Below are 115,343 nucleotides of genomic sequence, written 5' to 3' on the forward strand. Positions count from 1 at the left end.
ATTCTGCAAAACGACGCCAGAACCTGGCTGATAGTAGGTGAGCGTTCCTTTCACTCGAACGCGCTGCGACACGTCGCGGACGTAGGAACTTGATAGCACCTTGTCCATCGGTGTGATGGGGAGAGAATCCGGGGTTCTTTCGGCAGCCTTCAAAATTCTCACGTCTGCAATCGAAGGAACCTCGAGGAGAATTCCGATCAGTTGCATCTTGCTGTCGAATTTCCCTGATACCACTCCAGTGACTTCAACCTCGGAGTCCAGTACTCCGTTAACCCTGGTCACATCGGTTCCCACAACGGTCGCATCAATCGGGCCGCCATCCATCAGCAGCTTCATGTAGATTCCGTGCGTGGTTCCGAAATTAACGATGTCAGCACTGCGAATGGTGGCCCGGATGGAGACGAGCATGCAATCGCGCTGCGCACGGATCAGCTGTTGAAAGTCGGCTGGCACTGGCTTGGGAAGAGCACCGTGTCGAAGAACAGAGATGCTGTCACTGACAACATCCGGGGTAAAACTATCCCGCGTCTTTCCTTGAATCAGCACCCGATCGCCGGGATTTAAGTCTTGATACGCCTTAGTCTCGACATAGATTGCCTCTTCGCCATCCTGCACAAAGAGGTCGACGTCGCTTTTGTTGTAGTAGGTAACCGTGGCCTCGAAGGCAACGGGCAAGGCGCCTCGGGCCTGAGCTTTGGTCAGTGTGTTGATGGCATGGAGAGAGGTGATGACGCCAGGGCCGGACTCCGCGGCGCAAGCTGCGGAGGTAAATGTAGCGGCCATCGCAAACGCAAAGAGAAGGGTCCGCAGGAGAGTGGTTCCTACCGAACCTGTTGCGCGTACTCTGGTTGGCCCCGCTTCGCCCATGATGCTTACACTTCCCTGCTCCTTGATGGAATTCCGGCGGAGCCGCACGGCCGTCCCAGGTTTTTGAGTTGGCCGCTGAATGAGCCTGATAATACTCTCATTCCGCGCCCGGGAACCAAATGGAACCATAGCTTTAGACGCGCTCGTAACGAGGGCCGGGCAAGACGACGTTTTGTGACCCTGATGGCGATCAAAGCAATCACTGGCCCGTGACTGCCAGGTCTGCCCGTCCAACTTGGCTCGGTCACCCTCTGGTAGCCAAGAATTCTCCGGGTGAATACGACCAAGGCCGCAAAAACTCACAAGACAACTCCGTTTGAAGTGAGGGAATTGCACAGGTACTAGCAATGAGTTTGTGTTGCATTGTGAGCTCAAATTCAATAGCTTTGTCACGTCTCGAAATTGAGAGATTCTGACGAACTGCCTTCCCACGGATGAGAGGACCGATCCTTTCCTCTTTCCGGGCGTTCGCCAACCAACATCATTTTTCTAAAAGGAGAAACATCGTGAACCTGCTTCATTTGAGGGCGGCCGCTGCCGCCGCGTGCACTATGACCTTGCTTTTCACTTCGGTTGCAACGGGGCAGGAACAGGATGGCGACAGGGTCGATCTGAGCGCTTTGACGCTGATCAAGAATGAGGCCTTTCAGCATTCCCAGGTGATGGAGAACCTCTTCTACATCTCCGAGGTTTACGGACCCCGCGTCAACAATAGCCGTAATCATCGAGCGGCGGCAGAGTGGGCCATGCAGCGGCTGAAGGATTGGGGATTGCAGAATGTGCACCTGGAGAAATGGGGACCATTCGGCGACGGCTGGCAGATCAAGAAATACTATGGCGCGCTGGAATCGCCGGCGTACGCGTCGCTGATCGGGTTTCCTCTGGCGTGGACTCCTGGAACCAACGGACCGGTGACGGCGGAGGCTGTGCTGGCGCCGCTACACTCGGAAGCAGACTTTGCCAAATACAAAGGCAAGCTGAAGGGCAAGATCGTGCTGATCTTCGACCCGCGCGAACTCACGTTGCACACCGAGGCGGACGCGAAGCGGCTGACCGATGCGGAAGTGGAAGAGCGCACGAAGACACCGGACCCATCACACATGGGTTTCTTTTTCCCGATGCGGGCTGGAGCAGCACCGCGGCCGGGCGAGTATACGCCTTCGACGCTTTCGACGGCTGCGCCGAGCGGACGGATTCTGCGCAACCAGGTGAATGCCTTTTTGAAGGAAGAGGGTGTGGCCGTGGCGCTGACGCCGGGCTACAACGGGGACGGTGGCACGATCTTCGCGTCGTACGGGGGATCGCAGGATCCCAAGGATCCGGTGGGGCCTCCAATGGCAGCCATCACGCCGGAGCAGTACAACCGCATCTGCCGGCTGCTCGAGCACGGCATCACGCCGAAGCTTACTTTCGACATTGAGACCGAATACCAGAAGGATGACCTGATGGGCTTCAACGTGGTGGGGGAGATTCCGGGCACGACGAACGCTGATGAGGTCGTGATGGTGGGCGGCCATTTCGACAGCTGGCAGGGCGGCACGGGCGCGACCGACAACGGCACGGGCTCCGCCGTGGCGATGGAGGCGGTGCGGATTCTGGCCACGATGCACAAGCCGATGGCGCGGACGGTTCGTGTGGCGCTGTGGGGTGGCGAAGAAGAAGGGCTCTACGGTTCGCTTGCCTATGTGCAACAACACTTCGCGCCGCGCGACACGATGAAGAAGACCCCGGAGTACGACAAGCTGGATGTGTATTTCAATGACGACTCAGGGTCGGGGAAGTTCCGCGCGGTGTCGGCGCTGGGGAACTCACAGATGGCTGCGATCTTCCAGTCGTGGATTGCGCCTATCAGGGATCTGGGTATCGAGACGGTGGTGGGGTTGACTTCAGGACCAACGAGAGAGCCGGGCGGTACCGACTCGACCAGCTTCTCGTGGATTGGTTTGGATGGAATCGGTTTCATGCAGGATCCGCTGGAGTACGGCTCCCGCACGCATCATTCAAATATGGATTTGTATGACCGCGTGCAGAAGGGCGATGTGATGCAGGGGGCGATGATCGAGGCTTGGTTTGCTTACAACGCGGCGACGCGGGGCGAGATGCTGCCTCGGATTGAGACGCCAGGGGCGGAGACGAAGAAGGGAGAGTGAGGTGCTGTCGGTGGGGTTCTTGGGCACCTGGGCCCGTAGCCAGAAGCAACTGCAGGTTCCTCCGCTCGCTGCGCTCGGTCGGAATGACAGTGCTTGATCCTGTTCAGGAGTGTGATGGGATGGGAAGTGGCTGGATACACTACCGCCCCCCGTTTGTGGCGGGAGGCGGCTGGTCAGAAGGGCTAATGCTGTCAGTCAGCGACAGCGGTTGCGGCGACGGGCTCGTGAACTTCCTGAGACGCATCGGCCGCTACGGTGACCCTGAGGTGCGCGGTGACCTCGCGGTGCAGCTTGATGGAAATGGTGAAATCGCCCAGGCTCTTGATCGGTTCATTGAGCTGAATCTTGCGGCGATCCACTTCAAAGCCCTTGGCAGCAAGTTCACTGGCAATATCGGCCGAGGTGACGGAACCGAACAGCTGGCCATTCTCGCCAGACTTGCGGGTAAAGCTGAGACTGACGGTTTCGAGCTTGGCAACCAGTTCCTGCGCCTGTACCTTTTCGGTGGCAGAGCGGCGCGCGGCAGCTTCTTTCATCTGTTCAATGACGGCCTTGTTGGCCAGTGTGGCCTGCAGCGCCAGCTTGCGCGGAAGCAGGAAATTGCGGCCGTAGCCGTCCGCCACCTTCACGACATCGCCGCGGTGGCCGAGGTTGGCTACGTCTTCTTTCAGTATGACTTCCATTTGAAAATCTCCAGATTTTACGGTCGGCCAGACATCGTGCCGTCCGTCCGTTGTGTTAGACACAGGCGGCTGACTTTCAGTTGCGCCGCGCCAGATTCTATCGCGATTCTTGCGCGAACGTCGCCTGCGAAATTATTCAGTCACTACAACTAAAGCGCCATAGGTAAGAGAGGCGCCTCAGAGTGTGCAAGTTAGTGCCGTGTTGCAAAGGGCAGCAGGGCGATATTGCGTGCCTGCTTGATGGCCCGTGTCAGGCGACGCTGGTGCTTGGTGCAGACACCGGTGAGGCGACGGGGCACAATCTTGCCACGCTCGGCCACAAATCCCTGCAACAGGCGGACATCCCGATAGGGAATGGCGTCGATTTTCTCCGTGCAGAACTTGCAGACCTTCTTGCGGCGGAAGAACTTGCCGCGACCGCCGGGTCCGCCGGAACCGCCCGGACGGCCTCCGGGACGACCGCCACCAGGGCCGGAACCGGGTCCACCGGACGGACGTTCGCTTTGGGGTGCTGGTGCGCTCACTTCGGGCGCTTTTACTGTTTCGTCAGACATTTTGTTTCCTCTTTATTCTGTTGGCTTTTCGGCGGCCTGAACGCAGGCACGGAAAGGCAGTGTCAAACCGCCGCAAGCGGGTCCGATATGGACACGAAGGCGGCGAAATCCATGAGAAGCTAAGCGCTGGCCGGGACGGACTCCGGTGCCTCGGCAACTGGAGCTGCGGCAACCGGGGCATGGGCGGCCGGTGCAGCAGGTGCAGGCGCTTCCGCGCTGACCTTGCGGCGCGTGCCACGCAATGCCTTCACTTTCGCCAGGCGCTTCTCTTCCTCGTCGATGCGCACGGTGATGAACTTGATGACCGGCTCGGAGACGCGAAGACGACGTTCGAGTTCGAGCACCACGGGGCCGCCGGCCTCGACGGTCATCAGGACGTAGTTTCCGTCGTTGAACTTGCGGACAAGGTAGGCGAGCTTGCGGCGGCCCATCTTGTCCACGTTCTTCACCACGCCGCCACCATTGGTGACGTTCGTGGTGAAGCCCGCGATCAGCTTGTCGACGTCTTCTTCGGCCACATCCGGCCGAACGATAAACATAACCTCATATACACGAGACATCTGTATTCCCTCCCGCCGCTTGCGCGGCAGTGATCAGTTTTCAGTGAACAGTGATCAGAAAAGGCCGCCGATTCTGTTCCTGAATCTCTTCCCTCCGCAAATTGCCAGTCACAAGCTGTTTGACTCTGACCACTGAACACTGACCACTGGTCACTGTTCTTTGCGGTTAAATTCGTTCATTGCGGGGCCCGGTCCGTCCTGGATGATGCGCCGTGTGGCCGTTGCCACTTTGTCGAGCACCTCATCGAGTTTGGCCAGGTCCGCCTTCCGCATCGGCGAAAGGAGGTAATCCCTGCCCGGTCTTTTGCTGCCGGCCACGATGGCTTCTGGCGGCAAATCCGGTCCTACGCCGATACGCAACCGCAACCACTCCTGGCTGCCCAGGGCCGAGGTTACGCTGCGGGCTCCGTTGTGTCCCGCGGGCGAACCGCGCTCCCTGATCTTGAATGTCCCCAGCACCAGGTCCAGCTCGTCGTAAATCACGAGCAGGTCTCGTGCCGGGTCCACCTCGAACTCCTGAATCAGAGCGGCCAGTGCGAGCCCGCTAAGATTCATAAATGTCTCCGGCTTGGCCAGGATCGTTTCGCGCCCTCCGATACGGCAGGTTGCGGTAACGGCCCGGCATCGCCGGTTCTGGACCACAACGCCTTGCAGCTCGGCGATGCGGTCAATTGCCATGAACCCCGCGTTATGCGGCGTCCAGAAATACTCGAGTCCGGGATTGCCGAGCCCCACCACAAGGAAGGGCCCGGTCCGAATTCCGCTCTCGTTCGTGTCTTCCACCGGTGCTTACTTTTTCCCTCCGGCAGCGGGTGGCTTGGCTGCACCTTCTGCCGCAGCAGGTTCGGTCTTGCCCTTCTTGGCCACTTCTGGTTCGGTAGGTGTTGCACCGGCTTCGCCAACTGCAACCACTTCGCCCTCGGCAGGAGCTTCGACAACTTCTTCGCGGATCGAAACGACGTGCGCTACAGTGGCATCTTCGTTGTTCAGGTATTCAATCTTGTCGGAGTGCGGCAGATCGCTGATACGGAGAACGCCGTGCATCGCGAGTTCGCTGACATCAACGTCGATGTGATTCGGGATGTCGGCGGGCAAGCACTCGATTTCGACTTCGCGCAAAACCTGGTCGAGGATTCCGCCCTCTGTTTTCACGCCGACTGGAATACCGAGCAGCTTGACGCGTACGCTGACGCGAAGAACCTTGTCGAGCGCGATGCGCTTCATGTCGATATGGATCAGTTTGTCCATGATGGGTTCGCGCTGCGTGTCGACGATCATGGCCTTGGCCGAGGGAACACCTTCGACCTGGACATCAAAGATGGTGTTCTGGCCGGTCTCAGAGAACAGGATCCGCGAGATCTGCTTGGGATCGACTTCCACTGCGACGGCATCATGACCTGCACCATAGAGGACAGCAGGAATCTTTCCCGCGACGCGCACACGGCGGGCGGCATTCTTATTGAACTTGCCCTCGCGGGCTTTGGCTACGACAACTTCAGGCATTCGATTCTCTTTTCTGTATTCGGGCACGGGCGTTTTGAGTGCCGCTCCCTTTGTGAGTGCCAGTGGACAGTGAACAGTGGTCAGTGGTCAGTTAAGAACCCGACGACGACAACCGGTTAAAGCCTACTCAGCTCGTTTACATTTCTGATCACTGATCACTGATCACTGATCACTTCTTAAGAGAACAACGTACTGACGCTGGTCTCCATGTGAATGCTCTCAATGGCCGCGCCTAACAGCCCGGCGATGGAGAGCACTTTGATCTTGGGCAACTTCTGGGCTGCTTCGCGCAAGGGAATGGTGTTGGTGACAACCACCTGTTCCAGGCGTGAGTTGGCAATTCTGTCGATGGCCGGGCCAGAAAGCACGGCGTGGCTGGCGCAGGCGTAAACGGCTGCGGCGCCGTTGGCGTAGAGCGCGTCTACCGTTTTTACGAGCGTGCCGGCGGTATCAATAATGTCGTCGATGATGAGGGCGTTTTTGCCGGCGACATCGCCGACCACGTTCATGACCTCGGCAACATTGATGTCGGTGCGGCGCTTGTCGACGATGGCCAGCGGCGCGCCCATTTTCTGTGCGAAGTGCCGGGCGCGCTCCACGCCACCTGCGTCCGGCGAAACCACGATAAGGTTGGGCAGTGCGAGCGAGCGGAAGTGGCTGACGAGCACGGGGCTGGCGAACATGTGGTCAACGGGAATGTTGAAGAATCCCTGAATCTGGGCGGCGTGCAGGTCAACGAAGAGTGCGCGGTTAGCTCCGGCGGTGGTGAGTAGATCGGCGATGAGCTTGGCGCTGATGGCGACGCGGGGACGGTCCTTGCGATCCTGGCGGGCATATCCGTAATAGGGAACGACAGCGGTGATGCGGGCAGCGGATGCGCGCTTGAGGGCATCGATCATGACCAGCAGTTCCATGAGGTTCTGGTCGACGGGATAGCAGGTGGGTTGTACAACAAAGACGTCGACGCCGCGTACGTTCTCAAGCAACTGGAAGTAGACTTCGCCGTCGGCGAAGCGTTGGAGCTTGGCGTCGCCTACTTTCACTCCGATGTGCTGGCCAATCTCTTCAGACAGAGGCCGGTTGGCCGAGCCACTGAAGAGCCGGAAACGCTTATCCTCGCTCAGAACCCGAGTCCGCTTCCGCTCGGGTGCTGGTTTGGCATCCTTCGCCTTCGGGTCAGGGTTCTGGCCGGGGTTGGGCTGCTTATTGGCGTCGCCCGCGCCGGGTGTCTGCTTGTCTTCCAATGTTTCTGTCACCATTCCGACTTCCATCATTTCCGAGGTACCTCCAAGCTGGTTGGCTTTGGCTGCATTCCGGTCGTACACAAAAAGACTGGCTGGGCGACTAGGATTCGAACCTAGACAAGTGCCTCCAAAGGGCACTGTCCTACCATTAGACGATCGCCCAACTTCGAAAAAATTCGAGGTTATCCCGAATATCCTTGATTGGCAGCCGTTCGCGAGTCTCTCTCCCGCCCAGCCGGGCTGTCAACCTTGTTGCTGCACAAGCATGTTGGCCCAATATTCCGAGCGCGGCAGAGTGCGTGTGATCTGGCTTTCGACGCCCGCTGCAGTCAGCCGTTGATGGGCCGCCTGTGCATCCCCACGGGTCAGGTACAACCCAAAGAGTGCCGAACCGGACCCGGACAGCGAGGCATGAAGGGCTGCCTCCGGAGTGCCGGTAGCCGCAAGAAGACGCTTGATTTCTGCAAGGGAGGGATGCTGGGGAAAGACGACACGTTCAAAGTCGTTCTGGATCCAGCTACTGATCCCGGTGCGGACAAGCGCGGACTCTTGAGGTCCGGCGAGGTCCTTTCCCAAGGAAAGGACACCGGAGGAGCCTGGTCCATGCTGGACCCCGGGGATTACTCCCGCGAAGGCGCTGGCATAGGCGCGGCTCAACTCTTCCAGTCTATCTTCTGACGCATCAGCGGTCAAACCTTCGGTGGCACAGAGAGCGTCCCAGTCGCGAAAGGCCTGGGGCGTGGAGACGCCGATTGAAGGCATGGCGACCACGCACCATACAGGTTCAAAATCCGGCAGGGGGAAGACATTCTGCCCGCGATCTCTGCCCAGAACTGCGCCCCCTACCAGAAAGAGCGGCACGTCTGAGCCCACCCTTTCGGCGAGCCCGAGCTGCCCTGTGGGCAATCGGCACCCGGGCTCAGTGCCGATCTGGATAAGAACCTCTTCCATTCCTTCCGGGGATGCTACTGGTCCCGAGGTTGTCCAAACGCTCAATTCAGGGACGGGAAAATGCGATAGTGCACTCGCTTCAATACCCAGTTCGGTCTCAAGCCCCACCAGGGCGGCGACGGCATTGGCGGAGCCGGCCCCCAGACCGCCCTGGATAGGGAGGTGTTTTTCAATATGGATAGAGATGTTGGCGGGGGTGCCGCGGGCTTCCAGCACCAGGGCGACCATCTTATACGCAGTGTTGCGGTTATCCGTGGGAACGCGCTCGTCGTTGGAGGTGAGGGTAATGGAGGTAGCCGGGGTGGGATGGGCCGTCACGGTGACGAGGTCGTGGAGTTCGATGGTCTGGTAGAGGGTGGCAAGAGAGTGAAAGCCGTCCGGGCGGGGTGCTCCTATGTACAGGCCGAGGTTGATCTTGGCGTGCGAGCGGACAGTGGTGGGCATACCGGTCCATTGTAGAGCGGGGCCGTCCTGCGGTTTCGAGGTCCAATCCCGCAACTTAAGCGGACAGCCGGGCCGGAATACTCGTAGAATCATGGTGCGATTCGGATCCAGATCGCGTTGAGCACGCGCGCGAAAGGAGAACGCCATGCCTGCCCAGGGCAGGGTCGCCTTCGGTGCTGCGGCAGGAGCGGTGTGCTTGCTTCTTTCGTTGGCGTGCGTCCCGAATTCGCCGGCGCAGAACCTGCCTCCGTCTTCTTCCCCAGCTGTCTCAGAAAAGCTCGCGGCTTACAATGCGCCGCTCGAACTGATTCGGGACAAGCCCTATGTCTCGGTGATGGTGAATGGGCACGGGCCGTTCCGGTTTCTGATCGACACAGGAACGGGCGCAGAGGCGTTGATCTCGCCGGAGATCGCGGATGGGCTGGCGCTGCCGGTAGTGGGGCACGCGCGATTGAAGGATCCGAGTGGGAAAGGTGAACAGAGATCGGAGATTCTGCTGATCCGTTCGCTGAAGGTTGCCGGTGTGGAGTTCGCTGAGATCAGAGCGGTTCGCCACCGGCTTTATGGCGAGGAAGAAAATTGCCAGGGAGTGCTGGGGTTCACGCTGTTCAAGGATTACCTGTTCACCTTGGACTATCCTGGACGCCGCATCGTTTTAGCCCCAGGCGCAATCGCGCAGGATGGCGGCGGTTCGGTGCTGCCCTTTCGCATGCCGGATGGCGTGCCGATCATCGCGTTGCGTGTCGGTGGGCAGCATGTGGAGGCGCAGATCGATTCGGGCGGGACGGGGCTGAGTTTGCCGCGGCAGCTCGCGCGGGAGTTGAAGTTCTTGTCGACGCCGGTCGAGTTTGGCAGCGGAGAGTCGCTGGCGACGCGATTCCAGATCAAGGCGGCGCGGCTGCGGCCGGATGTGCGCTTGGGGCGCTACGCGTTCCGGCAGGCGTTTGTCGAAATCAATCCAGCGTTTCCGCTGATGAATGTGGGGTCGACGCCGCTGGCGAAGTTTGTGGTGACATTCGACCAGGCGAAGATGCTGTTGCGACTTTACTCGAACCAGAAGACACTGCATCTTGACGCATCGCCTGCGCAACTGGAACTGAATAACGCGCCTAACCGCAGGGCTTCGGACCGCAAGCTGGTGCCGGTGGGGTAAGGACAAGTCGTCAGTTTTCAGTGATCAGTCTTCAGTCGTCTAGCATTCGGGTCGCGAATTCGATTGCGATTTGGGTAGGGGGCTGGTTAGGCTTGGAGCGACCATTCCCAGCAAATATTTTGGGGACGACTATAAAGAGTCGTGTCCTTTCAAAGCGCATTTATGCAACCAGTGCCAGCCGTTTCCATCTTCAGCATTTTTACGGGTTTTGGAGGTTTCGATCATGAAGCGTCGTAGTTTTTTGAAGAGCGCTGCTGCATTGCTGCCAGCGGCTGGACTCGATCCCATGGCGTTCGCCAGCGCTCCGGGATTGGATGCACTGAATGCGGGCGAGATTGTCGGTGCGGGCAAGGATCGGCTGGGGGAGGCGCACTCACGCGGTTACAGTTCCATTCTCTTCAAGGTTCTTCCGCGGGAGACGAGCAACGGGTTGTTTGTCATCGAGCACATGAACCTGGTGAATGGCGGACCCCCGCTGCATAAACATCCGAACCAGGAGGAGTATTTCTACGTGATTTCAGGAGAGGTGCGGTTGGCGGTTGGCGATCGGCGGCTGACGCTTCGCGCCGGGGAATCGATCCTTGGGCCGCGCGGGATTCCGCACACGTTTGCGGCTGTGGAGGGAAAGCCGGGCCACATGCTGATTGCGTTTTCGCCGGCGGGCAAGATGGAGGAATTTTTGCGGGCTACAGCGATTCCCAATCCGCCGGCGGAAGATGCTGCATTTTGGCGCCGATTTGACGTTGAGTTAGTGGGGCCGTCGCCGTTCAAAGCCTGAGCGCGGCCCAGGGCGCGGCAAAGTATTGCGGGAACATTCATCGACGCTGCGGCGTAAAAGCTGTTTGCGGGCTACACTGGTTCCGCACGAAGGACCGTGCCTTCCGGCACGCGAAAGGTGAATCAGAATGAAAAGAATCATTCATGGCATATTGTCAATTGCCGCACTGGCATGTGCGGTTCAGTTGAGCGCGCAGACTGCGCCGAGTGCAGCGGCAGTACCGAGTTCTCAAGCGGCCCCGAGTGCCGATGAGATCGTCGGCAAGTATGTGGCAGCGATCGGGGGCAAGGGTGCGATCAGCCAGGTGAAATCGATGTCCACGGAGTCCTCGGTCCAGGTCATGGGGAGCGACAATCCGAGCACCACGACACTCGTGGACGGCGTTGGTTACAAAAGCGAGGTAAGCATCAACGGCGCGATGATCGTGACGTGCTATACCGACAAGGGCGGTTGGAACGTGAATCCGATGGCAGGGCAGAACGATCCCACGCCGATGCCGGAAGACGTCTATAACCAGGGGAAGGGCCAGATCTTCGTCGGGGGTCCGCTCTATGACTATGCGGCCAAGGGCGGCAAAGTCGAGTCGATGGGGAAAGATGGCAACACGTACAAGATCAAGCTGACATCGAAGGAAGGCGTCGAATCGACGTACCTTATCGATGCGACGACGTACCTGCTTACGACCGTCCAATCCAAGGGCAAGATGCAGGACCAGGAAGTAGACATTACCACAAAGCTTTCTGACTACCGGAAGACGGATGTCGGATATCTGATTCCCTATGCCATCGACGTGGATTTCGGACAATTCGCTTTGTCGATCGCGGTGAAGAAGGTGGAGCTGAACAAGACGATCGACCCGGCGACTTTTGCGATGCCGAAGGGCACGGCGCCAACCACCTAGCTTTTAATCGAGAGCCATGGCCGCAACTTCAAGACGCGGCTATGGCTTTCGAAACCATCTGCCTTGCCGCGCGGAGCATGGCCACCGGATCGCCAGTCGGGTGAAACTCCATGGCGACGGCGTGCCGGTAGCGGAGTTCAGCGAGCTTGCGATAAATATTGGCGTAGTTGATTTCTCCGGTGCCGGGCTGGTGGCGGCCGGGGACATCGGCAACGTGGACCAAGCCGATCACGCCGATGTGCTTGTCGAGCTTCTCGATGAGGTTGCCTTCGGCGATCTGTTCGTGAAAGAGATCGTAGAGAAATTGCACCTGCGGGTGGTTGACGGCGCGGACGATGTCGATGGCTTCGGCTGCCGATTGCAGGAAGTAGCGCGGATTCTCTTCGGGATCGATGCACTCGAGCAGGAGCCGCACGGGCTGACCGTCGATCTGTTTGCCTTCGATGAGTTCCGCGGCACGTTTCAGACCTTCGATGCAGCTCTCATGTTGTTGTTCGCGCGACAGGCCGGGGACGAGATTGCCGGAGAGGACGATCATCGCAGGGCAATCGAGCTTTTGCATCGGAGTAAATGCCTGTTTAAGTTCCGCGAGGAAGGCATCGCGCACGGCGGGGTTGGCGATTCCATTGTGCAACCCGGCGGTTGCATCAAAGTGGATGCCCAGGTGTTTGCGCGCGGCATTGGCACGGGTGAAATCGGCGTCGGTCCATTTGGCGTATTCGCCCACAAGTTCGACGTTGGTGTAGCCCGCTTTCGCTACGTTGGCGAGGCGTTGCTCGAATGGGAGATCGTTCCAGACTGTCCAAAGCATGATGGACAGTGGGAAGGGTGGATTTGCGGCGGATATATTCTGCGCATCGCGTGCGGGTTCGGCGTGCAGCAGGGGGCCAGCGATTGCGGCGGACGCGAGGGCCTGCGCGAATTGGCGACGATTGAGGCTCTTCATTCTTGTTCCTCAGAGGCTAGAGCCCTTGATTCTATGCCCGTTATTCGTGGGGCTGAAGCCCCACGCTCCCTCCGGACCACAAAGACCCGAGCGTTCCTGATAGAAACCGACTTTATTTCGTGTCGACTTTGCCGGAGCGGCGAAGGGCTTGCCAGTCCTTTTCGGTCTGGTCGGCATAGAGAAAGCCGAATTTTGCCAGAGCTTCAGCGAAGGTTCCGCCGGAGCCAAGGTAGCCGGCGATGATTTGCGGATCGCAGGAACGGGCGTGGCCTCGGGCGAGCAGTTCGCCGCAGACTTCGCCGAAGGCCATCAGCCCGGTGCCCGCGAAGTCGGTGAGATCGATGGAACCCTTGTGGTCATTGAGCTGGCGGACCAGGAAGTGGCGCGCGCCGATGTGCGTCCAGCCGAGAAACGGGTCAGATTGCAATTGCATGGCACGCTGGCCGACGACGACACGATGGCCGTTGTGCGGACCGGGGTGAGCGCCGGACAGGTAGGGCGTGTAGGCCGATGGGGCTTCTTCCTTGATCTGCAGAAAGAGCGGATCGCTGGGTCCGTTGCCTTCGAAATAAATGCAATAGTCGCGAAGGCCTATGGAGCCCGTTCCGACCACCTTGAAGGCTACGTCGACGGGACGATAGAGCGAGAGCAGGTGCTGGCGCTGTGACTCGAGGATTTCCCGATAAGGGCCAAGCGCACCGAGGACCTCTTGCGCTTTCGATCCTGTAATGCGCATGAGGCTGGGCTTGATCTCTCTGAAGCGTCTCGTGCCTGGTTTGCCCGGAATTGGCTCGGTGAGTAGCTCAAGATTGTGCAGGGGAGTGGCGCGCTCTGCCTTGAGCAAGGCCCTGTGGACAGGTTCGACGTTGCCGAGGCGATGTACCTGGAACCGTCCTACTTCGAGCAGCGGCATCTTTGCAAAGGCGCGCATCTGCTCGCAGTAACGCAAAATGCAGTGTTCCACGGCCTCGCGCGCCGATGACTCCTTGTGCCGGGACTCCCGCGCGGCAAGAACGAGCGAGGCGGCCATGCGCTTCAAATCCCACTCGAAGGGGCCGCGGATGGTCTCGTCAAAGTCGTTGATGTCGAAAACGAGCCGGCCATCGGGAGCGGCAAAGGCGCCGAGGTTGCGCACGTGAGCATCGCCGCAGAGTTGCGCGTCAATGCCGGTGTTGGGCAGCACGGCCAGATCCGCGGCCATCACCGGAGCAGCGCCGCGAAAGTAGATGAAGGGCGATTGCGCCATGAGCTGATGCTTCAGCTTCAGGAGCGCGGGAACCCGTCCGCGCTCGGCACGCTCGAGCAGCGAAAGAGGCGCAGCCTTGCGCGCCTTGATGTTGAGTTGATCGTTTTCCTGGCGGTGCAGTTGCTTCCGCCTCGATTGGCCTAGATTCCGTCGTTCCTCGGGCGTGGCCCAGTTCATGCTCGGGATGCTCCCTCTGCTTGTCTATCGAAGGATAGTCGTTACAGCCGCAAATGCAACCGTCTGCTTTCGGGAAGGAGAGCTTGGATCAGACGTTGCGATGGCTCGTTTACACTGGATTTCCGGCACACGATCCATTCCACCCAATACTCATTGAGAGTGCCCGGCCGGAGGGAGCCCCCTTGAAGTGTCACTTCGTTTACCTCTCGACGGCTTTTGCTGTCATGTTGCTCGTTTCCCCAGTTCTGTCGGCGCAGGAGAACGCAAAGCCGCTAACCGTGGCGGGCATCTTCGCGCATGGCGACGCGATGGGCGCGCCACCGGAAGGGCTGGCCTGGTCTCCGGACGGACAGCACCTGACTTATCTCGAAGGTGGCGAACTGATCGAACTCGATCCGGCACTGAGACAGCCGCACGTTCTGGTAAGCCGTGCGAAGCTGGCAACACTGGTGGGCGGAAAAGAGACGGAGCAGGACCGCGATCATCGCGAGCGCTACGGGATGGCGAATTACCTGTGGGCGCCGGATTCAAAGCACTTGATGTTCGACTCGAACGGCAGCCTATGGATCTACGACCTGCACAATGGAACGGGAATCGGGATCGGCTTTTCAGGGGAAGGATCAGGCGACGATCCGAAATTCTCGCCAAACGGCGAGTTCATTTCGTTCGTTCGCAATCATGGGCTGGCGGTTGTTCCCCTGCGCCAGGCGGGAACACCGACAGTGATGGCAGCTCCGGCGCCAAGTCCGTCGACGCTCAACGGCCAGGTGGACTGGGTTTATGAGGAGGAGTTGGACACGAAGAGCAATTATTTCTGGTCGCCGAACTCGAAGGACCTGGCGTTTCTGCAGATGATCGAAGCGGACGTTCCGGAATATCCGATCCCGGATTGGATCCCGACCCACGCGACGGTGGACAAGCAGCGGTATCCGCAGCCGGGCGATCTGAACCCCGATGTGCGCGTGGGCGTGGTGAGCGCGAAGGGCGGCAAGATTTCGTGGGTGCACGTGCCGATCGAGCAGGGACAGGACTACGTTCCGAGGTTTGGCTGGGTCGACCACAAGACGCTTTGGGTTGAGACACTAAGCAGGGATCAGAAACATCGAAGAATCTATTTTGCGGACCCGGGCACGGGGATAGCGCACAGTGTACTGGAGATTTCGGACGAGAAGTTTGTCGACGAGAATTTCGATGTTTATGTGGGGCATGGCCGCATTGTGCTGAGCAATTGGACTGACGGCCACAACCATCTCTATCTCTACAAGTACGACGAAGGCAGGACCGAGGCGACGAGCGCAACGCTGGAGAAGCAGCTGACGAAGGGGAATTTCGAAGTTGGGCAGGTGTATCGCGTCGATCCGGAACGAAAAGACATTTACTACGCGTCGAATGAAGGCTCGCCGCTGGAGCAGCAGGTGTGGAAGGTGACGTTTGACGGCGAGCGCAAGCAACTGACCACGAGCGCAGGCAATCATGTCGCCAACTTTGCGCCATTGGGAGGCAGCTTTACCGATAAGTTTTCGTCGCGTTTGGAGCCGCCGGTGGTGGAGCTTTGCGCGATCGGGACTAATTGCATGGCGTTCTGGGCGTCGCACTCGATCGATGCATTTGGCCTGCACGCTCCGGAGCAGCTCGAGATCAAGGCGCATGACGGCACGACGCTGTATGGAACGCTGCTGCTGCCGGCGAACGCGACCGCTGCGGCGAGTGTGCCGCTGATTGTGAATCCGTACGGCGGGCCGGCCGTGCAAACGGTGTCGAACGAGTGGACCGATGGCTTGCTGTTCGACGAGTTGCTCGCGCAACACGGATTTGCGGTGCTGCACGCAGACAACCGCGGCATGGCCGGGCGGGGGCGCGACTTCGAGGAGGCGGCCTATCACAACTTCGGCCCCGTGCAGTTAGAGGACCAGTTGACGGTGGTGGATGCGGTGCTTGCGAAGTATCCGCAGCTCGATGGGAAGCGGCTGGGCTGGTGGGGCTGGAGCTGGGGCGGCACGTTTACGCTGTATGCGTTGACGCATTCCGATCGATTCCGCACAGGCGTGGCCGTAGCGCCGGTGACGGACTGGCGGAACTACGACTCCGTCTATACGGAGCGCTACATGAGTCGGCCGAGCGACTTCCCAGAAGGCTATAAGGATTCTTCGGTGGTAAACACGGCAGCCGATCTGAAGGGCCGCATTCTGCTGGCGCATGGCACCGGCGACGACAACGTGCACTTCGAGAACACGGTGCAGTTTGTGCAGAAGCTGATTGACAAGCAGATTCCGTATGATCTGCAGATTTTTCCGCGCAAGACGCACTCGATCTCGGGCCCCGAAGCGCGGACGGAGTTGTTTACGCGCATTCTTGGGCAGTTTGAGCAGTATCTGAAGCCACCGGTCGAATGAAGATAGAAGCAAAACTGGATGAGGCAATAAAGGCCGAACTCGAGCGTCTCGAATTACTGCTGATGGAGCCTGCGGTGCGGCGCAATCGGGAACACGTCGGCGCGCTGATGGCCCGCGACTTTGTGGAGTTCGGTTCTTCGGGGCGGGTTTGGACGCGGGAAGCGACGCTGGAATTGCTGGCGACCGAGACGTACACGCCACCCCAGGTGGAGAACTTTGCTTTTCGATTGCTGGGTCCGGGCGTGGCGCTTGTTACATATCGGACATTGCGCAACGACGCGGCGGGTGAGAGGACGGTTACGCTGCGAAGTTCAATCTGGACTTGGGAGTCGGAACGCTGGAAGATATGCTTCCACCAGGGGACGCGCGCAAGCTAGCGCCTCTGCTACATCTCGTGGCGGCTGAAGAGGTCGTCCTTTTCGCGGCTGGGGCAGTTGGTGCACTCAAGGCAGCAGACGAGGAGGACCGCCACTCCCAGGGTGACCAGGATGGCCAACACACTCGCATACGAAGAAATCCAGTGAAATAGGTTATGCATATGCCACGGCGGCTTGCGCTCCCCACCAACTCCGCCAAGGAATACAACACCACTAGCGGCAGAAAGGCTCGGTATAGGACTGAGCCCCTTCCGGCAGGCCAAGTCTAACACTTAATAAGATGCGTGTATTTATCAAAACGTGCTTGAAGTAAGGCGAACAAAAGACGAATATCGACTGAGCAGTGGAAATCGGCGACTTAAACCCGGTGGACGGACCCGAACCGGAAGACTGGCCGGAGGGGACGGTTGCGCCCGCCGCACAGCGACAGCCAACAGAGCGGACGGAGGGCCCCTGCCTCAACTGGCTCTTTGTTGACCTGAACTCCTATTTCGCTTCGGTGGAGCAGCAGGATCGAGTGGAGTTGCGCGGCAAGGCGATTGGCGTGGTGCCCATGATGGCAGATACAACCTGCTGTATTGCTGCGAGTTACGAGGCGAAGGCGCACGGCGTAAAGACGGGCACAATCGTCGCGGATGCGAAGAAAATGTGCCCGAATATCGTGCTCGTGGAAGCACGGCATGAGATCTACGTGGATTATCACCATCGGATCGTGGAGGCCGTGGAGAGCTGTCTGCCGGTGACTGCGGTGATGTCGATTGACGAAATGGCCTGCCGGCTGATGGGGCGGGAGCGGCCGCTGTTGGCGGCGTTGGAACTGGGGCGCAAGGTGAAGGCGCGCATCCAGCAGCAGGTGGGGCCGTTCCTGCGGAGCTCGGTGGGATTGGCGACGAGCCGCTACCTGGCCAAAGTGGCAAGCGACATGGAGAAGCCTGACGGGCTGGTGGCGCTGCCGCTGGATGTGCTCCCAGAGGCTCTGCGGCGGCTGACGCTGCGGGATCTGCCGGGCATCGGGGCGAAGACCGAAAAGCGATTGAATGAAAAAGGTATCCAAACGATGGACGACCTGCTGAACCTGGATTGCGAGCAGGCGGGGGAGTTGTGGGGATCGGTTTGGGGCGGGCGGCTTTGGCATTGGCTGAAGGGTGAGGACTTCGAAATGTCGGAGACCGAGCATCTGAAGTCAATCAGTCACTCGCACGTGCTGGCGCCAGAGATGCGGACCGCGGAGAAAGCATGGGCGGTGGCGCACAAACTGTTGCACAAGGCGGCGATGCGGCTGCGGACGCACAAGCTATGGGCGAGTTCAATCGGGCTGGCGGTGGGGTTTTCAGTGCCGCGGGGACAGAATGCGCCGGTTAGTCGCTTTGGCGTTCCGACGCGGGGCTGGCATCACGAGATCAAGGTGAGCGAGTGCCAGGACAATCAGACCCTGATTGGAGCACTGTGCCGTCTGTGGGCCGAGAAGCCGAAGGGGCAGGGATACGACGAGCCGTATTTCATCGGCGTGAACTTGAATGGACTGGTGCCGGACCGGCTGCACTCGCTGAATCTGTTTGACTCGCTCGATAACGCGAAAAGTCGGGCAAAGCTGCTGGAGGCGATGGACCAGCTCAATCAAAAATATGGAATGAGCACGCTGGCGCCGGCGACCATGCTGGCGGCGTATAAAGCTGCGCCGACGCGGATCGCGTTTCACAGCATTCCGGATCTGTTTTGACGGCTGTCGATCTGTGACCCAGAGATCCTCAGAGTGTCTAAAAATATGCAGGGTCTGGGTGAACGATTCCGCGTCGAATACATCCAATGGTCAGGACACTCCGAGTCGTCGCACGTCAACAACGGATGACGTGGACTTCAATTCGAACAACTGGAATTCATGCAGGTAGCCGAGGTTCCCTGGAACGTAGACAGACCATTTCAAGCGAGAAGCGATTGGATCACAATCCCAAGGTGAACCTCCGCCCAGACCTCAATGCATGGGCATGCACATCGAGAGTCTTCGTGTGGATCGCCCGGGCGCTCCTGATCTTGACTGCGATATCGATTATCACGATGCCCGTCACGCAGCATCTCTGGACCTGGGATCGTTTCCTCCACGGCGGCAGGGATTTCGAGTTGAGCACCCTCATGATCTTGTCCGTCCTCGGGCTTGTACTAGTGCTCTCGAAAAACCTCAAACAGTGTATCGATTCCTTGTTATCGGGATTGTGCACTCTCGCGTTAGCTTGTCATGAGCGCGTGGCGATCAGGATCACGCGTGTATTCTCGATGTTTCGTACAGAGTATGTGGCCCCTTCAGAGACGGTCATGTACAAGATTCCCCTCCTCATCTGATCCTTTACCTCTCCCGGTACGCGACAACTAAAGCTGACACCGAGCCCGCCCGGGCTCCGCTGCCATTCCCTCAGCACCAGACGCCTGATACGGAGAGTTCAATGAAATCATCTGAAGTCCTACGCGCATGGGCCAGAATCCTGGCCGGCAGTGCACCTTCTCTTTCCATCGAGATCACCAAGGAATGCCCTTTGCGCTGCCCCGGATGCTATGCCTTCGATGCGGCGCACCTTGGCGGTCCAACCCAACTTCGCGAGCTATCTGACTTCAAAGGCGACCAACTGGTGATGAGAGTGCTCGCCCTGATCGACGAACATCGACCGCTGCATGTATCCCTTGTAGGCGGCGACCCGCTGGTTCGGTATCGCGAAGTCGACTTGCTCTTGCCACAAATCGAAAGCCGCGGTGTCCACACCCAGGTCGTCACCAGCGCCTTCAGAGAAATTCCCTCTGCTTGGATGAAGTTCAAGAAACTGAATGTCGTGGTCTCCGTCGATGGCCTGCAGCCCGAACATGACGTTCGCCGCAAACCCGCCACCTACGACCGCATCCTCAAGAACATCGCGGGTGCGCGAGTCACCATTCACTGCACAGTCACATCGCAGATCGCGCAGCGCCCCGGCTACCTCGACGAATTCCTCGGATTCTGGACGAACCGCCCCGAGGTGAACAAGGTATGGTTCAGTATCTTCACGCCTCAACGCGGCGCAACCGACAAGGAAATACTCACCGCTTCGCAGAGGGCGAGCGTGATCTCCACGCTGCGACAACTCCGGCTGAAATACCCCACGCTCGACATGCCGGAATCACTCATTCGAGAGATTGCCTCCCCGCCCGAAAATCCAGATGAGTGCATCTTCGCTAGAACCACTCAGATCATCTCCGCCGATCTCAAAACGCAAATCACTCCTTGCCAGTTTGGCGGCAATCCCGATTGCGATCAGTGTGGCTGCATTGCTTCGATGGCCTTGGCCGCGGTTGGACATCATCGCGTTATCGGTCGGCTCACCGCCGGACATCTCTTCATGGCTTCGGATCGATTCGGCAAACGGTGGAGAAAGCTCAGGAACACCTTCTCACCCAAATCGTCCGTCGACCCAATCCATTCTCCGTTCAAGATCCTGGCGCCTTATGAAGATGCCAGGAAACGCGGCTGAGCTTTCCCCTTGCACTTCGACAAGAGCTTAGTCTATCCTCTTGTCGAAGCGAAAGGGAACGCATGCCGGAAAAAATCGAACTGCCCCAGGGAACCTTGGACTTGCTGATCTTGCGCACACTCCTCCCCGGTGCACAGCACGGCTGGGCAATCTCCGAGCGCGTGCAGCAGGTTTCGAGCGAAGTGCTGAGTATCCAGCAGGGATCGTTGTATCCCGCGCTCCATCGCCTCGAGCGACGCGGCTGGATCAAAGCAAAGTGGGGCACATCCGATAACAACCGACGCGCGAAGTACTACGAGCTCACGCGCACCGGCGAGAAGCAACTGGAGAGGGAGACCGAAGCGTGGCGCAAGTTGACAGTTGCCGTTGCGCAGGTTCTGGAAGGAGCGTGAGGCGGCCATGCTGGATGATCTGCGTTATCGCACACGCGCGCTGCTTCACCACAACGAGGTCGAAACGGAACTCGACGAAGAGCTCCGATTCCACTTCGACCACCAGGTCGAGAAGTACATGAGGTCCGGCATGACAGAAGAGGAAGCAAAGCGTCGCGCACGTCTTGCATTCGGCGGGCATGAGCAAGCGAAGGAGGACTGTCGCGAGGCGCGAGGCACCGCATTCATCGAACTGACGCTGCAGGATACGAAGTACGCATTCCGGCAGCTTTGTGCGAATCCGACCTTTGCCCTGGTCATGATTCTCACGCTCGCTCTCAGCATCGGCGCCAACAGCGCCATCTTCAGCGTGATTAATGGTGTTCTTCTGAGCAGGCTTCCCTATCGACAGCCCGATCGCCTGGTTCGAATCTTCCTCTCGAGCCGCGAGTACCCAAAGTTTCCCCTCAATCCCTTCGACTTCCTCGACTTCAGAGCGCGCAACCATTCGTTCGAATCCATCGCGGCATTCACGCGAGGAGATGTCCAGCTTTCGGGCGACGGCGAGCCGGTGCGGCTGAACGGCTTCGGCATTACCTCGGGATACTTTCGCGTCCTGGGTCTGCAGCCCGAGTTAGGACGCGAATTCGATTTCCAGGCAGAGATTCCCGGCAACGGGCTGCAGGCGATTCTCAGTGATCGCGTGTGGCGCACGCGATTTGGCGCCGACCCGAACATCATCGGCCGCAAGATCACGATGAACATGCAGCCCTTTACCGTGATCGGCGTCATGCCCGCAGGCACACAGCATCCGGGCAACGAATATCACGCGGTCGCGTATGGCGAGAGCGTGGATGTATGGTGGCCGTTTTCCTTTGCCGGAAACTCAAACCAGCGCGGATCGCATTTCATCGAGGGTATCGGACGCCTCAAGGATGGCGTCAGCGATGAGCGCGCGCGTGCCGAGATGAATGCGATCATGGCGCAACTTGCGCGCGAGCATCCGTATGATTTGAGATGGACGGTTCTCGTCGTACCGCTATACACCGAGCTTGTCGGAGCGAGCCGCCAGATGCTCCTGGTGTTGCTTGGATCGGTGGGCATTGTTCTGCTGATTGCATGCGCGAACGCCGCAAACCTTCTGATGGTCAGAGCCTCTGCCCGCCAGCGTGAAATTGCTGTTCGGCTCGCCATGGGTGCGCCGCGTTCCCGCGTAGTGCGCCAGCTCCTCACGGAAAGCCTCCTGATCTCGCTAACCGGCGGAGCACTCGGGCTGGGACTCGCATATGGCGGAGTTCAGGCGCTCGTCTCGTTGTTGCCCGCCGGTTTCCCGCGCGCGCACGACATTCATGTAAGTGGACCGGTGCTGGCTTTCACAATCCTCGTAAGCTTCATCACCGGAATCCTGTTTGGACTCGCTCCGGCATTACAGGCTTCTCGAACGGATCCCAAAGTGGGCCTGCAAAAGGCCGGCAGGACTTCAACTGCAGGTCGCAATCAAGGCCGCCTGCGCAATGCGTTGGTGATCGCAGAAGTCAGTCTCGCCAGTGTACTTCTCATTGGCGCCGGGCTCATGCTGCGCACTTTCCTCAACCTCATTCATCTCAATCCTGGCTTCCAGCAGGATCGCCTGCTGACGGCAAGCCTCTCCTTGCCCAACGCGCAGTACAAAACGAGGCCACAGATAGCGCAATTCTACGATCGGCTCGCATCGAGTTTGAATACGCTGCCCGGTGTAGAGAGCGCAGGCGCTGGGAGCGACTTGCCCTGGACCGGTTATGACGAGAATGCTGGCGGATTCACGGTCGAGGGAAAGAAGCCGTTGCCAAATCAGGAGTTCCATGCGCGCTATCACATGGCGACTCCCGGCTACTTCAGTGCCATGGGGATTCCCCTCGTCGAAGGACGCTTCTTCACAGAGGCAGACAAGAAAGATGCACCGTTCGCTCTCATCATCAACCACGCGATGGCGGAACGCTACTGGCCTCATGAGGACGTCATCGGCAAGCGAATCACCTTCGATGACGAACCCAAAAAAGACTCCGACTGGATGACAGTTGTGGGTGTTGTGGGCGATATAAAGGATCAGCCGAATAGTCCGGGTGCGGAGCCCGCCTTCTGGTGGTCTGAGTTCCAGGCTCCCGAACCCGACATGTCCATCGCGATTCGCACCCAATCCGATCCCCGGCAGGTTGCAGACGGACTCCGCGACGCAGTACATCGCCTCGACCCCGCGCTGGCAGTTGCGGATGTAAAGCTGATGGACAGCGTGGTGGGTACGTCGGTCTCTACGCCGCGTTTTACCTTCGTGCTCGTAGGCCTGTTCGCAGGGTTGGCCATTCTGTTGGCGGCGATCGGCGCCTATGGCGTAATTGCGTACACCGTCAGCCAGCGAACCCCAGAGTTTGGCCTGCGTGTCGCACTGGGGGCTCAACGGTCTGATCTGTTGCGCATGGTTCTAGCGCATAGCGCAAAGCTGGCCGTCCCGGGAACGATCCTCGGAGTTCTGCTTGCCTTGAGCCTGGGCAGTGTTGTGCGGAATCTCATCTATGGAGTGAGCCCCGCGGACCCCGTCATCCTGTCAGCAGTTGTTCTGCTTGTGCTCACCGTTGCGCTCGTTGCATCTTACGTGCCGGCGCGGCGTGCATCGCGCTCCGACCCAATGACAACGCTGCGAGCGGAGTAGTCCGCTCGCAGCGTTCTGTTCCTGCAACTGTTCAACGCATTGTAGGTGTGAATCCGCCTAGTCAGAAGCGTCCCCGTCATGAGGACTCTTATCCGAGTCATCGTCGTTTCCATGACGATGTTCGTACTTCCCAAGGCTCTCATTCAGATGGTTCGGATCCACGGAAACCTGCACAACGTCCATCTCGTGCCCATCCAGGTCGAGCACAAACAAGCCCATTCGCGGCCCTTCGGGATGCATGTAGATCATCGTCTGGCTATTTCCCTTGCGGCTGGTCTCGCGAATCACGCGCTCCCACTCCGATCCGAGCTTTTGCTCCACCATCCTGTTCAACTCTTCGCCGTCCACATCCGCGTGAAAGTCATCGATCTCTGCCACGTGCATGCCGCTCACCCCGCCGCTCGTCGCCTTATGCGAGATAAAGCTGATCAAGCCGATAAAAGGAATGCGCTGCGCGTGGACGTGGTACCGCGATTCAATTGAGCTCACTACGCCGTCGAATCCGCCCTGCGCGCCGCTCGCCAGCACCACAACTGGGATGGCCAATGCCAGAAAACCTATCGGAACAAGAATGAACCGCTTCATTGGTCACCATCCTTCTTGGTCTTGTCCTTTTGCTTGTCTTTTTCAAACTTCCCTTTCTCTTTGTGCGAGTCCCTGTCGATCTCGCCCAGCACGCTCAATCCGCCGATGCCCCCCAGCTTGCTCAGGTCTTCCATCTTTACCGGCCCGAGGATCAACACGATGCTTAGTTCCTTCGGCTCTACATCCAGAATGAACATGCCGTGCGTCTCGCCATTCACGATCTTCATCATCACATCGGTGCTTTCGCCGCTTCTCTTGTCGCGCTCGCGCACAATGGGCGACCAATCGCTAGTCTCAAAGTAGGAGCGCAGCTTCTGGATGTCGTCCATCGAGTACTGGCCTTCCTTGTCGAACTCGTAATCGCGAACGTAAATGCCGTCCAGGCCCTCGATCAGATGCCGCGTCGCCGCATTGTCCGGGTCTTTGCCGTCCAGAAACTTCGCGGCAAACGCCAGCATGTTTTTGCCCAGCGTCACCTCGGTCACATTCGAGGCCTTCGCTGCCAGTTCCTTTTCCACGGGCGACGGCAACGGCAATTGCGAATTCTGCGCCACCGCAGGAAGAAGCATCCCCGCCATCACTAAAAACAAAGCCGCAGTCCGAATCTTCATGGATCTTCCTTTCCAGTTCCTTAACCCTTGGGTGCGCCATCCTTGCGAAGCAAGGGCGGAAAGCACCGTCCTGCGCTAGCCGGCCAACTCGTGGGTGCGCCATCCTTGCAAGGCAAGGGTGGGAAAGCACGATCCTTCGCTAGCCCGCTCTACTTCTCGTCGTGGCTGCGCACCGCGAGCCGCCGATTCATGTCGTTCAATGCGTGATTGGTAATGCGCAACGCCGTCAATACCTGTTGTGCCGCTTCCTCGCCCTTGCGCCGCTCTTCCACCTGCCGCCAGCTATAACCGCCTGCAACCACTCCCGCCAGCAACACCGAAGCCGCCAGTCGCTGCCACCAGATCGTGTGGCTATGAATGCGCTGCGTGCGCCGCATGGCGCGCTGCTGCAGAATCCTCCGCTTCAGGCTCGGCGGCGCCGGACGCCGCTCCATTGCCTGTCGCAATTCACGCTCGAAACCGTCGATTTGTTCAGGCTGATCAGTTTTTCCAGTCTGTCCAGGCCGTTCAAAGTCCACGAATGTACTCCTTCAAGTGCGTTGTTGCCTTTGACCGCAGCAGCTTCAAACCGCGCTGCAGGTTGCTCTTTACTGTCGCCACCGGCGCGTCCACTGTGGCCGCAATCTCTTCCGGTGTCAAATCTTCCTGGTACCGCAACACCAGTGCCGCCCGCTGCGCTTCCGGCAGAGTCGAAAGCAATTGCTCCAGCCGTGCACTCAGCGGAGATGTCCGCTCGTCTGCTGGCGCGCCGTGATTCTCTTCAATCTCTACCCACAGGTCCACGCCCCGCACCTTGCGCCGCCTCAGTGCATCGGCCGAGCGATTCATCGCCACTCGACGCAACCAGAACATCGCGTGTTGGGGGCTCTCAATCCGCTGCATGTTCCTGTCCAACTCCAGAAAAACATCCTGCGCAACCTCTTCCGCCAATCCGCGGTCGCCGGTCATGCGCCACGCCAGCGAAAACACCATGGACTGATGTTCGTCCACCAGTCGCTCGAAATCCGGGTGCCATTTCTCGGCCATGGGTTTCGCTTCTACTCTCTTATCCGCAGGGGAACGCGGCGCAGGATGCAAAAGGTACGAATCCGAGCAAAAAAAGTTCAGTGGCAGGCAACTAGCTTTCCCTCATAAGAATGCCGCGACTCAAATCGGTGGGCTATACAACTGCAAACCCGCAGAATGTTTCGAATCGAGTAGTACCCGTGCCAGTGCGGGTTTGCCTCAAGGGGAAAACTAAAATGAAACGCAGTCTGCAGTTCCTTGCTTGCCTGAGTGTTGCGCTGTGTACAAACACCGTATTTGCCCAGGCCGTGGCGTACGTGTACGTTGCCAATAACCCTAAGAACAGCAGTACCAACGAAATCACCGCTTACTCCGCGGCATCCGACGGCAAACTTACGCCTGTTTTCGGATCTCCATTCCGCGAGAATGTCACCGCTTTGGCCGCTACCGGGAAGTACCTTGTCGCCGCCAACCGATCTGAACCTGTGATTGATTCCTTCACCATCGGATCCGATGGCGCCTTGCGCTTCGCAGCCTCAACGAATTACGCCAAACACACCAGCAGTGAGGAGTGCGCCGAGGCTGGCCAGCTCTTCTTCGATCACACAGGTGCAACGCTCTACATCCAGGAATACAGCTTCGATTGCGATAACACGGGCGTCACCTCATTCGCAATGAACAAACAGACTGGCGGCCTCTCCTATCTCGGAGCGGACAACATGGGTGCATTTCCCGGCATGTACAACGCGGCCTACTTCATTGGGAACAATGTCTATGCGTACTCGGCGGCCGATTCATCCTGCATGTACTACGAAATCTATGGATTCAGGCGCAGCAGCAACGGGCTCCTCGTCTCCGCAGGTGGAGTATCGAATTCACCGAAGCCGCCTCCGGATGGCGTGCAAGGTTATGTTCCGGATCTGCTGGCCGCGGACCCCGGCAACCACGTTGCTGTTCTCGAGCAGCCTGCCAACCCGCCCGACTGTGCGGCAGGACCACTGCAGCTTGCCACATACACTGCAAACTCCAGCGGCATGCTCAGCACCACCAGCACCTACGCGAACATGCCCCCAACCCTCATCGCGAATCCCTACGACATGAAGATGTCGCCCTCTGGAAAACTGGTTGCCGTTGCCGGGAAAGAGGGTCTGCAGGTCTTTCACTTCAATGGCGCCAGTCCCGTCACGCGCTTCACCGGCCTGCTGACCTCCACGCCCATCAACCAGATGTTCTGGGACAACAGCAACCACCTGTACGCCATCAGCCAGTCCGGCGGGGAGATCTACGTGTTTACCATTACCCCGGACGGCACGCATAAGACCCCCGGGTCTCCCTACTCGATCAACAGCCCCTATTCCCTCATCGTCCGCTCGCTTGCGCCGTAGCAACAGGTCTTCGCAATCAAAAGGGCCGCCCCGGCGCGGCCCTTTTGATTTCCTGTGGAAGGAGAACATTACCAAAAGCTGAGCGCATGCGAGAGTTCAACGGCCCCCCGACGCTCCCGGCGAATAAAATCACCCCATCGATACAGGACATCCCCACACGTGCGTGAGGACAAGTGCTATGAGATGCAAGATTTTACTCAGCCTGATGCTCCTCGGATCGCTATGTCTAGCAGGTTGCGGGGGTATCACCCGCACCACTACACCCCCTCCCCCCTCCCCCACCATCACCTCCGTCACCGTCTCCTGCGCCGCAGCCAGCCTCCAGCCTGGACAGACCAGCCAGTGTTCGGCAACCGTCTCGGGAACCGGCGGCTACAGTTCCAGCGTCACCTGGTCAGCAGCCTTGGGCAAAGTCTCTAGCACCGGCGTCTACACCGCTCCCGCGACCGCACCGGCCTCCGGTTCCGATACCGTCAAAGCAACTGCAACCGAGGACCCCACAAAACTGGGGACCGCAAAGATCGCCATTACCTCGCCAGCAGCACCCACAATCACAGCCGTCACCGTCTCCTGCGCCACCGCTAGCCTCCAGCCCAGCCAGACGAGCCAATGCACGGCGACCGTCACAGGAACCGGCAGCTACAGCTCCGGCGTGACCTGGTCGGCGACTTCCGGCACAGTCTCAAACACCGGCCTCTACACCGCTCCCGCGACCGCACCGGCCTCGGGTTCCGATACCGTCAAGGCAACTTCAACCGAGGACTCTACAAAACTGGGAACGGCGAAAATCACCATCACCGCCCCAGCGACACCGACAATCACCGCCGTCTCCCTCGCCTGCAGCCCAACCTCGATCACCGACACTCAAACAACGTCCTGCACTCCCACCGTCTCCGGCACCGGCGCCTTCACCAATACCGTGAATCTCTCGCTCAGCCCGGCTGCTGCTGGAACCCTGAGCAACGCGACGAGTGTCAGTTCCGGCACGGCCGTCACCTTCACTCCCGCCAATACCGGGGCAAATTCCGTTACCATCACGGCAACTTCCACAGCCGACTCCACCAAATTCCAATACGTGCCAATCACCGTGACCGTAGCGACCGCCGGCCCAAGCTGCGCCGGCATGAGCCTCGGTGACAACGCCAGTCTCAACGGCTTCCTTCCGTTCACAGCCACAACCGAGTGGAACACCGACATCTCCTCGGCTCCCCTTGACCCGAATAACACGGCGATCACCTCCGCCGCCGGATTTGCGGGCCTGCATCTGCATCACGATTGGTCTTCCGTCGCCGGAGGAAACTACGGGATCCCCTACGTCGTCGTCGATTCCAACTCAACCCCGCTGATTCCGGTCTCTGTGGTCGACTACGCAGATGAGAGTGATGTTGCCGAAGCGCCCTACCCGATCACCGCTCCGATTGAGGGCGCACCAGCAGATTGCGATGGATGGCCCGACACCTACATCGGCGATTCACACGTTCTTGTGCTCGACCGCCACGCATGCATGCTCTATGAAACGTTCAACACCCATCGCTGCAGCGGAGCATGGAGCGCATCTTCGGAAACCATCTGGGACTTGAAGAACTACGATCGCCGCCCCTGGGGCTGGACCTCCGCAGACGCAGCAGGGCTTCCGATATTTCCCGGTCTCGTGCGCTACGACGAAGTCGCTGCTGGCGCCATCAATCACGCCATCCGCTTCACCATGCAGCAAACCAAGAACGACGCCAATGGCGGCTACTTCGTCGCACCCGCAAGCCATGCAGCCGGAACAACGTACGGCGTCAGCAATATCATGGGGATGCGCATCCGCCTCAAGGCCAGTTTCGATATCTCCGGTTTCTCCACCGCAAATAAGGTGATTCTCACCGCGATGAAGAAGTACGGCATGATCCTCGCCGACAACGGCAGCTACTTCTACTTCCAGGGAGTGCCCGACCCACGCTGGGATGACGACGACCTACACAACTTCGACGCCATCCAGTCTTCCAACTTTGAAGTCGTGCAAATGACCCCATCGTTCCCGGGCTACGACGCCAACACCGCGCCCACCGGAGCAACTCCGATCATCAACAGCTTCACATCCTCCGCTTCATCCGTCGTCGCCGGAACACCCATCACCCTCACCTGGAACACAACCAATGACTCTTACGATTTCATCGACGTCCTCGGCGGAGTCAGCGGCGGAACCGTAACTACCACGCCAACCAAAACGACGACCTACACCTTGAACGCCACCAATCAATACGGCCGAACCACCATGCAGGTCACCGTCACCGTTCACTAAGCGCAAAATGTCTGCAAAATCTTTGGCAGTTCCGAAAGTTGTCAGCCGTTGTCGGAACTCGACACTTCATACGCTTCTTTCGCTTTCGGGCGAGCTACTCCACCGGATGCTCTTCAATAAACCGGCCGACAATCTTTGCCACCTCTTCAAGAAAGGCTCGATCGTCGCCGTTGAAAGCTGCGGGAGCGTGACTGTCGATATCGATTTCGCCTACTATCTTCCCGCCCGCGTAGATGGGCACCACAATTTCCGATCGAGTCTCGATTGAACAGGACAGGTAGCGGGGATCGGAGTTGACATCGTCGACGACCACAGTTTCGCCGCGCTCGACTGCCGCTCCGCAAATGCCTTCGTTGACAGGGATTCGCACATGCGGTGTAGGATCGCCGACGAAAGGTCCAACGACCAGCATTTGATCGTCTGCCGGATCGAGCATATAGAAACCAACCCAGTTGAAGTGAGCGAAGCTCCGCGCCAGACTCTCGACAATGCTCCTTTGCAGATTCTCAAGCGATATTGCGAGAGTTTGGAGAGTTCGAAATTCGTCAAGGAGGGCGCTTCGTTCGATCACCGTCGCATCCATTGGCTCTCAATCTTCGGTGGATGGAGCAACGTCTGCATCACAACACAATATTGTTCGGTCTTTGCCTGCAAAGCCTGTACCTGCTCATCCGTTGCCTGCGGAGCGCGGATGTCAAAATTGAGCCGCAAGCTCTCAAAGCCGACCGGTACTTCTTTTGATATTCCCAGCGTTCCCTTGAGGTCCAGATCGCCCTCGACGGTGACAGCTATGCTCTCTGTCGGTATACCCATGGCGCCTGCAACCATTTGGCAAGTGATCTGTGCACAAGCTGCTAACGCTCCAAGCAGGAGATCGCCAGAACACGCCCCGGTTCCCTCGCCGCCAACTCCGGCATGTGCCTGCGCGTTATAAATCGCGCGCCCCAGGTCGATAGAGCAGGCGATTGGCGCGTCCGATTCCCCACCTCGCGCGGTTAGAGTGATTCGAGAACTTGATGGATCCTGTCGGTAGCGCTCCTTGAGAGGTCGTTGCACTGAACGAAGATCCATGGCTCATCTCCAAAATCTGAGGTATTATGAGCAAACTCAGACTAACTGCTGCGGCAGTCTATCACACCCCAAGATCAATTCCATTGAATCAAGCAGCGGCCGACATCCGCGACCTCGAAACCCATGACCGAGCCCAATCAGGAAATATCAGCTTCGTCCCAACTGTCGCCCGGCGCGCGCTTCGGACATTACGAGGTTCTCAATCGGCTTGGAGCAGGCGGCATGGGCGAAGTCTATCGCGCCAGAGACACTCGCCTCGAGCGTGATGTCGCGATCAAGATTCTTTCGCTGGAGCAGTGCTGTCGACCCGAGGCCCTGGCGCGTTTCGAGCAGGAAGCACGTGCTGCTTGCGCACTGAATCACTCAAATATCGTCACCATTTACGAAATTGGGGAAGTGAATGGTGCGCGATTCATCGCAATGGAACTGGTAAATGGGGAAACACTCCGCGAACTCCTCGCTCCTGGTCCTATTCCGTTCCGCAAGGCAGTTGCACTTGCGGTGCAGATTGCGAACGCTCTTGCGAAAGCCCACGGAATTGGCCTCGTTCATCGGGACTTGAAGCCTGAGAACCTGATGATTACAGATGATGGCGTGGTAAAGATTCTGGATTTCGGTCTGGCAAAGCTACGTGTGCAAAGTCCTGCGCAAGACCCAAACGCTACTATCTCCGCCATTACCGGGAATGGCGTCGTGTTGGGAACCACTGGCTATATGTCGCCTGAACAGGCGACCGGCCGCGAAGTCGACTTCCGTTCGGATCAGTTTTCATTTGGGTCGGTGCTCTACGAAATGGTTACTGGGTTTCCTGCCTTCCGGAAAAATACCCATGCGGAGTCCATGGCGGCAGTTCTTCGCGATGAACCGGATCGCGCCAAAATGATTCAAGCACCGCCTCCTTTTCTTTGGATTGTGGAGCGCTGCATTGCCAAGGATCCTAACCAGCGCTACGCCTCCACCGGCGATTTGGCTCGCGATCTCGCCGCGGTTCGAGACCGACTCGCCGAGGCTCCCGCGCGCGAATCGCAACCCCGCATCAATAACCTCCCAACGCAACGCAACGCCTTTATTGGCCGCGAGCGCGAAGCTGCAGACCTGCGCCGGCTCCTCAGCCAGCAAGACGTGCGCCTCGTGACCCTTACCGGTCCGGGGGGTATCGGAAAAACCAGGCTCGCATTGCAGGTGGCGGCGGAAGCAGCAAATGAATTTTCTGGGGGAGTTTGCTTTGTTCCGCTGTCGTCCGTTGGTGAGCGGAGCTTGATCGTATCCACAATCGCACAAGCATTGGGCGTGCGTGAGTCCGCGAATCAGACCGTCCAGGAAGGCCTGGATGAATACGTGAGCCGTCTCGATGAATCGACGCTTCTTGTGCTCGACAACTTCGAGCATCTCGTGTCCGAAGGTTCGGTGGTGTCTCAGCTGCTCAGTGTCGGTTCAAAACTGAAGATTACCGTCACGAGCCAGGCTCCCTTGCACGTCTACGGAGAACGTGAATTTCCAGTGCCGCCACTTACGCTGCCAGACCTCAAGTCCATTCCTGCCATGGAAGTGCTTTCGCGTCTCCCCGCCATCGCGCTTTTTTTGGAACGGGCGACTGCCGTGAAGCACGAGTTTACATTGACACGGGAAAACGCTCACGCAGTGGCCGCCATCTGCACGCGCCTTGACGGCCTTCCTCTTGCCATCGAATTGGCGGCGGCGCGCATTAAGCTTCTTTCGCCATCGGATATGCTGGCACGTCTCGAGAGCCGCCTGAAACTTCTTACCGGTGGTGCTCGCGACCTGCCCACTCGGCAGCAAACACTTCGCAGTACTGTCGACTGGAGCTATGGTTTGCTCAATGCGGCTGAACAAACCTTGTTCCGGAGGCTCTCAGTCTTCAGCGGCGGTTGCACCCTTGAAGGTGTCGAATCCGTTTGCGACACAAGAGGCGATCTTGGCCTTGATGTCCTCGACGGCATGGCTTCAATGGTAGACAAGAGTCTCGCGCAGCAGGTGGCCGGAGCGGAAACGCGATTTACTCTTCTTTCCACGATCCGTGAATACGCGCTTGAACACCTTGCCGCAAGCGACGATGAGCCCGCAACACGGAGGTCGCATGCTGCTTATTATTTGGTGCTTGCCGAGGAGGGCGCACACGAGGTGACTGCGAACTCCGAATGGCTCGACCTCTTTGAGGTAGAACACGAAAACTTTCGCGCGGCGGTCGATTATCTGATTGAAGCCGGCGATGCCGATTGGAGTCTTCGCCTGGGCGCTGCACTCTTTCGTTTTTGGGAGACGCGGGAATACCTTACTGAGGGGCGGGATACGATTCACAGACTTCTCGCTCTTGAAAAAACCGCGGCCCGTCCGAAGCTTCGTGCACGTTTGCAATTCGCTACCGCGGTTTTGGCAGGGGAACAAGGTGACTTCGATTCTGCGCGACAGCTCTTCGAAGACAGCCTCGAATCCTGCGTTGAACTCAACGACAACCGCGGGGTTGCGGTCGCACTGAATGCCCTGGCTGTTCAAGCTCGCAATCGCGGAGAACTCACCGACGCGTCCTCACTCTTCGAGCGCTGTCTCGATATTTGGAAGGATATCGGCGACTTCTCCGATATAGCCAGGGCTCTCAGTAATCTCGCCAACGTAACGAAGCTACAGGGAGATTACACACGCGCCGCCGCGCTTTATGACGAGTGCCTCACCATGTTCAGGAAAGCGGGAGATGGCACCGGCGTTGCATGGACGCTCAACTATCAGGGCGACGTCGCTCGCGAGAAAGCAGACTTCGTCGCCGCACGCTCATTTTGTGAACAGAGCCTGCATGCCTTTCGCCAGTTGCGGGATTCCTGGGGAATTGCGAGCGCTCTCTCTGACTTAGCTGGCCTGAGTTACGACCAGGGCAATAATGCGGAGGCGCGCCGCCTGTACGCAGAGAGTATTTGTTTGTTCCGGGACCTGGGACACAAACGGGGTGTCGCTCGAGTGCTTGAGTGTCTCGCCGCAAGTGCCGCAGCGCAATCGAACGCGGAGCAAGCCCTGCGCTGGGCTGGCGCCGCAGCCGCCCTTCGCGAACGATTGGGCGCACCGCTTACTCCGTCGGATCAGGCCACGCTTGAAAAGGCTTTGGAATTCGCGCGTCGAACGCTGGGCAGCCCTGCGAGCCTGACGGCTTGGATGGAAGGGTGGGCTATGCCGTGGGAGCAGGCCATACAGGAGGCATCGAATTGCGAACCGGGCCCCGGTTCCAGCGCCAAACATTGATCAAATCAACCAGCAAGACTCGGATCGATCAGGCGACGTACCGCTGAGATACGATTCGCAGGAAAACCGCCGAGGCGCGCATGTTTGCGAACGGTTTCCTCGTCCGGCGCCAGGTAGACACAAAACAACTTGTCTCCCGTGACGTAACTGTGAAGCCATCTGATTTCCGGCCCCATTTCGTTGAGTACGCCAACTGATTTTTTGGCAATCTGCTGCAACTCAGCGTCCGACATGCTGCCAATGCCCGGAATCTCGCGCTCGATCACATATTGCCCCATTACTACCTCTCTGGACGGTCATGGTATCAGATATTCGATTGGCAATGCACATAGGAAACGGGACGGCGTGGGAGAGTTCGCGTCGGCTGCCTGGCATGGCTACACTGAACGTGAATTGAACCTTCACTCTTCAACGGCGGGTTTGCAGTATCGGGGCCGGCTAGCGCCTTCGCCCACGGGCTATCTGCACGTCGGGCATGCACGCACGTTCGCGACGGCCTGGCGGCGAGCGCGCGAGGCAGGCGGAGCGCTGGTGATGCGGATGGAAGACCTGGATCGGGATCGCAGCCGAGAGGAATATGCCGCGGCGGCACTTGAGGATTTGCGCTGGCTGGGGATGGACTGGGATGAGGGGCCGGATGTGGGCGGGGCGTTCGGGCCGTATGCGCAGAGCCAGCGGAGCGAAGTCTATCTGGCCGCGTGGAAGCGGTTGCACGAGGGCGGATTCATTTATCCATGCCGATGTTCACGGAAGGATCTGGCGGCAGTGAGTGCTCCGCATGAGGGGGCGGGGCAAGAACAGGATCCGGAGGATGAGCCGGTATATCCGGGGACCTGCAGGCCGTCGCGCACGGGCGAGGGTGTTTTTGAGATTTCAAGCTCAATGGCGGATGGGCCGAGCGGGATGAATTGGCGGTTTCGCGTGCCGGATGGAGAGGTTGTCGAATTTGAGGACGGCAACCTGGGAACGCAGCGATATTTGGCAGGAGTCGACTTTGGGGATTTTCTAGCATGGCGGCGCGATGGCGTGCCGAGTTATCAGTTGGCGTGCGTGGCCGATGATGCAGCGATGCGGATCACGGAGGTGGTGCGCGGGGCAGATCTGCTGAAGTCGACGGCGCGGCAAATATTGCTCAACAGCGCGCTGGGTTGCGCGGATCCAAGTTGGTTTCATTGTGAATTGAGCGTGGACGAGCAGGGGAAGCGGCTGGCGAAGCGGCACGATGCGCTGAGTATTCGGGAGTTGCGGCGGAGGAGGATGACGCAGGCGGAAATCATCAGAACTTGACTGTCACGTGGCTGCGCCGCAGAGTTGAAGATTATTCCGTTTGAAAAGTCAGCGCGGCTATGATCGTTCTACTTCGAGCTGAGACCCGCGCCGTCTTGCGCTGGCCGGAGCATCTGAGCGATCTTCCCGGAGGAACTATGAGTTTGTCTCAACCATCCTCGCCAGCGAGCTTTCAGGCGAGAATGATTCATAGTCAAGCGGAGGCGGAGATTTTCGTGCGCTTTGGCGGAAGCGGTCCAGTAGTTCTGCTGCTGCATGGATATGCGGAGAACAGTGACTCCTGGGCCCCGCTGGCAGCCGACTTGATGGTCACTTGTCGAGGACCGCAAGGTCGAGTGAAGCAAGCTGCGTGGGATCGCCGATGACGTCGATGCGGCTGATTTTTCCATTTGCAATCGTGAAGCGAAGGACGCGGAAGAGGCGTCCTCGCGGCGCAACGACAAGGCCGACGGATCCGTTGACGAGCGCAATGCGGGCGGCTCTTGCGCCTTGCGCGGCGGTGATCGCCTGCCGTGCCCAGGACTCGGCACCGCGCACTTCCGTCGGCGCGCCGGGAAGGCGCGAGACCTGATCGGAGTGGATGCGAACGTCAGGATCGAGCACCGCAACCAGCGCTTCAAAGTCCCCACTGCGTAAAGCGGCAAGAAAAGCGTCAACCACCTTTCTCTGCTGAGGGAGATTCGTGCCCGAAACCTTGCCGCCCCGAATGCGACGACGGGCGCGGCTTGCCAGTTGGCGCGCCGCGGCTGGAGTTCGACCGACGATAGAGGCGATCTCATCGAAAGGCAGATCGAACATATCGTGCAGCACAAATGCGAGGCGCTCGGCGGGGGCCAGACGATCGAGAACAACGAGTACAGCGAGACCGACCGAGTCTGCAAGGACTGCTTCCTGCTCAGGGTTTGCGATTGCTTTTCTGTGTGCGGGTGGTTGTGGCAGCTGTTCTTCGAGAGAGTCTTCGCGGCGGGAGGTGCGGGAACGGAGCATGTCAAGGCAGACGTGTCCTACGACAGTGGTCAGCCATCCGCCGAGGTTCTCGATGCTGTCAGCGTCTGTGCGGCTGAGGCGAAGCCACGCCTCCTGCACCGCGTCGTCGGCTTCAGACAACGAACCGAGCATACGATCGGCAACGGCGCGCAGCCGATCCCGGTTTTGTTCGAATCGATCGGCCGGAAATTGAGATTCGGTCATTGCTAGGATTTCCTCGGGTCAGATTCCTCGGGTCACATTTCGTCGACTGCATTCGTCATGTGATTGACGAATGAAAGCTAATCATTGTGACAAGGAGTTAATCGCTATGCAATCCCGTATCAACAATCCAGCCATGATTTTCCCCGGCCTCATCGAGACGCTGCAAGCCCTGAGCAAGATAACCGAAAAGAGTGGCTTACCACAGAAAGTACGCGAAATGGCGCACTTGCGCGCGAGCCAGATTAATGGATGCAGCGTGTGTGTCGATATGCATTGGCGGAACCTGAAACGCTCGAATGAGACCGACGAACGTGTCTTTGCGGTGGCGGCCTGGAGGGATGCCCCGTACTTTACCGATGCTGAACGCGCGGCGCTGGCTCTTACGGAGGCAGTCACCCGGTTGAGCGATCGCCCTGACCCCGTGCCGGACGAGATATGGAACGAGGCTGCGCGGCACTTCGACGAGCCAGCGCTCGCGGCGCTGGTGTTGACTATCGCAGTGATCAACTTGTGGAATCGCCTGAATGTGGCCACGCGGCAGGTGGCTGGGGAATGGCTCTCGTCGGCCGAGGCGAAGTCCTGGGTGGAAAAGGCCGTCGCTGCACGCTAAACCGAAAGTCTGCGCTCTCGTCCTCTCCCAGCGCAACGCGGAGAGGATGGGCGTGCCTATTCTTGGCAAAAGCTCAAGTTCGGGACCGCATCGGAGGCGTCGGGGTACCTGAACGAAGATGACCATTTAGGTTACCGGCGGTGACCATCCGGGGATGCCCCAAAAGTGCTATCGGTGTCAAACTCTTGATCTACGGTGATGTTCGGGCTCAAGATCGACCCTGCGCGGGACAGCGCATCGACACCGATTACTTTCCCCCAGGAGTACCCGCAGGCGATGGCAAACGACAGAAAGCAAGGCTTTTTATCTTCATTGTTCGGGAAAAGAAAGCAGACTGAACAGGAAGAGACAGCAGATCTGGAGTCGAAGCAAAGATTAGAAGCACGAATCCAGCAAATCCTTGCGGAGAAGGCTGCGGTTCCCGAACTCCGGGTGATTGAGGAGAACCACGCTGGGCCAATGCCCCAGGAAGAAGAGGCTGAAATTCCAGTGGAGCTTCTGCCGATCTCCGCGAGCGTGATCCCAATCCGCAAAGCCCCTGCTCAACCTGCCTTCGTGCTCTCGGCCTTTGAAGTTCCGCGGTCTTACGCATCGAACCAAAGGAGATGATCCGCCGCCCGCAGCGATTTGCTGGACCAGTCAAGCATGATGAAGGCCTGAATTTCAGGCCTTCATTGCTTTTGGGTATTTATTGGTGCTTGATGAACTTGCCGGTTTGCAGGTCGTGCATAGCCTGATTCAGCTCGGCCTGGGTGTTCATCACGATAGGGCCATACCACGCTACCGGCTCTTCCAGCGGCTTGCCTGAAACGAGCAGGAAGCGGATGCCCTCGGGGCCAGCCTGGACGACAATCTCGTCGCCCCTGTCAAACAAGACCAGCGAATGGTTTTTAGCGTCGTATCTCGCGGGCGCGTTGGGATCCACGGCCGACTCGGTTAAGACTGCTTTCGGATCCGAAGCGTCGCGGAAGGTGCCGGCGCCGGCGAAGACGTAGGCGAATGCGTTCCGGGTGACGTCGACTTTGATCCGGCGCAGTTTGTTGGGCGGGACGGAAATGTCCACGTAGCTCGGGTCGGCGGCTACTCCTTCGACCGGACCGCGCTTGCCCCAGAACTCGCCAACGATGACGCGGGCCTTGGTTCCGTCATCTTCCGTAACTTCCGGGATAGCTGAAGCGGGGATGTCTTGGTAACGCGGGTCGGTCATCTTTAAATGCGAGGGCAAGTTCGCCCAGAGCTGGAAGCCGTGCATGCGGCCATGGGCGTCGCCTTTGGGCATCTCCTGATGGAGGATACCGCTGCCCGCGGTCATCCACTGGACGTCGCCCGCTGTCATGCGGCCTTTGTTGCCGAGCGAGTCGCCGTGCGCGACTTCGCCTGCCAACACGTAGGTGATGGTCTCGATGCCGCGATGCGGGTGCCAGGGGAAGCCGGCGAGATAGTCCGCTGGATTCTCGTTGCGGAAATCGTCCAGGAGGAGGAACGGATCGAACTCCTTTGTTTTGCCGAAGCCGAACGCGCGCTGGAGCTTAACGCCCGCACCATCAATGGTGGGCTTGGTTTCAAGAATCTGTTTGACCGCACGAAGCGACATGGTGAACCTCCGGGTTGCTATTGATGCTTACAGATATTGGATGCGTCAGGAAGATATTCGTTGCAACAAGTATCTCTGGTCAGTGAGCAGTGATGAGTGATCAGACGCGAGGAATCACCGCATGGTGCTCGCCGTGCAATCTGTCCACTGATCACTGTTCACTGACCACTGCTCTTACGCCTTGATGAACTCGATGTCGAGGGTGATGGCGATGTCTTCGCCAACCAGCACGCCGCCAGTCTCGAGGGCTGCATTCCAGACGAGCCCGAATTCCTTGCGGTTGATCTTTGCGGTGGCGGAGAGGCCGATCCGGGTGTTGCCCCAGGGGTCTTTGCCGGGCAGGGTGGGGCCGTCGACAACAAAAGCGACGACCTTGGTAACGCCGTGGATGCTGAGTTCGCCGACGACCTCATGCTCGCCGGGGCCAGTGATGCGTACGGAAAGAGACTTGAAGTTGAGTGTGGGGTATTTCTCGGCGTCGAAGAAGTCGGCGCTCTTGAGATGCGCGTCGCGCTGTTCGTCATGCGTGCTGACGGTGGCTACTGGAATCTCAGCCTCAATCGTGGAGCGGGTGGGGTCGGATTCATCGAAAACGAGTTTGCCGCTGATTCCGGTGAACTTGCCTTTTACGTTGGAGATCATCATGTGCTTGACCTTGAACTCGGCGGCGGAGTGAGCCGGGTCGATGTTCCAGGTGGTGAGGGCGGAAGTGGTCTGGGTGGTAGTGGCCATGGGGTGGCTCCTTTCAGAAGTCTTGGATGCGGCAGGATGATAGTTGTTGCAACAAATATTTTGGAAAGTTCTGAGATCTAAGTTCGTAGCTCCAAGTTTTCGGTTGGCAGTCTTCAGTTGGCAGGACAGCGCGTCTACTGAGGTAGTTCCTTACTAGCGGTGATCGTGAAGGTTGTGGAATGGACAGTTGATGCTGCGTCGCCATCGGGTTGGGAACTGCCCAGGGAAATCTTGTAGTTGCCGGGGATTACGGCGCGGGTTCCCTTTTCATCGACTTGCGAGAGGGTGCGCGGGTCGAGGGTGAAAGTGATGTGCCGGGTTTGGCCGGGATCAAGGTGGAGGCGCTGAAAGGCTGCAAGGGCGAGCTTTGGGGCGAGCTCGGAATGCGGAGGGGCAAGGTAAAGCTCATTGACTTCGTCTCCGGCGAGCGAACCGGTGTTGTGAACATCGGCTTCGACGGTGAGTGGGTCGCCGGCTTTGAGGGTACTTGAGGCAAGTTTCAAGCCGGAGTAGGTGAAGGTGGTGTAGCTGAGGCCGTCGCCGAAGGCGTAGAGGGGCTTGCCTTTGAAGTAGCGGTAGGTGCGGTTGGCCATGGAGTAATCGTCGAAAGCAGGGAGTTGGTCGACCCCGGTGTAAAAGGTTACGGGGAGACGGCCGGCGGGATTGTTTTTGCCGCTGAGAGTCTCGGCGATGGCCTGACCGCCGGATTGGCCTGGATACCAGGCTTCGAGGAGAGCGCGGGCGTTCTGCTTGGCCCAGTTGACGGCGAGGGCGCTGCCATTGAGCAGCACGACGACCACGGGCTTGTGGGTTTTGGCGACGGCTTCAAGCATCTGCTGCTGCACGTCGGGCAATTCGATATCGGTGCGGTCGCCGCCGGAGAAGCCTTTGGCGTTTACCTTCATCTCTTCCCCTTCCAGGCGGGGGGTGAGGCCGACGAAAGCAATGACGACGTCGGCTTTCTTTGCTGCTTCGACGGCCTGATCTTGAAGGAGTTCCTGCGACGGCGTCCACTCGAATGCCAGGCCTGCGCCGGCGATGCGGCCGGTCTGAACGTACTCAATGCGAAGATCGTGCGGACGCGTGTCGGCGAAGGGAACGGCGAAATGCTGGATGGCTCCGTAATTGCGGCCCGAGGGCGGGAGCTTGTTGGTCGTCGGCGTGGGAGGAGCGACTGGCGCGAGTTGTTTGGCGTCGAGGTAGACGGCGAATTTGAGCCTGTCGCTGCATGGGAAGCAGAACGGCAGGCGGAACTGGAAATCGAGTGTTTCGGCGACAGGCGCGGCGATGGCGCCGGTCCAGCGGACTGCGAAGGCCTGTGTGGTGGTGTCGGTGGGTTGGACGGGATTGGCGAAGGCCCAGTCGAAGTCGACTTCCTTATCGATGCGAATCATCTCGGGTGCGCCGTCGAAGCCGGGGTGGGAGAAGTATTGACCTTCTAGTCCGTCCACGGTGGAATCGCCGGAGGCGCGAAGCATGGTGCGCGGGATGGGAAGTTCGCCTTCCGGAATGTAAGGCGAGCCCTGGGCGTAGACGACGTGGTCGTAGCCGAACTCCTGTTCGATGCCGTCGATGGGGAGAATGGGGTGGAGAGGGATAGCGTTGTAGTTGCCTTCGAGAGCGATGCGGGAGCCGGCGAGTGGGCCGATCACGGCGATGGTCTGGCGCTTTGCGGGATCGAGCGGAAGGAAGTGGTTTTCGTTCTTCAGGAGCACCATCGACTCACGCGCCGCGCGAAGTGCGAGGCCGGCGTGTTCGGACGAATCAACCACGGAGAAAGGAATCGAGGAGAACGGCACCTGTTGTGGAGGATCGAACATGCCGAGTTTCATCCGCGCGGTGAAGAGGCGCTTAACGGAGACGTCGAGCTGGGCCTTGGTAAGCAGGCCTTTTTGGACGGCGTCGGTGAGCTTGAGATATTCGGTGCCGCAGTCGGTGTCGGTCCCGGCGAGGATGCCTGCGGCTGAGCCCGCAGCGAAATCGGCGGAGTAGTGGTGCCCGTAGGACTCGGAGAAGTCGCCGATGGCGCCGCAGTCGGAGGTGACGAAGCCCTCGAAGTGCCAGTCGCTGCGGAGAATTTCGCCGAGAAGCATTTTGCTGGCGCAGGCAGGGACGTCGTCGATGGCGTTGTAGGAGCACATGAGGGAGTCGGCGTGGCCCTCGGTGATGGTGGCGCGGAAGGCGGGCAGGTAGGTGTCCCAGAGATCGTGGGGGGTGGGGTCGATGTTGGCCTTGTGGCGCGTGGACTCGGGTCCGCTGTGGACGGCGTAATGCTTGGGTGTGGCGATGGCGCGGAAGTAGTGGGGATCGTCGCCCTGGATGCCTTCAACGAAGGCGGTGCCGAGGCGGCCGGTAAGAAAGGGATCTTCTCCGTAGGTTTCCTGGCCGCGTCCCCAGCGTGGATCGCGAAAGATGTTGATGTTGGGCGACCAGATGGTGAGGCCGAAGTAGCGATCGTGATTGTTGTGGGCGATGGCGTCGTTGTATTTCGCTCGAGCTTCTGTCGAGACGACCTCGCCGATCGCGTGGACGAGGGGCGCGTCCCAGGTGGCGGCGTTTCCGATGGCCTGCGGGAACATGGTGGCGTAACCGGAGCGCGCGATGCCGTGGAGTCCTTCATTCCACCAGTTGTAAGCGGGGATGTCGAGGCGCGAGATTGGCGCGGCGCGATCGATGACCTGAGAGACTTCTTCTTCGAGGGTGAGGCGGGAGATGAGGTCGTCGACGCGTTTGTCGATAGGGAGAGATGGATCGCGAAAAGGCATGGCGGCAGCGGCTTTGATCTGGTCCTCGGTAGGCGGAGGCGGCGCGGGTGATTGCGTTGGAGCTTGAGCAGCTACGGCAAGTGGGAGCAGGAATGCAAAAGCAAGAACGGCTGGATGCAGACGCATGAGGATCATTCTCCGAAAAGCCATAGTAAGGCTCGCGGGTGATGGTCACAAAGAAGTAGCGGGGACTCTAAGCATGCAAAATACAATTCAGATGGATTGGTTCCCCGTTGGACCTTATCGATGGACATAAGGAGGGATCCGGAGATGTGGACTCGAGTAGAGAGGTTTGCGTTTTTATGGATGGTATTTGCCTTTGCGGCAGCGGCGGCAATCGGGCAGGCGAAACCGGCACGCGGACCGTTTACGCCGAAGGACTGGGCGGGGTTGCATAGCGCGCATGCGGCGGCGGTGAGCGGGAACGGAACGATTCTGTACAGCGTCGGGTTTGGGGCGGAGAAGGGGCCTACGCATACGGAGTGGTGGACAATTGATGCGGATGGAAACGGTGCGAAGAGGCTTGAAGTGCCGGAGAGTTTTCATCCCATGGGTTTCACGCGCGATGGGCAAGGGCTTTACGGCGGATGGAAAGTGAATGACCATCAGCAGTTTGCCATCTTCGCGCTGAAGGACGGCAAGCTTGCCTCGGCGCCTACGGTAATCGCGGTGTTGCCGCGCGGCGTAGGCTCGGCGAGTCCATCGCCGGATGGGAAGCGGTTTGCGATGACGGCCGATCCGCGGGAGCCCGATCCAAAGGATGCAGTGCGGCATGTGCAGGAGCCGGAGGAGACGAGCCTCTACGTGGTGAACGCGGACGGGACGGGCGGCGCGTGGTGGTGCAGGGATCTGAAATACATTTCGGGAACGATCACGGTGGGCGGGGGCGCGAGCGCAGCGGCGTGGAGCACGGATTCGCAATCCCTTGCGGTGTTGTCTCAGGTGCCGCGGATCGGGCATCACGAAGCGGGCTCGACCATCGATGTTTGCAGCGCGTCGGGAACCAAGCATGTGACAGATGTTGCAAACTCGGTGAATGGGATTGCGTGGTTGAACGGAGGCAAAGATCTTGCATTTCTCTCGACGAAGTCGCTGGTGTTGACGCCGGAGCATGTATGGACGGCGCCTGCGGCCGGGGGAACGGCTGAGGATCGGACGCCGGATTTGAATGCGACGGCGGTGCAGTTGGCGAGCGATGCGAGGGGTCGCGTGTGGGTGTCAATGAATCGCGGCGTGCGCGGTGAGGTGGATGAATTTCGCGATGGCGCGCTGAAGACGGCATATCGCTGGCCGGATGGAGCGGTGCGCGGCACGCCGGTGGAGAGCGAGTATGCGAGCGCAAGCGAGCATTTGGCGTTCACGGTGAGCGATCCGACGCATGTGGGAAATGTGGCCGTGGCGGATGGCGATCATCTGCACATGATCACGCATGAGGGCGATGAGCAGCTGGCGGCGCTTGAACTTGGACCGGTGGAAGTGGTGCAGTGGAAGAGCAAGAGCGGGATTGCACTCGAAGGCATCGCGACGTTTCCCGCCGGGTATGAAAAAGGAAAGAAATATCCGTTCCTCGTGCTGCCGCATGGAGGGCCCGAGGCGAACGATGAACTGGTCTTCGACGCGTTTTCGCGCACTGTCGCCGGATTAGGTTACGTGGTGCTGCAGCCGGAGTATCGGGGATCGACGGGATACGGTGCGGAGTTTCTGGCGGCGATTTACCAGCACTTCGGGGATCGCGCGTATGAGGATGTAGACAGTGCGACGGATTTCGCAATCGCGCAAGGCTGGGCCGATCCGAATCGTCTGGCGATCTTCGGATGGAGCGCAGGCGGGTTCATGACGTCGTGGACCGTGACGCAGACACACCGCTACAAGGCGGCGATCGAAGGCGCGGGGATTACTGATTGGGGGCCTTTCCTTTGGACGAGCGATATTTCGCAGGTCGACTACGACGCGCGATGGACTGACGAGGATCCGTCGGCGTTCAGCAAGTTTTCGGCGGTGTATTTTGCGAAGAATGTCACCACGCCGCTGCTGATTCTGCACGGTGAAGCGGACCAGCGGGTGCCGACATTCCAGGGAACGGAGTATTTCCAGCTTCTTGCGGCGCGGGGTAAGACTGTTCGGATGGTGACCTATCCGGGGTCGCCGCACTTCCCCATTCTCTGGGAGCAGCGGCTGGACGTAATACACGAGTTGTCAGACTGGCTGGCAAAGTACAACAAGTAGCCTGGTCGTTTTTTTTGGATTTGTCAGGTTTCAGACGATAGCTTAGGCCGTGTGCGCTGGGCAGCCGGTGCTGAATTTGAGGACTGAGCAAGCGGCACACATCAATTTTGACGGATTTGTGTATCGGAATTGGAACCGCGCCTGGAGGAATTCCGTCATACTTCTTGTCTCTCTTCCCGGAGGTCTTCGAATGCAGAACTTCATATATGACTTGCGATATGCCATGCGGCAGTTGCGCAACACGCCTGGAATGGCGTTGCTGGCGATCTTGACGCTGGCGTTGGGCGTGGGTGCGAACACGGCCATCTTCACCGTCATCGACAGCGTTCTGCTGCGGCCGTTGCCGTATACCCATTCTGACCGGCTGGCGTTTATCGGGCCCGGGGGAGACAAGCCGAGCTTCGGCTCGACGTCGTGGCTGAATTATGCCGATGTTCATGCACAGTCAAAACTGATGGAAGACACGGCCGGATATGCCGAAGATGTGAGCGTGCTGCAGGCGCGGGATACTTCGACCAGCGTGGTGGCGCCGCGCGTGACCACGAACCTGTTCGCGATGTTGGGTGAGCATCCGCTGCTGGGGCGCACGTTCGAGGCTGCCGAGGGACAAACGGGGGGGCCCGCAGTCGTGCTGCTGTCAGAGGGGTTGTGGCGGGATACGTTCCATGCCGATCGCAATGTCGTGGGCCAGGTGGTGAAAATCGGCGGAAGGCCTACGACGGTGGTGGGCGTGATGCCGGCCAGTTTCAGCTTCCCCGATAATATGGGTCCCGACCTTGGGAAAGGTGTTTGGCTTCCGATTCAGCCGACGCAGGAGATGCTCACGCAGCGCGGGTATCACTTCTTCAGCATGGCCGGAGTGATGCGGCCCGGGGTAACGATCGCGCAGCTTCAGCAGGAAGTGAACGCAATTGCCGCGCGGATTCCGCACGAGCACAGCGACACTCCAGTTACATTTCGCGTTGATCCCTATCAGGAAGTGTTGACGGGGCCGGTGCGCCCCGTGCTGTTTGCGCTATTGGGAGCGCTGGGTCTGGTGCTGCTGATCGCATGCGCGAATGTTTCGAATCTGCTGATTGCGCGGGCGCTGGGACGGCAGCAGGAGTTTGCGGTACGCGCAGCACTGGGTGCCGGCAGGACGCGCCTGATCGTGCAGATGCTGTCGGAAGGGTTGTTGCTGAGCCTGCTTGGGTGCGGCGTCGGCGTTGCGCTGGCGGAGTTGGCGATGTTGGGAATCCGCAAGCTGCCAAATGACACGATTCCGCGTGCCGATTTGATTGCGATTCACTGGACGGTGTTGCTGGTGCTGGCGGGGATTGCGGCGCTGACGACGGTGCTGTCGTCGCTGCTGCCTGCGTTGCTGGTGGCGAAGGCGAATCCGCAGAGCGCGTTGCAGGCGGCGTCGCGGGGAGTCGGATCGAAGTCAGTGGGCGGCAAACTGGCCGGATGGCTGGTGGCCGGCGAGGTTGCTCTATCAACGCTGCTGCTGGTGGGGACCGGGTTGTTGTTCCGGACGTTGTGGAACCTGGAGCAGTCGCGGTTGGGATTCGAGACGGCGCACATCACCACGTTTTCGGCGATGCCGGCGGATGCAGCGGGATTCTCCGGAATGGAGGTTTCCACGGATACGCAGAACGCGCCGACATCGGTGGCGATGACGACGTATGAGCCGGTGCTGGAGCGGATCAGGCAGGTACCGGGCGTGGAAAGCGCAGCGCTGGCAACGTCGCCGCCGCTGTCGGGCATGGATCTGCACTCGAGCTTCGACATTCTCGGACAGGCCAAGGATCCTGCGAACAAGCCGGAGGCGCGGGTGACGGCGGTGAGTGGGGACTATGCGCGCGCGCTGGGTACGCCTATTGTGAGCGGGCGGATGATCGGGGACGGAGATGCGCTGACGAGTCCATTTGTGGCGGTAGTCAACGAGGAACTGGCAAAGAAGTATTTTGCCGGCAAGGATCCGCTGGGCAAGCAGATCAATCTGGGCGGCAAAGACACAGGGATGATCAAGCCATACACGATTGTGGGCGTGCTCGCGAACCAGGTTGACTCGAGCGTGGGCGGAGCAGTGCAGCCATTGGTGATGCTGTCGCAGCAGCAGATTCCGACGACATCGCTGTTCTACCAGGCATTGCTGAAGACGATCGTGACCTATGTTGTGAAGACGCGCGGGGACATTCCGGTTGCGCAACAGATGCGATCGGTCTTCCACCAGCTTGCGCCGGCGTTCGCGCTGGATAATTTCCAGACGATGCAGGAGGCGGTGGACAAGAACACTTTCAGTCAGCGATTGGGCCTCTACCTGGTGGGATCGTTTGCGGGGCTGGCGATCGCGATGGTGATCGCGGGATTGTACGGCGTGCTGTCGCAACTGGTGAGTTATCGGCGGCGCGAAATCGGGGTCCGCATGGCGCTGGGCGCGACGCGCGGAAGTGTAGCCACGCTGGTGCTGCGGCAGGGATCAATCCTGATCGGGGCAGGGCTCGTTGTGGGGCTGGTGCTGGCAGTCGCAACGGGGCGGTTGATCAAGGGCTTCCTGTATGAGGTGAAGCCGCTGGACGCAAGCACGTATCTCGCGGTTGCGGTTGCGCTGACGGCGATCGGGTTGGTGGCCGCACTGATTCCGGCGCGCAGAGCCGCGTCGATCCAGCCGATGCAGGCGCTGCGGGACGAATGATGATGCAGAGATTAGGGAATAGAACCGGGGACTAGGGGGCAGGGAGTAACAGGTCCTATTGCGTCGGTCATGCCATCGTCAGGTTGCGACGCCTCTTTTTCGCTTGGAAGTGTAAGATGGTGAATCGAAAAAGTTGAGGCCTGACTGGATGCCTGTCTTCTCTCCTGCGAAGAGCCGAAGAGCTCTCGTTGCCATGCTCATCTGTTCCACGCCTTGTGTGTTTGCCCAGCCGGGACCGCCTCAGGATGGACAAAATTTTAGCGATGCGCATCCGGTTCTGGCGACTTCGAAGATCAGCGAGCTGGCACACCGGGTGATGGAAGCCGGAGTGAAGGCGAATGCGCTGGCCGGTGACGATCTGAAGCCATGGCACATGAAAGTGGATTTTCAGGTGATACCCCTGGGCGCAAAAAAGCCGGTGAACGGCACGATGGAAGAGTGGCACCTCGGCCCAAGCCGGTGGGCTCGTACCTTCAAGAGTCCGGAACAGCGATTGACGGGCAGCCAGTGGAGTGTTGCCGAGACGGAGCAGTATCAGAGCAAGCCGAACAAGGTGGGATTCGATCATCGTTTGCTGGTGCTGCGAGTTGCACGGCCGGTGATCGATCCGCTCTACCAGACCGCCAACATCAAGCCCGAATACGAGATGGATGTGAAGCGCGTGACAACGACGGGCGTCAAGCTGAATTGCGTTTCCGTGATCGATCCGCAGCGCTATGCGGACCAGGCGAATCCGGACTGGCTCTTCCCCACGATGTGCTTCGACAGCGAATATCATTTGCGGCTGACTGCGGCGTCGGACACAACGGTACAGTTTGAGGATCTGCAACCGTTTGAGGGGCAGATGGTGGCGCGTGACGTTAAGGTGGTCTTCAATGGCGCGCTGATCGCGGAGATGAAGGTGACGCTGCTGGAATCGTTGGGGGAGGCGAGCGGAGACCTGGTGAAGCCCGCGAAGGATTCGATTCCCGAGCCGTATACGATCGAGCCGGGGCGTCCGAAGCCGGTTTCTATACATGAGGTAGGCGCTTCAGTTCCCATACAGCCGAATGGGTTTCCGTTTCGCGGAAGCTTTCCGATTCCGATCACCATCCACAAGGATGGGACGGTGAAGGCCCGGAATGAAGACACGTCGCCCTGGAGCCAGGAACTGAAGGATGCGCTGGTGAGGGCTATCGACAAGTGGAAATACAAGCCGTACCTTGTGAATGGACAGCCGGTCGATGTTGCATGGACTGTTGTGTACATCATCGACGGCAAACCGTTTGTGCCGTCGTATGAGCGGACAGAGCCGCAGGTGGCACCCGCGCAGCAGGACAGCCCACCGGGTTCGAGCCCGACTGTGGCACGGAGACGATACGGGCATTAGAACGCGAATTCATTTAGCAGCAAAGCCGGTTCTTTGGACGTAGAAACGCGATAGACTTTGCGCAATGGTCCCTGCAAGGTTTCCGGGAGTTGGCTTCCTGCGCGTACTATTCGTCGCCGCCTCGTGCGTGACATGGAGCGCAGCGGCTGGGCAACAACCGGGCGGTGTGAATCCATCCCACGGCTTCGCGCCCGGCGCGTGCGGTCCTGCTGATCCTGCGTATATTCGCACGGCAAACGAAACGGGCGGAGTGCCGCTCTTTCTCCAGCGGACCGAGGCAGGCAAAGCGATGCAGCTGATGCGCGAGTCGACGCGCGAGAATGTGTCGATGGTGCTATGGGCCTCGGCCAAGCTGAACGGCGGGATGCAGAAGTTCGACATTCCCGTGGACTCCACGACGGAGCGAATCACGTTCACATTCTCAGTGGATACGAAAGGCAGCAGGCTTGTGCTGCGGGGACCGAATGGGCAGGCGGTTGGGGAGGGCGCAGTCCGCACCGAGGATACTGAGTTGAACTGCGGACGCCTGATTACGGTAGAGAAGCCGCAAGCGGGAAACTGGCGGGCGGAAGTGAGCGGGAGCGGCACGTTCTGGCTGCAGGCGCAGGCGCAAAGCGACATCTACTTCATCAGCGCTGAATTTGTGAAATTGGGCGGGCGGCCGGGACATGAGGGACTCTTCAGGATTCAGGGGCAGCCACTGATGGGCGAGCCTGCAACTTTGCAGGCGTCGTTGTCGGCCGCGGATGCGAAGACGACGGAGTTTTCGTTTGTAAGCGAACGAGGAGAAATCTTGCAGAAGCTGCGCATGAAAGCGTCGGATAACGATCGGGAGTTTCTGGAGTTTACGGGCGAAGTTGCTCTCCCGGATGTGCCATTTCGTCTTTCGGTGAGCGGGCGAGACACGAAAGGAATGCAATTTCAAAGATTCCATGGTCCACTTTTTCATGCGGAGAGCGTGGAGGTAGCTTCAAAGTTGAATTTTGACGAACTTGCGCCGGGTGCGACGCGTGAGGCAGTCTTCGCTATCCGGAACCTGGGGCCTGCGCGGAGTTTCAAGGTTACGGTGACGGATGCGCATCGCTTCGTAACCGCAGTTGAGCCGCACGAGTTGACGATCGGCACGCACCAGACGACTTCACTCAAGGTGACATTGACGGTGCCGCCGGGGATTGCGAAGAGCACTGGAGATGATGTGGTTGTGCTGGTGTCGAGCACTACAGGGACTGCTACGACGAATGCCGCGGTCGTGCGCCTGACCGTGACCGACAGCGCGCAGGGACAGCCGCAGCACTGATTGCGATCGAGAGATGGAGAACTGGTCAACCGCGAACACGGTTTCAGCGACTACTTTTTCTTGATCAGCTTGCCGATGCTTTCGGGTGGGCCATTCAGGTTTCCATCGCTGTCGAGGGTGAGTTCCATTGTCTGAGGGCCACAGGTGAGCGTGACTTTGCTGCCGCTTTCGTCATAGGTGCAATCGGTGCCGACCGGCCCGGAAGCGAAGACCGCTTTCCCGCTGGACTGGAACGCAATGGAGATGGGGAACGACTCGTAGGTATTCCCTTTTACCTTGCTACCGCATGCGGTAAGAGTTATGCAGAGCAGCCCGATGGCCACTCCCGCAAACAGGCTTTTGGTTTTCATTTGCCCTCCGGGGAAATCGGACGATCGAATGACGGGGAGATGTCAAGCACTCTAAATAGCGAATGCGGTGCTTGCAAGCGGGTTTTTCGGTTGATGGTGGTTTGCTGACTTCGAGTCTCCCAAGGCTTTCAAATTGGCGGCTTGGTGTGGGACGTATGCTTGAGCACAGAGCATAGATTCTGAATGATCTTCAAGAGGAAAGGTGCAATATGCAGACACCCGTTCTGAAACCGTCTGCCGCGCGTAACGAAACATTTGCCGGCGTAACTTACCACATCGAAGGGGACCTGGTTCCGGTATTGCGTCTTGAGTTGAAAGACGTCCCGGTCTATTTCGAGCACTACGTCCTTCTGTGGAAGGACCTAAATGTGCAGATCGGTGTGCGACCGATGGCTGGCGGAATGAAACGCATTCTTGCCGGCATGCCTTTCTTTCTGACGGAAGTGCGAGGGCCGGGCCAGATCTCCTTCAGCCGCGATGGAGCGGGGCAGATTTTCGCGATTCACTTGGGCGCGGGCGAACGAATCGACATGCGGGAACACCAGTTTCTGGCAGCGACGGGAAACGTTGAGTATGGATTCATGCGCATGAAAGGCGTTGCGAATATGTTGCTCGGCGGCACCGGCTTCTTTGTCGATCACTTTACTGCGCAACACGGGGACGGGATTGTCTGGGTGCACGGATATGGCAATGTGTTCGAGGTGACGCTTGCGCCCGGTGAAAAGATTGACATCGAGCCGGGCGGATGGATTTACAAAGACCCGTCGGTGACGATGGAAACACAGTTTCAGAAGTTTTCGACGGGACTGTTTGCCAGTGCGGCCAGCTTTGTGTGGAATCGGTTCACCGGCCCCGGCCGCGTGGGAATCCAATCGATGTACGTCCATATGCCGACGGCGGAGTAGTTTCGGGTCTGAAATAGAGGCAGTCAACGCCTGTCCGCGAGAGTTCGAGGGCATCTCGCGGAGGACGCCAAATTCCAATGGACGGCAGGAATCGCTAGGACTTGCCTTCGTCTGCTGATGGACCATAGATCGCCGGAACAGTCTCGCCAGTGAGACGCAGGTAGACCGTCAACTGGCCGCGATGGTGGGCCATGTGATTGATCACACCTTCACGAATGGCTTCATAGCGCGACTGTTCCATCATCGGTTTGCCAGCGGACAGCATGCGCCACTTTGTGTTGAACAGGCGATCGTCTGTGGTATTCCGAAGGATCTCCTTGCCCTTCTGAAGGCTGGCCTCGAGTTGCTGAAGCAGATCCTGCCGGGTCTTCCATGGTTGGGGCGCGAACTTCGGGCCTCCGGGTGGGTTGATGTCGATCTCGTCCATGTTCACGACCATTTCGATCCATCCGGGAGTGGTAGCGACGATGGTTGCGAGCCGGCCGAGGGGCATGGACCGGTCGTGGGGCTTCCAGTCGTTCTTTCCTTCGGGGACATGCTCAAGGGCTTTGCGACTTCCGATGGCTTCGTGGTCAAGTTCTGTAATCAGGAGCTCGGTGATTTTCACGGATCATTACCTCACGTTCGGAATTGGATGCACGAGCCGGGATAGGAGGATTGTTGATGTGGTTTGAGACTGGAAGTGCACAGGCTTGAAGATTTGGTCGGGCTATCCTTGACTACAGATTCCACCCGTGTCAGATTTCGCACAAAGCGTGAAGCAGCAGGTCGACATCGTCAAGGTGATCGAGGGGTACATCCGTCTGCGTAAAGCGGGTGCGCAGAATTACTCGGGGTTGTGCCCGTTTCACAAAGAGAAATCACCATCGTTTAGCGTGCACGCGGTGCGGCAGTTCTATCACTGCTTTGGGTGCGGCGTGTCGGGGGACGTGTTCTCGTTTGTGGGCAAGATCGAGAACGTGGGATTCCCGGAAGCTGTGCGGATCGTGGCGCAGAAGGCTGGGATTCCGTTGCCGAAGAGGGAATTTTCTTCGCCGGAAGAAGCTGCCGAGGCACGCCTGCGCGGCAAGTTGCTGGACCTGAACGAGGCGGCGGCGAACTGGTTTGAGGAACAACTACGCGGGCCGGAGGGGGCGCTGGCGCGCGAATACCTGGCCGGGCGGGGAATGACACCGGAGGGGATCAAGCTTTTCAGGATTGGCTATGCGCCTGACGGCTTTGGCGCGCTGCGCGACAGGTTAAGCGGGATGGCGGATGAGGCGACGCTGCGGGCGTCGGGGCTGTTCAGTGCAAAGGAACAGGGCGACGGGACAGAAGGCCGTATTTACGACCGGTTCCGAAAGCGCGTGACGTTTCCGATCTCAAATGAAAGCGGGCGGGTGATCGCGTTTACTGCGCGCACGCTGGAAACGGGTGAGAAAGCGGGCGCGAAGTACATCAATTCGCCTGAAACGCCGCTTTATATCAAGGGGCAGGTGCTGTTTAACCTCGATAAGGCCAAAAGTGCGATCCGGCAGGCCGGTTATGCGTTGCTGGTTGAAGGGCAAATGGACTGTATTTCGCTGTTTTTGCGCGGGATTCAGCATGTAATTGCCACCAGCGGAACGGCTTTTACCGAGCAACAAGTGGCGATTCTGAAGCGGCATACCCAGAATGTGGTGGTTAATTTCGATCCCGACGCGGCAGGAGCGAATGCGGCGGAGAAGTCCATTGCTTTGTTGACCGAAGAGGGATTCAACCTGAAGCTGGTGACGCTGGAGGGGGGCCTCGATCCGGACCGGTTCATTCGCGAACGGGGGGTCGAGGCCTATACGCAGGCCGTGATGGGCGCGCGGCGGCAATCGGACTATCTGATTGAGCGCGCGCGGCAGATGTTTCCGGGAGCAGCGGCGGACCAGAAGCTCAAGGCCATGAATTACTTGTTGCCACATATCCGGCGGATTCCACAGAAACTGGTGCGGGATCAGTTTGCGATGGATGCGGCGCAGAAGCTGGGGATCGACTCTGCCGTGTTGCGTGAGGAGTTGCGGCAGGCTGCGCTGAAGCGGCGGGATCGCATCGAGGTGCGGGCGACAACCCTGACGGAGGTGGAACGGGTGCTGCTGCGGGCGCTGTCGATTACTGACCCCGAGCACGAGGAGGCGCGCCGGACCGCGGCGGATGCGTTGATGCGGCAAGCCCAGTGGTTTGAGGCACTTGGTGTATTCGATGCGCTGAGGGCGCTGGCCGAACGGGGCGTGCGAGACCCGATGGATGTGGTTGATGATTCGGTGCAAAAGGCGTTGCTTGCAGAGGCTTTACTTGCGGAGAATGAGCCTCCGTCGGCCGACACGGTCATTGGAGCGATCGTGAGCCTGCAACAGAGGAAGATCGAGGCGGAATTGCGGGATTTGCGGGCGCAGATCCAGGAAGCGGAGCGGCGGGGCGACTTTGCCGAATTGGCCGTGCTGACGCAGAGGAAGCTGGAGCTGGATCGCGCGCTAAGGCAGTTGCGGGGCCCGGCTTAGGGCTAAAACTAAGCGCAAATATTGATTTCTTTGAGCCACTTTAGAGACGAAACACGTCTAAAACTATAGGAAACAGCGGGGCAGACGTGGGAGTTTGCCCGATCCGGAGTTTGACAGGCGGGGATTAGCAGTTACCTGCGGAGAATCCGGGTTGAGATTTCGTCGTTTATCGGCGGAATCAATTGTGTTAATCTATTGATCTCTGTGAGGATGCGCGCCCCCTTTGCCCCACATATGAGCTTCGGCTCGCGGGCGACCAGGCGAAACCTGAAGCGCGATCATCCTGCTCCGAGCGATTACTTCAGGCCGCTTTTTTCATGCGGGGGACGGGAGTCCGTTCCGCGAACGCGCAGGTTTGGACATCCAAATCTTGTTGCACGCGAAACGAGCTCCGCACTGGCGCGCGACCCGGTGCTAAAACTTGATCGTGCTGGAGAGTAGGAACCGTTTTGGCCATCAACGACAAATTTGAAGACGACATCACTAACCTGATCGATACCGGTAAGGAAAAGGGCTACCTGACCTACGGCGATGTCAATGACATGTTGCCGGAGGACATCAGCACATCTCCCGATGATATCGACGATCTGATGACGACGATCGGCAGCCAGGGTATTGATCTGCTGGACGCGCCGAAATTCGGCGCAGAGAAGGATTTTGAGCTCGAAGAGGGCGAAGACGTCGAGCTTGATCTCACTCCGGGAACCCTTGAGAAGACGAATGACCCCGTCCGCATGTATCTGCGCGAGATGGGTACTGTGCCGTTGCTTACGCGCGAAGGCGAAGTGGAGATCGCCAAGCGAATCGAGCGCGGCCAGATGCGCGTGTTGAAAGCGATTTCGCGCTCGCCGATTGTGATTCGCGAGATTGTGGCGCTGGGTGAAGACCTCAAGCGCGGCGTGCGCAACGTGAAAGAGGTTGTGGTCTTCGACGAAGAGGAACTGACCGAAGACGTGGTCCAGGCCCGCGTGCGTTCGACGGTTGCGCGCATCGATGCGCTCGTAAAGCACCAGAAGAAGATCGCAGGTTTTGAAGAGAAGCAGGCCGCGGCGAACAGCAAAACTAGCCAGAAAGAGCTGCGCAAGCTGCGCTGGCTGATTGCGCGCGAGAAGGTACTTGTATCGCGGATTGTGCGCGAGCTGAAGTACACAGGCCTGGAACGCAAGCGGCTGCTCGATAAGGTCAACAAGACCGTCGACACCATGCGCACGCTGGAGCGGCAGATTCGTTCGCTGGATCAGAAGTACGAAGCTTCGAAGAGCGATGAACTGAAGAAGGAGTATCGCCGGCAGCAGAAGAACTGCAAAGTCGACCTTGAGAAGATCGAGGGAGATGCGGGCGTTTCGATTGTCGAACTGAAACGCACGCAGCGCGAGATGATCCAGGGCGACATGGACGCCGAGCAGGCGAAGCGGGAACTGATTGAAGCCAACCTTCGACTGGTGGTTTCAATTGCAAAGAAGTATACGAATCGCGGACTGCAGTTCCTCGACCTGATTCAGGAAGGCAACATCGGCCTGATGAAGGCGGTGGACAAGTTCGAATATCGGCGCGGATACAAGTTCTCGACGTACGCGACGTGGTGGATTCGCCAGGCAATTACGCGCGCAATTGCGGACCAGGCGCGCACGATCCGTATTCCTGTGCACATGATCGAAACGATCAACAAGCTGATCCGCACGAGCCGGCAGCTGGTGCAGGAACTGGGACGTGAGCCGTCGAGCGAAGAGATCGCACGGCGCATGGATATTCCTGTTGCAAAGGTGCGCAAAGTGCTGAAGATCGCGCAGGAGCCGATTTCGCTGGAGACGCCGATTGGTGAAGAGGAAGATTCGCACCTTGGCGATTTCATCGAGGATCGGCAGGCAGTTTCGCCAAGCGAAGCTGTGATCAGCGTGAACCTGAAGGAATATACGTCGCAGGTTCTGCGCACGCTGACGCCGCGCGAGGAGCGGGTGATCAAGATGCGCTTTGGGCTGGAAGACGGCTCGGAGCACACGCTGGAAGAGGTGGGCCAGAGCTTCCAGGTCACACGCGAACGCATCCGGCAGATCGAGGCGAAGGCGCTGCGCAAGCTGCGTCATCCGTCGCGGTCGCGCAAGCTGAAGGCGTTTGTAGACGGCGTCAAGGAAATGTAGTCAATAGCAACCGGAATCCTTTATAAGCCGCAACCGAATGGTTGCGGCTTCTTGCCTTTTTCAGCGAATGCGAATTCGAACAGGTTTGGCCTGGATATGTCCCATCACCATCATTCCGCGAACTTCGGGCAACCGGGCGACCTCTTCGATCCGGTCTTGCGCAGATAGATACTCAGCTCGTCCTTCGTAGGTACCGGCCGATTTGCTGATTTTGGTCAGAGTTGTGCGCCAGATCCTGCTCTCTCCCGGTTTCAGAAGCACGTATTGCTTCAGCAACTCTGAAGAAGGTCTGATCCAAAGAGATGTTCGAAGGCGCAGCTCTTCATTGAATCGGACGCTCGACTTCCTTGCAACGTGACAATATCCGCGGAAAAACCAGACTCGCAGTTCTCATCAAAATCAGTTGATTTGCGCCACCCGATGGGTTCAACCCCAGGGCCGCTGCCAAAAGCCCGGGAACTGAAATGATGGCGCATGCAATTGGATTCACATACACTTTGACACCGAAATGGGGAAGATAGTTCGCGTGTAAGCAGGCGAACAGCTTTGTCTTCAAAGGCCGCAGCCGTAAGGTTACGGCCTTTGATTTTCTAGACAGAATGAGTCTACAAACGGCGCATCGAAAGGTACGCGCGGGATTTCACTTGCCAAGTATGGAAATGGTCTGCTAAAACGATTTTGCTCATGTTTGGAGGATAAGAATGAGATCGATTTCACGCCGTCAGTTTGGAAAGAGTGTGGCTGCAGCGGCTACTGCGGTCTATACCGGTGTTTCGTTGCCAAGGTTTGCTTTTGGAGAGCCGCGGCCGGCGCCGCTTGAATATCCAAAGGGATTTCTGTGGGGATGTGCGACGGCGGCATACCAAATTGAAGGTGGCGCAAAGGATGATGGGCGCGGCCCGTCGCTGTGGGACGTGTTCTCGCATACGCCGGGGAAGACGCACAACGGCGATACCGGCGATGTCGCGGACGATTCCTATCACCTCTACAAACAGGACGTACAGCTACTCAAGAATCTGGGCGTGAGCGTCTACCGCATGTCGATGTCTTGGTCACGGGTGTTTCCGACCGGCAAGGGCGAGGTAAACCAGAAGGGGTTGGATTACTACAGCCGCGTAGTGGATGAGTTGCTTGCCAACAACATTACGCCATACATCACGATGTTTCACTGGGACACGCCGGCAGGACTGCAGGGCGGATGGCAATCGCGCGATACGTCGAAGGCGTTTGGGGATTATTGCGCTTACGTGACGAAGCACCTGGGCGACAAGGTGAAGCACTGGATGACGACGAATGAGTTCATTTGCTTCACGGACCTCGGCTACAAGATTGGCCAATTCGCGCCGGGATTGAAATTGCCGGCGGGCCCGGTAAATCAGATTCGGCATCATGCCATCCTGGCGCATGGGCTGGGCGTGCAGGCGATTCGTGCGAATACACCGACCGGCACGCAGGTGGGACTAGCGGAGAATGCGGTGGTGGTGGCGCCAGTGATGGAAACCGCGGAGCACATTGAGGCCGCACAAAAGGCAACGCGCGACACCAATGCGCCGTTCCTCACGACTTTGCTGGACGGAGAGTATCCGGAGAGCTATCTCGCACGGGAGGGAGCGAATGCGCCGAAGGTTGAAGAAGGCGACATGAAAGCCATCGGCAGCGCGCTGGATTTCCTGGGTGTGAATATCTATGTGCCGCTGTATGCCCGTGCGGATGGATCGGCGCAGGGATACGCGATGGAGCCAATGCCATCTTCGTATCCCCACATGTTCTCGCCGTGGATCAACCTTGGCCCGGAATGCATTTACTGGGGCGTACGCAATGTGTGCGATATCTGGAAGGAGAAGGTGCCGGCGATATACATCACTGAAAACGGCACGTCCTCAGATGATGTGCTGACGCCGGAAGGACACGTAGAGGATGTCGATCGCGTGATGTATCTGCGCAATCACCTGACGCAGTTGCATCGCGCGGTGAAGGAGGACTACCCCGTGAAGGGCTACTTCCTCTGGAGCCTGCTGGACAACTTCGAATGGGCCGACGGATATTCGAAGCGGTTCGGCATTCATTACGTGGACCTCAAGACGATGAAGCGGACGCCGAAGTTGAGCGCGGAGTGGTACAAGCAGACGATTGCTTCCAACAGAGTGGAGTAGGTCTGGAGAACATGGAGCGAGAGACCCGCGGCCTGAGGGCTGCGGGTTTTTCTTTTGCACGCGAACGGCGTGGATCATTCGACCTCGGTTTCAGCGGGGTATACTGCGAGCAATTCTGAAGGAGATTCCCCGTGAGCCGCTTTTTGATTCGCATTTTCGGGTTGGTTGCCGTGATTGTGTGGTTGTCCTGTGCGTGTGAAGGCCAGACGGCCGCGAAGGCGCCAACGATTGACCAGTCGCTGGAGATGTATGGCGTGGGGTCACCAAAGATTTCGCCGGATGGAAAACGTGTTGTCTATGAGCAGACGCGGACGAACTGGGATGCCAATGCGTTTGAAACGGATCTTTGGATTGCGGACGTGGCGACCGGCGAAAGGCATCAGCTTACGACAACGGGGCACTCGTGCAATCCAGCGGAGTGGTCGCCGGATGGAAAGTGGATTGCTTTCATTTCAGATCGACCCGGGACGCTGCCGAAATCGCCTGCAGAGAAACGACAGTTTTGGATCATGCCTGCCGATGGGGGCGAAGCGCAGCAACTGACGAAAATGGAGAAAGGCGTCGGTGGTTTTGACTGGGCTCCGGATTCGCAGAGGATTGCGATTTCGGCGGAAGCTCCGGAGCCGAAGCCGATGAAGGATCGCAAGGATTCGTTCGGCGATTATCACGTGATTCACGCGGATTACGAAATAGAGCACTTGTGGCTCGTTGATCTGCCGAAGGCGGATGATGCAGGACGCGTGAGCGCGGTGGGCGAGCCGAAGGAAATCACGAAAGAGGACTCATTCAGCGTGGAGGAGTTTTCGTTTTCGCCGGATGGGACGCGAATAGCATTCAGCGCGGCACGCGATCCTGATTTGATTTCATCCTTCTCGAAAGACATCTACGTCGTGACGGTGGCGGACAGCGCGGTGAAGAAGATTGTCGACACGCCTGGCCCGGATTCCGATCCGCAGTGGTCGCCGGATGGGAAGCAGATTGCGTATGTGACTACGAATGGAGAGAAGTATTTCTTCTACGCGAATCAAAAGATTGCGGTGGTCGATGCGGTAGGCGGAATCCCGCGAGTGGTAAGCGATGCCTTCGATGAGGACCCTGGCCTGCTGAAGTGGGCGCCGGAAGGGATTTATTTTTCCGGCTTGCAGAAGATGAGCTCGTCGCTGTACCTGCTCAATCCTACCAACGGGAAGTTGAAGAAGATGGAGATGCCTCGAAGCGAGATCGCAGGGGCGTTCACGTTCTCGAGAGACTTCAAACAGGTGGCATATCGGGGTGCGGGAGCGAATGAGTATGGCGAAATTTATGCGAGTGCGGTGGCGGCGGGCTCTCCCGCGAAGCTGACCAATGCGGGCGCGCAGGAGACCGGATTCACAGTTGCGAAACGCGAGGTGGTGCGGTGGAAGTCGGGCGATGGGACGGAGATTGAAGGCGTGCTGTACAAGCCTGCGGACTTTACGCCGACGAAGAGGTATCCGTTGCTGGTGGTGATTCACGGCGGGCCGACGGGGATCGATATGCCCTTTGTAAGCGCCGATCGATACTACCCGATCGAGCGCTTTGTAGCGAAGGGTGCGCTGGTGCTGCGGCCGAACTATCGCGGGTCGGCGGGATACGGCGCGAAGTTTCGCGCGCTTAACGTGCGCAACCTGGGCGTGGGCGACTATGCGGATGTGATTTCGGGCGTGGATTATTTGATCGCGCAGGGATATGTGGACAAGGACAGCGTGGGTTCGATGGGATGGAGCGAGGGAGGATACATTTCGGCGTTTATTACGACTTCGAGCGACCGGTTCAAAGCGGTAAGCGTGGGAGCGGGAATTTCAGATTGGATGACGTATTACGCGAACACTGACATCACGCCGTTCACGGTGCAGTATCTGCGGGCGACACCATGGGATGATCCGGAGATTTACAAGGTGACGTCTCCAATCAGCTATATCTCCAAGGCTAAGACGCCCACGCTGATTCAGCAGGGTAGCGCGGATAAGCGAGTTCCGGTTCCCAACAGCTTCGAACTGCGGCAGGCACTCGAGGATCATGGTGTTCCGGTGAAGATGGTGCTGTACGACGGGTTCGGACATCCGATCAACAAGCCCAAGCAACAACGCGCGGTGATGGAAGAGAACGAGAACTGGTTCGGGCATTACATCTGGGGCGATCCGCTGGCCCCGGCGCTGACGCCGCGACCGACCGAGAAGAAAGATGAGAAGGACGCAGCTGCAAAATAGTTCGCTACGAGGGCTGCCGCAAGGCGGCTTCAAGTTGGGCCCATGCATCGGGGACGATCTGGAGCGATGCAACGGCAATGTTCTCTTCGAGGTGCTTGACCTGGGATGTGCCGGGGATGGGCAAGATAACAGGCGAGCGATGGAGGAGCCATGCGATTGAGAGTTGCGCGGGCGTGGCGTTGTGGCGTGCGGCGAGTTCCGCCAGGGTCCGCGCGAAGGGATGGTCCGGCTTGAGCAGTTTGCCGGCGGCGATCGGGTACCAGGGCAGGAAGGCGATTCCGTGCTGCTCGCACCATGCAAGGGTCTGCTCGTGGCGGCAGTCGGCGAGAGAGTAGCGGTTCTGCACGCTGACGATGGGGACGATCTGCTGTGCCTGCTCGATCTCTGCGGGTGTGACTTCGCTGAGTCCGATGTGGCGGATTTTTCCCTGGTCCTGCATCTGTTTTAGCGCGCCGAGGGATTCTTCCAGCGGGGTGCGTGGGTCGATGCGGTGGAATTGATAGAGCTCGATCCGCTCAAGCTTGAGGCGGCGCAGGCTCATTTCGACACATTGAATCAGGTAGCCGGCGCGACCGACGTATTCGGTCTTCGCGGGGCCCTGGCGGGTGATGCCGCCCTTTGTGGCGATGACGAGGTCCGCCGGGTAGGGGTGCAGCGCCTCACAGATGAGGCGTTCGGCGATTTCGGGGCCGTAAGCGTCGGCTGTGTCGATCAGGGTGACGCCGAGTTCAACGGCACGGCGTAGGACGCGGCGGGCTTCCTGCGGGTCGTTCGGCTCACCCCACGCGCCTTCACCGACGAGGCGCATGGTTCCGTAACCGAGGCGGTGGACGGGGAGATCGCCGCCGATGTAGAAGGTGCCGCTCGCGGAGGCGGTGGGTATGGTCATGATGGCTATGCTAAAGGAAGGGGATTGGGGATTAGAGACCACGGATTAGAAAAGGCGGCATCGCGGCCTGCTGTCGGGGTGACGGTGGGGAACTCTGAGGGCGCTGGGTGCGTATGGTTTAATGCAAGGAACGCTTGGAGATGCAGCCATGACGACCGCCCCTTATGTAAACGCGCAAGCCGTGTTTTACCAGCAATACGAGCATGTGCGGCGCGATGAGGTTGTGGGGATATTGCTGGCACTTTTTCTGGGCGGGTTCGGGATACACCACTTCTATCTGCGGCGGACAGGGTTGGGCATTCTGTATGCATGCTTCTGCTGGACACCGTTTCCGTGGGTGATGGGGTTCATTGAGTGCTTCTTCATGCCGGGGCGGGTGCGGGAGTTTAATGCGATCCAGGCGGCGGGGATTGCGGCGGCGCTGGGGATTACGATTCCGGGTTATGGTCAGCCCATCAATGTGACGGTGAATGTGCCGCCGAGTGGTGTGGCAACGGCTTCTGAGGCGCCACCTTATACGCCGGTCAGTGCACTCGCCCAGCGGGGAACGCTGGTGGCGTGTCCGAATTGCCAAAAAACGAATCTGGCTGGGGTGCGGTTCTGTTCGGGGTGCGGGACGGCGCTTCAATAATCGACCCGGACTTGGCGCGCTAAGAGGAGATACATTCAGTTTCCCGTACGGGCTTCGTCTGCTTAAACTCCTTGCATCGAAATTCAGAGAAGGAAACATGTGTCAGCTACATATCGCGCGGTGATGTTGACGAAGAAGGGAGGACCCGAAGTCCTCCAAATCGTCGAGCTTCCGATCGAGGATCCCGGCCCAGGCAAACTTCGCGTTAGGGTCAAAGCGGCCGGCGTAGGCGCCACGGACTTGATCATGCTGAAAGGGAATTATCCATTTGCGCCGAAAATCCCCTTTGTTCCAGGCTATGAGGCAGTTGGAGTAGTCGATGCGGTTGGTCTTGGTGTCACTGGCTTTGTTCCTGGCCAGCGCGTTGCCGCGCTCACGGTCTACGGCGCCTTTGCGGAATTCCTTATTCGAGAGGCCGAGCACTTTCTACCAGTACCGGATGCTGTTTCGGATCGTGACGCAGCAGCCGTGATCCTTAACTATGTGACTGCTTGGCAAATGATTCACCGCGTGGCGAAAGTGCAACGTGGCCAAACGGCCCTGGTCACTGGAGCTGCTGGGGGAGTGGGAACAGCCGCGCTTCAGTTACTACGGATTGCGGGAGTGAAGACCTATGGCGCCGCATCAACGTCCAAGTTCGACATCTTGCGCTCACTTGGCGCAACGCCAATCGACTACCGCAAGGGGCGGTTAGATCGCCTTACACGTGGCTTTGAGCCCAAAGGTGTGGACTACGTGTTCGATGCAGTCGGTGGCGCGAATATTGGCCCGTGTATCGGCGCGCTGCGCAAGGGCGGGATCGCGATTGGATTTGGTTTCATGGGCGCTCCGGGAATTCTCTCCAAAGTGTCGATGTTCGTCAATCTATTCATTGGCGCACGCCTTCGTGGCCGGCGAGGGGATTTCTACGGCATCAGTGCGCTCTACAGAAAAGACCCGAAGCCTTTGCGGGAGGACTTGCCCAAGATCTTTTCATTGCTCGAGGAAAAGAAGATTGATCCCTTGATCACGCACAGCTTCAGGCTTCTTGATGCAAGGCAGGCCGTCGAACTCCTGGCGGGCGGATCCGTGCAAGGCAAGATCGTGTTGATCGGCTAACACATTACATATTGGCGTGGCCGGAGCGCATGGACTCGTTGAACTGAGGCTTGGTGAAGTTCAATGCGGCGTCGCGGAGGGCTTCGTACTCGGGGGCGCGAGCCATCAGTTGCGGCGTGGCGGCGGCATACTCGCCATCCAGAGTCATCAGGCCTTCGCCTGCTTCGTGCCCGGCCATGCGCAGTAGATCCTGTTCTGTCGTGTTCAGATACTGGCCATCGCGGGGATCAGAGATCCATACGGGCTTGCCGTCGCCGAGAACACCCGAGAGCCAGTAGACCTTGCTGAGCAGATACTTCAAACGTTCCTGGTCGTCGGTCTCGGTGAAGAGGAACTTCTTTTGCCAGCGGCTGTAGAAGCGCGTAGTGACGGGGACGGGCTGGCGATTGCCGGACTTGAGGAATTCGAGCTGGCCGAAATCGACGGTCTTGCGAATTGCGTTGTAGACAAAGGTTTCCGCGTAGGGCTGCTCCATTGCAGGCACGATTTCAGCAAAGGTGACGGTGACCGACGCGGCAACCTTGGCATGTAGATTGAGCGTGCCGCCGTCGGCGAGCAGGATTTCGCCGTGGACGATATAGGTGTCGGAGCCCGAAGTGGAGCGGTGGAACGGCCACTGGAATTTGCCAAAGGCGAGGGGGAGTCCGCCAAGAGTGACGTAGCAATCCGGACGCGGGTTGCGCAGGCGCTTTGCTTCCGCGGCGAGATGAGCGGCCATCTCCGGCAGCAGGTTCGGCTTGTCGTAGTCGAAGGCCTCGGTCAATTCGAGTTGCAGGCGGCGATCGTCAAGGCCGGGGAGGCCGAGGTGGAAGACCTGGGTCGGTTGGCCATTGAGGTCGGATGCCTCGGAGGTGGAAACGAGCTTGAGGCCTGCCTTTTCGGCGGCCGATTCAATGGAAGAGACGAGATTGGCTTTCGATGTCATGAACAGAACCTACTGTGGAGTCGTTGCTTATCCAGTTTATTGCATGGGACAGGAATCCCGAGGATGGGACGCGGCAATCGTGGATCGGCGATCAGGGAAACCGGCTCCTAAGCGGGACCCAACGGTCCACACTCCCGAGCGGAGCCAGGACGGGCAACCAGCCTCAGTGCCGGCTTACATGCCTGGAATCCAGATTTTGCCGGCGCGGATCAGTTCCGTTCCTACGGGGATGGGGAGCAGCTCGTCGGAATTGCAGTAGAAGTCGAGCCCTTTGTAGCTGGTGAGGTACTGATACTTGGTTTTGAAAAATCCGCCTTCGGCCGTGACGACAAGAGGATCCTTGGCACGCGCCAGGATTTTAAGAAAATCCTCGGGCTCGACCTGGACGATTGCGCCTGAGGCTTTGACAGCGTTTGCGACGGCTGCAGCGGCTGCAGCGGCTCCGGCACCAGCGGCCATGCGGGATTCCTCCTCGGTCTAGTGCGACGATTCTAGCAAAGCTTGACGAATGGGCGGGGGCGGGCAGGCCGCTGGGATGCTGCCTGCGATGGCAAGGACGGCATCTCAAGAGAGGTAGAAGAAACGGAAGTGCCTGAAGGCGAGCACTGACCCGGGATGCGCAGGAGCAGAAGGCATGGCGAGCAAAAAAGTTCTGATTGTGGGTGCGGGGCCGACCGGTATGACGGCAGCTATCGAATTGAAACGCATGGGGATGGATGTGCGCGTAGTCGATAAGTGCAATCATCTGGCACAGCACTCGCAGGCGCTGGTAGTGCAGGCTCGGACACTGGAACAGTTTCAAAGGTATGGGCTTGCGGACACGGCGATCGCGCACGGGCGCAGGCTGCGTGAGGCAAAGTTCTACAGCGAAGGCAAGTTGATTGTTGACTTCAAGCTGGATGGTGTAAAGAGCCCCTATCCATTCGCGCTGTTTATTCCGCAGTCGGAGACCGAGTCCCTGCTGAACGGTTATATGGAGGCTCTTGGGGTAAAGACGGAGCGCAACGTTGAGTTGATTTCTCTCAAGCAGGACCCTGAACTCCGGGCGACGCTGCGGCGCGCGGACGGCCAAACCGAAGAGGTGTCGCCGCGCTGGCTGATCGGTTGCGATGGCGCACACAGCGTAGTTCGCGAGAAGACGGGAACGGTCTTTGAAGGCGCCAGGGTGGGGTTATCGTTCTTCCTCGCGGATGCGGAGATTACAGGACCGGATGTTCCGCAGGATGAGCTATCGCTGCACGTGAGCCGCGGGAATGTCGTGTTTCTGGCGCGCCTGACAGACAAGGTCGTTCGATTGATTGTGGCATTGCATGAACAGCCGAAAATCGACAGCGATCGAGAGTTGACGGTCGAGGATTTGCAGGGGATGGTGGACCGAGTGGGGGTTCGAATTCAGATCCATTCCGCGGAATGGATGACACCGTTTCACGTCACCGACCGGCAGGCGAAACATTACAGGGTTGGGAACGTCTTTCTGGCAGGCGACGCCTCGCACATTCACTCACCAGTTGGCGGGCAAGGAATGAACACGGGAATTCAGGATGTTGCGAACCTGGCATGGAAGCTTGCGGCGGTGGTGCGCGGGGCCGACGACTCGTTGTTGGATAGCTACGAAGAGGAACGAGGTGAAGTAGGGAAAGCTCTTCTGCGGTTTACGGAGCGGGGCCTGAAGCTTGCGACGATTTCGAATCCGGTTATCGAAAAGCTTCGAGATACTTTTGCGCCGATCATCGTGCGGCTGCCGGCGGTGCAAAGAGGTGCAGTGGGATTCGTATCAGAGACTGCGATTGAGTATCGTTCGTCTTCGATTGTTGCGGACTTCGGAAGCGACGGGCATCTGCGAGCCGGCGATCGCCTTCCGGACCTGCCTTTACGGAATCGAATAGTGCGATCGAGGCTACTAGAGGATTGGACTGCGCCAAAGCATCGCGTGTTTGGGCTGAATCTCGATAAGGACGACATCGAAACCATGAAAAACGAACTACGCGACGCCGACGCTGATGTCGTGTCGGTGGCCACATCGGATTTCTACGATGATGGAAGGCGGCTGCTCGGCGATGACGGAAAGATCTTTGTCCTGCGCCCGGATGGGTACGTGGGGTTCAGGTCGCGAATGGGGTTTCAGGCGGAACTGATGAATTATGCGCGCCGGAATGCGTTTGCCTGATCGGAGCGTCCCGGATAGCCAAGCGTATGCGACAGTTACAATAAATGCTGTGCAGGCAGACACTTCGATTCCTATCATTGTTGCCGAAAATCTGAGTAAGGTTTACGCCGCGGGCCGGATCATGGTCGCTGCCGTGCGTTCTGTTTCCTTTGAAGTGAAACGGGGCGAGTTTGTTGCGATTGTCGGGCCTTCAGGGTCGGGGAAATCGACACTGTTTTATCTGCTGGGCGGCCTCACGAGGGCCAGCGAAGGCAAGGTTGTAATCGATGGAGTGGACTTTGCGAGCCTGAGCGATGGGGAACGGACGCGGCTGCGCAAGCACAGGATTGGTTTCGTCTTCCAGAAATTCAACCTGCTGCCGACACTTTCCGCCATGGGAAACCTCGAAATTGCCTACACGGTGAGTGGCCGCAAGGAACCGATGGATCGCAAGTACCTGGAACATCTGAGCGATCTGTTGTCGATTCGGGGACGGCTGGAGCACCGGCCGTCAGAATTGAGCGGCGGTGAGCAGCAGCGGGTGGCGATTGCACGGGCGCTGATCACAAGGCCGTCGATCGTGTTGGCTGACGAACCGACGGGTAACCTGGATACGAAGAACTCCGATGCAGTGCTGAAGATGCTGATGCGGTCGAATCGTGAACTCGGCCAGACGACGCTGATGATTACACATAATCCGGAGGCGGCGGCGATTGCCGGGCGCGTCCTGCACATGCGGGATGGGGAGATCATCAAGGTGGAGAAAGGGTTGGGCGCCCAGGGAGGCTTCGCCTGAAAGGCCGGCGGGGCTTGGGCGAAGCAGTTTCAGCGGTTTGACCCGTTTTGAGCCTCCCGGTATACTCAACCTTGCAGTAAGCGGGAGTAGCTCAGTGGTAGAGCATCGCCTTGCCAAGGCGAGGGTCGCGAGTTCAAATCTCGTCTCCCGCTCCAAATCGCCCTCCGGCGCCAGCCGGGTTGGCTACGGCGATATGGAGCGCTGAATAAAAGACAGCCCTGCCAAAGGCGCGGTACCCAAGTGGTAAGGGAGAGGTCTGCAAAACCTTTATGCGCCGGTTCGATCCCGGCCCGCGCCTCCAAACCCCTCAATAACTTACGTTGAATCATCCACAAACCCGATTCCGTCACGGTCGTAACTTTCGTGGGAACTGCATGCATCTTGCCACGTTTTCGCGCTCACTGAGCCATCCTGACCTGACCCCCTCGAAAGAGAGGATGGATGTGCGAAATTTGATTCTCGCTTTCCTGTTCTGCCGGATGGCACATTTGTTTCCCATAGATCTTCGTGCCAGTTGAAGGGCAGTTGACCGCGCATGCTCCGTTTCGGTGAATTATGTTGGATAGTTGGACAAGCGGAAGTCCACGACGACGGGCTTGAAGTCGGTTGGATCAAACCAAAGGGAAATTGCATATGAAGGCCATATTTTCGATTGCAGTCTCAGGCGTTCTGCTCTTCGGTGGGATGGCCGGTCAGTTCTTGAAGGCAGAGGATGCGGCTCAGACCCTGCGCGCCCCGGCAACTCCCCTGATTGTTCACGATCCATATTTCAGCATCTGGTCGATCGGCGACCGGCTCACAGATAGTTCGACTCGACATTGGACGGGCGCGCGGCAGTCATTGAATGGGCTGATCAGGATAGATACAAAGACCTGGCGCTATCTGGGCGACGCGGACGGAGACATTCCGGCATTGACAGAGACGCATCGCGAAATCACGCCAACACGCACGATGGTCACCTTGCAGTCGCCGGAGATCGAGTTGAAACTGACGTTTCTTACTCCGGCTTTTCCCGAGGAACTTGCCGTGCTGGCGCGGCCCGTTACCTATCTCACCTGGGATGTGAAGTCGCGCGATGGCGCCACGCACAATGTCGCACTCTATTTCGATGCGGATGGCAACATGGCCGTCAATCGTGCGGATGAGACGGTGACGTGGTCGCGCGCAGAGATCCAGGGAATGCATCTGCTGCGGGTTGGCAGTTCAAAGCAGCCTGTACTTGAAGATTGGGGCGACGACGTTCGGATCAACTGGGGCTATTTTTACCTGGGGATTCCTGGCACAGAGGATGCAGTCTGCGCGGCCGGAAACCAGGCCTATCGAGATGATTTCGCTAGGACCGGAAAGATTCCTGCAGAAGATGACCTGGATCAGCCGAGAATGCCGCAGAGTCGCTATCCTTCTCCGCCGGCGTTGAATGTCGTGTTGCCGCTCGGTGCTGTGGGCGCAACCGCTGTGACGCGTCACATGCTGCTGGGTTATGACGATATGTATTCGGTGGAGTACATGCGGCAGAGGCTTTTGCCGTATTGGCGCAAGGAGTTCTCGAATTTCAGCGCGTTGATGGAGGGAGCCGAGCGCGATTACCCGTCAATGCGGCGCCGCGCCGAGCAATACGATGCCGATTTGACGCGGGACCTGCTGCAAGCCGGCGGACCGGAGTACGCGGCGATTGCCACTCTGGCTTTTCGGCAGGCAATCGGCGCGCACAAACTCGTCGAGGACGATGCGGGCGTTGCCTTCTTCATGCCCAAGGAGAATTTCAGCAACGGCTCGATCTCGACGGTCGATGTACTTTACCCCTCGTCGCCCATGTTTCTGTTTTTGAATCCCAAGCTGGTCGAGGCGCAGCTTGAGCCCGTAGTGCGTTATGCAGAAAGCAGCCATTGGAAGTTTCCTTTCGCACCACACGACCTGGGAGTCTACCCACTTGCAAACGGACAGCTCTACGGTGGGGGCGAGGTAAGCGAAGAGGATCAGATGCCTGTTGAAGAATCGGGCAATATGATTTTGATGTTTGCCGCGCTCGCGCATGCAGAAGGCAATGCGACGTACGCACAGCGCCATTGGCCAGTACTGACCAAGTGGGCGGAGTTCCTGCTGGAAAAGGGATTCGATCCGGAAAATCAATTGTGTACGGATGACTTTGCCGGACATCTGGCGCATAACACCAATCTCTCGATCAAGGCGATTGAGGCGCTGGCAGCGTACGCGCAGTTGGCCGACAAACTGGGAGATCATGCGGCGGCTGCGAAGTACGGGAGCGCGGCAAAAACCATGGCCGCCAATTGGGTGAAGATGGCTGCGGATGGAGATCACTATCGACTCGCGTTCGATAAGCCCGGGACGTGGAGCCAGAAATACAACCTCGTCTGGGATAGCATTCTGGGCCTTCACATGTTTCCGCAGGAAGTAGCCGAAAAGGAAGTGGCGTTTTACAAGGCTCACCTGAACGCCTACGGCCTGCCCCTGGATAATCGGGCAAAGTACACGAAGCTCGACTGGACGATCTGGTCGGCGACGCTTGCGACGGATGCGGCCGATTTTCGAACGATTGCGGCGCCGATCGCCGCTTTTCTTGACAAGACCCCAGACAGGGTGCCGATGACGGACTGGTACGACACCGTGACGGCGAAGCACGTTGGCTTTCAGGCGCGCTCCGTCGTGGGAGGCGTCTATATCAAGATGCTGGCCGACCCCGCGTTGTGGAGCAAGTGGGCCGGTCGCGCAAGTCGAGATCCGCACTCGGGGGATTGACCAGGATCCTTGAATTCAAACCGGCCAGCCACTCCATGTTGGTTGTCTTCAGGCGGATGCAGACCCGGGCATCCCCTTCAAGAAACTTCGGCATCCAAGCGGCGAGTTGACAGTTGCAGAGGATGGCGACGGCAACACCGGTGCGGTGTTTTTTGATTCGTCCGTCGTTGTCGATAAGCACCTGCTATAGGAGTGGATGTGCCACGGCTTCCCATAGATGATTTCGCAGCAATGCGCCGGAAGGAAATCGCGGAACCGGAAGAAGGAGATGAAATGCTGAACCTCAAATGGATATTGATCGCCGTTGGAGTACTTGTGCTTGGGAGCGCAGCGGTGTCGCTTGCCCCCGATATTCGTCGCTACGCCAGAATGCGGGCGATGTAAGCCGGCTGATCTCCTTGTTCGACAGCGGTGCGAAGGTGAGTTAATGCGATGGGAATGCCCTTCGTCGTCATTCGTTCAATATTCTCCGCAATTTGTCCTTTCTCGTTTGAATGAGCGAATCCCGCCTCCGAGTCCATGCCGGAGTCGGCCCCGCCTCTGTATCCCTGGATTCAACACCGTACAAGGTCCTGCCCCTCTTGCCCTTCGTGCCGCCGGCATGGCAGAGTTGATGTTTCGTGTTCGCTTGTGACGCGGCAGGAGATGCCCTCCGACGGCGAGCTCAAAGAATCAAGCGCAAGAAGGGATCGTTAATGTCCGTCAGTTCCACTGAAGAAATGCCGGCAGAGCCCGTTCAGCCTCGTTTGATCCCTCATGGAGTGTTGATTCCCTTCATGCTGGTGACGGCGTTGTTTTTCCTGTGGGGAGTTCCCAACAACCTGAACGACGTACTGATCCGCCAGTTCATGAAGTCGTTCGCCCTGTCCCGTTTCCAGGCCGGGCTAGTGCAGTCAGCTTTCTACATGGGCTATTTTCTTCTGGCGACTCCCGCGGCGCTGCTGATGCGGCGTTTCGGGTATAAGTCCGGTTTTATCGTGGGGTTGTTGCTGTTCGGCATCGGAGCCTTCCTTTTCTGGCCGGCTGCCATCATCGGTCGCTACCCATACTTCCTTGCAGCGCTGTTTGTCATCGCCAGTGGTCTGGCTTTTCTCGAGACCGCGTCGAATCCATTCGTCGCGCAGATGGGTGATCCCCAATCCGCCGCGCGACGTCTCAACTTCGCCCAGGCCTTCAATCCGCTTGGTTCGATCACCGGCGCATTGATGGGCACCGTGTTCATCTTCTCGGGAATCGAACTCAGCGGTTCGCAAGTGGCCGCAATGCAGGCCACGAATACCTACACGGCCTATCTGCGCGCCGAGACCATGCGCGTCGTCGCGCCCTACATGGTTCTGGGTGCCATCACGATTGTCTGGGCGGTGCTCATCGCACTCACGCGCTTCCCTGTCGTGGCCGGTGAACACCAGCCTGAGGGAGAAAGCCACGGAAGATTCCGGGACCTTCTCGGCTATCCCACATTTCTCTTTGCCATCTTCGCTCAATTCATGTACGTGGGCGCACAGGTCGGCACGTGGAGTTACTTCATCCAGTATGTCCAGGACTCGACGCATCAGCATGAAAAAATCGCCGGCTACCTGCTCACAGGAACACTGGCGGCATTCGGCGTTGGTCGCTTCGGATCGTCGGCGATTATGCGCTATGTGCGCCCCCATCGCTTGATGGCTCTCTACAGCGTGATCAACATCGTTCTTGTCGGCGTCGGCGTTCTTTTGCCCGGATGGGTCGGCCTCTGGGCCATTTTCTTTACCAGTTTGTTCATGTCCGTGATGTTTCCTACCATCTTCGCGCTGGGGATTGAAGGCCTCGGCAAGAACACCAAGATTGGCGGCTCTCTCATTGTCATGTCCATTGTCGGCGGAGCCGTACTCACACCGCTGATGGGATGGATCTCGCAGACGACCCATCGCATCTCGCTGGCTTACTCGGTGCCGCTCATCAGCTACTGCGTCATCCTCGTCTATTCATTGATGTGGCGACGGATGCAGGCAGCAGAGACGTCAAATCAGCATTGAGCCGGTTATGAACGCGATAGACAGTGAGAGCCTTCCTTGCACTGAATGTCCGCACGATTCAAGTTCTCCGGCTGTCGCAGCGCCGCACGATTCAGTTCAACCATCCCCCAGTGGGCGGTATCTGGCTGACCTATCAGTGTGATAGCATGACCGCTAAGTTCCCCCGTCCTTTGTCAAAATCAGGCATATCCACATATCAGGCAGGAGGTCAACAGCCTTGGCTCTCACCATCTCTGGTCTCTCGAAGACCTACCCCAACGGTGTGAAAGCGCTCCAAAACGTTTCTTTGACAATCGGAAACAACATGTTCGGCTTGCTCGGTCCGAATGGCGCGGGGAAAAGCACGCTGATGCGCACCGTGGCTACGTTGCAAGCGCCCGATGCCGGCAGCGTGAGCCTCGACGGTTTGGATGTTCTCTCGAACAAGACGGAAGTCCGCAAGCTCCTCGGATATTTGCCCCAGGAATTTGGCGTGTATCCGAAGGTCTCGGCGCTTGACATGCTGCATCATCTCGCCGTGATGAAGGGCATTACCAAGAAGAGCGAGCGCAATGAGATTGTCGACGCGCTTCTCAATCAAACAAATCTCTGGGACGTTCGCAAGAAGTCGCTCGGCACCTACTCGGGCGGTATGAAGCAGCGCTTTGGAATTGCACAGGCCCTGCTCGGCAAGCCCAAGCTGATCATTGTCGATGAACCCACGGCGGGCCTCGATCCCGCGGAGCGCAACCGGTTTCTCAATCTGCTTAGCTCCATCGGACGCGATGTCATCGTGATCCTCTCCACGCATATCGTCGAAGACGTCCGTGAACTCTGCCCGCGCATGGCGATCATTGCGAACGGGAAGGTTCTGCTGGAAGGCTCCCCAACGGAGTCGCTCGGCGCGTTGCGTGGAAAGATCTGGTCGAAAGTTGTCGCCAGCGACGATGAATTGAAAGCGCTCGAAACGAATCTGCAGGTCATCTCAACGCACTTGATCGCGGGACAGCACGAGGTTCGCGTTTTCTCTGATGCCGATCCCGGAGACGGATTCAAGCCCTCTGAGTCCGAACTGGAAGACGTCTACTTCCTCAGTCTTTCCCGTCACGCGAAGAACTAAAGCACGGAGAGCGCCATGCGATTGTTTCTGGAATTCTTCAACTTTGAACTGAAGTTTCGTTTCAAAAGCATTTCGACTTATGTGTACTTTGCCATCTGGTTCGCCTTCAGTTTTCTGTGTATCGCCTCGGAAAACTTTGGCCCGATTGCATCCGGCAATGGCAAAGTGCTGCTCAACGGACCCTATGCAAACATCTACAACGATGTCTTTGCCTCATTCTTTGGCCTGATCATCATCGGCGCGATCTTCGGCACTTCGATTCTGCGAGACTTTCAGCGCGATACCACGCAGATCCTGTTTACAAAACCGATCACTAAGTTTGCCTATCTTGGAGGGCGATGGGCCGGGTCGTTCCTTGCAACCGCATTCGCATTTTCCGGCCTGATCTTCGGTGAGTTGCTGGGGACCCTGGCGCCCTGGGCAGACCACACCCGCATCGCGTCAACCCACCTGTCGTGGTATCTGGCGCCGTTTATCTCCACCATCCTGGTGCAGGTCTTTTTCATCGGATCTCTGTTCTTTATGGTGGCGGCGCTAACCCGTCGCATCTTCATCGTCTACGTGCAGGGTGCTGGTTTCTTGATCTTGTACCTCATCGGTCTGGGTGCCTTTTCTGCGACCCGCAGCACGGCACTCTTCTGGCCCGGCGTCTTCGACCCCGTCGGCGTTATTCTCAATGACTCGATCACGCGCTACTGGACGGTGGTTGAGAAGAATACTCTTCAGTATTCATGGTCGCTCCACTCTGCCGGCGGAGTATTCTTCTACAACCGGATTCTCTGGATCTGCGTTGGTTTTGTGACTTTGGGGCTATTGTGGAAGTTCTTCCCCATGTCCCTCGAGGCGCTCACAGCCCGCACCAGCAGCAAGCGTGCCCGCATTGCGCTCGAGCAGGACGAAGAGTTGAATCCGGTCCGTAGCCGAGCCGTTGCAAGAATTCCACTTGTGCAGCAGTTCTTCGGTATAGGCACCTCGACTGCGCAATACCTTTCCTTGACCCGCATGCGCGTGCAAAATATCGTACGCGATGTTCCCTTCTGGGTGCTCCTCGTCCTGATGGCCGGGGTGGCCCTCAACAACGGGCACTACGCGGGGCGGGTCGAAGGCATGAATGTCTGGCCCGTCACTTACCTGATGCTGCAGTCAGTCGAGGGCGGAGCAATCATCTTCCTCTACATTGTCTCCACGTTCTACGCAGCCGAACTCATCTGGCGTGAGCGCGACACACGCTTCGAGGGTATCCACGACGCGCTCCCCATGAAGGAATCGACAGACTGGCTCTCAAAGCTCACGGCGCTCTGCGTGGTGGAACTCGCACTGCTTACGATCGCGGGATTCTGCGGAATCATCATGCAGACCATTGCCGGCTACCATCATTACGAACTGCTGCAGTATGCGAAGGAACTCTATGTCGTTACGTTCCCGCAGATTCTCACCTTTGCGCTGCTAGCGATGTTTGTGCAAACCGTCGTGTCTAATAAGTTCATCGGCCACGGCATCGTCATTGCTGCCTTTCTATTACAGGCAATACTTTTCAACTTCGGATGGGAGAACACACTCTATCTCTTCGGAGCCACTCCACCGTATACATATTCCGATATGAATGGCTACGGGCACTTTGTCCAGCCGCTGCTCTGGTCGCTTACCTATTGGCTTTCGATAGCCGCTCTTCTCGGCGTCGTCTCCATCGGGCTCGCCCGCCGGGGCGCGGAAGACTCGCTGCGTGCGCGGTTGCAACTGCTGCGTCAGAATGCGCTCGGGCTTGCCCCGACAGCCGTGATCCTCTGTCTACTGGCCGTGGGCAGCGGGTGGTGGTTCTACTACAACACCCATGTGCTGAATGAATTCCTGACCAACAAGGACCGGCGCGTTATCCAGGCAGACTACGAAAAGACCTTCAAGAAATTCGAACACCTGCCGCAGCCCAAAATCGTCTCAGTCGATGCACTGATCGACATCTATCCTGAACGCCGTTCCTTCAGCGGAACAGGCCACTTCGTGCTTCAAAACAAAACGGCGCAGCCCATCGCGCAGATCCATCTTACGGATGCGCAGCAATCGATCTCGAACGTAGCCTTCGATCGCCCCTTCCACATCGCCTCAGCAAGCGCGCGCAATCTCTACGTGATTTACGCTCTCGACACGCCACTTGCGCCCGGCGAGACGATGAACATGACGTTCAACGTGGTCAAGGAGAGCCGCGGCTTCATGGATGGACACGAGCGGGCCGAACTCGCCTACAACGGAACATTCTTCGACTCCGGATATTTCCCGAGCATTGGCTATAGCGCAGATAACGAACTGAGCGATCCCCGGCGCCGTCGCGAAGAACATCTCGGTGCGCAAGAAGTGCTTCCCAATCGCGGGGATCCCGTCGGCAGCGTTACCAACCTGTTTAGCCCGCAGGCCGATTGGGTCCACTACCGCACCACCGTCAGCACTTCGGCCGATCAGATCGCCATTTCGCCGGGCTACCTGACAAAGGACTGGGTCGCCAACGGCCGCCACTACTTCACCTATGACATGGGAGACGTTCAGACTCTCGACTTCTTCTCTTTCATCTCCGGTAAATTCGAGGTTACGCGCGACTCGTTTCAGGGCGCCAACGGCCCCATCGCCATCGACGTCTATCACCTGCCTTCGCACACCTTCGACGTGCAGGATATGATCGACGCCTCGAAGGCCGGACTCGCATTCTACGAGAAGGCCTTCAGTCCTTTCCAGTTCAAGCAATATCGCATCCTCGAGTTTCCGCGCTACCGCGGTTTCGCGCAGTCGTTCCCCAACACCGTTCCTTTCTCCGAGAGCATCGGGTTTATCGAGCGGATGGAGAAACCTACCGATATCGACTTCACTTACTTTGTTACCGCACACGAACTTGGGCACCAGTGGTGGGCGCATCAATTGATCGGCGGCCGCGTTGCCGGATCAAACATGATGTCGGAAACGTTGGCCGAATACTCCGCGCTGATGACGATGCGGCACCGTTACGGCGATGACCATATGCACAAGTTCCTCAAGTACGAACTGGATCGGTATCTGCGTGGACGTGGCGCCGAGGTTCGGCGCGAGGAGCCTCTTGCCCAGGTGCAGCAGGAGGCGTATGTCTGGTACCAGAAGGGCGGCCAGATCATGTACGCGTTGTCGGACTACATCGGGGAAGACAAGGTAAACCTGGCGCTTCATAACTTTTTGATGCAGTACCGCTACGCCAACGCCGGCACCAGCCAGTCCGGTCCCTATCCAGACACACGCGAACTGGTTGCAGCTTTGCGAGCACAAACCCCAACCAACCTTCAGTACTTTATCGACGACTCGTTTGAGAATATTGTGCTTTATAACAATCGTGTGGAGTCAGCGACTGTGACGCAGACGCCGGACCACAAATTCAAAGTCACACTGGTTATTGAGGCGCACAAGATGAAGTCCGATGGTAGCGGAAATGAGACTCCCGAAAAGATGAACGATCTGATCGATATCGGGGTCTTCACCGGTCCGCGCGACAATGAGAAGCCTCTCTCCCTGCAGAAGCAATGGGTGCACGACGGCAAGCAGACCTTTGAAATCATCGTCGATAAGATGCCCGATCGCGCGGGAATCGACCCGTTAAACAAGCTTATTGACCGCGATGCGGACGATAACGAGACGGATGTGACCAAGCAATAGCGATGTTCGTTGAACAGCAATCGAGCGATCTGGAGGAGGATCCCTTCTGACCGCCGTGGTAAGCTGCACCTCAAGTCATTGCGATGAGTGCTGCACTAGAATTCCGAAATGTTTCCGTGGCGGTAGCGACCGGACGACTGCTGCTGAATGACGTGTCCCTCGCCCTTGAGGAGGGCACCGTCACAGCAATCCTCGGACGCAGCGGCTCGGGGAAGACGACGCTTCTGCGCACAGCAAATCGCATGATTGACCCGACCGGAGGCGGGGTCCTGGTCGCCGGGGCCAACATCCAGGAGTTGGCGCTTGTGGATCTGCGCAGGAAGATGGGCTATGTGATCCAGGAGACCGGTCTGTTTCCACACTTTAATGTGGAGCGCAACGTTGGCATCGTTCTTGAAGCTGAATCGCAACCGCGGCCGCAGCGAATTCAACGCAGCGACGAGCTGCTGCAAATGGTCGGACTGGATGCTGCGGCGTTTTCCGATCGATATCCTCATCAACTTTCTGGAGGGCAGCGGCAACGCGTCGGCCTGGCCCGTGCGCTCGCTGCGGAGCCGAAGATTCTGCTGATGGACGAGCCGTTCGGCGCGCTCGATCCCGTGACCAGGGCGGAGATGCAGGACATGCTCCGCGATCTTCTCAAGCGGCTTCGCACCACCGTGCTGCTGGTAACGCACGACCTGGATGAAGCGCTCTACCTCGCGGACCGCATCGTGCTGCTCGGCGAGGGCAGGGTCATCGCAAATCTTGCTCGCGACAAATTCCTTCAATCGGATTTACCAGAGATCGTCGCCTATGCCCGCGCATTCCGCCGAGGTCAATCCGCGGCCTTGGCGAATCCCATTGCAACGGACGGACACAGATGAGCTCATTTCTTTCGCAATACGGCGGCGAAATCGCAACGCTAACGCTCGAGCATCTCTGGCTCACAGGAGCGGCCATGCTGTTTGCGACCCTCATCGCTGTACCCACAGGCATTTGGCTAACGCGTTCGCCGCGATGGGCCAAGCCAGTGATCGGTGTAGCCAATGTGCTGCAGACCATTCCATCTCTGGCGATGTTTGGATTTCTTCTGCCGCTGCCATGGCTTGGCGAGCGCGCCGCTCGCATTGCCATCGTTGCTCTCACTGCCTATGCGCTTCTTCCCATTCTGCGCAACACGTATGCCGGGATTCGCGGCATCGATCCGACGCTGAACGAAGTGGCTCGAGCCATCGGCCTGACGGACGCGCAACGCCTCTTCAAAATCGAGCTTCCTCTCGCGGCTTCGTTTATCTTCGCGGGGCTTCGCACGGCCACGGTTACATGCATCGGTATCGCGACCATCGCAGCTGCGGTTGGTGCCGGCGGCCTGGGCGAACTGATCTTTCGTGGTGTCGCCTCAATCGACAATCGGCTCGTCATGGCGGGGGCAATTCCGGCAGCGCTGCTGGCTCTTGCAGCGGATGCAGCACTGGGATTGCTCGAACGCCGGTTCAAAATCCCCAACGCTGATGGTTCCGTTCGATGAGCCGATTGGTTCGCGTTCCCTCTATCCTTTTGCTCTGCTTTTCTCTGGTCTGTTGCTCGCCGCCGCGTCCCAACCACCCCATCATCGGTGCGAAGAACTTCACGGAGCAGGTCATCCTCGGCGAGCTTCTTGCACAGGAGATCGAAGCCCAATCAGGCCTCAAGGTGGAGCGTCGGTTCTACCTTGCTGGCAGCTACATCTGCAACCAGGCGCTCGTCGCTGGCCGCATTGACGCCTACGTTGAATACACAGGCACAGCGCTCACCGCAATTCTCAAGCAGCCGGTCGATCGGAATCCCCAGTCTGTTCTCGATACCGTGCGGAGGCTCTATGCGTCACGCTACGGCGTCACCGTCGCCGAGCCCCTCGGATTCGAAAACACTTTCGCCATGGTCATCCGCGGTGAGGATGCGCGACGCCTGCAACTGGCGACGCTGAGCCAGGCCGCGTCCTATGCTCCGCAATGGCGCCTTGGCGTGGGATACGAATTCGAGCAGCGCCCTGACGGACTCCCTGGACTAAATTCCGCATACAACCTGCATTTCAGCGGGCTGCCGCGCACCATGGATCTCGGCCTGCTCTACCGCGCGCTCAACGCGCACCAAGTCGACATAATTGCAGCGAATTCGACTGACGGCCCTATCCAGGCCATGGGCCTCGTTGCGCTGCAGGATGACCGCCACTACTTCCCGCCATACCAGGCTGTCCCACTTGTTCGAGATGACACTCTTCGGCGCTGGCCGCAAATCGCCACCGCGCTCCACGCGCTGGCCGGAAAAGTTACCGCAGAGGACATGCGGGCCATGAACGAAGCCGTCGACGGTCAACATCGCGACCCTGCCGAAGTGGTGCGCGAGTTTCGCATGAAGAGGGGGCTTTAGGAGAATCGTCGATGCCTGGCATCTGGAGGCGATCTCCCCGCAGACGAAGCAGAAGGAGGATAATCGGTTTCATTGGCGTCAGCTTTCCCTTCCATTTGATGCCTCCGAGGTCGAGAGAAAGTGAACAACGCACCAGATCGTCCGGAATGCTGGCCGGCTCTCCCGCTCGAGTCCTGGCGAGACACCTATGCCACCCTTCACATGTGGACACAGATCGTCGGCAAGATCCGCTTGCGGCTAACGCCACTCGTCAATCACTGGTGGAACGTACCGCTGTACGTTACGTCTCGCGGGCTGACCACCTCGTGTATTCCGTATAGAGACAGATCGTTCGAACTCCGCTTTGACTTCATTCACCACCAGCTTGTTCTCGAGACCAGCGGCGCTATCGTGAAGATGATTCCGCTCAGGCCGTTCGCCGTGGCGGATTTCTACCGCGAATGTTTCGACATGCTCCGCTCCGCCGACATCAACGTGAGAATCTGGCCGATGCCGGCCGAGATTCCTGACCCAATCCGGTTCGATCAGGATCGGCAGCATAGCTCCTATGATCCGGAGGCGGTGGCAAGGTTCTGGCGCATCCTCCTCTCGGCCCATGAAGTCTTCGAGCAATTCAGAGCGCGATTCATCGGGAAGAGTAGCCCCGTGCATTTCTTCTGGGGAAGTTTCGATCTTGCGGTCACGCGATTCTCCGGCCGGAAAGCGCCGCCGCGCGATGGCGCAGACGCTGTTACCCGCGAGGCATATTCGCACGAGGTAAGCAGCGTTGGCTTCTGGCCGGGGGCCGGCTTTAAAGGACCGGCATTCTACTCATACATGGCGCCGTCGCCAGCGCGAATCCGCGAGGCGCGAGTCTCGCCCCCGAGTGCGCGTTTTGACGAGAGCCTTGGCGAATTCATTGTCATGTATGACGATATCCGCGTGGCAGCATCTCCCACCGCAGCCCTGCTGGCTTTCTGCCAAAGCACCTATGAGGCAGGTGCCACAGCAATGAAGTGGGACCGCGAAAGCCTCGAACGCGACATTCGTGTCTAAAGCCAGGGCCAGATCTATCGAAGCGTGCCGACGAGGTTATAGCCTTCAATGCGCACACTCGGTCTCTCTCCGCGCGTATCCGCATCTTCGAGCGAAATGGAAATGGTTTGTTTCTCTCCCGGCATGAGCGCGATGTAGTTGTCACTGTAGAGCGCTGGCACAATCAGATCGCCACTCTTGCTGCGGGTCGCTTTCACGCGCACCATCAATGCGGGTGTTTTCGAAAGATTGTGCAACATAGTCGTGATCTTCCATTCCTTGCCATCGCGCGTGATGCGTGTTTTTGCGTTCACCCGTGCGGCGGCCAGATTGCGAATTCCCTGGTAATCGCCCTCCGCAAGTCCGTGCAGATAAAAATTCGACGAGAGAACTTCTGCGCCGCGCGTCAGCGACAGGTGGATGAAATGCGTTCGCGCCAGCCCGGCAGCGAATTCGATTTGCAATGGAGAAACGGTGCTGTCCTCGTGGCTGTCGAGTGCCGCGCTCTTCTCCCATTTCATTGTGCCGTCGATGCCGATTATCTGTGCATGGGCTGTCAGGCCTCCCTGTTCGCCGGCACTGTAATTCACCACTTCGACAGCGTCGGTCGCAGCATTCCACTGGATGTGCAAAGGCTCTGCGCCTTTTTTTGCCCCATAGTAACCGGCGTCGGTGTCGAAGAAGTAGTCGTAGGTCTGCCACAGCAGTGAGGGCCACGCCGAGTGGCTCATCCAGATCAGCAGTCCCAGCCGATTCTTGCTTTGCCCCTCGAACATTCCGCGATACCCGTCGTAATCCACAAACTGGGCGAAGCTCACCCAGCCGGCAACATCGGATGCACCGCCATACTGTTTCTCAACCGCCGTAGTGAACGGATTGTGCTCGTGATAGTCGTGGAGCGGCCACTGATAGCCCTGCGGCCACATCGCCGATTCCGGCATTGTCCTGCGCAGATCATCCATGTCCACAACATTTGGCGAGCCCATCTCGCTATGCAGTTTTGTTGGCGCGTGTTCAAAGTAGTAGCGAAGCGGCTCAACACGATATGGTCCGTGACCGCTAACCGGCCCGTCAGCCGAACTCGAAATGTAATGCGATCCGGGTTCGAGCGTCGCCACCAGTTCGCGGAGACCATCGTCGATAGGCTGTGGTGGCAATCCTTCGTTGCGCCCGCAGAAAATTCCCAGCGAGGCGTGAGTGCGAATGCGCAGCAGGTAGTCATGCGCGTTTGCGAGGAACAATTTGTTATCGTCCGGGTCGGGGCCATCCCATGGATTGGCGAGCCAAAAATCCTGCCAAACGACCACGCCGTAGCGGTCTGCCGCGTCGTAGAATGCCTCATCGCCGGTCTGTCCAACCCAGTTGCGAATCATGTTGAAGTGCTCATCGCGGTGATAGCGTAGGGCCGCATCGTACTCACGTGAGCGATAGCGCAGCATCGACTCCGGAAATCCCCAGTTGCCGCCGCGCGCTATGAACCGCCGCCCGTTGATCCAGATCTTCAGCACTCCGCCGTCTTCTGAGTAAGTAAACTGACGCACGCCAATATTGAATGAAGTCTGATCCGATACTGCGCCATCGATAACAAAGTTGTATGAAACGGGATAAAGGTTGGGTTCGCCGTAACCCACTGGCCACCAAAGGTTTGGATTCACGAGATGGAGCGCGGCCTGTGTTGCCGGCGAAAATTCAACTGCTTTTGTCGACGAGGCCTCGATCGTTACCGGCATCTCGATATTCACATTTCCGAAGCGTGCCCGCAGAGTCCCAGTCACCGGCTTTGCATCGAGATTCCGAAGCGTGGCTTGCATGGCGATATCCGCGTGCGTGGTGTCGGGCAGCGGAATTGTCGTTGTCACCAGCGGATCTTCGATCTTCACCGGGCCGCTGGTGGTGATCGAGACATTGCTCCAAATGCCAGTGTCGCGCCCGCGAATCGTCGACATCCAATCCCACCCTGCCGAAGCATGGTATGTGGGATTGTCACGGCCCAGCGCGCCGCCGTTTACCGTTGGTCCCGCTTTGTCTTTGGTGCTGCCGGGATTTGCAACGCGAAAAATGCGCACGGCCAGCGCATTCACTCCGCCGTGATGCACGAGAGCCGATACATCAAAACGTCCACGCATGAAGCCGCCGTCGATTTTCCCTACGCGGTGGCCATTCAGAAAGACTTCAGCCTTCCAGTTGATGCCGTCGAAGTTGAGCCATGTGTGCTCGTCGGGCCGTTGCCCTGCAGGCACGTTGAATTCGTCGCGATACCAGAAGTCCGCGCAGAAAAACGAATCGGAGATGGCGTATTGGTTGTCACCAAAGTCAGGGTTGGGAATCGCACCGTCATTTAGATAGCTGGTCAACACAGTGCCCGGAACGGTCGCAATCATCCAATCCTTGTCGACAAAGCCAGGCATCGCGAGTTTTTCACCGTCGATCGGCACAAGCGATGCACGCTGGACGCGCCAGTTGCCACCCGCGAGAGGCACGGTGCCATTGCCGTCTACCGGAGTGGGCGCATGCGGCTGTGCAGTGAATCCGCCGCGACCATAAACTTCGAGTTCGCTTAGTATGTAGCGGTCGCCCGGCTTCTCCGGCTTGGTCATCAGCAATCGCACATAGCGGCCGCGTGCCGGCTGCGCCAAGTGGATGTCATCGTTTACGCTGCCGGACGCCGGGAGCGCCTGCAGCGTCTTCCAGTTGCTCGCGTCATCCGACACCTGGATTTCGCCTTCGATTGCGCGTGCGATCCAATCGAGCGCGATGCGATCGAAGGTGCACACGGAGCCCAGATCAACGTCGACCCACTCTTCGCCGCTGCCGGCACTCATCCACGCACTCGAGAAGAGATCGGGGCCCGCCACGCGAACTGCTTGTCCCTTATCGAAGAGGGCCAGCTCCGCCACTCCCCAGATGCGCAGATTGGGAGCAGAGAGCTGAGCGCGGTAAGAACGAAACTTGGCAGGCGCTCGGAATAGAATCGACTCGAAAAAGCTCGGCCCTGGAGCCCGCATGTCGGGCCACTGCGAACCGGACGCGTGGCCCACCTCTTTCCACTTCACGCCATCATCCGAACCCAGAACCGTGTATGTCCAAGTGCCCGATAGCGATTTGCCATAAATCTTGCGTAGATAAAGGTCGATCCGGTCGATCTCCGGGACCTCGCTTCCGCCCTTCAAATCGAATTCGATCCACGGCGAATCGCCCGACACATCCACGGAGGATGTGTCGTTACCATCCAGGAAGATCTCTCGTTGAGTCTTCGGCAAGACGCCAGCATCGCTTGTCGAGGTCTCAATCCACTGCGGCACAGTGGTCTCCTTGATGCCGTCGGTGATCAATTGCGCTGTCAGGTTATAGTCATACGCACTCGATTGATACGCGGGCCGATGAAGAGCAAGGTTGCGATAGGTATGCGCGTCCGCCACAAGTGTGGGCCCGGTGTACTCCTTCGGATCGCCAGGGTACACGCCAATGCCGCGCGTATAGTTTTGGGCGTGTCCTGCAAGAGCGGCGCAGGCAAGCAGGAGGGCGAGGCGTTTCATCATTTGCTCCAGGGACGCGATCGACACTGTCGTTCATGTGCCTCGGTGTCGGCGCAGCATGTCTCGTAATCAGCTGAACGAGCAAGTGTAATCGCATGCCATGATCGTCGCAACCCGGAGGGTGAAGGGAACCGCGCTGCTTAAGCCATTGCGTGCAGTCAAAGAAAAGCGGCGCCGACTTCAAGGAATCGGCGCCGCTCCTGATTGTTCGCAATCAGTTGGTTTGGGGCTTCTTCTCATCTGTAGCATCGCTGGGCTTGTCGCCGGTCTTCTCGCCAGCCTTGCTGCCGGTTTTGCCGGAACCCGAGCCTTTACCCGACCCTTTCTTGGAGCCGCCTTTCTTGCTTGATCCGCCCGCCGAATCGTCGCTCCCGCCTCCGCCCCCGCTTGGACCGGCCGACTTGTCCGTCGATGACCCGTCCAGCGGCACTACGCTGATGCGCATTGAAGCATAGGTGATCCCCGGTAGTGCATTCTGAGCGCGTGTTGCCAGGGGTAGATTCTGATCGGCGTCCTTGCGAACAAGATAGCCCTGTACCAGGTCGAGGTCGGGCAGCGACTTTGCAAGTTCGTCAGTATGCTTCTGCGGAACCATCAAGTAGTCGCCCGAAAGCAACCCGATATAGTGGTCTTCGCGATCTGGATCGCCATGTGCTTGTTGCGTAGCTACTGCGGTTGTCAGATTTCCGGCCATCACAAACCGCGTGCGATCCTCCCAGTAGCTCATCACCTGGGTAAATGCATTCAAGGCAGGAACGCTGATTGCAGGCAGCGTCACCAGCGGCGCCGCAATCTTTGTTCCCGCAATGATGACGTTGAGCGCTTTCACGAAGATTGATGTTCCTGGCGCCCTTGAAACGTTCACCGCCATTTTGCCGGTTCCTTGTGTAAGCAAAATCTTACTGGTCCCCTGGGTGGCCTGGGGTGTCTTGAAACCGAGCTGCTCCAACGAAATCTTTCCGGCTTTATCCGGCTCAACCGATGCGATTGCGGTCCACGCAAGGGGAGCAATGATGTTCCGATAGGCGTGAATCTGCGTCGTATCGACCCGAAGCTGCGAGGCTTTCAGATTGTTCTCGCTTGTGCCTGGATGAAACTGCGAGAGCGCGATGCTGATGGCCACATCGCCATCGTGGTCCAGCAGTTCGTCTTTGCCGATATCGGTTGCATAGCGCAGCTTCTTCTCGTCGCTCTTGTAGTGCAGATACTGCGTTTCTACAGCTGGGTCAGGAAGTTGATCCTTCGGCCCGCGCGAGGCCGATTTCTGCCCGTAGTTATGGCTCATCGGATTCACCGAGTCAAAGAATCCGTTCCAGAAGTCATACGAATCGTGCGGAGCATCTTCCGTGGAACTATTCTGAGGTGCAGCTTCCTGCGCTGCGGAAATGCCGGGCAAAAGCGCAGCCATAAGGCTGATTGCTGAGGCGTCTCCAAGAAAACGGCGACGAGAAACGGGCATGGTCTTTCTCCTTGCTGGTGCAATTGCGTGAGCGATTCAATCAGGCGACATTCGCCCGATCACTGGGCTTGTTTCGCGTCACCCTGTGGGACGCTGTGAAGTGTTGTTACGGTGATGCCCCAATCGGTTGGCACCGGTTCTAGTAGTCCACGAGTCGAACTGCTCGCATTGGTTAACAGCCTCTGCAAAGGAGTGTCGGCGCCGCGTCCTCCGCGCGTGGCGACCCCCTCAAATGTCAGCGATGACGGATCGGGCAGCGGCTGCGCTGTACTTAGCATGATGAGCGTATCTACTCCATATGGAGGCCCGACCTTCAGAGTAAGTGAATGCGGCAGAACAAATTTGCGGTCGCTGGTTCCGGCCTTGGGAAACTGATTTTCGGCGAAATTGATGGGATAGAGAAGAGTTCCCTTCCCGTTGCAACTGATGTCGAGAACGTACACCCAGCGCGGATCCACAACTCGATCTTCTGACTGCAAAAGCATTTGAAGCTTGTCGCCGGGATGCGCGGCTTGTTCTTGCGAGAGGGTACCGCCATCCGGAGCATGCACCAGGGCCAGCTTATAGAAGCTCTCGGCAGACTCACCATTGGCACTGTCCTGCAGCGTGAGCCAGCCATGGACCTTGCCCAGGCGCTGCGCGTAATCATTCAGCTTTTTGGTCAGCGTGCCGGGTTGCGCTGAGTCTCCCAGCGCAGTCCAATCAGTTCGAACCGGGTAAGGAGAATCCGTCGAGCAGCCTGGGCTATGATCCTTGATCGCACTGTTAGGTCGCGGTCCGGCGGCAAACTCGCTTTTGTGGAACCATGCGTAAGCGGGGCCGTCGTCGGTAAGCGCTCCCGTCAAGAGATAGTTGGCGCCGGCAAAATCCTTCGCAGCTTGCACGGCGCTTTGCGGATCGCGGAGCGAAAGCTTGTCCGCTACTTCCTGCGGCACCGGCAAGTTCACCCATACGCGGGAATCTGCACTGAGATGTTGCTTCAAGGCGTCGGCCGTGAGTTTGGGCCCAAGATTCATGGGCGGTAGCGCAAGCGTGTTCAGGCTTCTTGCCCCTTGCGGAGCTGATTTTGCAGTGCCACCCGGCTTCGCTTCTTGCAGCGTCCAATTCGTTCCATCCCAGCTGAGAAGATGCGTCCAATTCTCTTCAGCCGGGTCATGGACTGAGACCACTCCTGCCGCCTTCACCTGCCCGACCGCAGCAGCAATTTCATCCTGCGAAAGGTTTGAGGGCCAGAGCCAGAAGAGAAGCGGATCTGACTGCGGTGGCACGAGTTTGCTGAGCGCAAAAATCTCGCCCGGCAAAACCTTGGCGCCTGCTGGACTCACCACCTGCGCCGTTGAGCGCGCGATTCCCTGCAGGTCAGTTACACGCAGAATCACCGGCGATTTGCTGCTGTCATCAGTCGCTATCGTGAATTCGCTCCCCGGTCCCACACCTGATACGCGCCCGATGTCCAGCCACACCGCACCGTCGTCATCCGTTCTGATCGCAGCCGTCAACACCTTGTTGCTGCTTGCGGCCTTTCCCCCAAACAGAGGCTCCTGGCGGCGCTGGGCATTCGCATCCATGTCCGGTTCTTCGTCGGAGACCCCGCTTCCTTCGAGAACCGCCTTTACCCTCTGATACACGATGGACGCCGGTGCATCCGCAGGCAGAACCTGCAGCGATTCAATCAAAGCTGTCGTAAATGCGCCGTGCGGTTCCTCTGCAGTGTCCGGTGGGGGTGACTCCTTTGCCGTCTGATCCTGCTGCGCTGCGGAAAACACCAGCGCGGGATTGTCCGCGCGTTCCGTCGGTGGTGTCCGTTCCTTGCCGTCAGGGCCGGCTTCCGGTGCCTCGTTGATGTCGCGCGGATCATAGGCAAGCGTGCGTTCCCGGTACTTCGGACCGATGCCGCGCGATGCGCCTCCGCTATGACAACTGTCAAAGATGACGGTGAGATGAACGCCCTTGTCCAGCGCGCTGTTAAATATGCGCGTCATCTCTCGGTCGCGAACGTCAAAGCCGCCCTTGTAAGCATCTGAAGGAACCAAGGTGCTGTCGGTATGCACCATTTTGCCGTCTGCCCAGACCTGCATTTTGGTTCCCTTGCTGTTGATGCGAAGCGAGCCGTGGCTGGCGTCATAAAACACCACCGTGTCTCCGCGCTGCGGCAAATCGACAAGATACTTCTGCATGGCTGCAAGAATGCCATCGCGAGTCGTTTGGTCGGCCGGAAGAATTGCAACTCCTGGCCGTGGCTGGGGCGGCACGGGATTGGTGAGGAGAGCCACGTTTGCCGCCGGAAAACCGAACTTCGGACTGGTCAGAAGGTCGGCCATCGCTTGCGCGTCGTTGACCGAGCCTTGAAGGTTTTCAAATGACGCGAGTTCGCATCGCCCATAAATGCATCCTGCCGGATGCGCGGCGGTGGTGCCCGTCGGCTGATAGGTGTTGATGCCGATGAGCAAGGCTCGACGTGTTTGCGCGTTAACCTGGCAAGCGGAAAGAGCCAGGCAAATCAACAACGGGGAAGCGAAACGCCGCATGGAGACTCCGGGAAGATTGCAGAAAGCGTACTGCCTTCGTATGGCAAAGGCAATAGGTATGCAACTTACGCGGAGTCGCATCACTTGCCGTTGGGATGAGAAATTTATTGCACCGCGCACGGTTGGTTCATCGCACGTGAAGACACCAACGGCTTTCGGCTGTGTCCATCACAAGCAGAAAACCCGACAATCGCCATCCCCTCAACAACCCAGACGGAGCGCGGCTCGGTGGGGATTACAGCAGCGAGAGAGAAATTCCCGCAACGATCCGATTGTGCAGGTTCGAGGAGTCAGAAACCACCGCTTGATTCCGCCGGCGTGCGGTCAGAAAGCAGATAACTATCTCTCTTAGCGCAGTCGCAGACATACGACGGACAACGGTTCAAGGCCTTCAGACTCATCGGTTGAATTTGGCTTGTCCGTACCGGCTGATTCAAGTTCCGCTATGCGCAATAGCAGGAGACGCTTTAGCTCTGCGACCATCTGTTCGTCCGCTTGCGACGGAAAGTCGTCGTCAATCTTCTGCAGCGTGACACGAAGCGATTGGATGAGTTCGGATGAAAGCTGAGGGGTCATAAAATCGGTTCGATGCGGGGCTCAGACATCCGGGATGTCCTTAAGTCAGGGCTCGAGTCTTCCCGACAACTCCCATATAAGAATAGGAGTCTTTGTCATGCACCGCACATACCTTTCAGCCGCAAAAAGCCTAATATATTTCGCTTACGCAGCGAGTTCCCCAGAAGGACTGCGGGCACTGTTGACCCTTCTCTGACTCTGCTGAGTGCAAAGGAGGGTTTGTGCAGAACTTTTCTGACAGAGATATCAAGTGTGAGAGTTGCGGCTTAATGTTCGTGTTTTCGGCGGGAGAACAACAGTTTTTTCAAGAAAAGGGATTCTCAAACATCCCGAAACACTGCAAGCAATGCAGGGTCAAGAGGCAGGGCGTCGAAGGGCGGCATCGAATTGAAACGCACGTCAACTGCTCAGAGTGTGGGCGCGACACAACCGTCCCATTCAAGCCGACTCAGGGCAGACCAGTAATGTGCAGAACGTGTTTCGCAAACCGACCCAAAACACCCAATATTGTGGCTGCATAGAGAAAGCTTGCGACAGCGGAGGGGTTCTTCCGCTTCCACTTGGAGCAAGCTCAAATGCAGATTCTCCGAAATTCGCTCAACATAAGACCACGGATGAGGTCTTAAGTGGTAGTTAGCTCCCTCGTTCTACGAGAGTGGTCGTCGCCTGCGTTCAATGTGATGAATCGGAACTAGGTTGGTTTCGCAAACAGCAGCCCTATCGCGCTGAGTGATCTAGTCCGATTGCTCATCACGTACTGTCATGGTTGAGCTTTTATTTGTGAGGCATTCGGAATCTTCTTCTTGATCTTCACTCGTTCTCGAACCGGCCTAAGCTCCAGCAATTCCTCAATCACATAGCCGCCAGTGGTCCCGTCCGAAAACGAGACCATCAGCCCGTCTTTACCATCCAACTCGACCGCCAGCATTTGAATTTTATCCTTCATTCGAAAAAGCTACACATTACGAGAAGGACTGGCTGTTCAACTTTGCTCAGATACCATTGCCTGAAGCACCCTACTTGCCGAGGAGCTTCTCTTTTGCATCATTTAGATTAATGTCCGGTACGTGACATTTCGAATTGAAACGGGTGTATGGTTGAGCCTAAATTCCCCAAATCGACGGTGCTGGGCAACGTCTCAGAGAATCCAAAGTCCAACCAGTGTTTGCCTTGCGCTTGCCACTCGCGACGCAAATTGAAGCCCCTGAGATCGCGAACGTGAAGGGATTTCTCTTAACCACTTCGTTTCGCTTGCCATTGCCGAAAAGATTGCACGTTTGGAGCCCGAACCGCTCGATTCAGACAAGGTTGAGACCCTTGAGGACTCCCAATCCCCAAATCCATCCAAGTCTGGAACGTAGCGGCGGACGATTCCGCACCGAAGGGATGAGTAATTCGGCGGTGATTTGGATGGATTTATGTTCTTTGTTTTGAGGGTTTTTACTTTGAGTTTTGGTGCCGAAGAAGGGACTCGAACCCCCACACCCTTGCGAGTACGTGGACCTGAACCACGCGCGTCTGCCAATTCCGCCACTTCGGCACGAGACACAAATCCAGCGTTCTTCGCCGGATCGGCAGCATCTTTGAGTCTCGCAAAACCAGCCTATCGTGTCAAATCTTGCGCGGCTTTTTGCCCGGCAAGTCACTTTTTCTTCAGGGCTTCCAACTCATCCAACGTGCGCGGCCAGTCCGAACCAAGCAGTCGCGACAGGCTGCGGTCCGCCAGGACTTTCCCCCCGGTCTGGCACTTCGCGCAGTAGTTGGTTTCGTTGTCTGCATAGCGAATCCGCTGGACCTTCTCCCCGCATCGCGGACATGGCAGGTTGAATCGGCCGTGAACCGCCATCTCCGGCCGGAATGCCGTCACCTTCTCTGGGAACGCCTTCGTTGCCTCAGCACCGAGCCGGTCCATCCACAGCCGCATGGTGTCCTTGGCCGCAGCGAACAGGCGCTCCCACTCCTCCGGTCTCAGCTTGTGCGTCTGCGCGATAGGCGAGAGCTGGGCCGCATGCAGAATCTCGTCGGAATACGCATTGCCCACGCCGCTGATCAGCCGCGGATCGGTGAGTGCACGCTTGAGGGTGCGGTTTTCCGCCGTCAGCGCTGCTCGAAATCCGTCGAGATTCGTCTCGAAAATCTCGACGCCGCCGGGATCCATTGCCTCCAGTGCTTCTTCGCCGCGCACGACGTAGAGCGAAGCCCGCCGCTTCGAACCAGCCTCTGTAAGCGTCAGTGATCCATTTGGAAAATCGAACGCCGCCAGCGCGTTCCTTCCTGCGAGCTTCGCCGACGGAGCCTTCCAGTGCAGTCGCCCCGCGATCATCAAGTGCAGCACTAGCCATAGCTCGTCGTCGACGCCGATTGCGATTCGCTTGCCGATGCGACGGAACCTGCGAACCGTGCGCCCTTCAACCGCGCTCAAAGGCGGGTCGACGGAGCGCAGCAGGAACACCGATACCAGCCGCACGCGCTCCAGCGTCTGACCCATGATCCGCGCTTCAAGAGCAGTGACGTACGCAGAGATATCGGGCAGCTCCGGCATGATTACAAGATTGCGGGGAGGCGGCGGGTTCACGCAAGAGCATCATCTTGTATATTTGTTCCACGTTCTTCCCCATGGCGTGACCCTCAAAACTTAAGGACCAATTGCATGAAGCGTCTCCTGCCTTGTCTTCTTGCGGTGTTTATCGTGTTCAGCGCGGGCCTGTTCGGTGAGAGCCCGCCCACGGGAACAGCGACGTCTCGCCTCCCCATTCCTGCGGCACCGGGCAAAGTCTTCGATCTCGCCTGGGCCAGCAAGATTCTCCGCGTCAGCAATCCGGAGATTGCGCCGGACGGCAAGTCGCTGGCAGCCGTCGTCGCGCACCCTGATTACGAGGAGGACATCTACGCATCGGACTTGGTGCTGGTCGACATTGCGAGTGGAAAGGCGCGCTACCTGACCCACGATCGCAAGCATGTTTCATTTCCGCGCTGGTCGTCCGCGGGAGACCGGATCGCCTTTCTGGTGGAGGACGCGGACAAGCACAACCAGATCTTCGTGCTCGAAATGTCCGGAGGCGAGTCGCAGCAACTCACCAAGAGTGCGACGTCGATTCAACAGTTCGCGTGGAAGCCGGACGGATCAGCAATCGCGTTCGCGACCGCCGATGCGCCTCCCAAGAGAACCGGCGCCGAAAAATTTGACGATGCCTTTGACGTAGGGGACGGCAGCTTCCTCGACAAGGACCATGCGCTTCCTACGCATCTGTGGCTGGTACCAGCCATTGGCGGCGAGGCCAAACGCCTGACCTCGGGTGCGTGGAGCTTGCCGGTCGCGTTTCCTCCCGGACCGCCGGCTTCGCCCATTGCATTCACTCCTGACGGCAGCAAGCTCGTGTATGTACGTCTTGAAAACACCTACTCCGGTGACCGCCGTCTCTCCTCGCCACAGGTGCTCGATCTCGCGACCGGCAAGTCTGAACCAATCACGACCCACACGATGTACTCAACGCAGCCGTTGCCCTCGCCCGACGGATCGCACATTGCCTACATCTATCCTCGCGCCGGCCTCGACCGCAACTACCAGGACATCTTCGTAGTCGATGGGCTCAAAGGTGACGGCGACAATATCACCCGCGCGATTGACCGGAATTTTTTCCGAGCACTCTGGATGCCCGACGGGAAAGCCGTCCTGACTGGCGCCAATGATGGGGCCACGGCAAGCATGTGGATCCAGCCGCTTGCGGGAAAGGCGACGAAGCTCGATCTCGGCGATGTCACGCCAAACACTGGCTTCTGGCTCGACGCCACTGTCGGCAGCCAGGGACAGATCGCCTTCGTCGGAACCGAACCGCATCGTCCCTCGGAAATCTACATTTTGGATACTCCGCAATCGAAACCGCGCCGCCTTACAACTTTCCACGCAGCCTTTGACTCGCTCAACCTGGGCAAGAGCGAGGTGGTCACATGGCAAACCCCGGACAAGGCGCCGAAGAACTGGCTCGAGAACGGAATTCTGACCTATCCGCCGGATTATCTGCCGGGCAAAAAGCTGCCCCTGGTGCTGTACATCCACGGCGGACCGACGTCGTGCTCGAAGGACACCTTCTCGCTCTTCGCGCAGTTGATCGCCGCGCAGGGGTGGCTGGTCTTCGAACCCAACTACCGGGGAAGCGATAATTTCGGCAACGATTTTGCCCGAGCCATCGTTGACGATTCAGGCGACGGTCCGGGCCGCGACGTCTTTACAGGCCTCGACATGCTCAAGAAGCGCGGCATCGTCGACGAGTCGAATATCGCCGTCACCGGCTGGAGCTACGGAGGCTACATGACGAGCTGGCTCATCGGGCACGCGCAGTTCTGGAAGGCTGCCATTGCAGGCGCACCCGTTACGAATCTGCTCGATCAGTACAATCTCTCTGATTCCAACGTAGCGCGCGCCACGGCCATTGGCGGCTCGCCCTACACAGGCGACTGGATGAAGCATCTCGTCGAGCAGTCGCCCATCACCTATTACGACATGATGACCACGCCGACAATGGTGCTGCAGGACGTGGGTGATTATCGCGTGACCATCACGCAGGGATACGAGCTTTATCACGCGCTCAAAGATCGCGGCGTCAAGACATGGTTCTACGTCTACCCCATCGGTGGCCACAGTCCCAACGACCCCGTCCGCATGCGCGACGTCTACCGCCGCTGGATCGAATGGCTCGGTCAGTATTTGCCTCATGCGTGACGGCGCTGTGCACGGAGGCTGGCGTGATCAGCCGATGATCGCATTATCGATCAACCGTGTGCTTCCCACCCACGCCGCCACCGCGAATAGAGTCCCCGGTGCGGCGGCGAGCACGGGCCACAGCGTTTCCCAGTCCACCAGCTCAATGTAATCCACGCGCACTTCCGGCTCTTCCGCAAACACGCCACGCGCTGCGTCGATCAATGATGAGCCTGAACGCTCGCCGTCGGCGACAAGTGCTTCGACTCGCCGAATCGCGCGGTTCAGAACCAACGCCTGTTTCCGCTCCCCGGGATTCAAGTACGCGTTGCGGGAGCTGAGCGCCAGTCCGTCGTCTTCACGCACGATCGGGCAAACCACAATCGCGGTGCCCAGCCGCAGATCGCCAACCATCCGCCGCAGTACCGCGACCTGCGCCGCGTCCTTCTGTCCGAAAAAGGCGAGGTCGGCCTCCGCGGCAATCATCAGTTTCGCAACTACGGTTGCGACGCCGCGAAAATGCCCGGGCCGGGACTGGCCGTCGAGGCGTTCACTGAGGCCGTCGACCTCGACAAACGTGGATGCACCAGCGGGGTACATCTCTTCGACACTGGGAGCGAAGATGACGGATGCCCCTTCGCGTTCGGCCAGCGCGCAGTCGGCCTTGAAGGTTCGCGGATAGCGGGCGAAGTCCTCTTTGGGGCCAAATTGCGTTGGATTTACAAATATGGATACTGCCACGCGCCCCGGCCGCGCCGCCGCCGCCGCACGAATCAGCGAGCCATGCCCGACATGCAACGCGCCCATCGTCGGCACCAGCGCAATTCCTTCGCCGCATGCGCTCGATCGCTGCGCGCGGCTCCACGCGCGCAATTCATTCACTGTCGTAAGAATCCGCATCAGGCTTTGCGCAGTTGCTTCACTCTCGGAGCATCTTCTGGCACTGTCTCCAGTTCCTTACGCACTGCTGCAGATAGATGATAGCTCTCTTCGTCCGCAGGAAATGCGCGATGCTCCACATCTTCGCGATAGTGTTCGATGGCCGCACGGAACAGCCCTGCCGCATCCGCATAGCGGCGCGCGAACTTGGCCTTGGGAGCGAAGCTCAGGTTCATCATGTCGTGGAAGACAAGGATCTGGCCGTCGCAATCCGGCCCTGCGCCGATGCCGATGGTGGGAATCGCAAGTTCCGCCGTAATCTCCGCAGCAACCTCGCGCGGAATTCCTTCAAGCACGAGCAAGCCTGCGCCGGCCTCTTCGAGCGCTTTCGCATCAGTTTTGATTTGCCGAGCCGCGTCTGTTGTTTTAGCCTGCACGCGATAGCCGCCCATGCGATGCACGCTCTGCGGCGTCAACCCCAAATGGCCAACGACCGGAATCTCCGCATCGGTGAGCGCCGCGACCAGCGCCACGCGCGGCCCTTCAATCTTTACCGCCTCGGCTCCAGCCTCTTTGATGAAACGAACTGCGTTGGCTACCCCTTCGGCCACCGTGCCGTGATAGCTGCCGAAGGGCATATCGGCCACCACCAGCGCGCGCCGAACCGCACGCCGCACAGCGCGGGTGTGATGCAGCATTTCGTCAACGGTGACCGCCAGCGTGTTGTCGTGGCCCATCACCACCATGGCCAGCGAGTCGCCCACGAGCACCAGGTCTATGCCGGATTCGTCGACAAGACGCGAAGTCGCATAGTCATACGCGGTAAGCGCAGAAATGGGCTTGCCTTGGCGCTTCATCTCGGCCAGTGCCGGAATCGTAACTTTTGTGATGGAAGAGTCGAGCGGCGAGGAACTCGCGCTACCGGGGAAGTTGGTAAGGCTCATGTTGTCTCCAGTGCCACTCCGAGTACTCAGGATGCGGCCCGAACAGTTTCAGTATACGCCGGTCCGTCACAGATCGCTTGCCGTTCTCCTGCTCCGCGCCGCACACTATTGGCAGCAATGCTTTCTCCTTTGGCAGCGAGTATTTACGGGGTGATCGGTGTCGCCGGCGCAACCGGGCTTGGCATCGGCGGCTTTGCCTATGCGTCGCATTGGCCCACCTCGCAGATCTTCGGCCGCACCCTCATCGCCCCGCGCAATCCCGGCGAGCTCGCTCTCACCTTCGACGACGGACCCAATCCCGCCTGGACGCCGCGCCTCCTCGACATCCTCGCCGAGCACAATGTGTGCGCGACTTTTTTTATGGTTGGCAAATTCGCCAAGGCCGAGCCGGAACTCGCTCGCCGCGTCGCCGATTCCGGACACCTGATCGGGAACCACACCTGGAGCCACCCCGATCTTTCGCGCACGCGCGAGGCCAACGTTCTCGACGAACTCACCCGCACCAACGATTTGCTCGCCAAAATCACCGGCAAACCCCTCCGCTACTTTCGCCCGCCCTTTGGCGCGCGGCGGCCGTATGTTCTGAAGCTTGCCCGCCGACTCGGACTCATCCCCGTCACGTGGAATGCGATGACGACGGATTGGAAGGAACTTTCAGCCGACAAAATTACCGCCAGCCTGGTGCGCAAGATCGACGGCAATCAAAGCAGCGGCTACGCCAGCAACATCGTCCTTCACGATGGAGGCCATCGCGGCATCGGCGCCGATCGCGGCCCATCTGTCACCACGGCCGCTCTCCTCCTCGATCGCTACGCCAGCTCACAGAAATTCGTCACGCTTGATGCGTGGCCAGAGTAGCGAGCCGAAAGCAGTCGCAGAATTTCCAAGTTGTTATCCTGAGCGAAGTCGAAGGACCTGCCGTGAGAATTCAGACATCGGCACGAACAAGGGTGCCCCATCCAAGCTCCGCTTGGGTGGGAAAGCACGATCTGAACACCAGCGATCTTCATTCTTTCTGGGTGTCATGCATCCACGACAGCAGTTGCTCTTCTCTGCATCAATCGTCAGTCAGGCTGCGCGAAACGCTTCCTTCGCCGCTTCGATCGTGGCGTGAACTTCCGCATCCCCATGCGCCGTCCCCAGAAAGGCAGCCTCAAATTGCGATGGCGGCAGCCACACGCCGCGGTCCAGCATCGCGCGATGGAAACGCCCGAACTCCGCGGTATCGGACTCTGCGGCGTCATCGTAGTTCGCCACCGGATCTTCGTTGAAGAACCATGTCCACATCGCACCCACACGATTTGTCGTGAGCGCCACGCCGGCTTTTTCGCCTTCCGCAGCAACGCCCTCCGCGACAGCCCTCGCTGTCGACTCCAGCCGCGCATAAACTTCCACCGCATGTTCCTGCAGATACCCAACCGTCGCCAGGCCAGCAGCCATCGCGAGCGGATTCCCGCTCAGCGTTCCGGCCTGGTAGACGGGGCCGAGCGGCGCCAGCATATCCATATATTTCTGCTTGCCGCCGAAGACGCCAACCGGTAACCCGCCGCCCACAATTTTGCCCAGTGTAATGAGGTCCGGGTCGAGGGAATACAGTTCGCAGGCGCCGCCCAGCGCCACGCGGAATCCCGTCATCACCTCATCCACAATCAGCAATGCGCCTTCACGCGTCGTCAGTTCGCGGAGCGCATGCAAATATCCCGGTGCAGGCGGAATGCACCCAGCGTTGCCTACCACCGGCTCCAAAATCACCGCCGCAATCGTGTTTGGACGCGCATCAAATGCCGACTCCACCGCAGCCACATCGTTGTAGGGCAGCGCGTGCGTCAGCGCGGCAATCTCTTCGGGCACGCCGGCGGACCCAGGGATTCCAAACGTCGCCACGCCCGAGCCGGCCTTCACCAGGAGTCCGTCCGCATGACCGTGGTAGCAGCCCTCGAACTTGATGATGATCTTGCGCCCCGTGGCAGCACGAGCAAGCCGAATGGCCGACATGGTCGCCTCGGTACCCGAGCTCACAAAGCGCATCTTCTCGATAGCCGGATAGCAGGCAACGATGCGCTCCGCCAGATCCGCTTCGCTCGCCGTCGACGCACCAAAGCTCGCCGAGTTGCGCGCGGCGCGTTCAATTGCCTCAACAACTGGCGGAAATGCATGGCCAAGGATCATCGGTCCCCATGAGCCGACGTAGTCGATATATCGATTGCCATCCGCGTCCACCACGAACGCGCCCTCGGCCCGCTCCACAAACGGCGGAGCACCGCCCACCGCGCGAAACGCCCGGACCGGCGAATTCACGCCACCAGGAAAATACCGCTCAGCCCGCTGTTGCAATACGTGGGAACGCGCATGTACGAGTGGGGCAGCTTTAGTGCTCATCGTGGCTCCAGTATAGAAGTCGCAACCCGAACTGGAATGATTCGCGTGACCTCACGATCCGTTTCTCCACATTTTGAACAGCAAATCGATTTCGCAGTTCACTGACCTTGTAAGCCCAGCCTGCTAGAATCGACCTTTCCGGTCCGCAGCGCCCGCTTCAATAATCTGACCGCAGAGGCCGCAGAGTGCCCGAAGAAACCAAATCCAAATCCGTCACCTATGCCGACGCCGGGGTTGACATCTCCCGTGGCGACCGCGCCAGGGACCGCATCAAGTACCTCGCGCAGAAGACCTTTAACCGCAACGTCTTAGGCGGAATCGGCGGCTTCGGAGCCCTCTTCCGGCTCGACCTTCAGCGGTTCAAAAGCCCCATTCTCGTGAGTTCGGCGGATGGCGTTGGAACGAAGCTCAAGATCGCCTTCGAGATGGGACTGCACTCGAGCGTCGGCGCCGACTTGGTGAACCACTGCGTCAACGATATCGCCGTGCAGGGGGCGACGCCATTGTTTTTCCTCGACTACTTCGCCAGCGGCAAGCTCGACCCCGAGGTCACGGAGACCGTCGTCTCCGGCCTTGCCGACGCCTGCAAGGCCAACGGTTGCGCGCTCATTGGCGGGGAAACTGCGCAGATGCCCGGCTTCTATGCCGAGGGCGAATACGACTTGGCCGGCTTCATTGTCGGCGCTGTCGATCGCGACAAGCTGGTGACCGGCGCCGAGATCAAGGTCGGCGATGTGCTTGTTGGATTTCCTTCGACGGGCCTGCATACCAACGGCTATTCGCTGGCCCGCAAGCTCATGTTCGAGGTCGCGGGCTACAAGCCGAGCCAGTATGTCACAGCGATCAAGGAAAAGGCCGGCGCGGCGCTGATGAAGACGCACCGCAGCTATCTGCACGTAATCCAGAAGCTAGTTGCCTCCGGCATGACCGCGGGAATGGCGCACATTACCGGCGGCGGCATTACTGAAAATCTGCCACGCATTCTGCCCAAGGGAACCGAAGCGCAGATTGAGCTGGGATCGTGGCCCGTACTGCCGATCTTCGATCATCTCCGGGACCTGGGCCAGGTGTCGCAAGAGGAGATGATGCGCACGTTCAACATGGGCATCGGCCTCATCGCAGTCGTTCCGGCGGCCAAATTCACGCGCGCCAAGACGCTCCTCGACCGCGCCGAAGAGAAGTTCTACGTCATTGGCCGCATCGCGAAAGGCGATCACCGGGTTCACTACACATGAGCACGGAAGCCACGCCGCTTCGGCTGGGCATTTTGCTCTCCGGCCGCGGCTCCAACTTTCTTGCAATCGCACAGTCCATTCGCGAACGGCGCCTGGCGGGCGTCGAGATCGCCATCGTCCTCTCGAATGTTGCCGAAGCCGCCGGGATCACCGCCGCCGTGCAACTTGGGGTCCCGTGCGCAGTGCTCGTCTCCAAGGGCCGACCCCGCACCGAACATGACGCCGACATGATCGCCACTCTTCGGGCGCACAAAGTTGACCTCGTCTGCCTAGCCGGCTACATGCGCCTGCTGTCACCCGGTTTTATCGCCGCGTTTTCCAACCGAATCCTCAATATTCATCCCTCGCTCCTGCCCGCCTTTCCGGGACTCGACGCTCAGCAGCAGACCTTTGAGTATGGCGTGAAAATCGCGGGCTGCACCGTGCACTTCGTCGACGAGCATCTCGATCACGGCGCCATCATCCTCCAGCGGACAGTCCCGGTTCTAGACTCCGACGACGCGCACTCGCTCGCCGAGCGCATCCTCGCCGAAGAGCACATCGCCTACACCGAAGCCATCGCCCGCGTAGCCAGCGGAGAGTACGAGATTCAGGGCCGCCGCTACCTTAAGCGCTGATTATGCGGACCCGCGACTAAGGCACTGCGTGGATCGTGGTGTTGAAGAGATACGGATCCTGAAACTCCGTCATGTCGCCGGCCTTTTTACCCGGCACCGGTTGCAAGCGCGCTGACAGCGGCTTGTTCCATTTGCTTGCGAGTGAGGCAACATCTGCGAACATTCGCTCCATCTGCTCCGTGCTGATGTCGCCGGGCAGCGGGATCGTATCGAGTCCCGTGCCGCACACCGAGGAATAGGCAAGCAGGGAATCTACATTGAAGATTCCCTCGGCCCATCGCTGCGCCATGACTTTGTCTTCCAAGATGGGAACCATGAGGCCGGAGTAACCGATCTGCTTTACGGGTACGGCCTTCACGGCGGCAGTAATGATCCGGGCCGCGGTGAGCGTGCCGCTGGAGCCGAATTTCGCGCCGGTAAAGTCTTCGATCGCGGCGGCAATGGAGACATCACCAAGCGGCGCCGGCGTCGGATCAACACCAGCGAAGCTCCACCCGGTTTCTGCGGCGACCTTGTTGCCTATTTCCTCCGCAACTTTTGCATGTTTGGTGAGCGCTGCAGTCAGGTCCGCTGTTGCGGCTGCGGCGTTTCCCTTGTCGCGCGTGAACACCTCAGCCACCACGCCCGCACCTTCGAAGCCGATGGAGAATTGTCTGCCCGGGCCGTCGTGATACGAGCCTGGATAGAAGGGGCCGAGCGGCTTCAGCATCGCCGTTGCCGTGAAATTGAACGTACCCTGCGCATGCGGACTGTGCTCGGCAACGTACTTCACCAGTTCCGCGGTGCGGTGAATCGTCTTCCAGTGGATCCCCGAATCGTCGGCGATGATGGTGCTGGCTTCGATATTGGGCAGCGTCGAAAGGGCGCGCTCCAGCACGCGCATCGTCAAGGCGTCATCGCCGTCGTGCATCATGGCCGGCCCTACGTTGGGAATGAAATTCTCTTTCGCCGACAACTGGTCGAACCGCGCAAGAAACGCAACAGCATCGTCTTCCGAAAGTCCCGAAACGAGCTGGCCGACAGGCTGCGTGGTGATGCGCAGCGACTCCACCTCGTAGCCCGAGCTTTTAAACGCTGCCTCAGCCTTCCGCAACACGCCCAGCGCTTCCACAACCTGCTGTTCCCACTTGCTTCTGTCCAGCCGCACGAATGCGGTGATGGCGCGAACTTTAGGATTGCGTGAGGCATCGGCCGAACCGCCGGTCTGTGCAAGCAACTGAATCGGCAAAAACACGATGGCGAAAAGCAGCAAACGCTTCATGCGAAACCTCCACAATGGTCGAGTAAGAAGACAAATGTAGCATTCGCCAACGCATACCACGGCTGAATCTAAACCCTCAGCGCAAACTCAGATCAACGGCCTGCGAGCGCACCCCCTTCTTAATCTTCATCAGAAGAGGACTTTGCAGCCAGAATCCGCGAAAGAATTTCTTGCGCCCGTGCCATCGCCACGCAGAGTCACAGAACGGCGAAAAATAGAAGTCAAGCCCCTTGCGATCACTTATTTCGCTAAACCTCTGATTCTGCAGCGAAGATTCTGGCAGTAATATACTAGACAACTCCATACTCAAACGGTAGGCTGAACTTGCCGTGACAGGGCAACACTAGCGCGCTGGCTGCACTTTTTTGGCTCTCTTTGGATGCAGGAGAGCCCTTTTCAGCACTGGCTTGGGGATCGCCACAAGAGGAACAACCTCGACGGGAATTGCTTTGGGCTGCGGTCTGGCTGCGGTCTTCATCGCATCCTGTTTAATCGTCGTCAGCACTTTACGCACCGCATTGCTGAAGCGTTCAGCATCGGTCTTGCCGGTAATAAACGGGGCGGGCAGAGGATTCATCGCGGTCACAGTATACGCTCCCATAAATATTTCTAGATATAACTGCGTCAGAGCGCCGTTTGAGACGTTTATTACCTGTAGAGAATCAGATGAAAGGGAACCATTAAAGGCACCGCCAGATTTGCATTACAACATGTGCAAAAGGACATGCGATTGGTGGAAAAGCCTCACCTCTATCAACACTATTTCGGGTTTTGCTGGGATTTGCCGGAAAGCGCAGGGATATTCTCGTGGTGTTCGCCCCGATTGCGCACATGACACCAAGTCAGAAGTATGATAGCTTGTGACTCAAATCACCTGTGCTTGCCTACACAGGGATCGACCTTCCGTGTTAGAGCACGGTGGTCGAATCTTTGGTTGGTAATGCGGGTGCGAACTTGGAGGGCTTTTGAGTTGCCGGATTTGGTAGGGGCCTATTCACCTCCCACCTTAGCTATCCCGGCCAAAAAAGTCAATCACCAACGTACACAGGAAAGCACTGTGTTGCACGATGGAGGAATTGAAAATGGCGTTAACTCATGATTACACAATAGTTTGTGAGATGGTTAGGCCAGAGATGGGCGGGAAATTTGTCATTGTTGGCCTATTCCCAAATGGAATCGGCACTCCAGTCGTTCCGTTTCCCATGCCGCTGCTTACATTCTTCACACTAATGAAGGCAGATGCACCCGGCACATACAACTACAGCGGCAAACTGAGTCCCCTGGCGACAGGTCGAGAAATTTCCCCGATTGTTAGAGGAGTGATTCAGGCTCCGGCAGTGGGTCCCGCGATCCTTGTGCACCAGATCATGTCGCCGCAGTTTACGGCGTTTGGAACGCACACATGGGAAGTAGAAATCGAAGGACAGGAACCTTTTGTCACGCAGTTCGAAGTGACTCGTGTCGCGCCTCAACAAATACGGGTCAGGTGACTTAGACCTGCACGAGTTCGCCCTCATCCATCGCGAAGACTTGCTGTCTTTGCTCCGTAGAGGGAATCCCGGGTGCGACAAACTTTGCGGTTGTTTGGGAGGATATAGATGCCGTTTCCTTGGCCAACTCATCGAGACGCGTCCGGAGTTGTTCAGGCGTGTATCTACCCTCGCCTGCTTCGGAAAACGCGTCGTGAATCGCATGCACAAGGGCATCAACTTCAGGACTATTCGGCCCTATTAGCAAAGAAGCAAACCACGGACGGAACTCTTTATCAGCCCGGGGATCAGCAAGGAAATTATGCAAGCGGGTCTTCAGTTGTTCATTCGTCGAGGTCGCCATGGAATTAAATCCTCAAGTCCCAATTCGCCTTACGCAAACAGATATAGATGCCCAGTTTATTGAGAAGGGCATCTTGCCACACTTCCAGAATACATGCAAGGCCCATACGGTCAAGAGTCCGGAAGACGAGAAGTACATGCCCACCCAAACGCTAAGAAAACACGGCAATTGGGAATATGTAGAGTTTCGAGATTCAGCGGGCAAACCTCAGTGCAAGTACAAAGTGCGGGCTACGCCTATTGAGGGTGAAGAGGAAATTGGGAAGAACGTGCACATTGTGTGGTATCGGGATCTGGATGGAGAGTTGTATGTTTCGGACAATATAGACCCGGAACTGCTGCTGGCTGCTCTGGAAGAATTGGGAGTCTAGAGCGACCCCCTCTTCCCCTGTTTGCCCCGCCGTTGACGTTTCATCCAATCCGGCCAATTAGAAAGGTTGCGCTTCGACCCCTCCCACCTTGCCGGTCAGCTCTGCAAACGTCAGTCTCTTCCCCAAGATTTGCGATGCTGCCAGCGCGAACCGATCTCCATCAGTTAGTGGATTATCCTTCGTCGCCCGATTGTTAAATCTAAAGCACTGCTCTACCACGTAACGGTCCAAGTGGAACGGCTCCACAGCCACATACGTTCCCTTAAGCCCTCTCTTGAGCAGGCTCCAGAAATTCTCGATTCCGTTCGTGTGGACTTCGCCGCGAACATACTCTTGTACATGATTAACGACGTCATGCACAAAGTCTTTGCGGGCCAAATCGTAGTAGCCCAGATATTGGTCCGTGTAGACGGTTGATTTCTTTTCGATGTTCGCGAGAATCTCATTCTGCAATGTCTCGCGCTTCACATTGGGAATCACTTTCGCCCGAACCTGACGAGTTTCACGATCACGGATTCCCATGACGATTGCCTTAGCCGCGCCACCGCTAACAGGCTTCCCCTTGTATTTTTCACGCACCTTGGAGCGGTGCATGTTCTTGATGCGACCACCCACGTAAGCCTCGTCCACTTCGCATGGACCGGAATCAGGGCCACCCATCTTCACCGCGTGCTGTGGCTCCAGAACTTCGCGCAGCCGATGCATCATGAACCATGCACTCTTTTGGGTGACGCCGATTGCGCGATGAACTTCCCATGAACTCACGCCGTTTTTGGAATTAACTAGGAGCCACATGGCCGCGAGCCACTTATCCAAACCGAGTGCGGAATCCTCAAAAATCGTCCCAGTCTTCAGCGTGAACTGACGGCGCTCGTGATGGCTTCCACACTGCCAACGGTTGTACTTCTCTGAGAACTTGACGTTCTTCGATCCGCAGCGCGGGCATTCAGCGCCATCGGGCCAGCGGCTTTCCACAAGGTACTTGTGGCAGTTCTTTGGATTGGCGAAATACTCGATTGCTTGCTTGAGCGTCTTCGGTTCCATGCCTAAACAGTAAACTACTTAGGTGGAGTTGTCAAGTATATTTATGCCAAGATTCTTCCTGCCGATTTGCAGGTTATATCCGCGAACTCTCTAAACTTTGAAATATAGCCAGACAATCCAGCGGACTTCTCGCACGGACTATCGCCGCGCGCCCGCGCTCGTCTGCGCCAGGCGACGCTCTTTCAATCACGGCTGCAACCACGGCCATCTCTGCAAGCGACGTCGCCGCAAATTCACGTCAGCAGCCCGCCGCAACCCGGACGGTCCGCCGAACAGAAAAGAGAACTATCGCGATGGCAAACATTCTGGTCAATATCGAAAAAGGCATCGAAATCGGAGCCGAGGACGCCCTGAAGTGGCTGACCGGTGCCAACAAGGCTCTCAAGGCCGCGCCGCAAGTTGTGGCTGCGCTTGCAACGCTGATCGCCGCGGTCGAAAAGCCGATCGCCGAGCTGGCAGGCGCGGCCTCCAACCCGTTGAATATCCCTCTCGACATTCAGACGGCTATGGACTTGAAGGCCGTATGGCCCGACGTCAAGGCCTTCCTGGCCTCGCTGGGAGTGAAGTTCTAAGCGGGAAAAGCAGATTCTCCACTCCGCCAGCCCCACGGACCACGCGGTCCGTGGGGCAGTTGATCGACTTCTTAACGAGTCGGGGGCGGTTCTATACTCGATATCACATCGTGGAAGACGTGGTCACGCCGACGAATCCATCACCGGGCAAACATTCGCGTTCATTCGATCTCCGCTTGGCTGCGGGCGTGATTTTGCTCTTGCCGACCATCTGGTTCAGTTGGAAGACCATTGATGGCCTTGCCGCGCGCCGCCTCATCCGGACCGACCTGGCCGAGATCACCCACGCGCGCTATGGAATCCTGAGCGCCGACCAGTGGCGCGGCATCATCGGCCCGATGCTCAATGCCCAGGTCGACAAACTCGATCTCAAGGGACAGAGCAAGAGTCTCCGGCCCATGGTTGAACGGTCGCTGTATGCTCTGCTGGACAACATCAAGGCGCAAATGACGGCGCCCAGCCCGAAGGGATCCGGCAAGCCCACTGGGGCCAACCCAATGCTCGTGAACATGATCGTCGCCTCCCTGCGTCCGCACGTGCCGGAATATACCACCGTGGTCATGGCGGAGCTCAATAAGGCGCAAACCCAAGAGAGCTTCAAGGACTCCATCCGCGGCGTCCTGGCCGATGCGGTCAAGAACACCTTCAGCACCACGGACATGACCACCTATAACGCCATCCTCAAGCACTATGGCTGCTCAAGGGGCGCGGCTTGCGAGGAGACTCTCGGCCAGCAGATCGCGGCTGCGGACCAAAATCTGACGCGCGACTATCTCATCGTGCTCGCATCGGCGGCGCTGGGATTCATCCTGCTGATGGTCGGCAAGCCGACGCTCTCGCGAGGCGCCGTACTGGTGCTGATGTTGTTCTGCATCGCGATGCTCGTCGGGGGCGTGCTCAGCCCGATGCTGGAGGTGGAAGTACGCGTCACGAAGCTGGACGCAACCCTGCTCGGCACGCCCATCGAGTTTCGCGATCAGTCGCTGTACTACCGCAGCAAGACCGTGCTTGAGGTGTGTCAGACACTGATGCAGATAGGCCGGCCCGAGATGATGCTGGTTGGCGTGCTGGTAATCCTGTTCAGCGTGGTCTTCCCACTGCTGAAAATGCTGGCGCTCGGCGCGTGTCTCTTCCGGCCGGCGCTGTTGCGCACTAGCCGCATCGTCAGGCTGTTGGCGTTCCAACTATCGAAGTGGTCCATGGCCGACGTCATGGTCCTGGCGATCTTCATGTCGTTCGTCGCATTCAACGGCGTTATCGGCAGCGCGTGGGACGGCTTGCGCGACGTGCCCAACGTCCAGCAGGTGCAGATCCCGACCAATGCTTCCAGGATCCTGCCCGGCTATTACCTGTTCATTGGTTTCTGCCTGTCGAGCATCATCCTGTCGAAGAAGCTGGAGCGCGGAATCGCTTCCAGTTCCACTTCCGAGTCCAACTAGACGCGTCTCCTACGTATTCACCGACCGTGCTGCACCGAGCACGACCTTCACCGTCATCTGTCGTCGCCCGCGCATCACGGTGACGCTGACGCTGTCGCCGGCCTGGTGCTTATCCATGATGACGCTGATGTCCTGCGGATCGGTGATTTGTTGGCCGTCGATCGCCACGATCAAATCACCGCCCAGCATCACGGGCTGATTCCCGACCCAGGCCTGTTCGTTGCCGCCGCGAAGGCCGGCTCGATCGGCAGCTCCTCCGGGTATTACTTTCTGGATGAGCACGCCAGAATCCGCGGCCAATCCCATCTGACTTGCCAGGTCCGGTCCAATGGCATAGGACTGGATGCCCAGCGACGGGCGCCGTACCTCGCCGTAGTGCGTCAGATCGGAAAGCACGGCCTTGGCGGTATTGATGGGGATTGCAAAGCCGATGCCCGCGTTCTGATCGGAGTTCGACAGGATCATCGTGTTGATGCCGATGACTTCGCCGCGCGAGTTCAGTAGCGGTCCGCCGGAGTTGCCGGGATTGATGGCCGCATCAGTCTGGATCGCGTCTTCAATCGGCGCTCCCTCACTGCCGCGTATGGAGCGGATCGAGCTGATAATTCCCTGGGTCATGGTGCCGCTGAGCCCGAAGGGGTTGCCGATCGCATACACGTTTTCGCCGACGGCGAGCTGGCTCGAGTCTGCGAGTATTACCGGCTGCAGATCGGGCGCGTCAATTTTGAGCAGCGCGAGATCGTGAATCTTGTCGGTTCCCACGACGGTTGCCTTGTAACTGCGCTTGTTGCTGAGCTTGACCTCGATACCGCGGTTGGCGCCTTCGATCACGTGGAAATTCGTCAACACGTGGCCAGCCTTGTCGAGAACGAACCCCGAACCCTGGCCCTCCTGCGGAACGTTGCCGTAGAAGAAGTTGAACGTGACAGCCCGCGATGTAATGTTCACCACCGAAGGCAGCACGTGCCGGTAGACAGAAATATTGTTCTGCTCCGCCGCATCGAATTCGGGTGCCGCGTGAGCCTCGGAGAGTTCCAGGGGCGAGTCCGAGCTTCGTGCGCTCATGAACTTCAGCGGATTCAAATTGGAGGAGAAGTGGGTGGTAATGAACCAGAATCCACCGACCAGGAATACGACCAAAGCAAACTGGCGCAGTTTCATAGCTCTCTTAAACCTTTAGACCTTTCTCTATGGTTACGATGCCGGGTTCGCACTTCCACAGGAAGCAATACGGTGCTCGCAACGGGCTTGTTCCAGCCTCTATTTTAATGACCGGGCCTTGAGATTTAAGTTGCTCTCCTGCTTCAACCTGGGCCAAAGCTCCGCGACCTGGGCGCGCAGAGCGGCGATATCGCCGGTGTTTTCAAGCAGGTAGTCGGCGCGCGGAGCCTTCTCGCTGTCTGGGATCTGGTGAGCGAGGCGGGAGCGGGCATCGGCCTCGGCGACGTCGCGGTTGATTGAGGCCCGGGCGATGCGGGCGACGTAACGGGCGATCTTTGCGTCGTCGGGAGCAGTGACGAGGATGACGCGGTCAATGCGCTTGCGAAGATCGGTGAAGACACTCAAGGGCTGGCCCCCGGCGCGGGCGTCGCGTTCGACCTCAAAGATGAGCGCTGAGACGACGACAGCAACGGCTGCGGGATCACCCGCAAAGACCTGATCCATCCACTGGCGCTGCGCTTCAATGACCGCCGGATGGACGATAGCGTTCAGCTCTTTCACGCGGCCGCCCTTGAAGGCGAGTTCAGCAAGGCGAGCGCGGTCGAGGCGGCCGTCGGGCATTACAACTGCGTCGCCGAATACGCGGACGATCTGACTGAAGGCCGATTGGCCGGGCTCCATGAGCGTGCGACCGAGTTCGTCGGACTCGATGACCTCCGCTCCATGTTCGCGCAGCATCGCGGCGACGGTGCTTTTGCCGCTGCCGAGACCGCCGGTAAGGCCGACACGAAGCATCGCTACTGGCCTCTGCGCATGCGGGCTGCGCGGACAGTGTTGGACATGAGCATGGCAATAGTGAGCGGCCCGACGCCCCCGGGGACCGGAGTGTAGGCACCGGCGAGTTCGAAGGATTTGGGATGCACGTCGCCCACGATCGTCGATCCGCGTTTGGCAAAGGTCAATTCGCGCTTGGCATCGCCGGCAAAGTAGCGGTCGAACTCCTCGAGCGTGGTAATGCGGTTGATGCCGACATCGATGATGGTGGCGCCGGGCTTCAGCATTTCAGGAGTAATGAAGCCGGGCCGGCCGATAGCTGCAACAAGGATGTCGGCCTCGCGCGTGATCGCGCCAAGGTCGCGTGTCTTGGAGTGGCAGATAGTAATAGTCGCGTTTTCGTGGAGCAGCAGCATGGCGACGGGCTTCCCGACGATATCGCTGCGGCCGACAATCACGGCATGCTGGCCGCTGATGGGCAGGTGGCTGCGCTTGAGAATTTCGATGACGCCCGCCGGGGTACATGGGGCCAGGGCCGGGCGACCCGCCTGCAGTTTGCCCGCGTTTACGGGATGAAAGCCGTCGACGTCCTTCGCGGGATCGACCGAATCGAGTAGTGCTTTGGCATCAACCTGCTTCGGCAGCGGAAGCTGGATGAGGATGCCATCTACGTCGTCGCGGTCGTTGAGGCTGCGCACCAGGTCCATCATCTCTTTCGTCGTCACGGTGTCCGGCGGAGTGATGAGATCGCTGTAGAGGCCGAGTTCACCGCAAGTCTTTACCTTGCTGGCAACGTAAATCTCGGATGCAGGCACGTGTCCGACCAGCACCGCGGCTAAACCGGGCCGGATGCCTTGCGCCGCCAGCGCGCGTACCTCCTCTGCTACTTCGTGTTTGATTGCCGCAGCAATCGCGGCTCCATCGAGGACCTTTGCCATCAATCTCTCCCATCCAATCGTATCGCTTCGGACACAGTTGGAGGGCTAGTGGCGCTGGTGCATGGCCCTGGCCGGCTGGTGTGTGGTTTCGCTCAGCGATACACCATGGGAGCATCGACGCGCTGCACTTCGCCACGCAGCTTGACCTTGCTGATGTGCACGTCATAATCCGTACCAGATAACAGCGATTCCAGGACGAAGGTCTCGGCTCCGCCTGAACGTAGTTCACGGTAGCGATAAACGCCGACACTGCCGATGCTGGTCTCTGTGCCGCCCGAAGGCGCATCCAGAAAGTGCTGCGCATCTGTGATCGAGGGCGCGGAATGCATTTGATCTGCCATTAGGCTCTCTGCCGCATAGGATCGAACCAGCTTTGTCCAGTAGCGCGACAGCAGGTCGGTATCAGAAAAGATGTCGGCCCATACAATTTCGCCGCGCACAGCGACGATCACACCCACGGCGTGCTCTTCGCGGAGTTTTTCGAGCACCTGCTCACGCGACTTCATCAGCGGCGCGGCAGCTTCATCTACTTTTTCGTTGATCGCAGTGCTCTGCATGGCGCGGGCGTAGCTGGTGGTTCCGAGGCTATTGGGGTCGGGCGTAGCGCGCCGCGGTTCGGCGACAGCGAGTCCCGGGCGCGGAGCAGCAAGCGCTCCGGCGATGGAGCCGTGCACGGAGTCCCACACCTCCTGCTGGTTCTTATCGACCATTGCTTTGGCGCGGACAGAGGGCTGGACCATCAAGCTCTGCGCAGGGGCATTGGCAGATGACTTGAAGGTGGCAGTATCTTCGGTCCAGCGGCCGTGCTCGATGCAGAAGACGCCAAGATCGATGGGATCACTTTGCGCCGGCACAATGCGATCCTTGCCGACGATGCGATCCTGCTTGCCTCCTGTAACAATCTCACCCGCCAGCAAGAGCAAAGGCTTGTCGGAGTTGTTGACCAGAACGAGGGTGTTGACCTGGTCGCCGCGATAAGTCGGCGGATCAGGCAGCGGATGCGAGCGAAGAACGCCGTCGTCTGTTCTGCCCCGAGTCGGGCGCGGGCGCACGAGGCCCCGAACATTGCCCGCCTCGGTGACTTCTACCTGGCCGCTCTTGATGCCCTCGTCGAGGGTGATGAACGCCGATGCAGGCATCCTGCCGGATTCAACCACCGGGAAGAGAAGGAGATTGCCGCTTTCGATGGGGCCGAGGACGCGGTAGGAGCTGTGCAACGGCTCGATAGGGCCGCCGGCGGCACGAACGCGATTGACGTGATAGAGGACAAATACAGCAACCAGCACAGTCCCCAGCAGCGTGATGCGGAAGAAACTCGACCTGAATGGAATGCTATGCGGACCCTCCACCGGGAGCTGCAGCTCCGGCTACAGGCTGAGAACGGAGGTGCGGAGGTTTCTTGCAGGGATTTTTTGGCGTATCTTCAAGTCGTGGACGCAGCGCCCATCCAGCCCAGCGAAGATTCAGATGGCGCGGAGACTCCGGCGGCTCCGATTGGGGTGCATCCTGCGCTGCTGGACGAGCTTTGGCAAGAATGCGGGGCCGGGAAATGGGGGCTGGAGCGAAGCGCGTTCGATCGCATCGTCGTGCTTGTAGCCGAAGGGCAGAACCCTGCGCCCGCACCGACCGGAACATCCTCCGAGGAGCAGGGAGCGTTTCTTCGGAGCCTGAGGCTGGCGGACCTGGTGCTGGCCAAAGCATGTGCCGCGGGAAACGACCGCGCGTGGGAACATTTCATGGCGCAATACGGCCAGCCCATGACGCGAGCGGCCATCGCCATCAGCGGAAGCGAAACGGTGGGGCGTGACTTGGCGGACGCGTTTTATGCGGAGCTTTATGGCCTGAATACACGCGACGGCGAGCGCAAGTGTCCTTTGGATTCGTATCGTGGGCGCGGCTCGCTGCTGGGCTGGCTGCGTACGACGCTGGCGCAGCGATTCGTCGATCACTACCGGCGCACGTATCGCGAACAAGCGTTTGATGAGGAGATGCACGACGCGCCTTCGTTCGACGGCGCGATGGATCCCGAGCCGGGAATGCTGGTCGCCCTTCGCGAGGCGGTGAAAGCGGCTTTGCATGACCAGCCGGCAGAGGAGCGGTTTTTGCTCGCGGCATACTACGCTGACGAGCGAACGCTGGCGGAGATTGGCAAGGTGCTGCATGTACATGAAGCGACCATCAGCCGGAGGCTGCGCCGTGCAACGGATGCGGTTCGCAAGCAACTGATGCGCAATCTTGAAAAAGGCGGCATGAGTCGCAAGGCGGCGGAGGAAGCGTTAGGCACCGATCCCCGCGATCTCGATTTGAAGATAGATTTGAGAAAACTGCTGCAAAGTAAGGAGCCGTGTCCGTTCAAAGAGCAGGAGACGTGGAAACCGGCCACGGCAATTCCGGCCGTCGCGGAGGAAGCCCTTACAAAGGCCATGCTCTCCGAGACAAATGGGCCGCTTGAGGATAAGGCAAAGACGACAGGATGAACCCAACGATCCAACCCGGAATGCATCCCGATGCGGAGAGCCTGACAGCTTTCGCGGAGCAAGTTCTGCCTGCGGCCGAGCGCGAGGAGATTCTCGCGCATATGTCTGATTGCAGCCGATGCCGCGAAGTGGTGTTCCTGGCGCAGCAAGCGGCGGTGGAAGATCAGCCAGCGCCGGTAGCTGCTGCAGTGGATGCACCAAACAGGCCGCGTACTTCTTGGTTTAACTGGAAGTGGGCGTGGATACCAGCAGCCGCATGCGCGGGACTCATCGGGGTTGCGGTGGTGCAGCATTCCCGAAGAGTAGCGACCGAGACGCAGACCGCCGCCAACGTGGCGCCTACGGACGACTTGCGCACGGCGGGATCCCCGAAGGCGGAAGTGCAGAACCCTGTAACGCGGAACGAGCGGCAGCAGGCTAAACCGGCGAAGTCGTCCGGCATCGTGGCGGAGCGGGAAGGTATTCCTCCGGCTCCGGCGCGGGATGAAGCGAAGAAGCTCGATGAGAAAAAGCCCGCCGACCAGAAGGACGTGGCTCTGGCGGCGGTACCGCGCTTGGATTTGACTCCAGGAGTTGCGGGAGGATCGATCCACGGCCCGATGGCAGCGAGGGCCAAAGCTTCACCGATCGGTGGACCATCGGCGGCGAATCAGTTCCAGCAACAGAACATGGCGAATCAGCAGAACATGTTGCAGCAATCGTCCGGCGCACAGTTCAACGCAGCCGATAAGACCGTGAATGCGGCAACGACTCCACGCACAGAATCGGATACGGTAACAGTGCAGGCGCAGAAGGTGATTCCTGTGCAACCTGCGGCGGCCCCAGCATCGGTGCAGATTCCCGCGATCCCAACGACCGAAGAAAACAAAGCAGCCGCGCCAGCCAATCTCGCTGAGTTTCGCAAGAAGGAGAAGGCATCGCTGCCCAACGGACTTGACGAGCTTTCGACGGCAAGCGACGCCGACCGCACGATTGCGCTCGACACGAAAGGCGCTCTCTTCCTAAGCGAGGATGGCGGCAAGCATTGGAAGCCGGTTCGAACCCAATGGACCGGGCGCGCCGTGTTGGTGCGCAGCCTGAATACGTCCCAGAAAGGTAATGCTCTCGGCGCTCTCGGCGCTATGAAGGCGTCGCCGCCGGCAAAGTTTGAACTGGTAACTGATGATCTTCAGACGTGGTCGAGCGCGGACGGAAATATCTGGACGTTGCAGGCAATGCCCGGGAAGTAAGGGGAAGAACCTTCGCGGTGCCATTCAGGCTGGCAGCTTGTTGTCGTCGGGAGTCATCGGCATGCTACGCAGGCGTTTGCCGGTAGCGGCAAAGATCGCGTTGCCAACGGCGGGAGCAAGGCCAACGAGCCCGGTTTCGCCGGCACCGGCCGAAGGCAGGTCTTTGCGATCGAGCAATACGATTTCAACCTGCGGCGTGTCGGTAAAGCGCGGCAGGCGGTATTTCGAGAAGAGCGGGTTCTGGACGCGGCCATTGCCGAAGAGAATTCGTTCGAAGAGCGCGCCGCCGATGGCCTGAATGATGGCGCCCTGCATTTGGTTCCTCAGCCCGTCGGGATTTACGATCGCACCGGATTCCCAGGCCTCGACGACACGGCGGATTCTTACTTGCTTCGTTGCCGGGTCAATTGCCACCTCGGCGCATGTGGCGACGAAGCCGCCTTTATCGGTTCCACAGGCCACGCCGTAACCCCGCTCGGGTGCGGATTTGGCGACGGTCCAGCCGAACTTGTCGGTGGCGGCTTGAAGGACAGACTTCAGCCGCGGATTGCTGAGGTTCTTCATACGGAACGCGACCGGGTCCATCTTGAGCGCATGAGCCATTTCATCCATATGGGATTCCCGCGCAAAGTGATTGGCGGTGGCGGCGAGTCCACGATAGGAGCCTTGTCGCAATGGCGATTTCGCTGGATGGTATTGGATCAGCTTGCTGGCGACTTCGTAGGGAGTGCCAATCGCGGCGGGGCCGGAGTTGTAGTTGTGGAACTCCCAGGCAACGAGTGTTCCATCACGGCGCGCTCCGGCCTTGATCTCGATGAGGCCGGCGGGACGAAAGTAGGCCCAGGTGAACTCCTCCTCGCGGGTCCACACGACCTTCACCGGTTTGCCTGCAGCTTTGGAAAGGCGTGCAGCCTCAATCGCGGCTTCGCCGGTATGCTTACCGCCATAGCCGCTGCCCATGTCGGGCTGAAGGACGCGTACTTTGTCAGCGGGTAGTTGGAATGTCTGCATCAATTCTTCGCGTACACCGAAGGGCCGCTGCGTTCCAGTCCACACCGTGAGCTTGCCGTTATTCCACTCGGCAACAGCGGCGCGCGGTTCGAGCGGTGCGTGTGCGATGTACTCGACAGTGTACCGGGCTTCGAGTTGCACATCGGCACCTGCGATTGCCTGTGCTAGGGCGTCTGCAGCATGGTCAGCGCCTTCGGCTTTTCCGTCCGGACTGTTCTTGAGGTACTCGAAGAGTCCCTGGTTGCCTTGCTGATCGGGGACGCTCCACTGTGCCTGGATCAATTTGAGTGCGCGTTCCGCTAGGAATGGATCATCGGCGACGACGCCGGTGAAGTCGCCCTCATGAACGACTTTTACACTCGGCATTTTCTCCGCGGCGCTGGTGTCGAGGGACGCAAGGGTCGCGTTGAAGCCGTCAGGACGCAGGACAGCGCCAAACATCATCCCGGGACGGACGACATCAGAGGGAAACTGATGTTTGCCGGTGACGAAGTCGCGGCCGTTTGCCTTCGGGACCGGTGTACCTGCAATCTTCCAATCCGTTGCCGGCGTAAATGGCGGATCACCTGCGACGCTCTTCACCAGCGCTTCGCCGCGCGTGAGTTCGCCGTAGGTGAGCGACTTCGAGCCATCGGGCGTGGCGACCCTTCCCGCGGCAGCGATCAACTTTGAGGAATCGGTGTTCCATCGCTGCGCGGCCATCTCCACCAGGAGTTCGCGTCCGGCAACGGCCATATTGCGCAGTTGCGGAGCCATGGTGGGAGTGGTGCGGCTACCGAAGGTGCCCATGTCCCAAGGGACAAGGTCGGTGTCGCCCATGATCATAGTGATGGAGTCGAAGGGGACGCGGAGTTCTTCTGCGACGGCTTGTGCGAGAGAAGTGCGGATGTTCTGGCCGACTTCAACCTTGCCGGTAAAGACTTTGACGCGGCCGTCGGCGTCGATATGCAACCAGGCGCTGATGTCTGTGGGCAGTTCGTGGGAGCCGAAGGCGTGGCCGGATTCTTGCGCAAACGACGGCAGCGGAGTGAGGCATACGAGTAGCCCGCCGCCGAGAAACTTCAGGAAGTCGCGGCGATCGAGTTGGGATTTGCCGTCGGTCGTATCTCCTCCGCTGGTGCCGAAGTTTTGCTCGCGCTCCAACATTTGCAATTCATGCGGGCTCATCGCGCACCTCCGCCGGCGGCATGGCCAGAGGCACGTTTGATTGCCTCAAGAATGCGCGGATAGGTTCCACAGCGGCAGACATTGCCGTTCATCGCGCCGAGAATCTCTTCTTCATTGGGCGTGTGCTCGTCGCGGAGGAGAGCCGTAACGCTCATGATCATGCCGGAGGTGCAGTAACCGCATTGAAACGCGCCTTCGTCAAGAAATGCCTGCTGAACGGCGGTGAGTCTGCCGTTTTGTTCGAGACCTTCAATGGTCGTGATCTTCGCGCCTGCAGCGGCGGCCGCGGGGATCGAACAGGACCGGGTTGCGGCGCCATCCATTAGAACGGTGCATGCGCCGCACTGTCCTTCGCCGCAGCCATACTTTGTTCCGGTGAGATTCAGGTGATTGCGCAGAACTGAGAGCAGGGATTCTTCCGCTGGCGCGTTTACCGTATAAGGTTTGCCATTGACGTTCAGAAGCATTTCGCCCATTGCAAACTCCCAACAGCGCAGGCGGTGCCGACGCCGGGTTAAGGATAGCGCAATCGACAAGAGGCTGTGGAGCTATCCACGCGCGGCCCGGTCTCGACGTTTACGGCCGCCCTTTTTGGGCTTGTCTTCGTCCACGGCCGAGTGATACTTGCGCCGGATTTCTTCGATATCGACGTTCGGCTTCGGCACCTGGATGTTCATGGATTCCAACGTCGCCACGACGATCTCAGACACGGCAATATCGCGGAACCATTTGTGATTGGCGGGGATTACAAACCACGGCGCAAGTTCCGTATTGCACCTGGCGAGAACATCGTCGTAAGCTCGCTCGTAGTCGTCCCAGCATTCACGCTCGGTGTAATCGGATTCACTGATCTTCCAGCGCTTGGCAGGATCATCGAGTCTCTGCTCGAATCGCTTCAACTGCTCATCCTTGCTGATGTGCAGAAAGAACTTGAGAATGACCGTGCCGTTGGCGGCATGGCGTCGTTCGAAGTCGTTGATCTGCGCATAGCGCTGCAACCAGACAGCCTTCGGCACCAATTTGTGTACGCGCACAATCAGTACATCTTCGTAGTGGGAGCGATTGAAGATGGCGACTTCGCCCCGCTTTGGCATTTGTGCCTCGACACGCCACAGAAAATCGTGAGCCAGTTCTTCCTGGGATGGCTCTTTGAAGTTGGCGACGCGGCAGCCGTCGGGGTTCATTGAGCCGATGACGTGCTTGACCACGCCGTCTTTGCCACCGGCGTCAAGCGCCTGCAGGCAAACGAGCAGCGAGCGCTTTCGTTCCGCGAAGAGCTTCTGCTGCAGGTCACTCATCTTTTCGCGAAGGACATCGATCTTTGCGAGCGCTTTCTCCTTGCTGTGTCTGCCTTTGAAGTTGGGGTCGAAGTCGCTGAGCCTCACGTGGCTACTGGGCGGGACGCGGAAGTCTTCGACGTAGTGTTTCCCCGTCATTGCCTCTCCATGGCGGGTGTGTACTCGCCGCGACGGGCGGCAACGTTGCATTGTGCGCGATGCAGGAGAGCCTTCTGGGCGGCGGGAACATTGGCGTCTTCGCCGTGCCAGATCTGCATGGCCGGTTCCTGAATGGCGCGCGCGAAGGAGAACGCGAGACCCCAGGGCATACGGCTTTTGAAGCGGGCATTCATCGCACTGAGCCGGGCAGAGGCAAGTTCGCCCGATTGACCGCCGGAAAGGAACGCGACGCCCGGCACTGCGGCGGGAACGGTACGCAAAAGACATTGCACGGTGGCATCGGCGATTTCTTCATTGGTGTTCTGGCGGGGACACTTCAGTCCGGGTACGACCATGTTGGGCTTGAGAATCATGCCCTCGAGCAGAACTCCCTGGGCGATGAGCTGGGCAAAGAGGGAGTGCTGGGTTCGTTCGGTGACTTCGGCACAACGTTCCATCGTGTGGTCGCCGTCCATCAGCACTTCAGGCTCGACAATAGGTACCATGCCGGCCTCCTGGCAGAGGGCTGCATAGAGAGCGAGGATGAGCGCGTTGGCATCGATGCATGCCTGGCTGGGGATTCCGTCGCCGATGGTGATGACGGCGCGCCACTTGGCGAAGCGCGCACCCAGTCCAGCGTATTCGGCGAGGC

At 58.6% G+C, this 115,343-nt stretch carries 96 protein-coding genes and 4 tRNA genes (2 of these 100 cut by a window edge); 50 read left to right on the forward strand and 50 right to left on the reverse strand.

Annotated elements, in window-relative coordinates; translation table 11 throughout:
- Positions 1–867 carry the beginning of a diguanylate cyclase domain-containing protein gene (locus tag VK574_RS19440; protein WP_472801536.1) on the reverse strand. 1,485 nt of this gene lie to the left of the window's left edge, so only the first 867 of its 2,352 coding nucleotides appear in the window; its start codon is at positions 865–867; the stop codon falls past the left edge of the window.
- 551 nt (positions 868–1,418) lie between these two features.
- Between VK574_RS19440 and VK574_RS19445 the strand changes: the two genes are divergently transcribed.
- Positions 1,419–3,017 carry a M28 family peptidase gene (locus VK574_RS19445; RefSeq protein ID WP_472801820.1) on the forward strand — a complete coding sequence of 533 codons (1,599 nt, stop codon included), beginning with the start codon at positions 1,419–1,421 and terminating at the stop codon, positions 3,015–3,017.
- Positions 3,018–3,208: 191 nt separating this feature from the next.
- Here the strand turns inward: VK574_RS19445 and rplI are convergent, their stop codons facing one another.
- The 8 genes from rplI to VK574_RS19485 form a co-directional block, all read right to left on the reverse strand.
- Entirely contained in the window at positions 3,209–3,700 is a 492-nt protein-coding gene (gene rplI, locus VK574_RS19450) for a 50S ribosomal protein L9 (protein WP_472801537.1), read from the reverse strand.
- A gap of 191 nt (positions 3,701–3,891) precedes the next feature.
- Positions 3,892–4,254: a 30S ribosomal protein S18 gene (gene rpsR / locus VK574_RS19455; RefSeq protein ID WP_472801538.1), complete on the reverse strand. Its 363-nt coding sequence runs from the start codon at positions 4,252–4,254 to the stop codon at positions 3,892–3,894.
- A 119-nt stretch (positions 4,255–4,373) separates the two neighbouring features.
- Positions 4,374–4,814 carry a 30S ribosomal protein S6 gene (gene rpsF / locus VK574_RS19460; protein WP_472801539.1) on the reverse strand — a complete coding sequence of 147 codons (441 nt, stop codon included), beginning with the start codon at positions 4,812–4,814 and terminating at the stop codon, positions 4,374–4,376.
- A 150-nt stretch (positions 4,815–4,964) separates the two neighbouring features.
- Positions 4,965–5,597, reverse strand: coding sequence for an aminoacyl-tRNA hydrolase (gene pth / locus VK574_RS19465; RefSeq protein WP_472801540.1), 633 nt, complete (start codon positions 5,595–5,597; stop codon positions 4,965–4,967).
- 6 nt (positions 5,598–5,603) lie between these two features.
- The gene (locus tag VK574_RS19470; protein WP_472801541.1) at positions 5,604–6,317 is read right to left on the reverse strand and encodes a 50S ribosomal protein L25; all 714 of its coding nucleotides are present in this window, start codon (positions 6,315–6,317) and stop codon (positions 5,604–5,606) included.
- Positions 6,318–6,493: 176 nt separating this feature from the next.
- Complete coding sequence (locus VK574_RS19475; RefSeq protein WP_472801542.1) at positions 6,494–7,591, reverse strand: ribose-phosphate diphosphokinase; 1,098 nt, start codon at positions 7,589–7,591, stop codon at positions 6,494–6,496.
- Positions 7,592–7,650: 59 nt separating this feature from the next.
- Positions 7,651–7,724 (reverse strand) — tRNA-Gln (locus tag VK574_RS19480).
- A gap of 80 nt (positions 7,725–7,804) precedes the next feature.
- On the reverse strand, positions 7,805–8,956 hold the full coding sequence (locus VK574_RS19485; RefSeq protein ID WP_472801543.1) for a 4-(cytidine 5'-diphospho)-2-C-methyl-D-erythritol kinase: 1,152 nt from the start codon (positions 8,954–8,956) through the stop codon (positions 7,805–7,807).
- 145 nt (positions 8,957–9,101) lie between these two features.
- Between VK574_RS19485 and VK574_RS19490 the strand changes: the two genes are divergently transcribed.
- The 3 genes from VK574_RS19490 to VK574_RS19500 all read left to right on the forward strand — a co-directional run bounded on the left by VK574_RS19490 (position 9,102) and on the right by VK574_RS19500 (position 11,788).
- Entirely contained in the window at positions 9,102–10,109 is a 1,008-nt protein-coding gene (locus tag VK574_RS19490) for an aspartyl protease family protein (protein ID WP_472801544.1), read from the forward strand.
- A gap of 223 nt (positions 10,110–10,332) precedes the next feature.
- Entirely contained in the window at positions 10,333–10,887 is a 555-nt protein-coding gene (locus tag VK574_RS19495; RefSeq protein WP_472801545.1) for a cupin domain-containing protein, read from the forward strand.
- A 127-nt stretch (positions 10,888–11,014) separates the two neighbouring features.
- Positions 11,015–11,788 (forward strand): hypothetical protein, encoded by a 774-nt coding sequence (locus tag VK574_RS19500; protein WP_472801546.1) that lies wholly within the window; start codon positions 11,015–11,017, stop codon positions 11,786–11,788.
- A gap of 28 nt (positions 11,789–11,816) precedes the next feature.
- Here the strand turns inward: VK574_RS19500 and VK574_RS19505 are convergent, their stop codons facing one another.
- On the reverse strand, positions 11,817–12,734 hold the full coding sequence (locus VK574_RS19505) for a hydroxypyruvate isomerase family protein (RefSeq protein WP_472801547.1): 918 nt from the start codon (positions 12,732–12,734) through the stop codon (positions 11,817–11,819).
- Positions 12,735–12,846: 112 nt separating this feature from the next.
- Positions 12,847–14,157 carry a DUF2252 domain-containing protein gene (locus VK574_RS19510; RefSeq protein WP_472801548.1) on the reverse strand — a complete coding sequence of 437 codons (1,311 nt, stop codon included), beginning with the start codon at positions 14,155–14,157 and terminating at the stop codon, positions 12,847–12,849.
- 182 nt (positions 14,158–14,339) lie between these two features.
- Here VK574_RS19510 and VK574_RS19515 point away from each other — a divergent pair, with 182 nt between their 5' ends.
- Positions 14,340–16,550, forward strand: a complete 2,211-nt coding sequence (locus tag VK574_RS19515; protein WP_472801549.1) for a S9 family peptidase — start codon at positions 14,340–14,342, stop codon at positions 16,548–16,550.
- Positions 16,547–16,927, forward strand: a complete 381-nt coding sequence (locus tag VK574_RS19520; protein ID WP_472801550.1) for a nuclear transport factor 2 family protein — start codon at positions 16,547–16,549, stop codon at positions 16,925–16,927. Before VK574_RS19515 ends, VK574_RS19520 begins: the two co-directional genes overlap by 4 nt.
- Before the next feature lie 8 nt (positions 16,928–16,935).
- Here VK574_RS19520 and VK574_RS19525 read toward each other — a convergent pair whose 3' ends face one another.
- The gene (locus VK574_RS19525) at positions 16,936–17,088 is read right to left on the reverse strand and encodes a hypothetical protein (protein WP_472801551.1); all 153 of its coding nucleotides are present in this window, start codon (positions 17,086–17,088) and stop codon (positions 16,936–16,938) included.
- A gap of 206 nt (positions 17,089–17,294) precedes the next feature.
- Here VK574_RS19525 and VK574_RS19530 point away from each other — a divergent pair, with 206 nt between their 5' ends.
- The 4 genes from VK574_RS19530 to VK574_RS19545 all read left to right on the forward strand — a co-directional run bounded on the left by VK574_RS19530 (position 17,295) and on the right by VK574_RS19545 (position 23,478).
- Positions 17,295–18,647: a DNA polymerase Y family protein gene (locus tag VK574_RS19530; protein ID WP_472801552.1), complete on the forward strand. Its 1,353-nt coding sequence runs from the start codon at positions 17,295–17,297 to the stop codon at positions 18,645–18,647.
- 718 nt (positions 18,648–19,365) lie between these two features.
- Entirely contained in the window at positions 19,366–20,421 is a 1,056-nt protein-coding gene (locus tag VK574_RS19535) for a radical SAM protein (protein WP_472801553.1), read from the forward strand.
- 62 nt (positions 20,422–20,483) lie between these two features.
- Complete coding sequence (locus VK574_RS19540) at positions 20,484–20,813, forward strand: PadR family transcriptional regulator (protein ID WP_472801554.1); 330 nt, start codon at positions 20,484–20,486, stop codon at positions 20,811–20,813.
- 7 nt (positions 20,814–20,820) lie between these two features.
- On the forward strand, positions 20,821–23,478 hold the full coding sequence (locus VK574_RS19545; protein ID WP_472801555.1) for an ADOP family duplicated permease: 2,658 nt from the start codon (positions 20,821–20,823) through the stop codon (positions 23,476–23,478).
- A gap of 57 nt (positions 23,479–23,535) precedes the next feature.
- Here VK574_RS19545 and VK574_RS19550 read toward each other — a convergent pair whose 3' ends face one another.
- From VK574_RS19550 to VK574_RS19565, 4 genes are all read right to left on the reverse strand, one after another.
- Positions 23,536–24,063, reverse strand: a complete 528-nt coding sequence (locus VK574_RS19550; protein ID WP_472801556.1) for a hypothetical protein — start codon at positions 24,061–24,063, stop codon at positions 23,536–23,538.
- Positions 24,060–24,674 (reverse strand): DUF4252 domain-containing protein, encoded by a 615-nt coding sequence (locus VK574_RS19555; RefSeq protein WP_472801557.1) that lies wholly within the window; start codon positions 24,672–24,674, stop codon positions 24,060–24,062. Before VK574_RS19555 ends, VK574_RS19550 begins: the two co-directional genes overlap by 4 nt.
- A gap of 149 nt (positions 24,675–24,823) precedes the next feature.
- Positions 24,824–25,192, reverse strand: a complete 369-nt coding sequence (locus VK574_RS19560; RefSeq protein WP_472801558.1) for a hypothetical protein — start codon at positions 25,190–25,192, stop codon at positions 24,824–24,826.
- A complete protein-coding gene (locus tag VK574_RS19565; protein ID WP_472801559.1) occupies positions 25,182–25,700 on the reverse strand; it encodes an RNA polymerase sigma factor in 519 nt (172 codons plus the stop codon). The genes VK574_RS19560 and VK574_RS19565 overlap by 11 nt, the downstream gene beginning before the upstream one ends.
- A gap of 215 nt (positions 25,701–25,915) precedes the next feature.
- Between VK574_RS19565 and VK574_RS19570 the strand changes: the two genes are divergently transcribed.
- Together VK574_RS19570 and VK574_RS19575 are read left to right on the forward strand one after the other, a co-directional pair.
- Positions 25,916–27,064 (forward strand): lactonase family protein, encoded by a 1,149-nt coding sequence (locus tag VK574_RS19570; protein ID WP_472801560.1) that lies wholly within the window; start codon positions 25,916–25,918, stop codon positions 27,062–27,064.
- 178 nt (positions 27,065–27,242) lie between these two features.
- Entirely contained in the window at positions 27,243–29,351 is a 2,109-nt protein-coding gene (locus tag VK574_RS19575; RefSeq protein WP_472801561.1) for a hypothetical protein, read from the forward strand.
- A gap of 94 nt (positions 29,352–29,445) precedes the next feature.
- On the opposite strand, the gene VK574_RS19580 is transcribed toward VK574_RS19575, so the two are convergent.
- Entirely contained in the window at positions 29,446–29,922 is a 477-nt protein-coding gene (locus tag VK574_RS19580; protein WP_472801562.1) for a GAF domain-containing protein, read from the reverse strand.
- Positions 29,919–30,422 carry an OsmC family protein gene (locus VK574_RS19585; RefSeq protein WP_472801563.1) on the reverse strand — a complete coding sequence of 168 codons (504 nt, stop codon included), beginning with the start codon at positions 30,420–30,422 and terminating at the stop codon, positions 29,919–29,921. The genes VK574_RS19580 and VK574_RS19585 overlap by 4 nt, the downstream gene beginning before the upstream one ends.
- Positions 30,423–30,545: 123 nt before the next feature.
- Here VK574_RS19585 and VK574_RS19590 point away from each other — a divergent pair, with 123 nt between their 5' ends.
- On the forward strand, positions 30,546–33,671 hold the full coding sequence (locus tag VK574_RS19590; protein WP_472801564.1) for a protein kinase domain-containing protein: 3,126 nt from the start codon (positions 30,546–30,548) through the stop codon (positions 33,669–33,671).
- A 5-nt stretch (positions 33,672–33,676) separates the two neighbouring features.
- Here VK574_RS19590 and VK574_RS19595 read toward each other — a convergent pair whose 3' ends face one another.
- Positions 33,677–33,949, reverse strand: coding sequence for a DUF4242 domain-containing protein (locus tag VK574_RS19595; protein WP_472801565.1), 273 nt, complete (start codon positions 33,947–33,949; stop codon positions 33,677–33,679).
- A gap of 67 nt (positions 33,950–34,016) precedes the next feature.
- Between VK574_RS19595 and gluQRS the strand changes: the two genes are divergently transcribed.
- Positions 34,017–34,958, forward strand: a complete 942-nt coding sequence (gene gluQRS, locus VK574_RS19600) for a tRNA glutamyl-Q(34) synthetase GluQRS (RefSeq protein ID WP_472801566.1) — start codon at positions 34,017–34,019, stop codon at positions 34,956–34,958.
- Positions 34,959–35,267: 309 nt separating this feature from the next.
- Here the strand turns inward: gluQRS and VK574_RS19605 are convergent, their stop codons facing one another.
- Positions 35,268–36,149, reverse strand: coding sequence for a sigma-70 family RNA polymerase sigma factor (locus VK574_RS19605; protein WP_472801567.1), 882 nt, complete (start codon positions 36,147–36,149; stop codon positions 35,268–35,270).
- A 106-nt stretch (positions 36,150–36,255) separates the two neighbouring features.
- Between VK574_RS19605 and VK574_RS19610 the strand changes: the two genes are divergently transcribed.
- Both VK574_RS19610 and VK574_RS19615 read left to right on the forward strand, forming a co-directional pair.
- Complete coding sequence (locus tag VK574_RS19610; protein WP_472801568.1) at positions 36,256–36,759, forward strand: carboxymuconolactone decarboxylase family protein; 504 nt, start codon at positions 36,256–36,258, stop codon at positions 36,757–36,759.
- A 198-nt stretch (positions 36,760–36,957) separates the two neighbouring features.
- Entirely contained in the window at positions 36,958–37,368 is a 411-nt protein-coding gene (locus VK574_RS19615) for a hypothetical protein (RefSeq protein WP_472801569.1), read from the forward strand.
- A gap of 79 nt (positions 37,369–37,447) precedes the next feature.
- On the opposite strand, the gene VK574_RS19620 is transcribed toward VK574_RS19615, so the two are convergent.
- From VK574_RS19620 to VK574_RS19630, 3 genes are all read right to left on the reverse strand, one after another.
- The gene (locus tag VK574_RS19620) at positions 37,448–38,353 is read right to left on the reverse strand and encodes a pirin family protein (protein WP_472801570.1); all 906 of its coding nucleotides are present in this window, start codon (positions 38,351–38,353) and stop codon (positions 37,448–37,450) included.
- A gap of 174 nt (positions 38,354–38,527) precedes the next feature.
- A complete protein-coding gene (locus VK574_RS19625; RefSeq protein ID WP_472801571.1) occupies positions 38,528–39,085 on the reverse strand; it encodes a YceI family protein in 558 nt (185 codons plus the stop codon).
- Positions 39,086–39,219: 134 nt separating this feature from the next.
- On the reverse strand, positions 39,220–41,976 hold the full coding sequence (locus VK574_RS19630) for a glycoside hydrolase family 3 C-terminal domain-containing protein (RefSeq protein ID WP_472801572.1): 2,757 nt from the start codon (positions 41,974–41,976) through the stop codon (positions 39,220–39,222).
- 144 nt (positions 41,977–42,120) lie between these two features.
- Between VK574_RS19630 and VK574_RS19635 the strand changes: the two genes are divergently transcribed.
- The 4 genes from VK574_RS19635 (at position 42,121) to VK574_RS19650 (ending at position 49,419) form a co-directional block, all read left to right on the forward strand.
- The gene (locus VK574_RS19635) at positions 42,121–44,076 is read left to right on the forward strand and encodes a S9 family peptidase (RefSeq protein WP_472801573.1); all 1,956 of its coding nucleotides are present in this window, start codon (positions 42,121–42,123) and stop codon (positions 44,074–44,076) included.
- 190 nt (positions 44,077–44,266) lie between these two features.
- Positions 44,267–46,753 carry an ABC transporter permease gene (locus VK574_RS19640; RefSeq protein WP_472801574.1) on the forward strand — a complete coding sequence of 829 codons (2,487 nt, stop codon included), beginning with the start codon at positions 44,267–44,269 and terminating at the stop codon, positions 46,751–46,753.
- A gap of 148 nt (positions 46,754–46,901) precedes the next feature.
- Positions 46,902–48,122, forward strand: a complete 1,221-nt coding sequence (locus tag VK574_RS19645) for an energy transducer TonB (RefSeq protein WP_472801575.1) — start codon at positions 46,902–46,904, stop codon at positions 48,120–48,122.
- A 64-nt stretch (positions 48,123–48,186) separates the two neighbouring features.
- A complete protein-coding gene (locus VK574_RS19650) occupies positions 48,187–49,419 on the forward strand; it encodes a hypothetical protein (RefSeq protein ID WP_472801576.1) in 1,233 nt (410 codons plus the stop codon).
- Positions 49,420–49,469: 50 nt separating this feature from the next.
- Here the strand turns inward: VK574_RS19650 and VK574_RS19655 are convergent, their stop codons facing one another.
- Entirely contained in the window at positions 49,470–49,769 is a 300-nt protein-coding gene (locus tag VK574_RS19655; protein WP_472801577.1) for a hypothetical protein, read from the reverse strand.
- A gap of 209 nt (positions 49,770–49,978) precedes the next feature.
- Here VK574_RS19655 and VK574_RS19660 point away from each other — a divergent pair, with 209 nt between their 5' ends.
- Positions 49,979–50,674, forward strand: a complete 696-nt coding sequence (locus VK574_RS19660; RefSeq protein ID WP_472801578.1) for an AIM24 family protein — start codon at positions 49,979–49,981, stop codon at positions 50,672–50,674.
- A gap of 94 nt (positions 50,675–50,768) precedes the next feature.
- Here the strand turns inward: VK574_RS19660 and VK574_RS19665 are convergent, their stop codons facing one another.
- Positions 50,769–51,281: a DinB family protein gene (locus VK574_RS19665; protein WP_472801579.1), complete on the reverse strand. Its 513-nt coding sequence runs from the start codon at positions 51,279–51,281 to the stop codon at positions 50,769–50,771.
- A gap of 127 nt (positions 51,282–51,408) precedes the next feature.
- Between VK574_RS19665 and dnaG the strand changes: the two genes are divergently transcribed.
- From dnaG to VK574_RS19685, 4 genes are all read left to right on the forward strand, one after another.
- Positions 51,409–53,181, forward strand: coding sequence for a DNA primase (dnaG, locus tag VK574_RS19670; RefSeq protein ID WP_472801580.1), 1,773 nt, complete (start codon positions 51,409–51,411; stop codon positions 53,179–53,181).
- 449 nt (positions 53,182–53,630) lie between these two features.
- Entirely contained in the window at positions 53,631–55,319 is a 1,689-nt protein-coding gene (gene rpoD, locus VK574_RS19675) for an RNA polymerase sigma factor RpoD (RefSeq protein WP_472801581.1), read from the forward strand.
- Between the two features lie 701 nt (positions 55,320–56,020).
- Positions 56,021–57,472, forward strand: a complete 1,452-nt coding sequence (locus VK574_RS19680; RefSeq protein ID WP_472801582.1) for a GH1 family beta-glucosidase — start codon at positions 56,021–56,023, stop codon at positions 57,470–57,472.
- Between the two features lie 131 nt (positions 57,473–57,603).
- On the forward strand, positions 57,604–59,700 hold the full coding sequence (locus VK574_RS19685) for a S9 family peptidase (protein WP_472801583.1): 2,097 nt from the start codon (positions 57,604–57,606) through the stop codon (positions 59,698–59,700).
- 4 nt (positions 59,701–59,704) lie between these two features.
- On the opposite strand, the gene VK574_RS19690 is transcribed toward VK574_RS19685, so the two are convergent.
- Positions 59,705–60,589, reverse strand: a complete 885-nt coding sequence (locus VK574_RS19690) for an aldo/keto reductase (protein WP_472801584.1) — start codon at positions 60,587–60,589, stop codon at positions 59,705–59,707.
- A gap of 148 nt (positions 60,590–60,737) precedes the next feature.
- Here VK574_RS19690 and VK574_RS19695 point away from each other — a divergent pair, with 148 nt between their 5' ends.
- Entirely contained in the window at positions 60,738–61,220 is a 483-nt protein-coding gene (locus tag VK574_RS19695) for a TM2 domain-containing protein (protein ID WP_472801585.1), read from the forward strand.
- A 99-nt stretch (positions 61,221–61,319) separates the two neighbouring features.
- Positions 61,320–62,318, forward strand: a complete 999-nt coding sequence (locus VK574_RS19700) for a zinc-binding dehydrogenase (protein WP_472801586.1) — start codon at positions 61,320–61,322, stop codon at positions 62,316–62,318.
- 4 nt (positions 62,319–62,322) lie between these two features.
- Here the strand turns inward: VK574_RS19700 and VK574_RS19705 are convergent, their stop codons facing one another.
- Both VK574_RS19705 and VK574_RS19710 read right to left on the reverse strand, forming a co-directional pair.
- Positions 62,323–63,243: a hypothetical protein gene (locus VK574_RS19705; protein WP_472801587.1), complete on the reverse strand. Its 921-nt coding sequence runs from the start codon at positions 63,241–63,243 to the stop codon at positions 62,323–62,325.
- Between the two features lie 174 nt (positions 63,244–63,417).
- Positions 63,418–63,702: a hypothetical protein gene (locus VK574_RS19710; RefSeq protein WP_472801588.1), complete on the reverse strand. Its 285-nt coding sequence runs from the start codon at positions 63,700–63,702 to the stop codon at positions 63,418–63,420.
- Positions 63,703–63,877: 175 nt separating this feature from the next.
- Here VK574_RS19710 and VK574_RS19715 point away from each other — a divergent pair, with 175 nt between their 5' ends.
- The 12 genes from VK574_RS19715 to VK574_RS19770 all read left to right on the forward strand — a co-directional run bounded on the left by VK574_RS19715 (position 63,878) and on the right by VK574_RS19770 (position 79,148).
- Positions 63,878–65,410, forward strand: a complete 1,533-nt coding sequence (locus VK574_RS19715; protein WP_472801589.1) for an FAD-dependent monooxygenase — start codon at positions 63,878–63,880, stop codon at positions 65,408–65,410.
- A 121-nt stretch (positions 65,411–65,531) separates the two neighbouring features.
- A complete protein-coding gene (locus VK574_RS19720) occupies positions 65,532–66,185 on the forward strand; it encodes an ABC transporter ATP-binding protein (protein WP_472801821.1) in 654 nt (217 codons plus the stop codon).
- An 80-nt stretch (positions 66,186–66,265) separates the two neighbouring features.
- Positions 66,266–66,340 (forward strand) — tRNA-Gly (locus VK574_RS19725).
- A 71-nt stretch (positions 66,341–66,411) separates the two neighbouring features.
- Positions 66,412–66,486, forward strand: a tRNA-Cys gene (locus VK574_RS19730).
- Between the two features lie 332 nt (positions 66,487–66,818).
- The gene (locus VK574_RS19735) at positions 66,819–68,942 is read left to right on the forward strand and encodes a glutaminase family protein (protein WP_472801590.1); all 2,124 of its coding nucleotides are present in this window, start codon (positions 66,819–66,821) and stop codon (positions 68,940–68,942) included.
- 695 nt (positions 68,943–69,637) lie between these two features.
- Positions 69,638–70,957 carry an L-fucose:H+ symporter permease gene (gene fucP / locus VK574_RS19740; RefSeq protein WP_472801591.1) on the forward strand — a complete coding sequence of 440 codons (1,320 nt, stop codon included), beginning with the start codon at positions 69,638–69,640 and terminating at the stop codon, positions 70,955–70,957.
- Between the two features lie 217 nt (positions 70,958–71,174).
- On the forward strand, positions 71,175–72,056 hold the full coding sequence (locus tag VK574_RS19745; RefSeq protein ID WP_472801592.1) for an ABC transporter ATP-binding protein: 882 nt from the start codon (positions 71,175–71,177) through the stop codon (positions 72,054–72,056).
- Positions 72,057–72,071: 15 nt separating this feature from the next.
- Entirely contained in the window at positions 72,072–75,722 is a 3,651-nt protein-coding gene (locus VK574_RS19750; RefSeq protein ID WP_472801593.1) for an ABC transporter permease/M1 family aminopeptidase, read from the forward strand.
- A gap of 116 nt (positions 75,723–75,838) precedes the next feature.
- Positions 75,839–76,588 (forward strand): ATP-binding cassette domain-containing protein, encoded by a 750-nt coding sequence (locus VK574_RS19755; RefSeq protein WP_472801594.1) that lies wholly within the window; start codon positions 75,839–75,841, stop codon positions 76,586–76,588.
- A complete protein-coding gene (locus VK574_RS19760; protein ID WP_472801595.1) occupies positions 76,585–77,232 on the forward strand; it encodes an ABC transporter permease in 648 nt (215 codons plus the stop codon). Before VK574_RS19755 ends, VK574_RS19760 begins: the two co-directional genes overlap by 4 nt.
- A complete protein-coding gene (locus VK574_RS19765) occupies positions 77,229–78,113 on the forward strand; it encodes a glycine betaine ABC transporter substrate-binding protein (RefSeq protein ID WP_472801596.1) in 885 nt (294 codons plus the stop codon). The genes VK574_RS19760 and VK574_RS19765 overlap by 4 nt, the downstream gene beginning before the upstream one ends.
- A 120-nt stretch (positions 78,114–78,233) precedes the next feature.
- Positions 78,234–79,148, forward strand: coding sequence for a DUF5996 family protein (locus VK574_RS19770; protein WP_472801597.1), 915 nt, complete (start codon positions 78,234–78,236; stop codon positions 79,146–79,148).
- A gap of 14 nt (positions 79,149–79,162) precedes the next feature.
- Here the strand turns inward: VK574_RS19770 and VK574_RS19775 are convergent, their stop codons facing one another.
- The 4 genes from VK574_RS19775 to VK574_RS19790 form a co-directional block, all read right to left on the reverse strand.
- Positions 79,163–82,666, reverse strand: coding sequence for a glycosyl hydrolase 2 galactose-binding domain-containing protein (locus tag VK574_RS19775; RefSeq protein WP_472801598.1), 3,504 nt, complete (start codon positions 82,664–82,666; stop codon positions 79,163–79,165).
- 211 nt (positions 82,667–82,877) lie between these two features.
- Positions 82,878–84,122: a hypothetical protein gene (locus tag VK574_RS19780; RefSeq protein ID WP_472801599.1), complete on the reverse strand. Its 1,245-nt coding sequence runs from the start codon at positions 84,120–84,122 to the stop codon at positions 82,878–82,880.
- A gap of 59 nt (positions 84,123–84,181) precedes the next feature.
- Complete coding sequence (locus tag VK574_RS19785) at positions 84,182–86,650, reverse strand: caspase family protein (protein WP_472801600.1); 2,469 nt, start codon at positions 86,648–86,650, stop codon at positions 84,182–84,184.
- 348 nt (positions 86,651–86,998) lie between these two features.
- A complete protein-coding gene (locus tag VK574_RS19790; RefSeq protein WP_472801601.1) occupies positions 86,999–87,226 on the reverse strand; it encodes a hypothetical protein in 228 nt (75 codons plus the stop codon).
- A 221-nt stretch (positions 87,227–87,447) separates the two neighbouring features.
- On the opposite strand from VK574_RS19790, the gene VK574_RS19795 reads away from it, so the two are divergent.
- On the forward strand, positions 87,448–87,747 hold the full coding sequence (locus VK574_RS19795) for a zinc-ribbon domain containing protein (protein WP_472801602.1): 300 nt from the start codon (positions 87,448–87,450) through the stop codon (positions 87,745–87,747).
- Between the two features lie 239 nt (positions 87,748–87,986).
- Here VK574_RS19795 and VK574_RS19800 read toward each other — a convergent pair whose 3' ends face one another.
- From VK574_RS19800 to VK574_RS19810, 3 genes are all read right to left on the reverse strand, one after another.
- A complete protein-coding gene (locus tag VK574_RS19800) occupies positions 87,987–88,172 on the reverse strand; it encodes a hypothetical protein (protein ID WP_472801603.1) in 186 nt (61 codons plus the stop codon).
- Positions 88,173–88,679: 507 nt separating this feature from the next.
- Positions 88,680–88,766, reverse strand: a tRNA-Leu gene (locus VK574_RS19805).
- 102 nt (positions 88,767–88,868) lie between these two features.
- On the reverse strand, positions 88,869–89,768 hold the full coding sequence (locus tag VK574_RS19810) for an Fpg/Nei family DNA glycosylase (protein ID WP_472801604.1): 900 nt from the start codon (positions 89,766–89,768) through the stop codon (positions 88,869–88,871).
- Positions 89,769–89,876: 108 nt separating this feature from the next.
- Between VK574_RS19810 and VK574_RS19815 the strand changes: the two genes are divergently transcribed.
- Positions 89,877–91,946, forward strand: a complete 2,070-nt coding sequence (locus tag VK574_RS19815) for a S9 family peptidase (RefSeq protein ID WP_472801605.1) — start codon at positions 89,877–89,879, stop codon at positions 91,944–91,946.
- A 27-nt stretch (positions 91,947–91,973) separates the two neighbouring features.
- On the opposite strand, the gene panC is transcribed toward VK574_RS19815, so the two are convergent.
- Both panC and panB read right to left on the reverse strand, forming a co-directional pair.
- Entirely contained in the window at positions 91,974–92,825 is an 852-nt protein-coding gene (gene panC / locus VK574_RS19820) for a pantoate--beta-alanine ligase (protein WP_472801606.1), read from the reverse strand.
- Positions 92,825–93,748, reverse strand: a complete 924-nt coding sequence (gene panB, locus VK574_RS19825; RefSeq protein ID WP_472801607.1) for a 3-methyl-2-oxobutanoate hydroxymethyltransferase — start codon at positions 93,746–93,748, stop codon at positions 92,825–92,827. The genes panC and panB overlap by 1 nt, the downstream gene beginning before the upstream one ends.
- 129 nt (positions 93,749–93,877) lie before the next feature.
- Between panB and VK574_RS19830 the strand changes: the two genes are divergently transcribed.
- A complete protein-coding gene (locus tag VK574_RS19830; RefSeq protein WP_472801608.1) occupies positions 93,878–94,606 on the forward strand; it encodes a polysaccharide deacetylase family protein in 729 nt (242 codons plus the stop codon).
- Between the two features lie 210 nt (positions 94,607–94,816).
- On the opposite strand, the gene hemL is transcribed toward VK574_RS19830, so the two are convergent.
- Entirely contained in the window at positions 94,817–96,127 is a 1,311-nt protein-coding gene (hemL, locus tag VK574_RS19835) for a glutamate-1-semialdehyde 2,1-aminomutase (RefSeq protein WP_472801609.1), read from the reverse strand.
- A gap of 185 nt (positions 96,128–96,312) precedes the next feature.
- Between hemL and purM the strand changes: the two genes are divergently transcribed.
- Together purM and purN are read left to right on the forward strand one after the other, a co-directional pair.
- The gene (gene purM, locus VK574_RS19840; RefSeq protein WP_472801610.1) at positions 96,313–97,362 is read left to right on the forward strand and encodes a phosphoribosylformylglycinamidine cyclo-ligase; all 1,050 of its coding nucleotides are present in this window, start codon (positions 96,313–96,315) and stop codon (positions 97,360–97,362) included.
- Complete coding sequence (gene purN / locus VK574_RS19845) at positions 97,359–97,979, forward strand: phosphoribosylglycinamide formyltransferase (protein ID WP_472801611.1); 621 nt, start codon at positions 97,359–97,361, stop codon at positions 97,977–97,979. The genes purM and purN overlap by 4 nt, the downstream gene beginning before the upstream one ends.
- Positions 97,980–97,995: 16 nt before the next feature.
- On the opposite strand, the gene VK574_RS19850 is transcribed toward purN, so the two are convergent.
- Together VK574_RS19850 and VK574_RS19855 are read right to left on the reverse strand one after the other, a co-directional pair.
- The gene (locus VK574_RS19850) at positions 97,996–99,240 is read right to left on the reverse strand and encodes a DUF711 family protein (RefSeq protein ID WP_472801612.1); all 1,245 of its coding nucleotides are present in this window, start codon (positions 99,238–99,240) and stop codon (positions 97,996–97,998) included.
- A gap of 343 nt (positions 99,241–99,583) precedes the next feature.
- Positions 99,584–99,826: a hypothetical protein gene (locus VK574_RS19855; RefSeq protein WP_472801613.1), complete on the reverse strand. Its 243-nt coding sequence runs from the start codon at positions 99,824–99,826 to the stop codon at positions 99,584–99,586.
- A 496-nt stretch (positions 99,827–100,322) separates the two neighbouring features.
- On the opposite strand from VK574_RS19855, the gene VK574_RS19860 reads away from it, so the two are divergent.
- Positions 100,323–100,730 carry a DUF6941 family protein gene (locus tag VK574_RS19860; RefSeq protein WP_472801614.1) on the forward strand — a complete coding sequence of 136 codons (408 nt, stop codon included), beginning with the start codon at positions 100,323–100,325 and terminating at the stop codon, positions 100,728–100,730.
- 1 nt (position 100,731) lies between these two features.
- Here VK574_RS19860 and VK574_RS19865 read toward each other — a convergent pair whose 3' ends face one another.
- A complete protein-coding gene (locus VK574_RS19865) occupies positions 100,732–101,073 on the reverse strand; it encodes a hypothetical protein (RefSeq protein ID WP_472801615.1) in 342 nt (113 codons plus the stop codon).
- On the opposite strand from VK574_RS19865, the gene VK574_RS19870 reads away from it, so the two are divergent.
- On the forward strand, positions 101,072–101,443 hold the full coding sequence (locus VK574_RS19870; protein ID WP_472801616.1) for a hypothetical protein: 372 nt from the start codon (positions 101,072–101,074) through the stop codon (positions 101,441–101,443). The genes VK574_RS19865 and VK574_RS19870 overlap by 2 nt on opposite strands.
- A gap of 57 nt (positions 101,444–101,500) precedes the next feature.
- Here VK574_RS19870 and VK574_RS19875 read toward each other — a convergent pair whose 3' ends face one another.
- Positions 101,501–102,487 (reverse strand): IS1595 family transposase, encoded by a 987-nt coding sequence (locus VK574_RS19875; protein ID WP_472801617.1) that lies wholly within the window; start codon positions 102,485–102,487, stop codon positions 101,501–101,503.
- Between the two features lie 293 nt (positions 102,488–102,780).
- On the opposite strand from VK574_RS19875, the gene VK574_RS19880 reads away from it, so the two are divergent.
- Together VK574_RS19880 and VK574_RS19885 are read left to right on the forward strand one after the other, a co-directional pair.
- On the forward strand, positions 102,781–103,059 hold the full coding sequence (locus VK574_RS19880) for a hypothetical protein (RefSeq protein ID WP_472801618.1): 279 nt from the start codon (positions 102,781–102,783) through the stop codon (positions 103,057–103,059).
- 110 nt (positions 103,060–103,169) lie between these two features.
- Positions 103,170–104,498, forward strand: coding sequence for a paraquat-inducible protein A (locus tag VK574_RS19885; RefSeq protein WP_472801619.1), 1,329 nt, complete (start codon positions 103,170–103,172; stop codon positions 104,496–104,498).
- Positions 104,499–104,507: 9 nt separating this feature from the next.
- On the opposite strand, the gene VK574_RS19890 is transcribed toward VK574_RS19885, so the two are convergent.
- The 4 genes from VK574_RS19890 to VK574_RS19905 form a co-directional block, all read right to left on the reverse strand.
- Entirely contained in the window at positions 104,508–105,659 is a 1,152-nt protein-coding gene (locus VK574_RS19890) for a S1C family serine protease (RefSeq protein ID WP_472801620.1), read from the reverse strand.
- 99 nt (positions 105,660–105,758) lie between these two features.
- Positions 105,759–106,454 (reverse strand): dephospho-CoA kinase, encoded by a 696-nt coding sequence (gene coaE, locus VK574_RS19895; protein WP_472801621.1) that lies wholly within the window; start codon positions 106,452–106,454, stop codon positions 105,759–105,761.
- A gap of 2 nt (positions 106,455–106,456) precedes the next feature.
- Positions 106,457–107,371 carry a bifunctional 5,10-methylenetetrahydrofolate dehydrogenase/5,10-methenyltetrahydrofolate cyclohydrolase gene (locus tag VK574_RS19900; RefSeq protein ID WP_472801622.1) on the reverse strand — a complete coding sequence of 305 codons (915 nt, stop codon included), beginning with the start codon at positions 107,369–107,371 and terminating at the stop codon, positions 106,457–106,459.
- 92 nt (positions 107,372–107,463) lie between these two features.
- A complete protein-coding gene (locus VK574_RS19905; protein WP_472801623.1) occupies positions 107,464–108,720 on the reverse strand; it encodes an ARPP-1 family domain-containing protein in 1,257 nt (418 codons plus the stop codon).
- 63 nt (positions 108,721–108,783) lie between these two features.
- Here VK574_RS19905 and VK574_RS19910 point away from each other — a divergent pair, with 63 nt between their 5' ends.
- Both VK574_RS19910 and VK574_RS19915 read left to right on the forward strand, forming a co-directional pair.
- Entirely contained in the window at positions 108,784–109,848 is a 1,065-nt protein-coding gene (locus VK574_RS19910) for an RNA polymerase sigma factor (protein WP_472801624.1), read from the forward strand.
- Positions 109,845–111,077, forward strand: coding sequence for a zf-HC2 domain-containing protein (locus VK574_RS19915; protein WP_472801625.1), 1,233 nt, complete (start codon positions 109,845–109,847; stop codon positions 111,075–111,077). The genes VK574_RS19910 and VK574_RS19915 overlap by 4 nt, the downstream gene beginning before the upstream one ends.
- Positions 111,078–111,101: 24 nt before the next feature.
- On the opposite strand, the gene VK574_RS19920 is transcribed toward VK574_RS19915, so the two are convergent.
- The 4 genes from VK574_RS19920 to VK574_RS19935 all read right to left on the reverse strand — a co-directional run.
- On the reverse strand, positions 111,102–113,255 hold the full coding sequence (locus tag VK574_RS19920; RefSeq protein WP_472801626.1) for a xanthine dehydrogenase family protein molybdopterin-binding subunit: 2,154 nt from the start codon (positions 113,253–113,255) through the stop codon (positions 111,102–111,104).
- Positions 113,252–113,731, reverse strand: a complete 480-nt coding sequence (locus tag VK574_RS19925) for a (2Fe-2S)-binding protein (protein WP_472801627.1) — start codon at positions 113,729–113,731, stop codon at positions 113,252–113,254. Before VK574_RS19925 ends, VK574_RS19920 begins: the two co-directional genes overlap by 4 nt.
- A 72-nt stretch (positions 113,732–113,803) precedes the next feature.
- Positions 113,804–114,691, reverse strand: a complete 888-nt coding sequence (locus VK574_RS19930) for a polyphosphate kinase 2 family protein (RefSeq protein WP_472801628.1) — start codon at positions 114,689–114,691, stop codon at positions 113,804–113,806.
- Positions 114,688–115,343 carry the 3' portion of a class I fructose-bisphosphate aldolase gene (locus tag VK574_RS19935; protein ID WP_472801629.1) on the reverse strand. It continues 367 nt past the right edge of the window, so only the last 656 of its 1,023 coding nucleotides appear in the window; its start codon lies beyond the right edge, outside the window; its stop codon occupies positions 114,688–114,690. Before VK574_RS19935 ends, VK574_RS19930 begins: the two co-directional genes overlap by 4 nt.

The organism is Occallatibacter sp., assembly GCF_035317045.1.
GTDB lineage: Bacteria > Acidobacteriota > Terriglobia > Terriglobales > Acidobacteriaceae > Telmatobacter.

Coding starts and splice junctions, on each gene's coding strand:
- VK574_RS19445 (WP_472801820.1), top strand. CDS start 1,419: ATGACCTTGCTTTTCACTTCGGTTGCAACGGGGCAGGAACAGGATGGC.
- rplI (WP_472801537.1), bottom strand. CDS start 3,700: ATGGAAGTCATACTGAAAGAAGACGTAGCCAACCTCGGCCACCGCGGC.
- rpsR (WP_472801538.1), bottom strand. CDS start 4,254: ATGTCTGACGAAACAGTAAAAGCGCCCGAAGTGAGCGCACCAGCACCC.
- rpsF (WP_472801539.1), bottom strand. CDS start 4,814: ATGTCTCGTGTATATGAGGTTATGTTTATCGTTCGGCCGGATGTGGCC.
- VK574_RS19470 (WP_472801541.1), bottom strand. CDS start 6,317: ATGCCTGAAGTTGTCGTAGCCAAAGCCCGCGAGGGCAAGTTCAATAAG.
- VK574_RS19475 (WP_472801542.1), bottom strand. CDS start 7,591: ATGATGGAAGTCGGAATGGTGACAGAAACATTGGAAGACAAGCAGACA.
- VK574_RS19485 (WP_472801543.1), bottom strand. CDS start 8,956: ATGCCCACCACTGTCCGCTCGCACGCCAAGATCAACCTCGGCCTGTAC.
- VK574_RS19490 (WP_472801544.1), top strand. CDS start 9,102: ATGCCTGCCCAGGGCAGGGTCGCCTTCGGTGCTGCGGCAGGAGCGGTG.
- VK574_RS19495 (WP_472801545.1), top strand. CDS start 10,333: ATGAAGCGTCGTAGTTTTTTGAAGAGCGCTGCTGCATTGCTGCCAGCG.
- VK574_RS19500 (WP_472801546.1), top strand. CDS start 11,015: ATGAAAAGAATCATTCATGGCATATTGTCAATTGCCGCACTGGCATGT.
- VK574_RS19505 (WP_472801547.1), bottom strand. CDS start 12,734: ATGAAGAGCCTCAATCGTCGCCAATTCGCGCAGGCCCTCGCGTCCGCC.
- VK574_RS19510 (WP_472801548.1), bottom strand. CDS start 14,157: ATGAACTGGGCCACGCCCGAGGAACGACGGAATCTAGGCCAATCGAGG.
- VK574_RS19520 (WP_472801550.1), top strand. CDS start 16,547: ATGAAGATAGAAGCAAAACTGGATGAGGCAATAAAGGCCGAACTCGAG.
- VK574_RS19525 (WP_472801551.1), bottom strand. CDS start 17,088: ATGCATAACCTATTTCACTGGATTTCTTCGTATGCGAGTGTGTTGGCC.
- VK574_RS19535 (WP_472801553.1), top strand. CDS start 19,366: ATGAAATCATCTGAAGTCCTACGCGCATGGGCCAGAATCCTGGCCGGC.
- VK574_RS19540 (WP_472801554.1), top strand. CDS start 20,484: ATGCCGGAAAAAATCGAACTGCCCCAGGGAACCTTGGACTTGCTGATC.
- VK574_RS19545 (WP_472801555.1), top strand. CDS start 20,821: ATGCTGGATGATCTGCGTTATCGCACACGCGCGCTGCTTCACCACAAC.
- VK574_RS19550 (WP_472801556.1), bottom strand. CDS start 24,063: ATGAAGCGGTTCATTCTTGTTCCGATAGGTTTTCTGGCATTGGCCATC.
- VK574_RS19555 (WP_472801557.1), bottom strand. CDS start 24,674: ATGAAGATTCGGACTGCGGCTTTGTTTTTAGTGATGGCGGGGATGCTT.
- VK574_RS19565 (WP_472801559.1), bottom strand. CDS start 25,700: ATGGCCGAGAAATGGCACCCGGATTTCGAGCGACTGGTGGACGAACAT.
- VK574_RS19570 (WP_472801560.1), top strand. CDS start 25,916: ATGAAACGCAGTCTGCAGTTCCTTGCTTGCCTGAGTGTTGCGCTGTGT.
- VK574_RS19575 (WP_472801561.1), top strand. CDS start 27,243: ATGAGATGCAAGATTTTACTCAGCCTGATGCTCCTCGGATCGCTATGT.
- VK574_RS19585 (WP_472801563.1), bottom strand. CDS start 30,422: ATGGATCTTCGTTCAGTGCAACGACCTCTCAAGGAGCGCTACCGACAG.
- VK574_RS19590 (WP_472801564.1), top strand. CDS start 30,546: ATGACCGAGCCCAATCAGGAAATATCAGCTTCGTCCCAACTGTCGCCC.
- VK574_RS19595 (WP_472801565.1), bottom strand. CDS start 33,949: ATGGGGCAATATGTGATCGAGCGCGAGATTCCGGGCATTGGCAGCATG.
- VK574_RS19605 (WP_472801567.1), bottom strand. CDS start 36,149: ATGACCGAATCTCAATTTCCGGCCGATCGATTCGAACAAAACCGGGAT.
- VK574_RS19610 (WP_472801568.1), top strand. CDS start 36,256: ATGCAATCCCGTATCAACAATCCAGCCATGATTTTCCCCGGCCTCATC.
- VK574_RS19615 (WP_472801569.1), top strand. CDS start 36,958: ATGTTCGGGCTCAAGATCGACCCTGCGCGGGACAGCGCATCGACACCG.
- VK574_RS19620 (WP_472801570.1), bottom strand. CDS start 38,353: ATGTCGCTTCGTGCGGTCAAACAGATTCTTGAAACCAAGCCCACCATT.
- VK574_RS19625 (WP_472801571.1), bottom strand. CDS start 39,085: ATGGCCACTACCACCCAGACCACTTCCGCCCTCACCACCTGGAACATC.
- VK574_RS19630 (WP_472801572.1), bottom strand. CDS start 41,976: ATGCGTCTGCATCCAGCCGTTCTTGCTTTTGCATTCCTGCTCCCACTT.
- VK574_RS19635 (WP_472801573.1), top strand. CDS start 42,121: ATGTGGACTCGAGTAGAGAGGTTTGCGTTTTTATGGATGGTATTTGCC.
- VK574_RS19640 (WP_472801574.1), top strand. CDS start 44,267: ATGCAGAACTTCATATATGACTTGCGATATGCCATGCGGCAGTTGCGC.
- VK574_RS19645 (WP_472801575.1), top strand. CDS start 46,902: ATGCCTGTCTTCTCTCCTGCGAAGAGCCGAAGAGCTCTCGTTGCCATG.
- VK574_RS19650 (WP_472801576.1), top strand. CDS start 48,187: ATGGTCCCTGCAAGGTTTCCGGGAGTTGGCTTCCTGCGCGTACTATTC.
- VK574_RS19655 (WP_472801577.1), bottom strand. CDS start 49,769: ATGAAAACCAAAAGCCTGTTTGCGGGAGTGGCCATCGGGCTGCTCTGC.
- VK574_RS19660 (WP_472801578.1), top strand. CDS start 49,979: ATGCAGACACCCGTTCTGAAACCGTCTGCCGCGCGTAACGAAACATTT.
- VK574_RS19680 (WP_472801582.1), top strand. CDS start 56,021: ATGAGATCGATTTCACGCCGTCAGTTTGGAAAGAGTGTGGCTGCAGCG.
- VK574_RS19690 (WP_472801584.1), bottom strand. CDS start 60,589: ATGACCATACCCACCGCCTCCGCGAGCGGCACCTTCTACATCGGCGGC.
- VK574_RS19695 (WP_472801585.1), top strand. CDS start 60,738: ATGACGACCGCCCCTTATGTAAACGCGCAAGCCGTGTTTTACCAGCAA.
- VK574_RS19705 (WP_472801587.1), bottom strand. CDS start 63,243: ATGACATCGAAAGCCAATCTCGTCTCTTCCATTGAATCGGCCGCCGAA.
- VK574_RS19710 (WP_472801588.1), bottom strand. CDS start 63,702: ATGGCCGCTGGTGCCGGAGCCGCTGCAGCCGCTGCAGCCGTCGCAAAC.
- VK574_RS19715 (WP_472801589.1), top strand. CDS start 63,878: ATGGCGAGCAAAAAAGTTCTGATTGTGGGTGCGGGGCCGACCGGTATG.
- VK574_RS19720 (WP_472801821.1), top strand. CDS start 65,532: ATGGTCGCTGCCGTGCGTTCTGTTTCCTTTGAAGTGAAACGGGGCGAG.
- VK574_RS19735 (WP_472801590.1), top strand. CDS start 66,819: ATGAAGGCCATATTTTCGATTGCAGTCTCAGGCGTTCTGCTCTTCGGT.
- fucP (WP_472801591.1), top strand. CDS start 69,638: ATGTCCGTCAGTTCCACTGAAGAAATGCCGGCAGAGCCCGTTCAGCCT.
- VK574_RS19750 (WP_472801593.1), top strand. CDS start 72,072: ATGCGATTGTTTCTGGAATTCTTCAACTTTGAACTGAAGTTTCGTTTC.
- VK574_RS19760 (WP_472801595.1), top strand. CDS start 76,585: ATGAGCTCATTTCTTTCGCAATACGGCGGCGAAATCGCAACGCTAACG.
- VK574_RS19765 (WP_472801596.1), top strand. CDS start 77,229: ATGAGCCGATTGGTTCGCGTTCCCTCTATCCTTTTGCTCTGCTTTTCT.
- VK574_RS19775 (WP_472801598.1), bottom strand. CDS start 82,666: ATGATGAAACGCCTCGCCCTCCTGCTTGCCTGCGCCGCTCTTGCAGGA.
- VK574_RS19780 (WP_472801599.1), bottom strand. CDS start 84,122: ATGCCCGTTTCTCGTCGCCGTTTTCTTGGAGACGCCTCAGCAATCAGC.
- VK574_RS19785 (WP_472801600.1), bottom strand. CDS start 86,650: ATGCGGCGTTTCGCTTCCCCGTTGTTGATTTGCCTGGCTCTTTCCGCT.
- VK574_RS19790 (WP_472801601.1), bottom strand. CDS start 87,226: ATGACCCCTCAGCTTTCATCCGAACTCATCCAATCGCTTCGTGTCACG.
- VK574_RS19800 (WP_472801603.1), bottom strand. CDS start 88,172: ATGAAGGATAAAATTCAAATGCTGGCGGTCGAGTTGGATGGTAAAGAC.
- VK574_RS19810 (WP_472801604.1), bottom strand. CDS start 89,768: ATGCCGGAGCTGCCCGATATCTCTGCGTACGTCACTGCTCTTGAAGCG.
- VK574_RS19815 (WP_472801605.1), top strand. CDS start 89,877: ATGAAGCGTCTCCTGCCTTGTCTTCTTGCGGTGTTTATCGTGTTCAGC.
- panC (WP_472801606.1), bottom strand. CDS start 92,825: ATGCGGATTCTTACGACAGTGAATGAATTGCGCGCGTGGAGCCGCGCG.
- panB (WP_472801607.1), bottom strand. CDS start 93,748: ATGAGCCTTACCAACTTCCCCGGTAGCGCGAGTTCCTCGCCGCTCGAC.
- hemL (WP_472801609.1), bottom strand. CDS start 96,127: ATGAGCACTAAAGCTGCCCCACTCGTACATGCGCGTTCCCACGTATTG.
- purN (WP_472801611.1), top strand. CDS start 97,359: ATGAGCACGGAAGCCACGCCGCTTCGGCTGGGCATTTTGCTCTCCGGC.
- VK574_RS19850 (WP_472801612.1), bottom strand. CDS start 99,240: ATGAAGCGTTTGCTGCTTTTCGCCATCGTGTTTTTGCCGATTCAGTTG.
- VK574_RS19860 (WP_472801614.1), top strand. CDS start 100,323: ATGGCGTTAACTCATGATTACACAATAGTTTGTGAGATGGTTAGGCCA.
- VK574_RS19870 (WP_472801616.1), top strand. CDS start 101,072: ATGGAATTAAATCCTCAAGTCCCAATTCGCCTTACGCAAACAGATATA.
- VK574_RS19865 (WP_472801615.1), bottom strand. CDS start 101,073: ATGGCGACCTCGACGAATGAACAACTGAAGACCCGCTTGCATAATTTC.
- VK574_RS19875 (WP_472801617.1), bottom strand. CDS start 102,487: ATGGAACCGAAGACGCTCAAGCAAGCAATCGAGTATTTCGCCAATCCA.
- VK574_RS19880 (WP_472801618.1), top strand. CDS start 102,781: ATGGCAAACATTCTGGTCAATATCGAAAAAGGCATCGAAATCGGAGCC.
- VK574_RS19890 (WP_472801620.1), bottom strand. CDS start 105,659: ATGAAACTGCGCCAGTTTGCTTTGGTCGTATTCCTGGTCGGTGGATTC.
- coaE (WP_472801621.1), bottom strand. CDS start 106,454: ATGCTTCGTGTCGGCCTTACCGGCGGTCTCGGCAGCGGCAAAAGCACC.
- VK574_RS19900 (WP_472801622.1), bottom strand. CDS start 107,371: ATGGCAAAGGTCCTCGATGGAGCCGCGATTGCTGCGGCAATCAAACAC.
- VK574_RS19915 (WP_472801625.1), top strand. CDS start 109,845: ATGAACCCAACGATCCAACCCGGAATGCATCCCGATGCGGAGAGCCTG.
- VK574_RS19920 (WP_472801626.1), bottom strand. CDS start 113,255: ATGAGCCCGCATGAATTGCAAATGTTGGAGCGCGAGCAAAACTTCGGC.
- VK574_RS19925 (WP_472801627.1), bottom strand. CDS start 113,731: ATGGGCGAAATGCTTCTGAACGTCAATGGCAAACCTTATACGGTAAAC.
- VK574_RS19930 (WP_472801628.1), bottom strand. CDS start 114,691: ATGACGGGGAAACACTACGTCGAAGACTTCCGCGTCCCGCCCAGTAGC.